The sequence below is a fragment of the Pseudomonas sp. LB3P31 genome (genome assembly GCF_054897945.1).
Genome location: NZ_CM142710.1, coordinates 862,176 through 974,528, shown reverse-complemented (window position 1 = coordinate 974,528; position 112,353 = coordinate 862,176). Strand labels below are relative to the sequence as shown.

Sequence of the window (112,353 nt, the reverse complement as noted above, 5' to 3'; positions counted from 1 at the left end):
GTGTGCGTCGCCGTCGCGCTGTTCTGCTCGGTGTTGTTCAGCCACTGGCAGTGGGGTTCGGCGCTGGTGCTGGCGGGGCTGGCGGGGATGACCGCAGGTTTCCTGTGCAACAAACTTTATCTGGGGCAAACGGCATGATGGTCTGGGCGGTGATTATCGGAATGGGCGTGCTGGTGTTTCTCAACCGCTACGTATTTCTGGAGCCGCGCCTGCCGGTGCGCTTGAGCAGCAACGCGAGGCAATTTCTCGGCTTCGCGGTGCCTGGCATGCTTACCGCCATCTGCGGACCGATTGTGTTTATGCCGGATAAACAGTTGAACCTGCAGTGGGACAATCCCTATCTGCTCAGTTCGTTGGTCGCGGTGGGGTTGGTGTTGTATACCCGCAGCACCTTGCTCAGCATGTTGTTGAGCATGGGTTTTTTCTTTTTGCTGCGATGGTGGCTGTGAATCTGTTCTACGCTGAGAACGGATGAACCATCCCTTCAGGAAGAGAGGTGAGCATGGCAAATGAACACGAGCCGCCAGATCCGGATGAACCTACGGAAGAGGAAATAGCAGAGGAACAAAAACGCTCCACCCCGACCTGGAAACACGACGACAGCCGGGAGCTGTCAGAACGGGATGAAGAGCGTCCGTTAAAACCCTGAATAGCGTTTGCGGCAGCTCCTGCATCGTTACGGGCTGGAGCTGTGGTAGGGTTTCACACATCTTCGATCAGGGTGAAATCGGGGTGCGCCGCCCGATAGCCCAGGGTCTTGTCGACCCAGGCGTTCAGTTCATTGACCATCACCGGAGGCTGACCCGGGTAGCGCTGCAAGGCTGCGCGCAGGGTGGGATCGATATTGGGCACTGCTGCCAGGTTTCGGGACTTGATGTATTGCCCGATGAAACAGTCGAGTTGATAGCGTTCTGTGGTCGACAGGTGGACACATTCAAGGCTGGTGACTTGCTTGATATAAAAATCGTCGCGCAACTGGGTTCTCTGCAAGGCTGAAGTTACTGGGTTTTCCGCCCTATCTGACTCTTCGGTCAATAAAGGACTGTCGATGGAAATGCGGCGCGCATGCTAGCGGCACTGATCCTGAATGTATGTATGGCAGTCGAAATGTCAGACAAGCGGTGGCGCGGCATATGGCCATGGCTGTTCCAGTTTGTTTCGTCGATGAAACAGTCTGTGTAACGATTCAGTTGTCGATATATTTAAAGTTTATTGCTGTTCGATTTCTTCGATCAGTTCGGGCCCCTGGTTCCGCGAATTGCCCACTGCCTTGCCGACTCTGTACCACTCGAATACATCGCTGGCCTCGCCTTGGAACAGTGCCATTTGTTCAGCGCGTTCCTTGGGCGTGGCGGGGTCGAGCCATTCCCGCGCGAGTTCTGGCGACAGCACTATGGGGCGGCGGTCGTGGATGTCGAGCATGCCTCCAGCACTGTCGGCAGTGAGGATGACAAAACCGTCTTCAGGGTTGGGCTCGGCGTCGTCCCGGGGAAACTGGCCGATGGCGGCGCAGTAGACGGGCGCCCGATCCTTGCGGCGGATCAGCCAAGGTTGTTTGCCGGATTGGCCGTTGTCGACCCATTCGAACCAGTTGTCGACGGGCACGATGGCCCGATGCGGCCAGATGGGCCGGAAGTAGGGGCCATGGGCAACCTTTTCGACCCGGGCGTTGATGGGCGGGGCGCGATCCTTGGCCCAGTGCGGCCGCCAGCCCCAGCGCACGGAGTCGGCGTGCAGGCCATCGTTTTCCAGGTGCAGCAGGGCGAGGCGGGTGGTGGGCGCGGCGTTGTAGCGAGCCAGGGGCTCATCGCCAACGTGGTTGATCAGGGCGTCGGGGATGCTCAGCGCTGCAACAAAATCATGTATGCCGCGGTATTGGGTCAGGCGTCCGCACATGGGCGTGATCCTCAGGGGTGTGGATCTTTTGATGGTGTTTCTTGGGCTGTGTTCATATCAGTTGCTGTTCCGGATCGCTGGTTACCCCCGTTCTCTGTGGGAGCTGTGTGGGAGCTGTAGGAGCTGTCGAGTGAAACGAGGCTGCGATCTTTTGATCTTGCTGTGTACATATCCGTTAATTCGGCAACGGCCTCTATTGGTTCCGCTTTTACAGCGGGTCACTTGGAACAGCCCCAAGTAACCAAGGGCTTCTTGCCCCACCACTCGGCACACCGAGCCTGGGCGAGGTGCCGAGTGGTGGGGCAAGAGCGCTTTGGTTACTTTCGCGCTCTTCGAAAGTGACCCGCCGTAAGGGCGGAACCAATAGAAGCCGGTACCGCAGCAACGGATATGTACACAAAAAGAAGCAAGATCAAAAGATCGCAGCCTCGTTTCACTCGACAGCTCCTACAGGGTGGTCTGCACCCCAACCGTTGCAAGCCGCAAACAAGCGGGCTTGCACGCGAAGGCATCGTGACATTCGGTATCAATGTTGAATGCCAGTCCGCTTTCGCGAGCATGCCCGCTCCCACAGTGGAACCTCATCAGGCATGCACTTGGTGATTGGCAGCTCATACCCCGCCACTTGAACCAAACACCCTGTACCCTATCCAACCTGCGCCCACCGCCCTGCACGGGCGTAATAGTCTGGCCAAGGCATACCATGAAACAGCTGTTCAAGCTCCTCGCTCCACTCGTTATAGCCGCCGGGCTGGTGGGGTGTATCGCTGCACCCATCCCCATGACCACACAAACCGCACAAGGTCTGGAAGCCCAACCACCGATCCGGTTCCTGCTGACGTTCGACGATGGCCCCAGCGCCTCAAGCTTCTGGAATCCGACGATGACCGTGCTCGACAGCCTGGCGCAAAACCCGCTGCAGCCGGGGATCAAGGCGGTGTTTTTCGTGCAAACCCGCGCTTCCAGGGCCGGGGGCAGTGAGATCGGGCGTCAGGTCATGCATCGTGAACAGGTTGAAGGCCAGATCCTCGGTTTTCACACGGCCACCCCCGGGCACAGCAACCATCGGTCCCTGGATGACGTGGATCTGGAACAGTCGCTGAGCAATGGCAGTGCCGATATCGCCGCCATCACCGGTGCGCCACCGACCCTGGTGCGGCCGCCGTTCTGGAACTACGACAAGCGCACTTTCGCCGCCTATCAACGGCATGGCCTGCATGTGCTGCTGACTGACCTCAGTGCCAACGACGGCAAGATCTGGGGTTTCAACGCCAGCCCGCAGCGGCGTTCGCACATGCTGCGGTCAATGTCCGAGGTGCGCGAGCGCATCGCCCGGGGTGAACTGCCGGTGGTGGACGGGGTGATCCCGGTGGTGGTGACCTTTCATGACCTCAATCGCTACACCGCTCGCCACACCCGCGAGTATCTGCAGATCCTCCTGGACAGCGCCCAGGAGACGGGAGTGAAAGTTGCGCAAGTACCGTTTTACGACGACACGGCCGCCCTGCAACGTGCTGCCATGGCCCGCACCGTGAAAGACAGTTCGCAGCCGGTGGACCTGCCGGGGCTGTGGAACTGGATCTGGTCGGGGGATTCGAAGTAAAAAATTGCTCAAAATGAGAGCTGGATAACATTGCGGCGGCCGCGCAATCCTGAAACCGGATCTATTCTCATTGGGACTTTTCCATTAACTGCCGCCCGAGTCGTCAGCCATGGTGCCCATTTCCGTCCTTTGCAGCATTGTCGAATCCGGTTTCAATTCGCTGTCCTGCGAATGCACGGAGAGCCGTGGATTACTGCGAATCGAAGTAGTCGACCCTGAAACCGGGAAGGTCGAGTTTCTGATAACCGGCGTGTCCGTAACGGACTTGACCACCATCCGCGACATCAACGGCCTCATCGCAGAGTTGCGCTCGGAAATGAACGCCGGGCGACGCGCGTTCGCAGGATAGAGTTCAGCCCTCCAGCTTGCGCGGCAACAACTCATCAATCATCTGCAAACAATGCCTCAACCCCGGGGACACATCGCCCACCCGCCGACTGAGAATGATCGGTGAAGTCGCGTTGTCTTCCAGAATCGCTGTAAAGCCGATGTCGTCACGGTGCACCAACTGCACCGAGGCCGGCACCAGGGTCACTCCGATGCCAGCCCCAACCAGGCCGATCGCGGTCTGCAGCTCGTTGGTCCACTGCGCCACCTGGATACTCACGCCATAGGATTCGAACAGCGCAATGACATGGTCGGCATAACTGGGCCGCGGATTGCCCGGGTATAACACGAAGGGTTCCCTGGCCAGGTCGCGCAGACTGATCGGCGCGCCCAGCAACGGGTGGCCGGCGGGGAGGGCGGCGACCAGGCGGTCTTCGGTGAGCACAGTCTGGATGATGGTCGGGTCGTCGATGCGGATTCGCCCAAAGCCGATATCAATCCTGCCGGCCTTGAGCGCATGCACCTGCTGCAGCGTGGTCATTTCCGACAGCCCCAGCTCCAGCTCCAGCGGCTCGCCGCTGCGCAGGCGGCGGATCAGCTCCGGCAACACGCCGTAGAGCGTCGATGGCGCAAAACCGATGCCCAGCCAGGTTTTTTCCCCCAGGCCAATGCGCCGGGTGTTGTCACACACCTTGCCCAACTGGTCGAGCAGGGCGCTGGAGTGTTCGTGGAAGAACCGGCCGGCATCGGTCAGCTTCAACGGCCGCCCGCGTTCCAGCAACACCACCCCCAACTCATCCTCCAGCTGCTGGATCTGCCGACTCAAGGGCGGTTGGGCGATGTGCAGCAACTCGGCGGCGCGAGTGAAGTTGAGGGTTTTCGCCAGTACCTGGAAATAGCGCAAGTGACGCAGTTCCATGCAGCCTCCATAAACTAAACGTTTGCATACCTTTAAGGTATCAAGTCAGACCAATTCTATATTGGCTTCCGGAAAAAAGCCGTACCAGAATCGGTTCCAGAACTCCAAGAACCTGACGGGTATCGAAATGCTTGCAACCGCCATTGAATCGATCGAGACGATCATCGTTGATCTGCCGACCATTCGCCCGCACAAGCTGGCTATGCATACCATGCAGAACCAGACCCTGGTGATCATTCGCGTGCGTTGCGCCGACGGCATCGAAGGCATCGGTGAATCCACCACCATTGGTGGCCTGGCGTATGGCAACGAAAGCCCCGACAGCATCAAGACCAACATCGACCGCCACTTCGCGCCGCTGCTGCTGGGTCAGGACAGCGCCAATGTGAATGCCGCGATGTTGCGCCTGGAGCGCAGTATCCGCGGCAACACCTTCGCCAAATCAGGTATCGAAACCGCGTTGCTCGATGCCCAGGGCAAACGCCTGGGCCTGGCGGTCAGCGAATTGCTCGGCGGCCGGGTGCGCAATGCGCTGCCGGTGGCCTGGACTCTCGCCAGCGGCGATACCGCCAAGGACATCGCCGAAGCGGAGCAGATGCTCGACCTGCGCCGCCACCGCATCTTCAAGCTGAAAATCGGCGCCGGCGAAGTCAATCGTGACCTGGCCCATGTGATCGCCATCAAGAAAGCCCTGGGCGATCGTGCGAGCGTGCGGGTCGATGTCAATCAGGCCTGGGACGAAGCGGTGGCCATCCGTGCCTGCCGGATGCTCGGTACCAACGGCATCGACCTGATCGAACAGCCGATCTCGCGTAACAATCGCTCCGGCATGGCCCGCCTGAATGCCATGAGCCCGGCGCCGATCATGGCCGACGAGTCCATCGAGTGCGTGGAAGATGCATTCAACCTGGCCCGTGAGGGCGCCGCTTCGATCTTCGCCCTGAAGATCGCCAAGAATGGTGGCCCGCGCGCAGTGCTCAAGACTGCAGCGATTGCCGAAGCGGCGGGTATCGGCCTGTACGGCGGCACCATGCTTGAAGGCGGGATCGGCACCATGGCCTCGGCCCAGGCGTTTATCACCTTGAACAAACTGGCGTGGGACACCGAGTTGTTCGGCCCGTTGCTGCTGACCGAAGACATTCTCAGCGAGCCGCTGGAATATCGCGATTTCGAGCTGCACGTGCCAGCCACCCCGGGCCTGGGCCTGAAACTGGATGAAGAGCGCCTGGCGTTTTTCCGCCGTGACAAATCTTTCACTGTTCTTCATCAAGTCTGAGGAGTGCATCATGCTGTTCCACGTAAAGATGACCGTGAATTTGCCGGTCGACATGAATACCGAGCTGGCGACCAAACTGAAGGCTGACGAAAAGGCTTTCTCCCAGCGCCTGCAAGACCAGGGCAAGTGGCGTCACCTGTGGCGCATCGCCGGGCTGTATGCCAACTACAGCGTGTTCGATGTCGACAGCGTGCAGGAACTGCACGACCTGCTGATGCAATTGCCGCTGTACCCGTACATGGCGATCGAAGTCACCGCGATGTGCCGGCATCCTTCGTCGATCCGCGAGGATGACCGCTGAACCCAGCCTGTTCAGTTCGCTATGCCAATAATTACAAGATGAGGAACCGCTAAAATGAACGTCAAGATTTCCCACACTGCCGAAGCACAGAAATTTCTCGAAGAGGCCAGCGGCCTGCATAACGACGCCGGCAGCCCACGGGTCAAGGCGCTGATCTACCGCATCCTGCGGGATTCGGTGAACATCATCGAGGACCTGGCGGTAACGCCGGAAGAGTTCTGGAAAGCCGTCAACTACCTCAACGTCCTGGGTTCGCGCCAGGAAGCCGGGCTCGTCGTTGCTGGCCTTGGGCTGGAGCACTACCTCGACTTGCTGATGGACGCCGAAGACGAGCAGGCCGGCAAGGCTGGCGGCACTCCACGGACCATTGAAGGCCCGCTGTATGTGGCCGGTGCGCCATTGTCGGACTTGGAAGCGCGCCTGGACGACGGCGTGGATCCGGGCGTGACCCTGTTCATGCAGGGCCAGGTGCTCAACACCGCCGGTGAACCCCTGGCTGGTGCCGTGGTGGATGTCTGGCACGCGAACACGGGCGGCACTTATTCCTACTTCGATACCACCCAGTCGGAATTCAACCTGCGCCGGCGCATCGTCACCGACGCTGAAGGCCGCTACCGTTTCCGCAGCATTGTGCCGTCGGGCTACGGCTGCCCGCCGGACGGTCCGACCCAGCAACTGCTCGATCAGTTGGGTCGTCATGGCCAACGCCCGGCGCATATCCACTTCTTCATCTCGGCAGCGGACCATCGCCACCTGACCACCCAGATCAACCTGGACGGTGATGAGTACCTGCACGATGACTTCGCCTACGCCACCCGTGACGAGTTGATCGCCAAGATCACCTTCAGCGAAGATCAGGCTCGTGCGGCGGACTACGGTGTCAGCGGTCGTTTTGCGGAAATCGACTTCGACTTCACCTTGCAGTCGTCGGCTCAGCCTGAAGAGCAGCAGCGGATGGAGCGGGTTCGCGCACTCGAGGATTGATCTTTGGAGTGCTCGTGAGGTGGAATCAACTTCAACATCTATGTTGAATGTTACTCCGCTTTCGCGAGCAAGCCCGCTCCCACATTTGACCGTATTTCTTCAGGAAGAATGGGGTCCAATGTGGGAGCGGGCTTGCTCGCGAAGGGGCCAGAAGCCCCACAGGTCAGCCCACTGACACACCGCCCCAAGTATTACCTTAGAATGTCCGTAGCACCCATAACAACAACGAGAGTACCCCGATGATGCACGCGCAACTGTTGAGTCAGCGCAGCACTGTATTCGACCACGCCGACCCATACGCGGTGTCGGGCTACGTCAATCAGCATGTCGGCAACCATTGCATCCGGATGCCTCGTGCCGGGCAGCCCCTGGCCAGCCTCAATCATCGTAAATTCGCCAGCCTCGACTTGTGCCGCATCAGCTATGGCGGCAGCGTTCGTGTCACCTCGGGCGCGCTGGAAACCATCTATCATCTGCAAGTGTTGTTGCGCGGCAATTGCCTGTGGCGTGGTCATGGCCAGGAACATTACTTCGCCCCTGGCGAGTTGCTGCTGATCAATCCCGACGATCCGGTCGACCTGACGTACTCCGACGATTGCGAAAAATTCATCCTCAAGGTGCCCACCTCGCTGTTCGAGTCCGTGTGCAACGAACAGCGCTGGCGTTATCCGGGGCAGGGCGTACGGTTCCTCGAAAACCGCTATCAGCTCAATGAGCTGGAAGGTTTTGTCAACCTGCTGGCGATGATCTGCCAGGAGGCCGAGGCCACTGAACAGATCCTCCGGGTGCAGGAGCACTACGCGCAGATCATCGTCAGCAAGATGCTCGGCCTGATGAAGACCAACGTCATCCGCCTGGAACTCGGCTCCCAGGCTGCCACGTTCGAGGCCATTGCCGATTACATTGCGCGCAATCTCAAGCAGGAGATCGACAGCGAAGAACTCGCACGCCAGGCCAGCATGAGCCTGCGTTCCTTGTACGGCCTGTTTGAGCGCAACGCGTGTACCACACCGAAAAACTACATCCGCCAGAAGCGTCTGGAACGGGTCAACGCCTGCCTGAGCGACCCGACCTGCATCGTGCGCAACGTCACCGAAGTGGCGATGGATTACGGTTTCCTGCACCTGGGACGGTTCTCCGACAGCTACCGCAAACAGTTCGGCGAGCTGCCCTCGGACACCCTCAAGCGCCGGCATTGAACCCGCAACACCGCATCCTCCTGTAGGAGCTGCCGAGTGCAACGAGGCTGCGATCTTTTGATCTTGATTTTGATTTTGAAAAAGCAAGGTCAAAAGATCGCAGCCTCGTTGCACTCGGCAGCTCCTACAGAGATTGTGCAAACATTGAAACTTGCGTTGCACTAATCGGATAAAGGTCTGCACCCAGCGGATAGTCCACTCCAGTCCCCCCGTCCTAGCATGAGCCTTGCCTGAATAAAAACAATGGAGGCGGCGGCCATGACCCTGCGACCCGAATACCTGCAATCCCTGCTTGAAGACGATCCAGAGCAGGGCATCTATCGCTGCAAACGCGAGATGTTCACCGACCCGCGCCTGTATGACCTCGAGATGGAACACATCTTCGAAGGTAACTGGCTGTACCTCGCCCACGAAAGCCAGATCCCCAACAAAAACGATTTCTACACCACCACCATGGGGCGCCAGTCGATCTTCATCGCGCGCAACAAGGACGGTGAGCTCAATGCCTTCATCAACGCCTGCAGTCACCGCGGCGCGATGCTCTGCCGCCACAAGTCCGGCAACAAGAGCTCCTATACCTGCCCGTTCCACGGCTGGACCTTCAACAACTCCGGCAAGCTGCTCAAGGTCAAGGACCCGGCTGCGGCTGGCTACCCGGCCAGCTTCAACTGCGAAGGCTCCCACGACCTGACCAAAGTCGCGCGTTTCGAGTCCTATCGCGGCTTCCTGTTCGGCAGCCTCAAGGCCGACGTAGTGCCGCTGACAGAACACCTGGGCGAGTCGGCCAAGATCATCGACATGATCGTCGACCAGTCCGCCGATGGCCTGGAAGTGCTGCGTGGTTCCTCCAGCTATATTTACGAAGGCAACTGGAAGCTCACCGCCGAAAACGGTGCCGACGGCTACCACGTCAGCTCCGTGCACTGGAACTACGCCGCCACCCAGAACCAGCGCAAGCAGCGCGAGGCCGGCGATACCAATCCGACCATGAGTGCCGGCAGCTGGGCCAAGCAGGGCGGTGGTTTCTATTCCTTCGACAAGGGCCACATGCTGCTCTGGACCCGTTGGGCCAACCCCGAGGACCGTCCGCTGTACGAACGTCGCGACGAACTCGCCCAGGACTTCGGCAAGGCTCGCGCCGACTGGATGATCGAAAACTCGCGCAACCTGTGCCTGTACCCCAACGTATACCTGATGGACCAGTTCAGCTCGCAGATCCGCATCGCCCGGCCGATCTCGGTCAACCGCACGGAAATCACCATCTACTGCATCGCCCCCAAAAGCGAAAGCGATCACGCGCGCTCCAGCCGGATTCGCCAGTACGAAGATTTCTTCAACGTCAGTGGCATGGCCACGCCGGACGATCTTGAAGAGTTTCGTTCCTGCCAGACCGGTTACCAAGGTAGCGTGACCGGCTGGAACGACATGTCCCGTGGTGCCGAGCACTGGGTCGAGGGCGCCGATGAAGCCGCCAAGGAAATCGACCTGCATCCGTTGCTCAGCGGCGTGCGCACCGAGGACGAAGGCCTGTTCGTGCTGCAGCACAAGTACTGGCAGCAGACCATGCTCAAGGCGCTGGCCGCCGAGCAGTCGAAGCTGATTGCCGTGGAGTCCGTGTGATGACCATTACCTACGAAGCCGTGCGCGATTTCCTCTACCGCGAAGCACGCTATCTCGACGACCGCCAGTGGGATGAGTGGCTGGAGCTGTACGCCCCGGACGCCACCTTCTGGATGCCATCCTGGGACGACAACGACGAACTGAGCGAAGACCCGCAGCGGGAAATCTCGCTGATCTGGTACGGCAATCGCACCGGCCTTGAAGACCGCGTATTCCGCATCAAGACCGAGCGCTCCAGCGCCAGCGTGCCGGACACTCGCACTTCGCACAACCTCAGCAACATCGAGCTGCTGGAACAGGCTGACGGCCTGTGCAAGGTGCGCTTTAACTGGCACACCCTGAGCTTTCGCTACAAGACCGTCGACAGCTATTTCGGCAGCAGCTTCTACACCCTGGACATGCGCGGTGAAAACCCGCTGATCAAGGCCAAGAAAGTGATCCTGAAGAACGACTACGTTCGCCAGGTCATCGATGTCTACCACTTGTGAGGCCGTCGCCATGACTCATTCCATCGCGTTCAATTTCGAAGACGGCGTCACCCGGTTCATCGACGCCAATCCTGGTGAAACAGTGGCCGACGCCGCGTACCGCCAGGGCATCAATATCCCGCTCGATTGCCGTGACGGCGCCTGCGGTACCTGCAAATGTTTTGCCGAGGCCGGTCGTTATGATCTGGGCGAGGAATACATCGAGGACGCCTTGACGGCCGACGAAGCCGAGCAGGGTTTTGTCCTCACCTGCCAGATGCGCGCGCAGAGCGATTGCGTGGTGCGGGTGCCGGCGTCTTCCGACGTCTGCCGCACGCGCCAGGCCAGTTTCGAGGCGACTATCAGTGCCGTGCGCCAGTTGTCCGACAGCACCATCGTGCTGTCGATCAAGGGCGAAGCGTTGAGCAAACTGGTGTTCCTGCCGGGCCAATACGTGAACCTTGGGGTGCCGGGCAGCGCCCAGACCCGTGCCTATTCATTCAGCTCGCTGCAGCGTGACGGCGAGGTCAGTTTCCTGATTCGCAATGTGCCGGGCGGCTTGATGAGCAGCTTCCTCACCGGCATGGCCAAGGCCGGCGACAGCATGAGCCTGGCCGGCCCGCTGGGCAGCTTCTATCTGCGCGACATCCGTCGGCCGTTGTTGCTGCTGGCCGGCGGCACCGGGCTGGCGCCGTTCACCGCAATGCTGGAAAAAATCGCCGAGCAGGGCAGTGAATATCCGCTGCATCTGATCTACGGCGTGACCAATGATTTTGACCTGGTGGAAATGGATCGCCTGGAAGCCTTCGCCGCGCGCATCCCCAATTTCAGCTTCAGCGCCTGCGTGGCCAGCCCTGACAGCCAGCATCCGCTCAAGGGCTATGTGACCCAGCACATTGAACCCAAACATTTGAACGACGGTGACGTCGATGTCTACCTGTGCGGCCCGCCGCCGATGGTCGAAGCTGTCAGCCAGTACATTCGCGAGCAGGGCATTGCGCCGGCGAATTTCTACTACGAAAAGTTCGCCGCCAGCGCGGCGTGATTCTCGCCCCACAGCGATCCCATGTAGGAGTGAGCCTGCTCGCGATGGCGGCGGAACATTCAGCGTGGTATGTCGCCCGTGAAATTGCTATCGCGAGCAGGCTCACTCCTACAAAAAAAATATGGCACCCGAGATATCGAGGTACACATGCACAGATTTCACGAAAAAGTCGCACTGATCACCGGCGCCGCCCAAGGCATCGGTCGACGAGTTGCCGAGCGCATGGCAGCCGAAGGCGCCCGATTGATCCTGGTCGACCGCTCCGAACTGGTCTTCGAGGTGCAACAACAATTGGCCGGGCACAGCCAGGTGCTGGCGCTGACCGCCGACCTCGAGCAATACGGCGAGTGCACCCGCGTGATGCGAACCGCCATCGAGCACTTCGGCCGACTCGACATCCTGATCAACAACGTTGGCGGCACCATCTGGGCCAAACCGTTCGAGCACTACGAAGCCGAGCAGATCGAGGCTGAAGTGCGCCGTTCGCTGTTCCCGACGCTGTGGTGCTGTCATGCCGCACTGCCGTTCATGCTGGAACAGGGCAGCGGGGCGATTGTCAACGTGTCCTCCATCGCCACCCGCAGCATCAACCGTGTGCCGTACGGCGCGGCGAAAGGCGGGGTCAATGCACTGACCGCCTGCCTGGCGTTCGAAACCGCCGGCCGCGGCATACGGGTCAATGCGACGGCGCCCGGCGGCACCGATGCACCTCCGCGAGCCATCCCGCGCAACAGCGCCGAACAAAGTGCCGAAGAGAAGGTGTGGTACCAGCAGATCGTCGATCAGACGATCGACAGCAGCTTGATGAAACGTTACGGCACGCTGGATGAGCAGGCAGCAGCTATCCTGTTCCTGGCCAGCGACGACGCGTCCTACATCACCGGAATGACCATGCCCGTAGGCGGCGGCGACCAGGGCTGACATCACGCGCCAGCCATGTGTCACTGGCGTCGATGCCCGCCGAGGTGGCGGCGTTTATCGACAAGGCTGCAACGGCACTGGCCAAGGCCTGATCAACGTTCACAGGCGACGCTGAAACGCTTTGACGATCCGCAGCGTGGCGTCGCTGGTGTTCAGGTTCTGCACCGCGTCCAGCGGAAACCACAGGCAGTCGACGATTTCATTTTGCGGGCGAGCCTCATCCAAATTGAGCACCGACGCCTCATAAACGTGGTGCCGGGTGGCACCCGATTCCAGGGCCATCAGGTAGAGCAGCCCGTCGACGCTCAGGCTGGTTTCTTCCTGGAGTTCCCGAACGGCGGCGTCGGCAATGCTCTCGCCAGGCTCGACCTTGCCTCCAGGCAATGTCCAGCGGCAGCGATGCTTGCGGACCAACAGGATATGGCGATCCTGCTCGCAGATGACGGTTGCGCGTACTTTCATGCTCTATCCAAATACTGTCTGTCACAAAAATGCCATGAAACTGCAATATTTAGACCGTGCAGCGTGGGCTTTCAGATGATTGGAGCCCGGGATGAAGGTGAAAGTGCCAACTCTGACGCCGCGACGTCTGGTCAGCACCCTCACGGTTGCAGGTGTAAGGTAGGCAGGTCAATTCTGGTCAAGAATGCCTGAATGGAGGTTGTCATGAGTGTACCGATGCTGAACAAGATGCATATGAACGGTTACGACGTACTCAGCGTAAATAATGGCCCCTGGCGGGTCTTACGCAGCGCTGGCGAGAGAGTCCGCTCCCTCGCCATCTGATCATTCAGTGCGCCTGGTGGCGAGTGATCGCCCTGGCCTTGACCTCCCCGGCATATAGCGCCAGGCGTTGTTCATCCCCCTGCAGGACTTCACAGAGGCGTTTGGCCGCCTTTGCGTCCACCTCATTTCCCGCCTGTTGCAATTGCTCGGCAATGCGTAAAAGCTCCACCGCCGACCAGCGCAAGTCCGAAGCAACGCCCTGCAAGTCTCGCCGAAGCTGCTGTTCCGATTCGTTAAGCCACATGCTCACCTCCTGCAATAATTCTCCGTCTCGACATACTAGACGGCTGTGGCGGATGCGTTGGTGCGCTGCGACGAGCTGCCTTTGGTCGGGACAGTTAACCTAACCTGCAGGCGCGATGTCGTACTGGAGTAGCGATTTTGCGCTCGGATGCCAGGCCAATTCAAATGACGACGACCGATGATTTCAGATTTCATGCGCACGAGCTGATCGTTGATCTGGACGCGGCCACTACGCAAATGATGCAGCTGATTTCGGCTCATCAACTCAGCGGCCCGGAGTGGGAGCGGGTCACCCAATGGCAACACGAGGCCTACGAACGCTGGATGACTTACCTCAATACGCGGTCCTATCCAGCCGCAGGCGAAGACAGAGCGCATTGATGAGCTTTTGTGTATCGAATGGATGTATGCGCCGGGACGCGCTACATTTTCCTTTTTAAGCGAAGGAAAGCCTCATGCGGATGCTAATCGCAGCGGTCTTGCTGGCGTCACTGGCGGGTTGTTCGTTGCCCGCATCCGTGGTTCCGGGTGAACCCAACGTCAGCAAGTACAGCGAGAAGCCGCCCAAGGAGTACGCCGCCTGCGTGCTGCCGTTATGGCAGCAGGAAGTCTCGTCTACCCGGCAGACTTCGATCTCCAACGGCTACCGAATCAACGCCCCCGGGATCATTACCGCCGACGAGATTCTCGACATCGTGAAAAACAAGGACGGCAGTCGGGTCTCGTTGTACCAGGGGCCACCTTGGGCGAAGTCGGGTGCATTGCGCAAAGCCGTGCGCGACTGCCTGTAGCGTTCAATCGCTGATGTCGGTCAGTGGGATACCTTGAGGGCTGGCACTTTTCTTCTCCCGCCGATCATTGAGCCAGGTGTCTACCTGCTCGCCGAATGCCACCGGGGCCTTGCGCCCGACCTTGCGCGCCAGGTCCAGGATGGTCTGCTGCGCCAGCGCCTCTTCCATGCGTTTTTGCGCGACCAGCATGGCGCTGTGCACAGAGCAGTGTCCATCCACCGCCCACTCGGGCGTATTCCCTTCGAATAAAGCACAGCGGCCGCGGATCTCGCGACAGTCGAAGATCAGCTTCTGGCCGTCGATCGCGTTGACGATATCCAGCAGGCTGATCTCGTCGCCAGGCCGGGCGAGCTTGAACCCGCCGCGCACGCCCTCGGTCGCAACCACCAGCTGGGCTTTGGCCAGTTTGGTGAAAATCTTCGCCAGGTAGTCCAGCGGCACGCCTTGCAGTTCGGCGAGGTCGCGCACGCTGGCCTCGCGGGTTTCGCCACGATTGCCTACCAGAAAGATCAGACAATGAATGCCGTACTCGACGCCAGCGCTGTAAAGAGACATGCGGATCTCCGACTAAAGTTGTCGCCAATCTTATCAGCAGGGCGTGTGAGGAGCAATGCCAGGTGATGCTCGAACTCATGGCTTATGTCTCTAAAGTGTTGTGATCCGTTGGTTATCAGCCGCGTCGATGGCGGTTATCAAAAAATACCGATTGCGTTGAGTAACTAGGACTAATACAGTCGTAGTTGTTCGGTGCGGCGCGGTGATCATTCAACGTGACCTCTCACAACTTCATTATCGGGTCTTCCCCTGGAGCAAAAATGAAACAGCACATCCTGGTAATCGGCGCAGGTTTTGGTGGCATGTGGACTGCGTTGAGCGCCACGCGCCTGTTCGATATTCACGGTCACGATGGCGTTGAAGTGACGGTGTTGGCCCCGCAGGCCGAACTGCGGGTGCGTCCGCGCTTCTATGAACCTAATGCCCACCAACTGGCCGCGCCGATTGGCGAGCTGTTTGATGCGGTAGGTGTGCGCTTCATCAAGGGCTCGGCCGAGACCATCGATGTAGCGAAAAAGCAGGTCGGTTACCTGGATGCGGCGGGCACCCGACAAGTGTGCAGCTACGACAAACTCGTTCTGGCCACGGGCAGCCGCCTGGCGACGCCGAGCACGGCGGGTGTCAGTGAGCATGCGTTTGATGTCGACCAGATCGAACAGGCGGTGCGCCTGGAACAACACCTCGAATCCCTTGCTCACCAGCCGGACACTGCCGCGCGCAATACCGTGGTATTGGCAGGTGGTGGCTTTACCGGAATTGAAACCGCGACTGAAATGCCCGCCCGGCTGCGCGCCATTCTCGGCGACCGCGCCGATCTCAAAGTGATCATCGTTGATCGTGGCGAAAAAATTGGCGCGTCGATGGGTGCCGAGATCAGCGTGTCGATTGCTGAGGCGAGCGCCGAGGTGGGCGTGGAGTGGCGCTTGAAGTCGTCGGTTGCCGGTGTTGATGCCAATGGCGTGACGTTGGCCGATGGGCAGCGGATCGAAGCCAGTACCGTGATCTGGACCACCGGTGTGCGTGCCAGCGCGCTGACCGAACAGATCCCCGGCGAGCGCGATTCCTTGGGCCGCCTGCATGTCGACAGCCATCTGCAAGTGATCGGCCAGGACGACATCTTTGCCACTGGCGATGTGGCTTACGCGGCCTCCGACGACATCGGTAACCATGCGTTGATGACGTGCCAGCATGCCATCGTCCTCGGCCGCCATGCCGGCAACAACGTCGCCGCCCAAATCCTCGGCGTTGCGCCGACGCCTTACAGCCAGCCCAAATACGTGACCTGCCTGGACCTCGGGGCCTGGGGTGCGGTGTACACCGAAGGGTGGGATCGCCAGGTCAAGCTGGTCCGTCAGGAAGGCAAGGCGCTGAAAACGCAGATCAACACCCAGTGGATCTACCCACCCGCCGCCAACCGCGAAACCGCCTGGGCCGCTGCCGATCCGCTGATTCCGATTGCCTGAATGAAATAACCCGTGTAAATTTTCATGAAATTCAAATAATAAAATTTCATGAGGCCCGCATGTTTCACCAATCCCCCCAGCACGTCGCCAGCTATTACGCCCACGCCTGCGCCGATCGACTGGTGGAGCGTGAGCCGCTGGAGGGCGAGCAGGGCACGGAGGTGCTGATCATCGGCGCCGGTTTCAGCGGTTTGCACACGGCATTGCGCCTGGCCTTGGCCGGCAAGCGCGTAACGGTGCTGGAAGCGAGCCGGGTGGCCTGGGCGGCGTCCGGGCGCAATGGCGGGCAGGCGATTCTCGGTTGGTCCTGTGACATGCCGCCGCTGGAGGCCGCACTCGGCCATGAGCGGGCGCGACGTCTGTGGGACAGCATGCGCTGGGCCGCCAGGGAGTTGCGTGACTTGCCCGGTCGGCATTATTTCGATTGTGATTACCGGCCCGGTCACCTCTGGACTTCTGTGATGCCGCGCCGGGTCGGCCTGCTGAAAGAGTGGCAGCACGAGGCCAGCCACAAGTGGGGCCACGATGCATTGCAGTTCATTCCACGGGCGGATTTGCCGCACTGGGTGGCCAGTGACCGCTACCAGGCGGGGTTGTTCGACCCTGAAGGCGGGCACCTCAATCCGCTGAAGCTGGCACTCGGCCTGGCGGCCGCCATCGAGCGTGCCGGCGGACGCATTCACGAACAGAGCAAGGCACTCGATTATCGCGAGGATCGCGGCGGCTACGTGGTCACTACGGAACGCGGGCGCATTCGGGCCGATGTGCTGGTGCTGGCGTGCAACGCGTACCTTGATCAGCTTGATCCGCAACTGTCGAGTTGCGTGCTGCCGGTCGGCACCTACCAGGTGGCCACGGTGCCGCTCCCGGACCACCAGGCCAGCGCGCTGCTGCCGCGCAATGTCTGCGTGACCGACAACCAATTTGTACTCGACTACTTTCGCCGCACCCCGGATAACCGCCTGCTGTTCGGCGGCGGCTGCACTTATCTGGGCGGCATGCCCAGGGACATCGCGGCCGCGACCCGACCTTTCCTGGAGCGGGTATTTCCGCAACTCAAGGGCGTCGAACTCGAGTTCGCCTGGGGCGGGCATATCGACCTCACCCTCAAGCGCACGCCGGACATCGGCCGCCGCGCTGACCTCTACTGGCTGCAGGGCTACTCCGGACATGGCGTACTGCCGACATTGGCCGGGGCCCGCGCGGTGTCTGACGCGATACTCGGCCAGCCCGACGAACTCGCGCTGTATCAGGGCCTGGTCAATCAGCGTTTTCCCGGAGGCAAATACCTGGCCGCGCCGCTGGAAGCCGTGGGCAAAGCCTGGTACCGACTGCGCGACCGTCTCTGAACCGCACATTTTCCGGAGCCATCAGATGGACATGCAAGAAGAAATATCGGCGCTGGCGATCCTGATCCAGGACCTGCGTAAACACAAAAAGTACACGCTCAAGGATCTGGCGGACAAGATCGGTCGCTCAGTCGGGTTCCTGTCCCAGGTCGAGCGCGGATTGTCCCGGCCGACGGTGGCAGACCTGACTGCGATCAGCGAAACCCTCGGCGTGCCGACCACCTATTTCTACAGCCTGCCCAAACCCATGGCCTTACCCTGGGTGACTCGCCCGGACGAGCGCCGCACCCTGTATTACGCCGACGGCATCACCGACATCCTGGTCTCGCCGAAAATGCGCGCTTCCTTCTCGATGCTCGAAAGCCGGCTGGAAGCGGGCGCGAGCAGCGGCGACCGGCACATGAACGACAGCTCGGAGCAGGGTGGTTACGTGCTCGAAGGCGAGCTGACGCTGTGGCTGGATGACGCCGAGCCCGTGACCTTGGGCACCGGCGACAGCTTTCAACTGGCCAGTCACACCCATTGCCGCTACGGCAATCTCGGTGACCGGCTTACCCGCGTGCTCTGGGTCTACACCTGATAAAACAACAAGGAACACAATGATGGATGCTGTCTGCTCTGATCTGGTTGCTGAAGTACGTGCGTTTCGTCAGCGCTTTCCCGAAGTGCGCTATGTCGACCTGATCGCCCTGGACATCCCCGGGCATTTCTACGGCAAGCGCTACCCGATTGAGATGCTGGAAAAGGTCGCGGCTGGCGGTGTGTTGAAGCTGCCGCAGAACTGCGTGTTGCTGGGCACCCAGGGCGGGCTGTTCAAAATTGGCGACTACTGTTTCAACGACGGCGACCCGGACGCGGCCCGCCGCCTGGTGCCCGGTACGTTGAAACTGGTGAACTGGGAACAGCAGCCCCTGGGGCAAATGCTGATTACCTCCGACGGCACGGCCAACCCGATCGAGTTCGAGCCCCGGGAGGTGCTGGCGCAAGTGCTGCAACGGCTCCAGGGCAAGGGGATATTCCCCGTGGTGGCGTTTGAGCTGGAGTTCTATCTGTTCGATCGCCAGCTGCGTGACGGCTTGCCGCAGTTTGCCCGGGACCCGCTGAGCGACGATGCCGATGACCAGCCGAACATGCACATTGAACGCCTGTCGCGCTTTTCCACGGTGCTGGACGATATGGTCGAAACCGCGCGGGAGCAGGGCATCGAGACCACGGTGATCACTGCGGAATTGGGACCGGGTCAATTCGAAATCAACTTCGGCCATCTTGATGACGGCCTGCGCGCCGCCGACTGGGCCGCCCTGTTCTGTCGCAGCACCCGGGGCGTGGCCCTCAAGCACAACTACCGCGCCAGCTTCATGGCCAAACCTTATGTGCAGCATCCTGGCAGCGGCATGCACGTGCACGTCAGCCTCTACGATGAGGCGGGCAACAACCTGCTGGCAGCCAACGACCAGCAGCCGCTGCGCCATGCCGTCGCCGGCTGCCTGGAGGTGTTGCCCCACTGCATGCCGATCTTTGCCCCGAACCACAACGCCATGCGCCGCTTGAGCGGTACGGTCAACACCGCCACGCGCGCCAGCTGGGGCTTTGAAGACCGCGACGCGTGCCTGCGGGTACCGGATTCGGATGCGAAAAACCTGCGGGTCGAGCATCGCCTGGCGGGCGCCGATGCCAACCCGTACCTGGTACTGGCGGCAATCCTGGTGGGTCTGGAGCAGGGCCTGGAAGCGAGCCGCGAACCGATCGCACCGTTGAACGAAGATCGCTCCAGCGGCATCGATTTCCCGACGCAAATGCTCGAAGCCGTGCAGGCGATGCAAGGTCACGCATCACTGCGCGAAGGCCTTGGCGCGGAGTTTGTCGACGTTTATTGCGAGAACAAGCGTCAGGACCACTTGGCCTATATGAATGAGATCAGCGCGCGGGAATACCGCTGGTTTATGTAAGGCGTCCTCAAAAAATGTGTGGATATATAAGGGGTTAGAAACCTTAGTAACTTTATGGTTAATTAAAACATCTTGTTACAGTGGGAAATATTCAGTAATATTCGCCCCGCGTTCACCACCACGGTTTATGCATTTTTAAGTCCCAGGCGTCCATCAGCTGCCTGGGATTTTTTTTGCCCAGGATTTGGCAAGGCCCGAAAACTGTAGGAGTGAGCCTGCTCGCGATGACGGACTGTCAGGCGCTGGAGATGTTGAATATGCCGGCCCCATCGCGAGCAGGCTCACTCCCACAGGAAATCAGTGGCCAACCAACTCTTCCAGCAGTTGTTCCTTGTACCCCTGCAACACCGGCGAAGCCCGGTCCCTTGGATGCGCCAAGTCAACCTTGATCTCATGTTTGATCCGCCCCGGATGAGCGTCCATGACAATCACGCGGTCACCCAGATACAACGCTTCCTCGATGTCATGGGTCACCATGATCACCGTGCAGCGCTGTTGCACCCAGATGCGTTGCAACTCGTGCTGCAGGCGCACCCGGGTCAGGGCGTCGAGGGCACCCAGGGGCTCGTCGAGCAGCAGGACTTTAGGTTTGTTGATCAGCGCCCGGGCGATCGCCGCACGTTGCGCCATGCCGCCGGACAGCTGGTGCGGGTAGGCATTTTCAAAGCCTTCAAGGTTGACCAAGGCAATGTGCTCAGCCACCAGCCGGTCTTTTTCCGCCTGTGACAACGGATGATTTTTCAGCGCCAGGCCGATGTTCTGGCTCAGAGTCATCCAGGGAAACAGTCGATGATCCTGAAACACGATCCCGCGTTCCAGGCTGGTGCCAACCACCCGTTTGCCGTCGAGCAGGATATCGCCTTCGTAGTCGGCCTCCAGGCCGACAATCAGCCGCAGCAGCGTCGATTTCCCGCAGCCGCTGGCACCGACGATGCTGACGAACTCGCCAGGACTCACGTCCAGATTGATCTGCTGCAACACCGGCAGGGGCTGGCCTTCGATCCGGTAGGCCTTGCTCAGGCCGCGAATCTGCAGGGCTCCTGAGGTATGCGATGAAGTGCTGTGGAGTACAGCGTGTTGGGCAATTGCGTTCATGGTTAGCAGCCTTTCAACGAGTATTGCGCCAGCGCAGCAGATGGCGGCTCAAAAGAGTGAACAGCAGGGTCATCAGATAGCCACAGAGGCCGATGCACAGCACGCTGAGAACGATAACTTCCATGCGTGAACCGGCTTCGGCATTCATCATCAGGTTGCCCAGGCCGGCACCGGAGGACAGGAACAGTTCGCTGCCCACCGCGGTGACCCAGGCAAATGCCAGGGCATGCAGCACCCCGGTGGCAATGCTCGGCAGCGCCGCCGGCAGCAGCACATGCCGGAAGCGTTGCCAGGGCGTCAGCACCAGCACCTCGCCGACCTCACGATACCGTTGCTCGACATGGCTGAAGCCCTGATAGGTGTTGAGCACCATCGGATAAAACGCGGCAAGACTGACGATCAGTACCTTGGAAAATTCGCCATTGCCGAACCACATGGCGATCAGCGGAATCCAGCCGAGCATCGGCACCTGCCGAATCGAATGAAACAGCGGGCCGATCAAGCGATTGGCCAGCGCCGACTGCGCCATCAGCACACCCAGCAACACGCCGAAGAACATGCCGAGGATCAAGCCGGTACTGGTGCGGGCCAGGCTCGCCCACAGGTTTACCAGCAGCTCGCCGTTGGCCAGCAATTCGATGAAGGCCGAGCCGATCGCGGACAATGGTACAAAGGCATAGGCGCCAGCCGCACCCTGGCGCGACAGGTATTCCCAGGCGCCGATCAACAGCAGCGGCAACAACAGGCCGCGGGATTTGCCAAGTAATCTGGTCATCAATGGCTCCTAGCGGGTCTGCCAGCGGAACAGCCGCTGTTCCAGTTGGCGAAAAGTGAAGTCGAGGGCAAAACCGATCACACCGGTGATCACGATCCCGACCATCACCACATCGATGCGCAGCATCTGCCGGCTCATCTCGATCATCTGGCCGAGGCCGCTGTCGGCAGCGAGCAATTCGGTGGCCACCAGCACTACCCAGGCGCGGGTCAGGCTGATGCGAAAACCGGTGATGATCGGCGGCGCGGCGGCGGGCAGGGCGATCTCGCGGACAAACGTCGGCCAGCGCAGGCGATAGACGTCGGCGACCTCGAAGTAGCTGCGGGGAATGGCTTTGACGCCTTCGCTGGCGGCCAGTGCCACGGGGAAGAATGCGGTCTTGGCGACGATGATGATCTTGAAGGTTTCATCGATGCCGAACAGCAGCACAAACATCGGAATCAGCGCGATGCTCGGGATCTGGCGCAGGGTATGGAACAGTGGCGAGCAGTAGACCTCGACGTTTTTCGACAGCGCCATCAGCACCCCGAATGCGAGGCCTGCCAGCGAGCCGATGCCGAACCCCAGCCCCAGCCGTGAAAGACTGTTCAGCAAGTGTTCGAGCAGCTCGCCGCTGGCGGACAACTCTTCGAATGCCTGCCACACCTGGGCGGGCGGAACCAGCAGGTTGCGCGGAAAAATCCCGGCCTCGGCCACCACTGCCCACAGCAACAGCAGGGCAGCGGGGGAGATGAGCCAGGTCAGATAATACGGCAGACGTCGGATACGCATGGTGGGCCTAATTTCCTGAGGTCAGAAGCGGCTGGTCACACTCAATCCAACGGTGCGCGGGTCACCGTAGGTGATGACGTATTGGCCAAGCGTGCCGTTTGGACGGCCATGCACTTGATAGCGACGGTCGGTGACGTTGTTGACGAACCCGGTGACGCTGAGTTTTTCATCCGGGCTGAACCAGGTCAGGCGTGTGTTGGCCAGGGTGTAGTGCGGCTGGCTGAGCGTCTTGTCGGCGCTGCTCTGGCGATCGGCGAGGAAGTATTCCTTGTCGCGATAACTCACGTCGCCACCGGCCACCAGCTTGCCGCCGATCTCCAGCGGGAAGGTGTAGTCGGCACCCAGGGACACCACGTTGCGCGGCGAGCGCACGAAGCTGTTGCCACTGTAGTCACCGGTCACCGCACCGGTGTTCGGGTTGGTGTTCTCGAAGTCGGTGTATTCGGTATCGAGGAACGACACTGCCGCACGCAGGTGCAGGTAGTCCGTCGGCTGGGCTTCAAGCTCCAGCTCCGCACCCTTGACCGTACCCTTGGCCCCGTTGGTCAGCGCCGTGGTCAGCACGCCGTTGTTGACCGTCAGCAGGTTCACCTGAATGTCCGAGTAGTCGTAGTAGAAAATGTTGGCGTTGGCGGTCAGGCGATGATCGAACCACTCGGACTTCAGACCGATCTCGTAAGCGTCGAGTTGTTCCGGATCGACCGTGGTCAACTGCGCCAGACTGGTGGACAGCCCGGTGTTGAAACCGCCGGAGCGGAAGCCATGGGCGTAGCGGAAGAACACTCGCACGTTGTCGTTGATGCGGTACTCCGGCGTCAGGTCATAGGTCCAGGCTTCCCAGGTCTTGTTCTCCTGGCGATTGCCGTTGGTACCGACACCGCCCAGTGGTACCAGTGGTCCGTTGGCGGTGGTGCGCGTCAGCTGGGTCAGGTCGAGGTCGATGTCTTTCTTTTCCTGGGTCCAGCGCAGACCGCCGGTGACCGTGAAATTGTCGGTGAAGTCGTAGGTCAGGTTGCCAAACAACGCGTAGCTGTCGGTGGTGTGGTCGAAGTTCAGGTCGCGGAAATCGGTGACCCCGCCAATCTGGTTCGAACCGGTACCGTTGGGGGTCGGGCCCGGGGTGATGATGCGCTGGGCGGAGCTGTCCAGGTCCTCATGAAAGTAGTGCGCACCGGCCAGCCAGCGCAGGGTTTCCTGCTGCGGCGAGGCCAGGCGGATTTCCTGGGAATACTGCGAGTATTTGTTGTCGGCAATCGCCGCGCCATTGACCTCGTACGGTGTGTAGTCGGCGTCGCTGGTGGACTGCCCGCGAATGTAGTCATAGGCGCTGATCGAGGTCAGGGTGTAGTCGCCCAGGTTCCAGTTGAAGGTCAGCGAAGTACCGTCGTGATTGAGTTTGGCATCCTCGTCGACGTTGAGTGCCGTGTCGCGCCCGTTCGGCCTTTGGTAGCTGACGTTGTAATAACGCCCGACTGCCAGCGAGCCGTTGCTGCCATCGCCCTTGTACTCGCGGCTATGGACCTTCAGCAGGGCCTCCAGGTCCGGGTTCAACTGAGCGAGAAATTGCAGGCGCACGGCTTTCTTGTTGACGTCGCCATAGGTGTGATCATCCACCAGGTTTTTCTGGAAGCCGTCACGTTCCTCGGAATACAGCGCGACCCGTGCCGCGAGTTTTTCGTCGACCAGCGCACCGCCGAGGGCACCGCTGACGATCCGTTCATTCTTGGTGCCGAACCCCAGGGTGCCGTAGCCGTCGGTATCGAACGTCGGCTTTTTGGAAATCACGTTGACCGCGCCCGCCGTGGTGTTCTTGCCGTACAGCGTGCCTTGCGGACCGCGCAGGATCTCGATGCGCTCCAGGTCGAACAGCGGCCCGCCACCGGCGATCGGTGCATTCAGGTAGACGTCATCGGCATAGATACCCACCGGAAATACCGTCGCAGCGCCGGTGTCGCCGGTACCCAGGCCACGGATGTACCAGCGTGGCCGGCCATCGCCATCCGGGTTTTTCGCCGAGGCGTTGGGCACGAACGTGGTGATGTCGCCCATGTTGCGCACGCCATCGACGACGAGGTTGGTGCCCTGTACCGCCGACACGGCCACAGGGATCTCTTGCAGGGTCTCTTCGCGGTGTTGCGCGGTGACGGTCACGGTCTTTAATGAAGGCTCCGTGGTGCTCTGGTTGCTGTCGGCTGGCGCTGCTTCTGTAGCCAGCAATCCCTGGCTGACGCCGCCCCCGGCGAGCAGCAAGGAAAGCCATATACCTTTGGTGATTGGATTAATTTTATGCATTTGAATCTCCCCCGATAAAGTTTTACTAAGCCTCAAACCGCCAATCGCGAAGTCGAGCCAATCACCTGTTCCAGCACGCTGAAATCAATCCAGTCGCGCACATCAAACCGCCGCGGAATGAAATCCCAGCGGTGCAGGAAATCAGTGAAATCCTGCAGCGCCTCGATCGAGCGCGCATCCAGCGTGGTCCGCAAGCGCCGATGGGCATCTTCACCATAGGCAGCGGCCACCCAGTACTCACTGGTATTAAGTTCCCGGGCCAGGAACCTGCGGGTGTCCTCCGGGTTGGCCCAGGCCCATTGTTCGGTGCGCAACACGGTGTCGACGATTTTCACGCTGGCATCGAAATGCTCGTGCAACAGGTGAGTGTCCACGGTCAGTGTGCGTGGCGTGCCGTTGTTGGAACGAATCAACGGGTCCGGGTGCGAGCCGGTGTCGACCACCACCTGCAAGCCGAATTCGTTGGCCAGGTGCACAGCGTGCGCACCCTTGAGAAAGATCGCGTCGATGTCACCGCGCAGCAGGCCGATCAGCTCGTTGTTGCGCTTGCTGACGCGGGTGACTTCCAGGCTGACCTCGGAGCCGAACACATGCTGCTTCTGGTCGTCGCTGTAAGTGCCGCCGTAGGGGTAGTCCACCAACTCGACATCGGACACTTGCAGGCCTTCGAGCTTGAGCGCATTTTCCAGCCCGCGCAGGGCTTGGGCGCGAGTGAAATCGATCTGCACGTTGGCCCATTTCGGCAAGCCGAAGCGGCGGTTTTTCAGGTCGCGAATGCTCTTCACACCGCTTTCGGCCGTGGTCAGGATCAACTGCACTTCGTCGCTCCACGACAGCCCCAATACCCGGGTCTGAACGCCGCTGGCGTAGGCCCAGATCGCCGGAATATTACCGCCGTGGCGCACCGAGTTTTTCAGGTGATGGTCGTAATGGGCTTCGCGTACTTCCCGTTCACTGGACTCGCGCAGCGACTGGATGTTGGTGCCGAACGGCGCAAAGGCTTCGGCCAGGCGTCCGGACTGCACGGCGATGCCAAGCCCTGTTGGCACCGGGCTATGGGTGTACCAGAGGGTGTCGAGTGGGTGGCTCATGGGCAATTCTCCGGGCGCGCTCAGGCGCTGGCCTTCAGGTTGTTTTCAGTGACGGCGACCGGGCGCTGGTGCACCAGTGGCAGCACTTCCTGGCCGATCCGCAGGGCTTCTTCCAGGTGCGGATTGCCGGCGAGGATGAACGTCGAGAAGCCGGCGTCGCGGTACTCTGAGAGGCGCTCGGCAATATTCTGGTGACTGCCGACAAGGCCAACGGTCGGCCCGGGTTTGGCCTTGGCAAAACCGGCCCACAGGTTGGGGCCAATGATCAGATCGTCGAAGCGGTCGACGTTCTGGTGGTAAGCGGTTTGCCGCGCGCCACCGACCGAGTCGGAGCCGCTGGTGAAGCCCTTGGCGACCACGCTGCTCTTGCCTTCGAGCTTGTCGAACTGGCGGCGCAGATCTTTCCAGGCCTGCTCTTCGGTCTCGCGGGCGAACAGGTCGACGCGCAAGCCGAAGCGCACGCTGCGGCCTTGTTTGTCCGCCAGTTCACGCACCCGCTCGATGTGCGGTTTGAGCTTGTCGATAGGCTCGGCCCAGTTCAGGTAGACGTCGGCATGCTTTGCCGCCACATCGAGCGCGGCATCGGAAAATCCGGAGAAGTACACCCCGGGTTTGCGCTCATTTTGCAGGCCGTGGGGCAGGGCGCCGTTCTCCAGTTGATAGATATCGCCGTCATAGGAGAAGCGCTCGTTCTGCCAGAGGCCCTGGATGATGTCGAGGAATTCACCGGTGCGCTTGTAGCGCAGGTCGTGTTCGAGGAAGTCGCCGTTGGCCCGCTGGCTGGCGGGATTGCCGCCGGTGATGATGTTCCACTCCAAGCGGCCGCGGCTGAGGTTCTGCAGGATGGCGGCCTGCTGTGCCGCATAGGCCGGCAAGGTCCAGGTGGCCTGGAAGGCGATGAGGAATTTGATCCGACGGGTTTCCCGGGCCAGGGCCGCTGCGGCGATCCAGGGCTCGGGCCCGGTGGGCAGCAGGGCGCCTTCGAAGCCGGCCAGCTCGGCGGCCTTGGCCACCTGTGCGATGTAGTCGATATAGGTGAAATCATCCGGCTCGCCATTGGGCAGCCGCCCCGGTGCGATGTTGCCGGGACGGTACTGTGGATTACCGCGATTGTGTTTGTCGGTGGTCAACTGCGGCCCGTCGGTGCCCAGTGGCAGACGCCAGAAAAACTCAGTGCTCATGGGATGCTCCTGATTCAAGTACGCGTTACGTCGCCCAGGTGCGAGGACGCCTTGAAAGAGGTAATTGCAACGGACATGCCATGCTCGCCAGCGCCGGGTTGGGGCAGTGGCGGCGGGTGTTTGCCAGTGTGAGGTAGACGGTGGTCGGGGGACGTGTGCTGCTGGAGCAGCAATGGGTCAGCAGTGGTTGTTCGGGGTGCAGCAGGTCAGGTTCCCACGCAGAGCCTGGGAACCCTTTCGACGTTCAAGCCGGGGCGGTGGCAACCATGTCGTCGATCGATGCACCGGCTTCGGCGCTGCGCAGATAGGTCTGGTACCCCAAATGCAGGGTAAAGCGCCATGGCATCTCCCGGTAAATCGCCAGGCTGCGCAAGCGAGCAGAACGCCGCATTTACTCAGAAAGTATGCGTAATCGTTGACGTCCATCGTCGGAGCGCCGCCCGGAGCAGGCTCGCTCCCACAGGGGTGGGGGGGGGTTATCGGCCGGGGCTGGTCGCGCCCTGTTTTTCCTTGGCATAGAGGATTGCGGTGTATTCGCCCGGGTCGACGCCGTTGAGGTAGAAATTGCCGACGTGGTGCAGGCGCCAGCGGATCGGATCGTGGGTGGTGTGGACCCTTGCGTTGCGCCAGAAGCGATCGAGGTTCCATTTGCTCAGCGACGAGCTGGCGCCGAGCAGGGAGAAGATGTCGCTGGAGATCTTCAGCGCAGCCGCGTCGGAATGGGCGCGCGCGGTGGCGACCGACAGAATCAGTTCGTCCTGCAAGGCCTTGTTGTCCGGGTCCAGTTCGTGCTGGTCGAACACCCGCGCCGCGTCACGCAGTAGCGATTGCGCACCGCGCAGGGCCACTGCGTATTCGCCGATCTGCTTGATGATGTGCGGCTCCTGATTGGCGTGGTCGACGCCGCTCTCCACCCACGGCCTTGCGTGGTGATTGAGGTAGTCCACCGCCGCCGCCAGCGCGCCTTCGGCAATGCCGGTGTCGATGGCCGCGTGAAGAATCTGCGGGAAGGTCAAGCCGGTGCGTTTCATCGGTCCCTTGCGCTGGGAAACAAAACCTTCATCGAGCTCGATATTGTCGAAAATCACCGTGCCGCTGACCGAGTTTTTCTGCCCGAATGCGTCCCAGTCATCGACCAGTGTCAGGCCCGGTGCATGGCGGTTGAGCAGTACCCCGGCACCGCCGTCATCGCTGGCGGCGGTCAGGGAAATCCACTCGGCCAGGTAAGAACCGGTGGAGTAGAACTTGCTGCCATTGAGGATCAACTTGCCATCGGCACGCCGTTCGACCCGGGTCTTGAGAGCGAATTTGTTCTTGCCCCCGACTTCTGCCAGGGCATTGCCAAAACGCTTGCCGGCCAGCACATCGCGGACCAGTCGATCGCGAATCTCGTCAGGGTAACCGCTAAAAATCCCCCGCAGCATGACGTTGTGGATTTGCAGTAATTGCCCGACCCCACCATCGGCCACCGAGATCAGGCGCACGGTTTCGACGATGGTCTCCACCGACGCGCCGAGCCCGCCAAAGGCCTTGGGTACGCCAATAGCGGTCAGCCCGCTCGCGGACAGCAACTGCGCCTGACGCCGAGGCAATTGGCCGTTCTGGCTGGCGTCGGCGGCAATTTCGGCGATCTCCAGGGCGATCTCCTTCGCCACGGCAATGGCCTGGGCTTCGCTGTCCAGCAGGCGAATCCGCGCCTGCCCCTCAATCAGTTGCCCGGCGGGATCGTGTTCAACGTTGCTCATTGCGGCACCTCTGTTAATGGTTCTTTGAAGGGCCTTCAGCAAGTTCTGCGCCAATGGTCTAAATACCATGCTCTGCATGGGGGTGGGCGGGGCAAGTGTTGCTGGAACAGCACTGCCACGGCGGCGACTGCTCGGCCAGCAGCAGTCGGCACGCAATGGCTGCTGGCAGGCCAGCAATCCGCGTCGGGCATGGGCTCGGCGCCAGGCACAGATCCCCGTAAACCGTGGCTTTGCGCTGTTGGCACGGGCGCTGCAACAGCTTGGGCAACAGTCGCTTGCCCTACCTACGGAGTTGCCCATGACGCTTGCTGCCCAACCATCCCGACCCGCTGCCCAGGCTGAACTGGAGCAGATCTGGTTCACCCGCTGCCCGGTGCCGACCGCTTCCGGCATCGCCTACAAACTCGGTTGGCTCAGCGAAGAATTCGCCGCCGACGGCCTGCCGGTGTCGACCCTGCAGGAAGCCCGGCAACTGGGGCATCACCACTACGATCACGAACTGCCAGGGCTGTTTCGCGAAGGCGGCAACGTCCCGGCCCTGGCGGCCCGTGCAGCGGGTGCGCCGAGTCGCTTGATCGGCCTGACCTGGATCGAGGAATGGCAAACCATCCTGGTTCGTCCGGACTCCGGCATCCGTGGTCCGCAAGACCTCAAGGGCAAGCGCCTGGCGCTGCCGGCCTGGGGTGAAAACCGCCCGGGAAGCATCGGCCGAGCCATGAGCCTGCATGGCTACAAAGGCGCGCTGAGCCTGGCGGGGCTGGGTTTTGATGATGTCGAACTGGTGGAGGTGGCCCTGGAAAAACAGGAGCAGGCGGCGAGTCCGCAAGAAGGTTTGCAACGCCTGTGGTCGGGCCTCGACTACCTGGTGCGCGGGGAAGTCGACGCGGTGTATGTCAAGGGCGCCTCCGCTGCCGATGCAGCGCGTCGACTCGGCCTGGTGGTAGGCATAGACCTCGACCTGATCTCCGACCCGCGCAATCGCATCAACAACGGCACGCCGCGGCCGATCACCGTGCACCAGAGCCTGCTCGACAACCATTTTGACCTGGTGGTGCGCTTCCTCGCGCAAACCCTCAGCGCCGCCGATTGGGCTGCGAATAACCGTGATGCGCTGAACTCGATTCTTGAAGAAGAAACCCGCGCCGGCAGCGCCGGGGTCGCCGAAGCCTATCGCGGTGACTTCCACACCACCCTGGCGCCAGACCTGTCGACGCAGCGCCTGGAGTTCCTCGATATCCAGAAAAACTTCCTGTACCTGCACGGTTTCCTCGAACGCGATTTTGCCATCGCCGACTGGGTCGATCCGCGCCCGTTGCAAGCCGCCCATGAACTGCTGGCCAAGCGCCGCGCCTGATTCCGGAGAACACCGCCATGACCGTCCTCATCCACGAACAACTGATCAGCGAAGAGCTGCAGAATTTCATCGACAAGGTGCTAATCGAGGCTGAAGAAGCCTTCACCGTGTTCCGTGAAACCAACACCATCACCGCCAACGGCACCGTCGGTTTCATCGAGCGCGTACCCGGCCAGGAACTGCTGGTGTCGGTGAACTACGGCGGCCCGTGGAATTACCGCAAGCCGCTGCAAGCCACGGTCACCGACTTCGAAGGCAAGGTGATCTACGGCAAAGGCAAGGGCGGGTTTGGGCGCTACACCAAACTATTCCAGCGGCATGCCGACGTCACCACCGTGTCCCACGTGCACTCGCCGTACCTCGGCGCCTGGGCGCAAACCCACCGCACGCTGCCGTTCCACTACGTGCCGGTGCAGCGCTACCAGTTGGCCCGGGAGTTGCCGGTGTACATCGACCGGCGTCAGCCAGAGGTCGATTTCATCCTCGACAAAATTGCCGAGAACCCTTTCAACCTGGCGATCCTGGAAGCCAACGGCGGCTCCACCGTCTGGGGCAAACAAGGGCTGCGCGCCACTGCCGAATTCATCCTGTTGCTGGAGGAGGGCGCGCAACTGCAATTGCTCGCCGACGCCTTGGGCGGCTCACGTGCGTATGGCCCTGGCGTGCTGACCCAGCAGTGGAAAATGAGCGGCCTCTACGACAAGGCTATCGAGCTGGGCCTGGTACCCGCCATCGACCGACGCAGTTAACCCCGCCGATTCAATCACGCCTGACACGGCCCCTTCGCGAGCAAGTCGAATCGTCACACCGCCGCTCGCTGGCCTGGCATAGATCAACTGTAGCGCTCACCTGACAGCCACGCACCGCGTTACAATGATTAGCTTCGAGCGCCACCCAGACTTAGAGCCGCACATGCCCCAGATCAGCCACTTCAGAACCCCTTGCCCAGAGCAGCTGACCAGTCAGATCCTGCAGCTGGTGGTCGACAACCTGACCGACATCAGCATGATCGCGATCCCGTCGAGCAACCTGCTGTACAACGTATACCAGTACGCAATCGGCTATGAAGTTCATCTGTATCTGGAAGCGTTGAACGGTGCGAAAGGGGTGGCGGTGGAGTTGCTGGTTGCCACTGATGACGATGATCCCGAGCAGGTCATCGGCTTCCTGCTGTACCTGCCGATCCAGGACGACCCGGATGCCTGCGGCGTGGCGTACATGGCCGTGCAGTCAGGACATCGGCGGCAAGGGATCGCCCGGCGGATGCTGCGCGAGATGGTTGGCCGGTATCCCCACGCCGAACTGACCTGCGCGGTGGCCAAGGTTCCATGGTTCGAGGCCATGGGTTTCCAGGTGGTGGGCGTGCGCGGCACCCAGGTGCTGATGAACACCCGGAATCACAGCAGTGACGGTTTGATGGGGTTGCTGGACGTGGCCCCCATTTACAGCTCCCTGGAGGTGCGACAGATTCATACCTACCTGCTGCAAAAACACGGCAAGCGGGCGATGGTCGATGCGGAAAAACAGCGCGACCGGCACCTGGATCAACTGACGCACAAAGCCCACGAGTTCGTTCGTGGGCGAATCGGGTAACAGGATAACCCTGTAGCAGCTGGCGAAGACTGCGTCCGGCTGCGAAGCAGTCGTAAAATCAGCATACGCTGTGTATCGGGTAGACTTCGCCGGCAGGATTTACGACTGCTTCGCAGCCGGACGCAGGCTTCGCCAGCTGCTACAGGGTGGCTGGTGGCAACCTCAATTCGGCGCACAAACCACCGCCTTCGCGATTACTCAAGGTCAACGATCCACCCAACGCCAGCGCCAGCTGTTGCGCGATCGCCAGGCCCAGCCCGGTGCCGCCGGTGCTGCGATTGCGCGAGTTTTCCACCCGGTAGAACGGTTCCAGCACGTGCGCCAGTTCTTCCTCGGCGACACCGGGGCCGCGGTCCAGGATCTTTACCGACAGGCTGCCATCCGCCTGTGACTCCACCTGCAACTGTGCGGCGCCGGCGAACTTGAGGGCGTTGTCGGTCAGGTTGACCAGCACCCGGCGCAGCGCATGCGGCCGGGTATCGATCACCGCGTCGCTCCTGCCTGCCAGGGACACGTCCTTGCCCATGTCCTGATAGTCGAATACCAGGCTGTCGAGGAACGAGTCGAGATGGGTCCGGCAGATGTCCTCGGTGGCGCCGTGCACGCTGCGGGCGTAGGCCACACCTTCGCGCACCAGGTGCTCGATCTCGCCCAGGTCGTTCCACAGCTTGTCCTTCTCGCTGGAGTCATCCATGAATTCGGCGCGCAGTTTCATCCGCGTAATCGGGGTCTGCAGGTCATGGGAAATCGCCGCCAGCAGCTGCATGCGTTCTTTCAGGTACGCCGCAATCCGCGCCTGCATGGCATTGAACGCCTTGGCGGCATGGGCGACTTCGGTCGGACCTTTCTCGTCCAGGTGCACCGGGCGCGCGTTGGGATCGAGGGTTTCCACCGCTTCAGCCAGGCGGGTTAGGGGGCGGATGGCAATCCGCACGGCCAGCCAGGTGCAGAGGATCAACAGCGCCAGTTGCCCCAGCAGCACCGCCGGCAACCACGGCGATAACGGCGCCATTGCAGGCCGGACGTCGATCGTCACGGGACTGCCGTCGGCCAGTTTGAGGTGCACCTGGAAGTGTTTGCGCTCCCCTTGGATATTGCTGAAGGTCATCGGGTAGTCTTTGCCGATGGCCGCCTTGATCGAGGTCATCGCCATCGGCGAATCGCTCATGGCCACCCCCGGCGAACCGGCGTTCAGCAGGTAGCCGAAGTTGGGGCGATTGAGCTGTTGCAGCCAGCTCGCCCGTTCACCGGCCGGCAAGCGGTCCAGGATGGCGATGGAGGTCGATACATCGGCTTCAAGATTGCCGAGCATGGTGTTTTTCGCGCTTTCATAACGCTCGTAATACTGCACGCCGAAAGACAGCGTCTGCGCCAGGATCAGCCCGACCAGGAAGATCAGCGAAAGCCGCGAGGCCAGGGTGCGCGGCCACCGCAGCGAAACATTCAAGAGGCTGCCCCGATGACGTCTACCGGCAGGGAAAAGACGTAGCCTTCGCTGCGCACGGTCTTTATGTAGGCGGGCTCGCGCGCATCGTCCAGCAGGCGCTGGCGCAGGCGGCTCACCAGCAGATCGATGGAACGGTCAAACAGGTCGGCGTCGCGGCCCTGGGTCAGGTTCAGCAACTGGTCGCGGTTGAGCACGCGCTGGGGATGATCGAGGAACACCCGCAGCAATCGGTATTCGGCGCCACTGAGCGCGACCATGGTGCCGTCCTCATCCAGCAGATGCCTGGCCGAGGTGTCCAGGCGCCAGCGGCCGAAAGCCAGCAGGCGGCCGCTTTCGGTGACCACCAGGTTGGGCGGCAGCATCCGCGTGCGCCGCAGCACCGCGCTGATTCGCGCGAGCAGTTCCCGGGCGGCGAAGGGTTTGACCAGGTAATCGTCAGCGCCCATTTCCAGGCCGATGATGCGGTCGGTTTCATCGTTGCGCGCGGTGAGCATCAGCACCGGGGTGGCCTTGTGTTTGCCCGCGCGCAGCTCGCGGCACAGCAGCAGGCCATCGTCCCCGGGCATCATGATATCCAGCACGATCAGGTCCACCGGCGTGGATTCAAGAAAGGCGCGCATCTGCCGCCCATCGGCGACGACCGTGGTGCGCAGCCCGTTCTTTTTCAGATAGTTGCCGACCAGCTCGCGAATTTCGCGGTCATCGTCAACGATGAGGATGTGATCAACGTGTTCCATGGGGCCGGGCCTCTGTGAATGGGAGTGTCGGGCAGTCTATCGAGCCTTGGCGCCTGCGACTGCTGCCCTTTGTATTGCAGTGTATCTGGCCTGTCGGCGGACACACGCGTACTCAAAAACTCCGATTTTCCAGGATTTTGTATCGCTGTGTATCAGGAGGCGTACCTGATACACAGCGATGTGCCTGCGCCTGTTTCCGACACAGAGGGGATACCTCACGGGCTTCTAATGGATTCCATCGAGGCAAACCCAAACCGCCTCGGCTCAATCCACGATTGACCCATTGAAGCCTTGAGGAAACCGCCATGAACACCAAAGCCATCTACGCCGGCTGCCTGTTTGCCGCGCTGAACATCTGCACCCTGTCGGCCCGCGCCGAAGCCACGGTCAAGCCTGAAACCTATACCTACGGCACGCACCTGGACATCAGGAAAGTCATCTCGATGAAGCAGGACGCCACGCCTGACTGCGGGATCGTCAACGCCCAACTGACCTACCTCGATTCCCAGGACCACACCAAGGTCCTGGACTATCGCAAATTCGCTGATGGCTGCAATTCAGACAACTGATTCCATTGCTCACACCATCCCTGTAGGAGCTGCCGAAGGCTGCGATCTTTTGACTTTGGCGTTTGTGAAATCGCCGAAGATCAAAAGATCGCAGCCTTCGGCAGCTCCTACAGGGAATTCGAGCGGTTCATTATCGAGGTGATCCCATGTTTCTCATCGCTTTTCTGGGCGGTATCCTCACCGTCCTCAGCCCGTGCATTCTCCCGGTCGTGCCCTTCCTGTTCGCCGGAATCGACCGCAGCCGCTCATCTATCCTGTTGACCCTGGGCGGCATGGTCCTGACCTTCGCCCTGGTCGCCAGCCTGGCGGTTGTCAGCAGCGAATGGGTGGTGCAGGCCAACAACACCGGCCGCCATGTCGCCCTCATCGTGATGGCACTGTTTGCCCTGTCGCTGATCTCCGCGCGGATCGGCGGCTGGCTGGCACGGCCTTTTGTGCTGCTGGGCAATCGCCTGGATCCCGACACGCGCAAAATGAGCGGCCCACTGGGCTCGATCATGATCGGCGTGGCCACCGGTCTGCTGTGGGCACCCTGCGCCGGGCCGATTCTCGGGGTCATCCTTACCGGCGCCATGTTGCAAGGCGCCAATGCCGGCACCAGCCTGCTATTGGTCGCCTATGGGCTGGGCAGCGCTCTGTCCCTGGGTACACTGATCTTCGCCGGGCGTGGCCTGGTCAATCGCCTTAAAGCCTCTATTCCGGTGACCGGCTGGTTGCGCCGCGGTGCTGGTGTGGCGGTGCTGACGGCAGCGGCGGTAATCGCGACCGGCGCGGACAAAACACTGCTGGCTGGCACGTCTTCGCAAGGCGTCAGCAGCGTCGAGAAGGGCGTGCTGGCCACCGTACCGAAAGTGCTCGATTACTTTGTCAGCAAGGTCAAGGCCGATACCCGCATGGACAACGCCCAGGGCGCCATGCCGTCGCTGTCCGGCGCGGTCCAATGGCTCAACTCCCCGGAGCTGAGCGGCGAATCGCTGAAAGGCAAAGTGGTGCTGGTGGATTTCTGGACCTACGACTGCATCAACTGCCAGCACACCTTGCCGTACGTGAAGGACTGGGCGAAGAAGTACGAGAAGGACGGCCTGGTGGTGATCGGCGTGCACACCCCGGAATATGGTTTCGAACGCATCATCGACAATGTGAAGGGGCAGGTGAAGAAGCTCGGCATCACCTATCCGGTGGCTATCGACAACAATTACGCGATCTGGCGCAACTTCGACAACCAGTACTGGCCTGCGCACTACCTGATCGATGCCAAAGGGCAGGTGCGTTACACCCACTTTGGTGAAGGCAGCTATGACACGCAGGAGCAGGTGATTCAGCAGTTGTTGAAAGAGGCCAAGGCGTCTGGGGCCTAATTTCATGTCACGCGGTCCCCTGTAATTGGAGCTGCCGCAGGCTGCGATCTTTTGATCTTTGGCATTTGTCAGACCGCTGAAGATCAAAAGATCGCAGCCTGCGACAGCTACAGGGGCGCGTGATCAATCGGGTGGCGAAAGCGGGTTCACAAATCCCTTGCCATCAGCCACTGCTCTTTACCCCATCCCTGAAAACTCTGCTGCAGCGTCCACCCTCGCTTGGCGTAATAATCTCGCTTGTCCTGGGTGTGCAGATAAATCCTCTCCACTCCATCCTCCCTGGCTCGCGCACAAATCCCTTCGATCAACTGCTCCGCCAAGCCCTGGCCTCGTGCTTCTGGTGTGATAAATACGCAGGCCAGCCAAGGTCCGAGGTCCGGCCGCTGAGCGAGGTCGGCCCGGGCCAGCGCGGCTCCGCCCAACAACTGTTGCTCATCTTGCGCAATCAGGCATTGCCAGTCGCCATTGACCTGACCCTCGGCAAATTCCCGCTGCCACTCGGCCAGCGGTTGATCGGCATATTCGTAGGTGAATTGCTGGTGGATCCATGCGGCAAAGGTATCGCTGTGCCGAGGATGATTGGCCAGCCAGTCGAAGCGCGGATACATGGGCGTGAGTCCTTTCAAGAGTCGTGGGCCCATCAGAGCGGATTCCATAGCTGTCCGCAATCCCCAAATCTTCACGCTCACTGCTGCAAAGCCGCCGTCTTACACCGGCGCCAGGCCGCAGGAGGGGAGCCGAATTCGCGACGAAATGAATAGCTGACAGCGGTGTCCGCCTGGTATCCCACTTCCTCGGCTATCCGTGTCAGCGAGCCGTTGCTGCGGCGATCACCGCGTCATGGGAAATCTCCGGACGATCGGACAAGGTTGGCCGACGATCGGGCAGGACGCGGCCCGGCTGCGGCGCGATAGTTTGCCTACAGGGCATCAGGCCCTGTCACCCATAACAAGAATGAGAGGTTGTCATGCCTAAATTCGTCATTGAACGGGAGATTGCAGGTGCAGGAGCACTGTCGGAGCGGGATCTGCAAGCGGCGGCGCAAAAGTCCTGCAGGGTACTGCGCGACTTGCCGCAGGTGCAGTGGCAGCAGAGTTACGTCACCGGTGACAAACTCTATTGCGTGTACATCGCACCGGACGAGGAGCAGATCAGGGAACACGCCAGGCTAAGCGGCTTTCCGGCCAGCCGGATCTCCCAGGTGATGCACGTCATCGATCCCACCACGGCTGAATAAGCCTGCGTTCCTACCCGCCATGGAGCGGAATATATGAGCATTCCCATTGATCTCACTGCCTTGAAGAACCGTCAGATGGCCGCCTGGGCCAGTGGCGACTACGCCGTGATCGGCACTACCCTACAGATCGTCGGCGAGCAACTGGCCGAAGCCTGCGACCTGCTGTGCGATGAGCGCGTGCTGGACGTCGCCGCCGGTAACGGCAACGCGACCCTGGCGGCCGCACGGCGTGGCTGCATCGTCACTTCCACCGACTATGTCGCCGCATTGCTGGAGCGCGGCGAAGACCGCTCGCGGGCTGAGCGCCTGCAGGTGACCTTCCAGGTCGCCGATGCCGAACAACTGCCGTTCGAAGACGCGAGTTTCGACGCGGTGCTGTCGACCTTCGGTGTGATGTTTACTCCCGATCAGGCGAAAGCCGCTGCGGAGCTGGCCCGGGTCTGTCGCCCCGGTGGCCGTATCGGCCTGGCCAACTGGACGCCCGATGGGTTTGTCGGTCAGGTGTTCAAGACCCTGGGTCGGCACATGCCACTACCGCCAGGCGCGCAACCGCCTTCGCAGTGGGGGACCGAGGCCTGGCTGCATACGCACTTCGACGAGCGCAGCTTCCTGCTCCAGGTGACTCGCCGGACCTTCAACTTCCGTTATCGCTCGGCCGCGCATTTCATCGACACGTTCCGTAGCTGGTACGGCCCGGTGCACAAGGCGTTCGCTGCGTTGCCACCCGATGGCGCCAAGGCGCTGGAAGGAGACTTGACCGAATTGTTGAACCGCATGAACAGGGCGGGGGAGAAGTCGTTGGTGGTGCCGAGTGAGTACCTGGAGGTGGTGATTACAAGACGCTGAACCCCAATAAACACAAATCCCCCCGTAGGAGCTGCCGCAGGCTGAAATCTTTTGATCTTGACCTTCATACCTCAAGATCAAGATCAAGATCAAAAGATCGCAGCCTGCGGCAGCTCCTACCGGGGGTTGCGTTCATTCAGTAGTTTATTTGTGCCGCGCCTCGTCAAACCACTCCAGCGCCGTGCGCCAGATGCAGATCCCCAGGAAGTAAGCCGACATCAGCAACCACAATCCCATTACCAGCGGGTTGATCACCGGGTGGTTGACCACCAGGGACAAACTGCACAGCAGCCAGATGGCCGTCACGGCAATATTGATCGGCATGAATTTGCGCACGCGAAACGGGTGCAGGAATTTCATGCGGGTCACGGTCAACAGCGCGAGGCCGATCACCGTAAGGAAGGTAATCCACGGCGACGGGGCAATGATGTACAGGCATAGCGCAACCACGTTCCACGCGGCGGGAAAGCCCTGGAAGTAGTTATCCTTACTCTTCATGTTGACGTTGCAGAAGCAGAACAGCGACGACACCAGGATCAGCGACACGGTGAGCAACAGCGTGTATTCCGGCAGTGGAATGTAGCGATAGATGAACAGGGCGGGGATGAACACATATGTCAGGTAGTCGATGACCAGGTCGAGGATCGAGCCATCGAAACTGGGCAGCACCGACTGCACGTTGACCTTGCGTGCCAGCGCGCCATCCAGGCCATCGACGATCAGCGCGACGCCCAGCCATAGCAGGCAACTGGTCGGCCGGTTTTCCAGCAGGGCGAGGGTCGCGAGGAAGGCGGTGACCACGCCAGTGGCGGTAAAACCATGGGCGCCCCATGCTTTGAGCCTGGCGATGTGTAGGGTCGATATCACGGGGGCGTTCTCCAGAAAGTGAAGCAAGCCAATCATCACCCTCGTTAGTGAGGGCGGCGGCAAACCGGTTCGGGTTGCAGGTATCGACCGAAAATTCATAAATAAGGTTCATCGCCAGTAAATCTTAGCTGCGCCTCGGGAAATTACTCTGGATAAATCCATGCCTTTGTTGCCCGCGCATAGCATTGGCCCAGGCAGCCAGACGGTGGTGGCAGATTGGCCAGCAAGTACTATCGTTTCTTGACCATAATTCTTCCATCAATAAGGACGACGTCATGAACACCAGCGATCTGCTCGAACAACTGCTGAGCGGCCAGGCCTCGCAGCAAACGCGCGCCGCTTCCTCTCAGGGAGGTTTAGGCGGTGGTCTCGGTGGGTTGCTGGGCGGTCTGTTGGGCGGCGGCGGGAGTGCCGGGTCCAGCATGGGCGGTGGCGGACTGGGTGGACTGGGTGGTTTGCTGGGTGGCTTGCTCGGCGGCGGTGGCGGTTCGACCATGGGTGGTACGACCCAATCTCGCAGCGGCAGCGCCGGCGGCATGAATTATGCGGCCCTGGCTTCGCTGGGGATGATGGCCTTCCAGGCGTATCAGTCCTGGCAACGGAACCAGGCGTCTGCACCCCAGGAAACGCCTCAGACCGTGAACCTGCTGGCCGGGCCGGAAGTCGAGGAACACAGCCACGCCATCCTGCGTGCGCTGATCGCGGCGGCCAAGGCCGACGGGCGGATCGACGACAGTGAAAAACAGCTGATCAGCAGTGAGATCGGTCGCCACACTGACGACCCGCAACTACAGCAATGGCTGGACGACGAAGTCGCCCGCCCGCTGAAGGCGACCGAGGTGGCGCAGTCGGCCACGACTCCTGCGATCGCCGCGGAAATGTACCTGGCAAGCGTCATGCTGGTGGACGATCAGCAGGATGCCGAACGCAGTTATCTGGACGAACTCGCCGCTGCGCTGAAAATAGACCCAGAGCTCCAGGTCCACCTTGAACAGCAGGCCAAAGGCACTGCCTGAACCACTTCCCCTGTAATTGGATGGACTCGCCCTCGCTGTCGTGGGCTGTTTAGACTGCCAGCGTGGCGCATCGACGCCTCGGCTTGGGCGAGTCCATCCAATTACATGGGTTTGGGTCATCCACTAGCCCGTCTGTCCGGGCATTTTCAACCCCGATTGAATTTTCTCTCAGGCTCATCGCTCTGCTGATGTAGAGACGTGTTGATTCAGCGTCCTGCCACTGGCCATAGACCGAGAGATGCGCCCATGACTGCCCTGACAAGACTTGAATCCCAGCCTGCCCACGCAGAGCCGATCCCGACCGCCGGTAGCCTGAAAAATACCTACGAACAGCTGCTGCTGAACGTCGACGACGAGGAGCGTAAAGCCCTCGCCCGGACTTTCCTGGCCGAGCAACTCGAACAGGCGCAAGACCTGCCTGAAGAGCTGCCCCGCGAACTGTCAGCCCTGCAAGGCTTCGTCGAACAACATTGCACGCAAGTGGCCCGCCAGTACGCCGACTATCTGCAACAGCGCAAAAATGGCGGCGCGCGCCTGTTTTTCAGCAACAAGGCTCACGCGCTGTTTTTCCTCCAGGCCGTGGGGCCGACCAAACTGGTGGATGGCGCCTGGTTATACGGCTTGCTGCGCCATTGGCGCGACCCGCGATTCGACGGGCTGATCTGCACCTATCTGGAAGAACTGGGTGATGGCAATCCGGCGCAGAACCACGTGGTCATCTACCGAAAGCTGCTCGCCGAACATGGCCTGGACGACACCAGCGCGCTGCCGGATGAGCGCTATCTGCAAGGCGCAATCCAGCTCGCGTTGGGTGAATGTGCCGACGATTGCCTGCCGGAGGTGATCGGCTACAACCTCGGTTACGAGCAACTGCCCCTGCACCTGTTGATCAGCGCCTATGAGCTCAGCGAGCTGGGCATCGACCCTTATTACTTCACGTTGCACGTCACAATCGACAATGCCAGCACCGGCCATGCGCAAAAAGCCGTGCAGTCTGTACTGCAATTGATGCCGCTGGAAGCGGACCGCGAAGCGTTCCTGCGCCGGGTCTCGGCAGGTTATCGACTCAACGACCTGGGGCAGGGGAGCCGCAGCGTCATCGAATCGTTCGACCTCGAAGACGAAATGCTGGGCATGCTCGAACGCAAGCGTCCGTTCGGGCAGCACATGCATTCCGACTACTGCCGCTTTGAAGGGAAAACCGTCAACCAATGGCTGGCGTCACCCGAGCAATTGCCAGGTTTTCTGACTGCCATGGAAAACAAGGGCTGGATCAAGCGCAATCAAGACCCACAAGCCAGCCGCTTCTGGCAGATGATCGTTGGCGACGGTGCGGCCATGTTTGGCGTGTTCAGCCCTTATGAAAAACAGCTGCTGCATGACTGGATCGCCGGCGACTGGACGCTCGAGCGCGCCACGCCTGCCCGTCGCCGTCCGATTCATGTGGCTACGGCGCCCGCACTGCCGGTCAGTGATCCCGACGTGCAGACCCTGCAAGCGTCGCTCGCAGGGTTGGACCCGCATGCGCAAATGGCGGTGCTGATCCCGTGGCTCTCGGCTCATCGCCATTCCCATCCGGCGGGACTGTTGGCCACGCGGCGCTATATCGAACTCAAATCCAGCCTGCGCTAAGGAGCGGTGAATGAATCAGGAAGAACGACTGGACGCCAATGAGGTGGCCCTGCTGCAACTGGGACGACGCCTGCAGGCCGACGGCTACCGCTTTGTCACGCCCACGCCACTGACCCACCAGCGGGTGCTCGACCGCAACTCCGCAAGCCCGGCCAAGACTCTGCGGGACGTGTATGGCTGGTCTCGGCCGTTTGAGCCCGGACTGCTGCCGGAAGACGAACAGCGCCAGTTGCAGCAGGCCGGCGTTGTCACCGACAGCAACGGTATGCTTAAAAGCCGCGTGCGCTGGTCAACCCTTGATGACCTGCTGTTCGCGCACTCGGGCTTTCCCACGGAAGCGGCTGATGCGGTGTTTTTCGGCCCCGACAGCTACCGCTTCGCCCAGTTGATCCATAGCCATTTGCAACAGTCTTTCGCGCCGATCAGGCGTGCAGTGGACATCGGTTGCGGCGCCGGCGTCGGCGCGATCGTCATTGCCCGGGCGCGGCGCGAAGCTGACGTGCTGGCCGTCGATATCAACCCGGCGGCCTTGCGCCTGACGGCCGTCAACGCTGCGCTGGCCGAAGTGGCCAATGTCTCGGTCGAGACCAGCGACGTGCTGCAGGACGTCGACGGCCAGTTCGACCTGATCGTCGCCAATCCGCCGTATATGGCCGACCCTTCCGAGCGAGCCTATCGCCATGGTGGTGGGGCGTTCGGCGAGCAGTTATCGGTACGCATTGTCGAGCAGGCGCTCAATCGCCTGGCGCCCGGAGGTTCACTGGTGCTCTACACCGGGGTAGCCATGATTGACGGACGCGACCCGTTCCTCGAGGCACTCTCGGCGCGCCTGGCATCACCCCTGTTCGCCTGGACCTACCGCGAGCTGGATCCCGATGTGTTCGGCGAAGAGCTGCTCACCCCCGGTTATCAGCGGGTCGAGCGCATCGCGGTGGTTGCGCTGATCGTCACGCGCTCCGGCCCTGGCATCGGGGGCAGCGTAGAAACGGCACCAGGAGGGTGAGCCATGAGCAAGAACCTCGATGACTACAACAGCATGCGCGACTTCTCCGCGACGTCTGAGCCGGCGGCGAAACGTTCAGGCAAAAAAACCGCGAAAGCCCATGCCCTGCAGTTCTGCATCCAGAAGCATGACGCTTCGCGCCTGCACTACGATTTCCGCCTGGAGCTCGATGGTGCGTTGAAGAGCTGGGCGGTACCCAAGGGTCCGTCGCTGGACCCCAAGGTCAAGCGCCTGGCCGTCCACGTCGAGGACCACCCGATTGACTACGCAACCTTCGAAGGCAGCATTCCCGAGGGGCACTATGGCGCCGGCGATGTGATCGTCTGGGACCGCGGCGTGTGGATTCCCCAGGAAGATCCGGCCCAGGCCTATGCCAAGGGCAAGCTCAAGTTCGAGCTGCAGGGGGAGAAGCTCGGCGGCTTGTGGAACCTGGTGCGCACGCACATGCCGGGCAAGCAGGAGCAATGGTTCCTGATCAAGCATCAGGACAGCGCCGCCAAGCCCGAGAGCGATTATGACGTGGTGGTCGCCGAACCCGACAGCGTGCTCAGCGACCGAACCATCCTGCCAAAGAAAGCCACGGCCGCCGCCAAGCCCAAGCCGGTGAAGAAGCCTGCGCGCAAGGTTGCACCTGCAACCCGTTCGGCCAAACTCACCGGTGCCCACAAGGCCAAGCTGCCGGACCTGATCAGACCCGAACTGGCGACCTTGGTGGAGAAGGCCCCGGAGGGCGAGTGGAGCTACGAGATCAAGTTCGACGGCTACCGGATCATGGCCCGCATCGACCATGGCGAAGTCAAGCTGTTCACCCGCAACGGGCATGACTGGACGCACAAGCTGCCAGCCCAGACCAAGGCCTTGGCGGCGCTGGAGCTCGAGTCCGCCTGGCTCGACGGTGAGATGGTGGTGGCCAACGAGCAGGGTGTGCCGGACTTTCAGGCGCTGCAAAATGCCTTCGAAGAGGGCAGCAGCGGCAACATTCTTTACTACCTGTTCGACATGCCGTACCTCAACGGCGTCGACCTGCGTGAAGTGCCGGTAGAGGAACGCCGGGTGGCCCTGGCAACCGTGCTGCGCACCCAAGAGGATCCGTTGCTGCGCTTCTCCGACTCGTTCGGCGAAGCTCCGGACGCCTTGCTCAACAGTGCCTGCCAAATGCAGATGGAAGGCTTGATCGGCAAGCGCCTGGGCTCGCCTTATGTGTCGCGGCGCAGTGGCGACTGGATCAAGCTCAAGTGCAAACATCGCCAGGAATTTGTGGTGGTCGGCTTCACTGATCCCAAAGGTTCGCGCAGTGCCTTTGGCGCTTTGCTGCTGGGCCTGCATGATCGCGACAGTGGCGAGTTGCGCTACGCTGGCAAGGTTGGCACCGGGTTCAACGAGACCACGCTGAAAAGCATCCACGAACAGCTGCTGCCACTGAAGGCGAAGAATGCCTCGGTGGCCAACCCGCCCACGGGTTTTGAAGCCAAGGGCGTGCACTGGCTCAAGCCAGTGCTGCTGGCAGAAATCGCTTTTGCTGAGATGACCAAGGACGGCTCGGTGCGCCACGCGGTGTTCCATGGCCTGCGGGACGACAAGCCCGCCAAAGACATCACCGAGGAGCGGCCTGCCGTGGTGAAGAAAAAAGCTGCATCGGCACCGGCTGCCATTAAAAAAACCGCTAGCAAAACCACTGCCGCGAAAAAAACTGCGCCCGAGAAAGCCGCCCCTGCGCCATCCCAAGCCGGACTCGCTGCGGGCAAGGTGCGCATCACCCACCCGGACAGGGTCATCGATGCCACCAGCGGCACCACCAAGATGCAATTGGCCGAGTACTACGGCCGGGTCGCTGGGTTCATCCTGCCCGAACTCAAGGATCGTCCGGTCGCCCTGGTGCGGGCCCCGGACGGTATCGCCGGCGAGCTGTTCTTCCAGAAAAACGCCGAGCGCCTGGCAATCCCGGGCATTACCACCCTCGATAAGGACGTCACCGGGCAACCGGTGATGATCATCAACAACGCAGAAGCACTGATCGGCGCGGTGCAGATGAGCACCGTGGAGTTGCACACCTGGAATGCCACCTCGGACAAACTCGACAAGCCCGACCGCTTCGTCCTCGACCTCGACCCGGACCCGGCGCTACCATGGAAAAGCATGGTCGAAGCGACTCAGCTGACCCTGTCGGTGCTGGACGAGCTGGGGCTCAAGGCATTTCTCAAGACCAGCGGCGGCAAAGGTATCCACCTCGTAGTGCCGCTGACCCGCAAACTCGGCTGGGATGAAGTGAAAGACTTCAGCCACGCGATTGTCAGCCATATGGCCAAATTGCTCCCGGAACGCTTCTCCGCAGTCTCGGGGCCGAAAAATCGTGTAGGCAAGATCTTCATCGATTACCTGCGCAACGGCCTCGGTGCCACGACCATTTGTGCCTACGCGGCGCGTACCCGTGAGGGGCTGCCGGTGTCGGTGCCGATTTTTCGCGAGGAAGTCGGGGAGTTGAAGGGCGGTAACCAGTGGAACGTGCACAACGTGCATGAACGCCTGGCTGAGGTCGGCCATGAACCCTGGGCGGACCTGAAGAAAACCCGCCAGACCATCACTGCCGACATGCGTCGCAGGGTAGGGCTGAAGAAGTAGCCTGGAACGGGGCTGCGCCAGCGGCGCAGCCCGCCCCCCTGAATCAGAACTTGTAGTTCAGCCCCAGCGTCAACGCACGCTCCGGCGCCGGTTGACGGCCCCACGGGCTGGTGTCGATGCCGCGGAAATAGTATTCGCGGTTGAACAGGTTACTAACCCCGGCCGAGGCGATCAGGGTGCTTTGGTCCTGTAATTTGAGTTCGCGCTCGATCGCCGTGTTCCACACCCAATACGCCGGGAGCTTGCCGACTGACGCAGTGGCGTCTTCGTCTCCCGAGTTCGCCGCGTCGGTGTAGGCACTGCTGACGAACAGACCATCAAGGCTGTAGGTCCAGGCTTCGGCAAAGTGGTAACGGCCGTCGACGTTGAACTGGTTGCGCGAGGCGAACGGTACTTCATTGTCCTTGAAGGTGCCGTTGCGCTGTTTGGCATCCAGGTAGGCATAGCTGGCGTGAAGGTCGAGATCGGGCAGCGCCGAGGGTGTCCAGAACACTTCGGTTTCAATGCCCTGGTGGCGGGTGCTGCCCAGATTGACGAAGCGGTCGGTGGTGGCGTTGTAGACAATCTGGTCATCGAAATCGATGCGGTACAGGCCCACGTCCACCCGCAGGCCTTGCCAAGGGGTGTAGCGCACACCCGTCTCGTAGTTCCAGGCCAGCTCGGCACCGACGTCACCTTCCTTGACGATCTGTGTCACCTGCGGGGGGCGCAGGGATTTTTGCGCGTTGGCGTAGATGTACCACTCATCGCTGGCCTGGAAACCAACGGTCAGGCCTGGCAACCATTCTTCGGATTTGTTCTCGTGGTCGAAGCCGGTGATACCGTCTTCGTACTGCATCGTGGCGTTTTCATAACGCACGCCCGGGGTGATGGTCAGCCGGTTGTCGAACAGGCCGATGGCGTTGCTGATGTAGAACGCCTTGGCATTGTCGTCGAAAGTCCAGTCGCGAAACGGTGTGGTGCGGCCGGTGGCCAGGCTTTCGCGGTTGACCTTGTAGTCGATGTCTTCTTTGACGTAGCGGGCACCGAGCAGCCAGGTCTGGCTGAGGCTGTCCCCGTCGATGCTCATGCTCAGGCGCGGTTCGCTGCCCCAGACCTTGAAGTCACGCGGGCCATCTTGCTTGGTCACTGCGGCGCCATCCGGGGTGAACGGCAGGCCGACGACAAAGTTGCGATAGCTGTTGTGCGCGAAGTTGGTCCAGCTGAACTCGACCGAGTCGAACGGCCCCATGGCCCCCAACTGCTGGGTGTAGGTGCCCCAGACCCGATCGGTATCACCTTCGAAGCGGTCAAGCGGGCGGGTCGACTGGCGTGGATCATCTTTGTAGTCCTTGACGCTGAGGGCGCCTGCCAGGTCCATGTCGGCCTGGTAATGCTGCACGCCAAAACTCAGGTCACGGTCATCGTCGATGTTCCATTGGCCACGCAGGCGGTAGTTCTGGATATCGGTGTCGGAGTGCTCCCGAGCGGAGTCTCCGTTGATGGTGTTGAGGTCCAGTTGCAGTCCGAAGTTGTCGGTCAGGTAACCGCCGGTGCCCAGGTAGGTATCCCACAGCTGGCGACCCCCGGCATTGAACGTGGTGCGCTCCTGCAGGGTGGTTTCCCAGGCCTTGGGGATGGGTTTGCTGATGAAGTTGATCACCCCACCTACGTTGTTCGGGCCGTATTGCACGGCGGCACCACCGCGCACGATGTCGATGCGGTCGACAGTGGCCAGCGTGACCGGAAACAGCGACAGGCCGGTCTGGCCGTACGGAGCGAGGGCCAGCGGAATCCCGTCGGACAGGGCCTGAACCCGGCCGCTGCGGCTCTCGTACAAGCCGCGCACGGATATCTGCGGCAAGGCACCCGTGCCGGTTTCGTCGAAGATTTTCACCCCGGGCACGCGTTGCAGGGCATCGTCCACCCCGCGTACGCTGGCTTTTTCCAGGTCCTGGGGTTTGACCATCGATCGGCTGCCGGGATAGGTCAGCACCTCCGGGTCAGTCGCGCCCCCCAGCACGTCGCCCTTGATCACCATCGGCGCGATGTACTGGACTTCGACCGGTTGCACCGCTTCTGGCTCATGCGCGGTGACGATGATGAAGGTATGGACATCGCGGACCCGGGCTTGCAGGCCACTGTGGTCAAGCAGCTGCGTCAGGGCCTGTTGAGGGGTGTAGCTGCCCTTGAGTGCCGGGCTGGTTTTACCGGCGGTGATGTCACTGGCAAAAATGATCTGCACCGACGATTGTCGTGCCAGGGCATTGAGTGCCTTGTCGAGGCTGGTGCCTGGCAGGTCGAGGTTGACCTTGTCCTGCGCCTGGGCCTGGACCGAGAGAGCAAGCAGCAGGCTGGTGGCGAGGACGGACAACGGCAAGGGCCGAGGGTGCTTCATGCAGGGTGTTCCTTGGAAAGTGGGGTCTGTCTTACAAGCCGTCACGAGCCCGGAAAAACCCTACCTTTGGCGACAATTATTTTTTTGCCACCTTGCGCCGCACGTGCGCGGTGCCATCGGCCTCGGAGTTAAGGCTCAGCGGCAGGATGCTCGGCAACAGCTTGAGCAGATCCTCGACGTTGCGGTTATCAAACGCTCCGCTGATCGGCAGGCTCGCCAGGCTTGGGTCATCAAGCACGATGGGTGACTTGCGGTAACGCTGGATTTGCGCGAGCGCTTCGGCCAGTGGCGTGCGATCGAACATCAGGCGGCTGTCTTTCCAGGCAGTCGCGGCGTCAGTGTCAACCGTGAGCGGTTGTTGCACGCGGTTTTGCCGCACCTCCACTTGTTGCCCCGGGGCCAGGCGCACTGCATGTCCGGCGTCGCCAGCGGTGTTGACGCTGACCGCGCCGCGCACCAGGGTTACCCGCACGGCGTCCTGCAGATGACTGACGCTGAACAATGTACCCAGGACATGCACCTGCGCCGCGCCAGCATCCACTTGGAACGGCCGCACCCGGGTTTTCGCCACATCGAACAGCGCCTGGCCGCTTTCCAGTTGCACACGGCGCGAACGCAGGTGCCAGGCCACGGTGGCCCGGGTGTTGCTGTCGAGGGTTAGGTGACTGCCATCGGCCAGGTTCAACACCCGGCGTTCGCCGATCACGGTGTGGTATTGCTCGCTGTGGTAAGCCGGATCCACCCACGTCAGCCCTGCGCCGAGCAGCACCAGCAACACCGCAGCGCCGAGGGCTTTACGGGGTTTGCGCGGGACAGGGGTCGGCAGAGGGAAGCGATTACGCAATTCTTCGCGATGACGCGCCAACGCTTCATCTTCACGGGACTGCGCGTTCGGCACAGGTGCTTGGCTCATTGCGCAAGTTCCGGGTAATCGAGGTGCGCGCGACAGGCGGCGATGCCCAGGCGCAAGTGCTTTTCCACGGTCTTCAAGGAAATGCCCATCTGCCGGGCGACCTCGGCTTGTGGCAGTTCGTGGATCTTGTGCATGACAAAGACCATCTGGCAGCGCGGTGGCAGTTGCGCAATGGCGTCAGCCAGACACTCGAACTCCCGGGCGGCCTCATACTGCCGCGGCGGCGAAGGCGCTTCGCACACCGGCTCGGTCAGCTCCTCGAGCGGGCTGACCCAAGCCTGTCGCCGGCGTTCACTGCGATAACGACTGACGGCCTGATCGTGGGAGATTTTGCGCAGCAATGCCAACGGCGTGCGCACATCCTCACGTTCGCGTTTCTCCAGCAATTGCAGGCAGACGTCATGCACCACTTCCCGGGCAAACCCGCGATCACCAAAACGCCGGCGCACGTGATCCACCAGCTCGTCGTAGTGACGCACCAGGGTGTGGAGCAGCGATGGTTTGACGGGATCGAACGGCATTATGGGCCCGAGGAAGTGCACAGCGACTGCAAATATAAATGAGAAACCTTTTCATTCATAGTCTCGGTTTGATCTGTGCATGGATCATCTGGCGGCAAGCGAGGTTCGTCGCGGCGGGCAGCGGTGTCCTCGCATTCAAGCGATCAGGCATCGCGCAACAGGTCGTTGGCGTTCAGCAGCTCATAAGCCACTTCAGGGTGTTTCTCCAACCCCCGGCGAATCGCCGCCGGAATCGCTGCGCGGGTCTTGCGGCACAGGCCCGGCAGGTCGGAGATGGAAATGGCGATGCCGCGCATGGTCCGCACTTCGTTGAAGCCCGGCGCGATGTCGACTCGAATGCCCAGTTGTTCGTGCATGCGCTGTTGCAAGCGCTCAAGGTCACTGAGGCTCTGCAGATTCTCCAGGCGCTCGATCAGGCGTTTTTCTTCGGCACGGGTCAGCAACAGGATGCGCACGTCGGCGCCCGGTGTTTCCAGCAGTGGGTCACGCCCGCAATCGCAGGCGCCGGGCGGGCAGGGTTGGCGGAACGCAGGCATGTTGGTCATGGTGCCCAATCATAGAGTGCTGCGGGCCGCTTTGCCCATAGGGTCGTGATTCCTCGCTGACCCCATGGCGAACGGGGTAGGGTGCGACTAGGCTTTTGCACAGCCTCCGGTTACCCGCCGCAGTATTGTAGCGATGTGACGTAGGTGGTAGTGAACGCACCCTGAAGACTGCATAGACCCCTTGCAGGAGCGGCGGTAACCCGAGCCCGTCCGGAGAATCACATGCACCATCGATTCCCGCGTTCCGCCGCTTTAGCGGTGACTTTAATGATGGGCACGCTGCCGTGGGCCCAGGCCACCGAGTACACCCGGGTCAATCCTGCTGCCAGCAAGATCAGCTTCACGTTCAACCAGATGGGTTCCGAGGTGTATGGCACGTTCAACAAGTTCGAAGCCACCCTGGCGTTCGACACTGACAACCCGACTGCGGCCCACACCCGGCTAGTTATCGACATGGCCAGCATCGATGCCGGCAGTGATGACGCCAATACCGAACTGCAGAAACCGGCCTGGTTCAACACGGCGCAGTTCCGCCAGGGCGTCTTCGATTCGACCCGGATTACGGACTTGGGAAATGACCGTTATGCCGTGACCGGCGACCTGACGATCCGCGGCGTGACCCGCGAAGTGCAAGTACGGGTCGAGCTGAAACCGGAGAGTGGCATCGGCCTGTTTAACGGCGAGTTCATTCTTGACCGCGATCACTTCAAGATTGGCGCAGGGGAGTGGGCTGACACCGTGGTGTCCAAGGACATCGACATCAAGTTTCGGATAGTGGCGCCTGAGCATTGAGGGCGTATCTCCAAAATTAATGCATGCCCATGCCTCAGGCCCGATACCGCAACGCCTCCACCGCGGTGGTATATCCAACTCTGATGTCGCCTGACACGGCCTCATCGCGAGCAGGCTCACTTCTACAGGGGGTTGTCGCATCTCCGTGCCTACAGGTGTACTACGCTGTGTGGAATCGCAGGCTATAAAAACAACACCTCGGGAGATTCCTCCATGTTTGCTCCGTTCAGCCGCTGTCTCGCCGTCGCCCTGACCACCGCTGTGCTCGCCACCCCAGCCTTCGCCCTCGACACCGTCAAGTTCATGGCCCCGGGCTCTGTCGGTGGCGGCTACGACCAGACCGCGCGGATTTTGGGTAAGGCCATGGTCGAAGCCGGAACCGCCAAGTCGGTCACTTTCGAGAACAAGGGCGGCGCGGGCGGGACGTTGGGCTTGGCGCAGTTTGCCAACAGCACCAAGGGCGACCCCAATGCGTTGCTGGTGGTCGGCGCGATCATGGTCGCCGGCATCGAACAGAACAAGGCGCAGATCAGCCTCAAGGATGTGACGCCCATTGCGCGCTTGTTCACCGAGTACAACGTGCTCGCCGTGCGCAAGGAATCGCCCTATAAAAACCTGGATGACCTGATCAAGGAGTTCAAGGCCAAACCCACCAGCATCACCTTCGGCGGCGGCTCCAAGGGTTCGATCGATCACATCGGTATCGCCGAACTGGCGAGCAAGCTGGATATCCCGGTGAACAAGGTCAACTACGTCGCCTTCGCCGGTGGCGGTGAAGTGGTGGCGCAAGCTCTGGGCGGCCAAATCAAAGTCATCACCGGCGGCTACGCCGAGCTCGGCCAGTACATTAAGAACGGCCAGTTCCGGGTGCTTGCCATCGGTGCGCCGACCCGGGTCGAAGGCATTGATGCACCGACCCTCAAGGAGAGCGGCTATGACGTGACCATCGGCAACTGGCGTGGCGTATACGGTGGCGCCAACCTCACGCCCGAGCAGCGCAAGGAAGTGACCGAAGCCGTAGTCGCTGCGACCAAGAGCAAGGTCTGGCAGGACAACGTGCAACTCAACGCCTGGTCGCCGAGCATTTTGACCGGCGAAGAATTTGGCAAATTCGTTGAAGAAGAACACGTTCGTTTGCGCGCGATGCTGGTCAAGGTCGGGCTGCTTTGAGATGGCGGCCGCTCGCGCAATTGTTCCCGCACAACTGGCGATCGGCATTGGCCTGATCGTCCTCAGCGTAGTGTTGGCGTATGGCGCCTGGCAGTTTCCGCCCGAGATGGGTTTTGTGATTCTGCCGGCCTCGGTCTATCCCTACGCGTTGGCGGCATTTGTCGGTGGTGTGGGCCTGCTGCTGACTTTTCAGGCATGCACCGGTGGCTTTCGCGATCTCGCCGATCACGAAGAGGAGTCGGCCAAGGCGTTGCCCGGCGGCAAGGCCGGTGTCGCCTGGGTCACAGCGGGCCTGGTGGCCGTGGCGCTGCTGATCAATGTCATCGGTTTTGTCCTGTCCGCCGCCTTGCTGTTCGCCTGTGCGGCCCGGGGCTTCGGCAGCCGCCGTCCACTGCGCGACCTCGCCATCGGCATGGCCCTGACCTTGCCCATCTACTGGCTGTTCAACGCCGGGCTCGGGGTTTCCCTGCCGCCGCTGGTCAATGCCTGGATCTGAACACTGGAGATCAGCACCGTGGACATTCTCGCAAGCCTGGCAATGGGTTTTTCCGCGGCACTGACGCCGATCAATCTGATGTGGGGCTTTATCGGCTGCCTGCTCGGCACCGCCATCGGCGTGCTGCCGGGAATCGGGCCGGCGCTGACCGTCGCTTTGCTGCTGCCGATCACCGCCAAGGTCGATCCGACCGGCGCGCTGATCATGTTCGCCGGGATCTATTACGGCGCGCAATTCGGCGGCTCGACCACCTCCATTCTGCTGAATACCCCCGGTGAGTCGTCGTCCATGGTCACGGCCCTGGAAGGCAACCTCATGGCCAGGAACGGGCGCGCCGGACCGGCACTGGCCACCGCAGCGATCGGCTCGTTTGTCGCCGGGACCATCGCGACCATCCTGCTGACGCTGTTCGCCCCGGTGGTCGCCAGGCTGGCGCTGAACTTCGGGCCGGCGGAGTACTTCGCCATCCTGGTGTTGTCTTTCACCACCGTCTCGGCGGTGCTCGGCGCTTCAATGCTGCGCGGCTTTGCGTCGTTGGGGCTGGGCCTGGCGATCGGCTTGATCGGCCTGGACTCGACTTCCGGCATCGCCCGCTACACCCTCGGCGTCCCGGAGCTGGTGGATGGCATCGAAGTGGTGCTGGTGGCGGTCGGGTTGTTCGCGGTGGGGGAGGCGTTGTACAGCCTGCTGTATCAGAAAGAAGAAACCTCGGGCCGCCATCGCCTGACGTCGTTATGGATGACCCGCGCGGACTGGAAACGCTCGGTGCCGGCGTGGTTGCGCGGAACGCTGATCGGCTTTCCCTTCGGCTCGATTCCGGCAGGCGGCGCGGAAATCCCGACCTTCCTGTCCTATTCCACCGAACGCAAACTCAGCAAATTCCCCAAGGAGTTTTCCGCCAACAAAGGCGAGGGCGCCATTGAGGGCGTCGCCGGTCCTGAAGCGGCGAACAACGCCAGCGCCACCGGTTCGCTGGTGCCGCTGTTGACCCTGGGCATTCCAACCTCGGCCACGGCCGCGATCCTGCTGGCGGCGTTCCAGAACTACAACCTGCAACCGGGGCCGATGCTGTTTGAGACCTCCGCCGACCTGGTGTGGACGTTGGTGGCCTCGCTGTACATCGGCAACGTGATTCTGCTGGTGCTGAACCTGCCGCTGGTGGGCCTGTGGGTCAAGCTGCTGCAGATCCCCAGGCCTTACCTCAACGCTGGCATCCTGGTGTTCGCCACCATCGGCGTGTACGGCATGCGCCATTCCTCGTTCGATCTGCTGCTGATGCTCGGGATCGGCTGGGGTGGGGTGCTGATGCGCCGGTTCGACTTTCCGGTGGCGCCGGTAATCGTCGGCATGCTGCTGGGACCCATGGCGGAAAAACAGCTGCGCAACGCCTTGTCGATCAGTGAGGGCGACTGGATGATCTTCGTCACGCAACCGATATCGGCTGCGTTCCTGGGGTTGACGCTGCTGGTGCTGGTGGTCCCGCCGCTGCTGCATGCCCGGGGCATCAAGCTGCATGAGGACGACTGAGACGGGCTAGTGTGTTCGTAACCCAGGGTATGACTTTGCGTGGTGAAGCCCAAGCCGGTGCTCAGGCTGTTGAAGTCGCCGCTGAACGGGTAGTCGCTCCATACCCGCAGCATGTGCGCGATGATGGCCACTGCAATCACTCGAAAAGGGCGTCACTCGCCACCGACGATGCAACGAATGCCACCTCAGGGCCTCATATGAAAACGAGCGGCGTCATTGGCGTGCAATGGCCGACTGCGATTTCGATTCCCGAACACAGGTGATTGTTTTATGACTGCAGTGGAAAAGAACCATGTGTCCTGGCTGGTAGAGCAATCGATGCTGCATGCTGCAAGGCAGCGCGCCAAGCTCTATTCGGGGCAGGGTCGATTGTGGCAGCAGCCCTTCGCCCATACCCGGCCCCGGGATGCTTCGGCGCTGTCGTCGGTGTGGTTCACGGCGTACCCGGCGTCCATCGTCACCCGCGAGGACGGTACCGTGCTGGAGGCCCTGGGCGATGAAACCCTGTGGCACGCGCTGTCGAAAATCGGCATCCAGGGCATACACAACGGTCCGCTGAAAATGTCCGGCGGTCTACGCGGCACCGAACAGACGCCGACCATCGACGGCAATTTTGACCGCATCAGCTTCGAGATCGATCCACAACTGGGTACCGAGGCGCAGTTGCAGGCGCTGACCCGCATGGCCGCCGCGCATAACGCGGTGATCATCGACGACGTGATTCCCTCGCACACCGGCAAGGGCGCCGATTTTCGCCTGGCCGAGATGGCATACGAAGACTATCCAGGTCTCTACCACATGGTCGAGATTCGCGAAGAAGACTGGCCGCTGTTGCCGGAGATCGAGGAAGGCCGCGACGCGCACAACCTCAGCCCGCAACAGGTCGACGTCCTGCGGGACAAGCATTACATCGTTGGCCAATTGCAGCGGGTGATCTTCTTCGAACCCGGGGTCAAGGAGACTGACTGGAGTGCGACTCCGGTCGTGATCGGTGTCGATGGCAAACCTCGGCGCTGGGTCTACCTGCATTACTTCAAGGAAGGGCAGCCGTCGTTGAACTGGCTGGACCCGACCTTCGCCGCTCAGCAGATGATCATCGGCGATGCTCTGCACGCGATTGACGTAATGGGCGCGAAGATCCTGCGCCTGGACGCCAACGGCTTTCTCGGGGTAGAGCGCAAGCTGGACGGAACCGCCTGGTCGGAGAGCCATCCGCTGTCGATCACCGGCAATCAGTTGCTGGCCGGGGCGATTCGCAAGGCCGGCGGCTTCAGCTTCCAGGAGCTGAACCTGACCGTCGACGACATCGCCGCCATGTCCCACGGCGGTGCTGACCTGTCCTATGACTTCATCACCCGCCCGGCTTACCAACATGCCTTGCTGATGGGCGATACCGAATTCCTGCGCCTGATGCTGCGGCAGATGCACACCCTGGGCATCGACCCCGGTTCGCTGATCCATGCCTTGCAGAACCATGATGAACTGACCCTGGAACTGGTGCATTTCTGGACGCTGCATGCCCATGACACCTACCTGTACCAGGGCCAGACCTTTCCCGGCAGTATTCTGCGCGAGCACATCCGCGAGCAGATGTACGAGCGCCTTGCCGGGGAGCACGCACCCTATAACCTGAAGTTCGTCACCAATGGCGTGTCGTGCACGACGGCGAGCATCATTACGGCGGCGTTGGGGATTCGCGATCTCGACGCGATCACCGCAGCGGATATCGCGCAGATTCGTCAGGTGCATTTGCTGCTGGTGATGTACAACGCAATGCAGCCGGGAGTGTTTGCCTTGTCCGGCTGGGACCTGGTCGGCGCCTTGCCGCTGCCGGCGGAGCAGGTCGAGCACTTGATGCAAGATGGCGATACGCGCTGGATTCATCGCGGTGCCTATGACCTGGTCGATCTCAATCCTGATGCGCCGTTGTCGGCGGGCCAGATGCCGCGGCCGAAGACCTTGTATGGCAGCTTGCCGACTCAGCTCAAGGATCCGGATTCCTTTGCATCGCAGCTGCAGAAAATCCTCGCCGCGCGGCGTGCGTACGACATTGCAGCCAGCCGCCAGATTCTGGTGCCCGATGTAGAGCATCCAGGGCTATTGGTGATGGTGCATGAATTGCCGGCCGGCAAGGGCACACAAATCACCGCGCTCAATTTCGGCTCGACGCCGATTACCGAAACGCTGCACCTGCCCAACATCGCGCCGGGGCCGGTGGTCGATATCATCAACGAGCGAGTGGAAGGCGACCTGACAGCCGAGGGCGATTTCACCATCACCCTGGATGCCTATGAAGGCCTGGCACTGCGCGTAGTCAGCACTTCGCCGATGATCTGATCCACCCTGTAGGAGTGAGCCTGCTCGCGATGACGGTGGGCCTGTCAGCAATGATGGCAACTGACCCGACGCCATCGTCGGAACGCCGCCCGGAGCAGGCTCACTCCTACATTGGGTTGTGGTGATATTCAGGATCTGTGGTGAATTCATAATATTTGTTCGACCTCATTCACCTACCGAAAAAACTCACCCGGCGTTTCGCCAAACTGCTGCCGAAACGCCGCGATAAAGGCCGAGGTCGACTCGTAGCCGCACGCCAGCGCTACATCAGTCACACGTTCACCCTGTTCCAGCGGCGTCAGCGCCCCCAACAGGCGCAGGCGTTGGCGCCAGGCGCGGAAGGTCAGGCCGGTATCGCGCAGGAACAGGCGGCTCAGGGTTTTCTCGGTCACGCCGAACTTCTGGCTCCAGTGGGTCAGGGTGGTCGGTTGTTCGGGGTGAGCCTGCAGGCTCTGGTAGATCTGCCGCAAGCGCGCGTCCTGGGGCAAGGGCAGCATCAGGTCGATCGGCGGCGCCTCGGCGAGTTGGTCGAGCAACACCTGGGTCAGCCGTCCATGTGCACCCTCCAGCTCATACTCCACGGGGATTTTACTGAATGCCCTGATCAACTCCCGTAACAGGTCACTGACCCCCAGCACATGACAACGCTGCGGCGCCCAGGCCGTTACGCTGCAGTCGAGATACAGGCTGCGCATTTCCGTGCGTGGCGAGCTGAACACCCGGTGCGGCATGCCCGCCGGTATCCACACGGCACGCTCGGGCGGCGCCACGAACCGTCCTGCGCCGGTCTGGACTTCAAGCACTCCCTGAATCGCGTACGACAATTGCGCCCAAGGGTGGCTATGGCGTCGGGTCAACGCGCGATTGGGCAGTGATTCGGTGCGACCGTAAACAGGTCTTGGCAGGCTTGGAAGCCCGGGCACACTGCGCCTTACACTTTTCTCATGTCCTTTAGGCGGCATCAGCTGGCTCATCGGCGTTAGTCGGTAATCTGCAGGCACGTTAGAGTCGATCCCACGTACTTGGCAACCCCCCGGATGATGATCTGATGACTCGCCCTCGTTTCCTGCCCGACAACTTCACCCTGACCTTGATCGGCGTGGTGATTATCGCCAGCGTGCTGCCTGCCAGCGGCCAGGTCGCGGTCGGTTTCGGCTGGCTGACCAACATCGCCATCGCGCTGCTGTTCTTCCTGCACGGTGCCAAGCTTTCCCGCGAGTCGATTATCGCCGGCGCCGGCCACTGGCGCCTGCATCTGCTGGTGTTCGGCCTGACCTTCGTGCTGTTCCCGTTGCTGGGCCTGGCGCTCAAGCCCGTGTTGTCGCCATTGATCGGCGACGATCTGTACCTGGGCATGCTCTACCTCTGCGCGTTGCCCGCGACGGTGCAGTCGGCGATTGCCTTCACTTCACTGGCGCGCGGCAATATCCCGGCGGCGATTTGCAGTGCGGCGGCCTCCAGCCTGTTCGGGATCTTCCTTACGCCCTTGCTGGTGACCCTGTTGCTGAACGTGCATGGCGAAGGCGCGTCAACGCTCGATGCAATCCTCAAGATCAGCGTGCAACTGCTGCTGCCATTCATTGCCGGGCAGATCGCCCGGCGCTGGATCGGTGCATGGGTGGGGCGCAACAAGAGCTGGCTGAAGTTCGTCGACCAGGGCTCGATCCTGCTGGTGGTCTACGGTGCTTTCAGCGAGGCGGTAAATGAAGGCATCTGGCAGCAGATTCCACTGTGGGAGCTGGCTGGCCTGGTGGTGGCCTGCTGCGTACTCCTGACGCTGGTGCTGGTGGCCGCGACGGTGCTGGGCAAGGCGTTTGGCTTCAACCAGGAAGACCGGATTACCATCCTGTTCTGCGGCTCGAAGAAGAGCCTGGCGACCGGTGTCCCTATGGCTCAGGTACTGTTCGCCGGTAGCACCATCGGCGTGCTGATTTTGCCGCTGATGCTCTTCCACCAGATCCAGCTGATGGTCTGCGCGGTGCTGGCGCAACGTTATGCCAATCGTGCGGAGTCGGTCGCCGAGTTGATGGGGCAGGTGGATCCCTGATTGACTTTTTTTAACTTCCCCGGCGTCTATGGCCAGAACAAATCAATCTAACCCTGCAGTTTGTTTTTCGCTGGTCTTTGCTATCCTAAAACGTGTAGGCGAAGACGCAGACTGATGCGCAAGCGGATAGCGAGGAAACGCGGGGCAGCGTTCCGAAGGGTACACGGTTAGAAAGATCTCCGCGCTGAGATCCAGCCCTGATGCCGTGTGAAGCACAAGCGCACAAAACGTTTGTGTGGGAGTCCTGATAAACCTGGTAAGCCGGAGACCAGCACTGGCCGCCTACTCGAAATTTGAAGCCCGCCTTGAGCGGGCTTTTTCGTGAGCCGGATCCGCCCAATTGCGGACAGGTATTTTGGCCGTTTTGATCCCCTTTTGGCCAACCCCCCACTGTGAACCGACCTCACTGTCAGCAAGAATCAGAGCAAGTCGCAGGTTCGTCGAGACGACAACTACTATTCTGTTCCTTGGCTAGTTTCCAGCCCGCTGCCGTGTACAGAACATAAAAATCCGTCGTACTAACGTCACACTTGGGGAAATCAATGGATACGATGAAACGCATTCTGGGCGCGAGCCTGTGCGGACTGACGCTGCTGGCCGGCGCGGTGCACGCTGAACAGCGCGAATTGAGGGTCTACAACTGGGCCGATTACATCCTGCCGTCGGTACCCAAGGACTTCGCCAAGGACACCGGCATCAAGGTCACCTGGGATACCTTCGACACCAACGAATCCCTGGAAGCGAAACTGCTGACCGGCAACTCTGGCTATGACCTGGTAGTGCCGTCGAACCAATTCCTCGAGACCCAGATCAAGGCCGGCGTATTCCAGAAACTCGACAAGTCCAAGTTGCCGAACTGGAGCCATCAGGACCCCGAATTGCTCAAGCTGCTGAGCAAGAATGACCCCGGCAACCTGTATGGTGTGCCCTATATGGTCGGCACCGTGCTGATCGGCTTCAACCCGGCCAAGGTCAAGGCGGCACTCGGCGAGAATGCGCCGGTGGACAGCTGGGACCTGGTGTTCAAGCCCGAGAACATGGAAAAACTCAAGGCCTGTGGCGTCGCCATGCTTGACTCGCCAACCGAAATCCTGCCGCTGGCCTTGCACTACCTGGGACTGGACCCCAACAGCCAGAATCCCGATGACTACGAAAAAGCCAAGGCGATGATGATGAAGATCCGCCCGTACGTTACCTACTTCAACTCTGCCAAATACATGACCGACATCGCTAACGGTGATATCTGCGTGGCCATTGGTTACTCCGGCAGCTTCTATCAGTTTGGCAATCGCGCCAAGGAAGCGGGCAACGGTGTAGTCGTCGATTACCGCCTGCCGAAGGAAGGCGCGCCGATCTGGTTCGACACCTTCGCCATTCCAAAAAGTGCGAAGAACGTCGAGGAGGCCCATCAATTTCTTAACACCTTGCTGGACCCGAAAGTTATCGCGCCGATCAGCGACTTCCTGGGTTATCCCAACGCCAACAAGGATTCGCTAGCGCTGATCAACAAGGACATCACCGGCAACCCGAACCTGACGCCGACCAGCGAAGCCCTCAAGTCCCTTTATGTAGTGCAACCGTTGCCGCAGAAGCTTGAGCGAGTGCGCACCCGGGTGTGGACGAGTATCAAGTCCGATAAGTAGTATCGATTCCTTACCGTCGCAGTGCGCGGCGGTGAGGCGTCAAGTGCTGCCTTGGCTCGTATTGATCAATGACCGCACCCGCTGCCCAAGATCATTCAGCCCAAAGGGTTTGGCCAGCACCTGGGTTGACCCATCCACCGCCACCAGCCTGGATCCCCCGGCGAAACCGGTAATGAACAGCACATTGAGTGATGGATATTTCGCCCTGACTTCGGCCGCCAGGTTGATCCCGTTCATCACTCCGGGCAGGCCGATATCGGTCAACAGCAGGTCCAGGTGATCGAGCTTTTCCGCCTGCTTCAGCGCTGACACGCTATCCACCGCTTCAATGACCCGATAACCCATTTCCGTGAGAAATTCCGAGACCATTTGCCGAATGGCTTTCTCGTCGTCCACCAGAAGGATCACCTCGTTGTGCACGGCGGTCTGGATCGGTTGCGGGCGAGTGGCTGTTTGCGAACCTTGGCCAGCCACTGAGTGATCCACCGGAAAATACATCGTGACCGAAGTACCCACGCCGAGGCTGCTGTGGACCTTGATCTGCCCTCCGGATTGCTGAGTGAAGCCATAGATCATCGACAGACCCAGCCCCGTGCCTTCACCTATTTTCTTGGTGGTGAAGAAGGGGTCGAAGATACGCGAGAGAATCTCCGGGCTGATGCCGGTGCCGGAGTCTGTCACCGAAATGCTGACGTAGGCGCCTTGCGGCATGTTCTTGTCTAGCGACAATGCCTGGTCAATCGTGCAGCGATCAACCATCAGGCTCAGGGTACCGCCTTTGGGCATCGCATCCCGAGCATTGATGGCGAGGTTGAGCAGCGCATTTTCCAGCTGGTTGAGGTCACACCGGATGCGTTCGCTGGCTCTGTACGAAGACTCGACGACGATGCTGGGGCCGACAGAGCGCCGGATCATTTCCTCCAGGCCCGCGACCACGGTGCGCGGTTCGAGCAGCTCGGGTTCGAGTGATTGCTGCCTGGAAAACGCCAGCAGGCGTTGGGTCAGGGCCGCGGCCCGGGAGGCCGAAGTCATGGCAACGGAGTTGTAGCGGGTCAGCTGGCCGTACTGCCCGGCGTCGATGCGTCTTTGCATCAGTTCCAGGCTGCCGATGATACCCGCCAGCAGGTTGTTGAAGTCGTGGGCAATGCCCCCCGTCAGTTGGCCGACCGCTTCCATTTTCTGGCTCTGACGAAGCTTGGATTCGGTCATGGCCCGTTCATGTTGCTCGGCCTCCAGCTGCACGGTGCGCTGGGCAATTCGATCTTCCAGCAGATCATTCCAGTCGCGCAGCGCAGCTTCCAGTTGCACCCGGTCATCGACGTTTTCCAGGGTGCCGTACCACTGCTCGGTTCGGCCGGCACGGTCCAGGCGGCACAACGCCCGCACCCTGAACCACAGGCACTCGCCGCTGTGCTTGAGCAGCCGGACTTCCAGATCAAAGGGCTCCAGGGTGTGCAGCGAATGATCCCAACGCTGAGCCAAGGCGCTGCGATCATCGACGTGCGCGGCATTCACCCACTCTCGACCCAAGGTCCGCGCACTGCTCATTCCGGTGAACTCGTACCAGCGCTGATCAATGGAAATCAGCGCGCCGAGACTGTCGGCACTCCAGGGCCACAGAGGATTGAGCTCTGCGGCAATTCGATAGTGCTTTTCGCTCTCGCGCAGTTTTTCTTCGGTCGAACGCATCACCTGCAACGTATTGAAGCGCTTCAGGACCGCCCCAAGCAGATTGCTGTAAACCCGCAGGAAGTCGATATCGCTGTCGGTAAATTGGCGAGGGCAGCGACTATCAACCTCGAAAATCCCGAAGGGTCGTTGCTCGGTCGCACCGTGTACCAGCACGTTGACGAACGCCTTGACCCCATTCCTTATCTGAAAGTCGTGATAATTGAAGCGGGTTTCCGTGGCGATATCCACCGAAATCACCGGCAGAACCGTGTCCAGGGAATAACGTTCCGGGCTGCCTGCGCAGGCTTGCACCCGAACCTTGCCGACCACATCGGGCGTCCAGCCAATGCCGTTGCGCACCAGGAAGGTGAGACCGTCTTCCTCCAGCAGCATGAACTTGGCCAGGTTGGTTTGCAGCGCCTCACCCACCAGGCGACAGGCCTCGTTGAGGATGTGCTCCAGGTCATCTGACACCAACGCCAGCTCGCCAAATTCGGCAAGCACCTTGCGCTGGCGCAGTAGCGTCTCCTCGATATCCATGGGTTTACCCGATCTGGTTTTAATATCCGAGGGGTGCGGTTGCGGGTAGGTTCAACTGGTTTGATCGAATGCGTGTGATTCTGCGGTTATTAGCTGCTTACTCGCGGCTGGAGGCGTGAAAACGGTTCTTACCGTTACTCCAGCCAGATGGAGTGCAGCTGCACAAAGCGCCCCTGCAGCCACTCGATAAAAGCCTCCACTTGCGGCGCCATGTGTGTGCGGCTGGGGTACAGCACGCTGCCCCGGCGCGGAAGAGGGCGGTAGGGCTGCAGAATTTCCACCAGTGCGCCGCTGTCCAGATACTGGCCCACGGCAATCCCCGGTGCCTGAATGATTCCGAAGCCTGCGACGCCACATTGCACATAAGCGTTCGACTCGGTGACAGTGATACCTGCGTTGCTGATAAACACCTGATCCTGGCGGTTAACCAAGAAGTGCCAGAGCAGCGTCCGTTGTTCTGCCCCGAAAGAAAATTCACTCCGCGATGCGCGACCAGCTCATCGAGGTTTGCCGGTTCGCCATGTTCACGTAGATAGTTGAGGGCAGCGCAAGTCACCATGGTCGCCATGCCAATCGGCCGGGCGATCAGAGTGGAGTCCCGCAACTCGCCAATGCGTAGCGCGCAGTCAATGCCTTCGCCAACCAGATCGACAGTCCTGTCGGTGACCCCAAGCACCATGTTCACACCGGGGAACGCAGTGGTGAACTCCTTGAGGCTGGCCATGAATTCAACCTGGGCAAAGGCGATAGGGATATCGATACGCGTACTTACAGATCTAAACGATTTCTCCGGTCAAGCACTTATAGTTACGGGTCGAAGCAGCTAAAAAACTCGCAAACGATTGGAGGTCAGAATGAGTGACAAAATTTACGACTACGACCCAGCAGCGGCTATGGATGGCCCTGAAGCCATGGCAATTTTCATGGCCGATGCGTTTGAGACAGGCGACGCGGAGTACATCGCCAAAGCAATGGGCGTCGTCGCCCGAGCAAAAGGGATGACCGAACTGGCCCGTGAAACTGATCTCTCCCGTGAGCAGCTTTAACGTTCATACAGCGACAAAGGGAACCCTGCGCTCAAAACCATGCTGGTCGTAATGCGAGCCCTGGGCATCGATATGACAGCACGACAACACGTATCTGCGCAGTAACCCGTTTTGACCCCGGCCGCGATCGTCCTTAGGCCAAGGGACGCATCCGCCTCGACGTCACGGCATCCAATATTGATGTCGACTGACAAGGCGCATCGCGAGCAGGCTCACTCCCACAGGGAGCGCGGTTAACTGGTGCCGCGTTGCAACTGTTCCCACCAACATCCACTTGCTCGGGCACTACCACACTTGCCCGCTATGTAAGCCTGCTCAGGATGCGTCCCGAGACTTGCAAGTGAACACAGATCAAAACTGTGGGAGCTGGCTTGCCTGCGAAAGCGGTCGCGCAGACGCCTCAACGTTCCGAGATGTACCCCGAATAAAACTGTAGGAGCAAGCTTGCTCGCGATGACGGACTGACATCCAAAATTGATGTCGAATGACACGCATTGCGAGCAGGCACCAGTTCATGCAAACCGTCACAACGTGAAGGAAATTTCCGAAGGCGGCGTCTCAAAATTTGCCCTTTTGTAGGACAAATCTCGCGAACCAACCCTCTGCGCCATCAAAAAAGGCGCTGGGGAATGTGCGGTATATCCCAAGAGAAAGATGTAAGAAATGGATGCATTGCGAGTAGGAAATTTCGGTTCGAGCAAATACCGAAACTTCCTACGCATCCATCAGAAGCGTCCTATTCCCACCTGGGTGTGCCTTAGCGAAAGCTTCTAAACCCTAGGACCAGGGTGGAAGCACAGCCCTTCCTGACCGTCCCGATCCAGACCAGGAAGGCCTGACCATGTCTCAGTTTTTGCCCATCGATCACTGTCTCGACAGACCCCTCACAACATGAGTGCCTTTGAGCCAGGAAGACTGGGCAGGAGGCGCAAGCTCCAATCTTCGATCCACAATTATCCCTCCATACTGCTCTTCCAACTGGCCGTGCTTCTTTTTGCTCCGGATGCGCAGGCCAGCACTATCGAGGCCATAAACCACACCCACTGGGCCATTAACCATTTCAAGGTCGATGGCCGCTCAGGCCTGGACATCATCGGTCCCTACCAGGGTGGCGGGGGAGGTTGCTGCTACATCGCGCCTTCGCGCTGGCAGCCTGGGATGACTGTGCGGGTTGATTGGGAAACCGGTGAGGGTAGTTCGAAAGGCTTCCCAGGTTTTGCAGATGAAATCAAATACGACGCTTGGCTCGACAAACTGGAAGCTCAAAAACGTCAGCACAGCCAAGTCGTTCCAGTCCCCGACTACACCGGCCAAAAAATCTGCGGCATCACCGTGCACTTCCTGCCCTGTGACGAAATTCAGGTCAGCACCTCGTGCTACGCCTATGGCAGCCCCGAATACCCGATCAAAACCCCTCTGCAATTGCCGGAGCCTCAGTCATGTCCGAAGTAAAACACGCCGCTGTATGCTACCCGCCACAGTTCCCTACCCAGGGCCGCTTGCCCAGCCGTCCCGCTCAGGTTTACCAAAACCATCGGCTCCAGCGCAGCCAGGAAAGTGATTATCACGATTCCTTGAGTGTGGCCGCCGGACGCCGGGTAATGGCGCCCTGCTGCAAGACTGTGCACATCAGCCTGTTTTTCGACGGCACCGGTAATAACCTCAATAACGATCTCTATCTGTCAGATCCCAAGCATCCGACCAATATCGCCCGTTTATTCCGCGCGAGCATTGGCGCCGGCCATGTAGGCGGCACCGCCCACGCCAGCAGTAGCGCCAGAGGTCTGACCGATGAAGCGGGCACCGGCAACGGTCAATTTTTCAAGTACTACATGCCGGGTGTGGGCACGCCCTTTACCGAAGTTGGCGATCTGGATTACAGCACCAGTGGCCTGGCCCTGGCCACCTATGGCGAAGAGCGTATCAACTGGGCGTTGATGATGATCATCGACGCCTTGCGTCGCACGTTGGGGCAGCCTCGGCTGGACAACGCGAGCTTGCGCGCCGCAGTGAAGGCCATGGGCACACTGCCGGGGCTGGAGTGGCCGACCGGGTTCGCCAACCGGAGTCGCGAAGTTAACAAGCAATTGGCTGCCTTGGCCAAACCGCTGCGTGTTGCCCTGACCCAGCCGCAGCCCGGTCAGATGAAGCTGCTGGGTTTGAAATTGTACGTATATGGATTTTCCCGGGGGGCTGCGGCAGCCAGAGCCTTTATCAGCTGGCTGAATCAGTTGCTTTCAGGCTCGACGCCGAGCCTCACGCTGCTCGACTTGAAACTACCCATTAGCGTGGAGTATCTGGGGCTGTTGGATACTGTGGCGTCGGTGGGCATCGCTGACATCATCCCGGGGGCGCAGGGCCATATGAGCTGGGCCGATGGTAATCAGCAATTGCCTGGCGGGAGCCTGGTCAAGCGCTGCCTGCATCTCGTGGCCAGTCATGAGCAGCGGTTGTGTTTTCCGTTGGAATCCATTCGCGGGGAGGGGGGCGGTTATCCCGGGAACAGTGTTGAGGTGATCTATCCGGGGGTGCATTCAGATATAGGTGGGGGGTATCCGCCTGGGGATCAGGGGAAGGCTATTGGTCGGGATGATCGATTGCTATTGTCGCAAATTACGTTAAATGATCTGTACGCCGATGCTTTTGCTTATGGCGCTCCGCTTAAAGTTCCTGAGGAGGCCCTGCCGATAGATTCGAGTCGGGATTCGTGGCGAGCCATGGCTCCTGAGCTTGTTGGACAGTTCGCTACTAGGGGGGATTTAATTGACCGCTTCAATGCTTGGCGCCAGGTTACTGCGGGCCTTCATCCGGCACTTCGTCCTTTATCTATTGAGCAATCAGAACATTACCTTCCAGTACCCGCTCAAGACTGCATAGAAGATGCGCTCCGGGCACAAATGGACTGGATCACCGCCTGGCGTATCGATCGCTATGCATTTGCCAGTCTCTTGCAACAAGACTTTTATCTTCAAGCCACCGATACCCAAGCAGACAAGCTAGTACGCAAAAACGCAGAACACACTCGCGACATGGCGCAGATGAGCGTCGAGGCGAATCGTAAAGCGCAACTCGCTGTTGAATATATTAAGAAAGAAACAAAAAAACCGCTGGAACCCGGAGTGAAAGACTTCGATGCAGACATGACCCAAACCCAGCTGCGCGAAGCAGCTGAGGAATTTGCGTCAGTCTATCGTGGTTCCGGATGGCTCGATTCCATCGCGTTGCGCGTGGCACTGCTGGCGCTATTTCCACAGCATCCGCATCAGGTCAGTGATATGGCGCGAGCTGAGCGTCTGCGCATGAAAGCGGCGGGACGAGCCAAGGTCAGCCTGTTGTTCCCGCCGCCCAGCGACTGGGGCAACCATAAAGACGAAGAGACCCGAGGGCTTGTGGACGAAAGCCTGAACGCCAACAAGCCCGAGGGTTTGTTGCGCGCTCTGTTCGACGATCAGGTCCACGACTCGCGGGCCTGGTTTCTGTACTCAATGGGACGTGAAATAGGGGGCCACTATTTCAGCGAACGCATGGTGTTCTTTGGTAACGCCGGGCGACGGGACTTGGCGTTGTATGGAGAGGATGGCGCAGCCATACTGGCCGGTCGTCCTGCCGTTGATCCAGCCCTGTCAACGCAGTCGGTAACTATGGACGCCGAGCGTCTGGCTCAAGCACAGAAGGCTATCGATGAGATTTGGGAGGCTTATTACGCCAAGCATCTGGGGGTGAATGATGCGCAGGTTTAAGTCTGCTGAGCGCTGCACATCACAGGCAATGAATGCCGCGCGCTCGTCGCGTTTACTCCTCGGCGTCATGCTCGGTTTAGTTGCGACATTTCAAGTGCACGGCGTGCAGGCCAGCACTATCGAGGCCATTAACCACACGCACTGGGCCATCAACCATTTCAGTGTTGACGGTCACTCAGGCCTTGATGCTATTGGTCCATACCAGGGAGGAGGGGGTGGTTGTTGTTACGTTGCTCCATCGCGTTGGAACCCCGGGACGACGGTACTGGTTGACTGGGAGACAGGAGCTGGCAGTACGATAGGTTATCCAGGCATCGGTGATTGGCCCAAATACTTGGCTTGGGCAAAAGAAATCGATGCTCAAAAACGCCGTCATAGCCGATTGGTGTCAGTACCTGACTACACCGGCCAAAAAGTCTGCGGCATCACAGTCCATTTCCTTCCTTGTGACGAAATTGAGCTCAGCACTTCCTGCTACGCCTACGGCAGCCCCGAGTACCCGATCAAGACACCGCTGCAATTGCCGGAGCCTCAATCATGTCCTAAGTGATCGATTCCTCTGTTTGGTATCTGCCGCTATTCACAAATCAATTCTGCTTGTGCAGAGGCTTGAGCGGATATATTTGGACATCCGTGACGTGTATTCAGTAAACATGCGTAATCGTTTAGCTCCATTCGCGAGCAAGCCCTCTCCCACAGGGGACAGCGTCAGCTGCAAGGGTATGCACGATCAAACCAAGCGCAGCGCGCCGGCTTGTTGCCTTGGTCGGCCCGGAGGCCGCCACGGCGAGGCTTTGGATGGCAGGCGCCCCGTTAACCACGATGGCCGAACGCAGGCATTGCGTAGCGGGTAAACCGGCAAGGATGCCGGTTTAGCCGCGCTGGCCCATGGATGGGCCATCGCGGCGGCCCGCGGAGCAATGCCGGAGTGAGGGCACACCGAGCCCTAGCGAGGTGCCGAGTGGTGGGGCAAGAGCGCTTTGGTTACTTTCACGCTTTTTGAAAGTGACTCGCCGTAAGGGCGAAACCGATAGAAGCCGTTACCGTAGCAATGGATATGTACGAGGCCAAAAAGCCATCGCGAGCAAGCTTTGCTCCCACAGGGCAAGAGCACGGGCGGCGATTTATCACAAGGTCTCTGCCAACCGCCGATCCAGCTCCTCCAAATCAGCCATGCCCAGTACCCGCGTAGTATTCAGCCCACGCAAATAGCCGCGCAGCTGATTTACAGTGTCCCGCGCCAGCTCCGGGTCCGGCGCGGGTTCGCTGAGCAGCACACTCTCATACTGCACCAGATACTCAGCCACCCGCTCCCGGTACTCGGGCAAAACCGCGTCACGGATAAAGTCAAAAGTTCTCAAAAAGAGATCCTCATCAATCTTGTTAGATGGCACGCCTGCCTGTACGGCGGGCAACTATCGCTAGAAGTAATAGTGACCATCACCAAAGGCAAGTTCTACTTTGCGAACAATACCCGGAAAATGACACCCATCGAACACGGCGAGGCAGTTCAGCTGCCGAATGAACCAAATTTTTTTCAGGATGAGATCGATGCGCGCTGTTTTTGTACTAGCCATGGCGTCTGGCTCGCTGTTGCTGGCTGGTTGCGCCTCCGCGCCGAACAACCCGACGCTGATCTTGCAGACCAGCAAGACCCCGGCGCAATACACCGATTGCGTCGTGCCAAAATTGCAGGGCAGTTCGATGCACCCGAGCGTTTCGCAGACCCAGCGCAGCTACCGGATCGTGGTGCCGAGCAAGATCGCCGCAGACAACGTGCTGGAAGCCTACAAGGCGGGGAACGGCGGCAAGGTGTTCGTTTACGAGCGCCACTTGCTGGCCTCGAACCTGCTGCCTTCCAGTTTTGAACGAGCAGCACAGGACTGCATCTAACCCTACAGAGCTCCTTTGGTTGGCCGCAACCAACCAATTTTTTGACCCCGCACCTCATTCGGTTGCGGGGTTTTTTTTGCGCTTCAGTTACCCCGGTAGGTCGAAAAACCGTACGGGCTGAGCAGCAATGGAATGTGATAGTGCGGAACCGTGCCGTCCACCTCGAAAATCACCGGCACTTCCGGGAAGAAGCTGGAGATCTTGTGCGCCTTGAACCACTCACCGGTCTTGAAGGTGACACGGTAAGTGCCTTTCTGCAGCTCCTGACCCTCAGGGTAGAGCCCGGTAACACGCCCCTGCTCGTTGGTCGCGGCGCTGTTGAGCATGTCCCAGTTCTTGCCGTCCTGTTTTTCCAGGGTGACATTGACCCCAGGAGAGGGCAGGCCATCCTGCAAGTTGAGTACGTGCACGCTCAGCGGATTGGCTGCCGCTGCTGCCAAAGTCGACAGAGCGCTCAATACAACGCCAGCAAAGAGGGATTTCATTACGGTCATGGTGATTTCCTTAGTTTTTAACGGCAGGTAAGACTTTGTTGATGGCAGCCAGCGCACAGCCTTCATCGAAGGCGGCGCCACCGGCACCTGCCACCCCGATGGCGCCGATCACCTGCCCCTCGAACTGCAACGGCACGCCTCCACCCAGCAGCAACAACTCACCGAGGGTGTTGAGGTTTTCCGCATCGGGCGTAGCGCGGGCGCGCTCGGCCAGGACTCGCGTCGAGGTCTTGGTCGACAGCGCGGTGTAGGCCTTGCGTTGCGCGGCCAGCGTGTTGTGCGGGCCGACGTTGTCGTCGCGCTGCACGGCGACCAGGTTGCCGCCACGGTCGACGACTGCGGCAACGGCGGTGCGGCCATCAGCGTGACAGGCGCTCATCGTGGCGTTGAGCAAGTCATTGGCCAGCGCCAAAGTAACGTCCATGCGCTGCGCCACGGGATTCTGCGCGGCATGGGCAAATAAAGGGCTGATGGCGAGGGTAATCAGCAATGAAGTTGATAGACCGGTACGCATGCTTTTTCCTTGGTTGGGAGGCTGGTTGAGTCAGTGGCCGCCATGATGCCCAACACGTCCGCTCAGAATGATTGCCCGATGATTACCAAGATGTAATGTGAGAAACCGGCGAAGCGGGCTAGCCTATGCGCTAGTCCCGGAGGAAAAAATGCGCATCCTGGTGGTTGAAGACGAAGCGAAGACGGCGGATTACCTGCGTAAGGCCCTGACTGAGTCGGGCTACGTGGTCGAGATTGCCCTTAATGGGCTGGACGGCCAGCACCTGGCCCAGGAGAGCGAGTTCGACCTGATTATTCTCGACGTGATGCTGCCGGGCCTGGACGGCTGGCAATTGCTGCAGATCATCCGGCGCAAAGTGCAGACCCCGGTGCTGTTCCTGACCGCCCGGGATTCGGTGGACGATCGGGTCAAGGGCCTGGAACTGGGCGCCGATGATTACCTGGTCAAACCCTTTTCCTACGCCGAGTTGCTGGCCCGCGTACGCACGTTGCTGCGCCGGGGCCCGCCGCGTGAAGTCGAGCATTTCCTGGCGGGCGACCTCAGCCTGGATCTGCTGCGGCGCAAGGTCACGCGCAACGGCGAGCGCCTGACCCTGACCAACAAGGAATTCGCCTTGCTGCATCTGCTGCTCAGTCGTGAAGGGGAGGTGCTGTCGCGCTCGCTGATTGCCTCGCAGATCTGGCAGATGAACTTCGACAGCGACACCAACGTGGTCGACGTGGCGATTCGTCGACTGCGGGCCAAGGTCGACGATCCTTACCCGCTCAAATTGATCCACACCGTGCGCGGTATTGGCTACATGCTCGAGGTGCAATCCTGAAACTGTTCCCGCGCGCCCTGAGCCTGCGCCTGGCGCTGATGTTCGCGCTGGTCAGCGCACTGTTGCTGGGCTCAATCGGTTTTTATCTGTATCAGTCCCTGGAGCGCGAGATCGCCTGGCGCGATGACCAGGCCCTGCTCGGTCGGCTGGAGCGCATGCAGGCGCTGATCAACGACAGCGACAGCATCGAGCAATTGCGCAGTCGGCCCAAGCTCTACGAAAACATGCTGGGCAACCGCGACAACCTGCTGTGGATCGTCGACGACCGCGGCCAGGTGCTGATCGAAATCAACCCCGTGCACATGAGTCTGCCGCGGCTCCCGGCCACACTCCAGGCGCAAGTCGCTGACGCCGATGCTTCCGAGACAGTGCGCCTGGCTTGGAAGGATGTGACCCAGGGTGATCGCCGCCTGACCCTGATCGCGGGCAAGTTGCTGGGTGAACGTGAGCAGATGCTGGCGGCTTATCGATTGAAGCTGTGGCTGGCCATGTCGATCGGTGCGCTGCTGGCGTTCGTGCTGGGCGGATGGGTCAGTCAGCGCGGCCTGCGCCCGGTGCGCCTGCTGGCCAAGCGCGCTGCCGGCATCGATGTGCAACATCTGCACCTGCGGCTGGATGAGTTCAGTGAGTTGAGTGAGCTGCGGGCGCTGAGTCATGCGCTCAATCAGATGCTCGCGCGCCTGGAGGACGGATTCGCCCAGCTTTCGCGTTTCTCCGAAGACCTCGCCCACGAGATGCGCACCCCGCTCAGCAACCTGATGGGGCATACCCAGCAAACCCTGCGCCACAGTCGCTCGATCGAGGACTATCAGAACCTGCTGGTGTCCAACCAGGAAGAATACGAGCGCCTGGCGCGGATGATCGACAGCATGCTGTTTCTCGCTCGTACCGAGCAGTCCGATGCCTCGGTAAAGTCCGCGCCCATCGACCTGCACGAACTGATCGAGCAACTGTGTGAGTATTTTGAAGGAGTGGCCCAGGAGTGTGATGTACAGCTGATCAACCAGGCCCATGGCCAGTTGCTGGCCGACCCAGGCCTGGTTCGGCGGGCGCTGGCCAACCTGCTGGCCAATGCGCTGCGTTACGGCGCGCCGGCCAGCGCCGTGACGATCAGCAGCGCAGTGCTGCAAGATCGCCTCGAGGTCACGGTGCACAACCAGGGCCTGCCGATTGCAGCCGAACATCTGCCGCGACTGTTCGAGCGCTTCTATCGGTGCGACCCGTCGCGCAATCAGCCCGACGATTCCGGTGGGCTGGGGTTGGCCATCGTGCGTTCTATCATGCAAGTGCACGGTGGCTGGGTGAGTGTTGAAAGCGACGAAACCGGTACGCGGTTTTGCCTGGGGTTCCCCCTCGCAGTGGCCTGAGAGAAGACCCAGGCCGCACAGAGTTACTCTATCCGTGGATGTTGCTGCACCAGGCGCTCGCGCTTGGCCTCCAGCTCGGCAATCTCGCTGTCGATGTCCTCGATCTTCTGCTCGATGTTGTCGTGATGTTCCTGCAGCAGCTCGCGCGCTTCCTCAAGGTCGGAAGCCGCCGGCGCTGCGCCACGCAGCGGTTTGTTGGCGGTCTCCTTCATCGTCACGCCGGTCACCAGGCCCACCACGGCAATCACCATCAGGTAATAGGCCGGCATGTACAGGTTCTGCGTGCTTTCCACCAGCCAGGCGACGATGGCCGGCGTCAGGCCAGCGATCAACACCGAGACGTTAAAGGCGCTGGCCAGCGCGCTGTAACGGATGTGCGTGGGGAACATCGCTGGCAGGGTGGAGGCCATCACCCCGATGAAAAAGTTCAGCAGCACCGCCAGCATCAGCAACCCGGAAAAAATCAGGCCGAGCTTGCCGCTGTTGATCAGCATGAACGCCGGAATGGCGAGGCAGAACAGGCCGATGCTGCCGCAGATAATGAAGGGGCGGCGGCCGATCTTGTCACTGACCAGACCGATCAGCGGCTGCACGAACAACATGCCGACCATGATTGCGATGATGATCAATACGCCGTGATTTTCGCTGTAGTGCAGGTTGTGCGTGAGGTAGCTCGGCATGTAGGTGAGCAGCATGTAGTAGGTGACGTTGGTCGCCGCGACCACGCCGATGCAGGTCAACAGGCTGCGCCAGTGCTTGGTCGCGACTTCCCTGAATGACACTTTCGGACCTCGGGCGAGGCCCTCGCGATCGTCCTGCTCAAGCTGCTCGACGTGCTGCTGGAAGGCCGGTGTTTCTTCCAGCGCGTGACGCAGGTACAGGCCGATCATGCCCAGGGGCAGGGCGAGGAAGAACGGCAGGCGCCAGCCCCATGACTCGAACTGCTCTTCACCGAGAATGGTCGAGATCAGCACGACCACGCCAGCACCGAGGACGAAACCGGCGATCGAACCGAAGTCCAGCCAGCTGCCGAGGAAACCGCGCTTGCGATCCGGGGCGTATTCGGCGACGAAGATCGAGGCGCCGGTGTATTCACCGCCCACGGAAAACCCCTGGACCATCTTCGCCAGCAGCAGGAGGATCGGCGCCCAGATGCCGATTGAGGCGTAGGACGGAATCAGCCCGATGGCGAAGGTACTGAGGGACATGATCACAATGGTGGCGGCCAGGACCTTCTGCCGGCCGTATTTATCACCCAGGGTGCCGAAGAACAGACCACCCAGCGGCCGGATCAGGAAGGGCACCGAGAAGGTCGCCAGTGCGGCGATCATCTGCACGCCAGGATCGGCGCCGGGAAAAAACACCTTGCCGAGCACATAGGCGACGAAGCCGTAAACGCCAAAATCAAACCACTCCATGGCGTTGCCCAGTGCCGCGGCGGTGATCGCCTTGCGCATCTTGACGTCGTCGACAATCGTGATGTCTTTCAATCCGATTGGATTGAGTTCTTTCTCAGAAGATTTCATGCGAGCCACTCTGTACCTGATCAGTCTTGATGCAAGCCGCCAGCCCGGTAAAGTACGGGCCAGACGAGTTTGCCTTGGCCGTGCCATCTTTTTGCTGGCATGGCCTCTTGCAGTTCAGATACATCAGGACACTAAATAATTCACAGCGAGGCGTAATTTTTTGTTCGCAACATCGACAGTCACTGCGTGTGGTCGAAGCGGAACGATGCGCCATAGGCCGATGACGGCAGGTGACTGGCACCGTCGTCGCGCAGCCTGGAACGGAAGGTGCCACGCTGGGGTTCTGTGCGATACAGCCCGCGCTTCCGTAATTCGGGAATGATCAGTTCGACAAAGTCTTCCAGACTCCCTGGGCTGATCAGCGGGTTAAGCATGTAGCCGCTGGTGCCGGATATCCGCGCGTGTTCTTCAATGCGATCGGCGACTTGCTGGGGTGTACCCACCAGAATCAGGTCGCTGCCGCGCGTCACACTGGCAAAGCGTTTCTTGACGTCACCCGCAGTCAAGGGCTTGCCGCTGCCGTCGGCGCGCATCACGTAGGAGGTCAGGCCTTCGGTGTGAGTCGAGAGTGGATCGTCATCGGCATAGCGGCTGATGTCGATGCCTGTGTCGCCGGCGTAGCTGACCAGTTGCGCTTGCAGGTGGTAGTTGCTCTGCAACAGGTCATATTTGCGCTGGGCCTCGATCTCGGTTTTGGCGGTGACGATGCGCAACACCGTCAGCGATTTCACGTCCTCGCGTTGCCGACCGCGAGCCTCGGCCTGGGCCCAGATGTCTTCCAGGCCCAGGCGGATTTCCTGCGGATTGGATTTGGCAATGAAGATCAGCTCGGCATGTTTGGCGGCGAACTCGCGCCCGCGCCCCGACCAGCCGGCCTGGATCAGCAGTGGCGTGCGCTGTGGCGAGGGCGAAGTCAGGTGCGGCCCGGCCACCCGATAATGCGCGCCCTGGTGATTGATCGGCCGCACCCGGTCACCCCGGGCATAAAGTTGACGAGCCTTGTCTGCGACCACCGCGTCATCGGCCCAACTGCCTTCCCAGAGCTTGTACACCACATCGAGAAACTCTTCGGCGCGCTCGTAGCGATCGTCATGCTTGATCATTTGCTCCAGCCCGAAATTGCGCGCGGCGCTGGACAGGTAGGAGGTGACGATGTTCCAGCCGACCCGGCCATTGGTCAGGTGATCCAGCGTGCTGAAGCGCCGAGCATGGGTAAATGGATGCTCATAACTGGTGGTGACGGTGACGCCAAACGCCAGGTTTTCAGTCACGGCTGCCAACGCCGGTATGATCATCAACGGATCGTTGGCCGGTGCTTCCACCGCCCATTTCATGGCGGCGTCGGCATTGCTGCCGAACACGTCGTAGAAGCCCAGCACATCGCCAAAAAACAGCATGTCGAGATGGGCCTGGTCGGCAATGCGGGCCAGGTTCGACCAGTAACCCAGGGAGTTGATGTTCAGGCGTTCATCAGCCGGGTGCGTCCAGAGGCTGGGGGCACCGCCGCAACCGACACTGGCCTGTTCATAGAGTGCAAACAGCAGAGGTTTTGGATCGGACATCATGGTTCCTGCAAAATATGTGTTGAGTGCAGCGGGTCAGCGCTGCTGCTGGAAGCCTTTGCCGTAGTGGCGCTCAAGGCGGTGCTGGATCAATTCGAGGCCGATCGACAGCAGCCAATAAATCACGGCTGCGCTCGTGAGCATCTCGATGTAGCGGTAGGACGAGCGACCGTACGACTGCGCCAGGAACATCACTTCCCAGACCCCCATCACAGAAATCAGCGAAGAGTCCTTGAGCATCGAAATGAACTGGCTGGTGGTCGGCGGCAGGATCGTGCGCATCGCTTGCGGCAGGATGATGTGCAGGAACGTCGCGGCCGGGCGCAGGCCCAGAGCGGCGGCTGCTTCACGCTGCCCAGGGGCCACGCCGAGAATGCCGGCGCGAAAGATCTCGCTCAGATAAGCGCCGTAGTTCAGCGAGAGCGCGATGATCCCTGCGCTGATGGCTCCCGGAACCACGCCCAATTGCGGCAGGCCCAGGTAGATCAGCAGGATCTGGATCAACAGCGGCGTGCCACGAAAGAACGAGGCGTAGAAACTCGCGATGCCGAAGGCCACAGCGCTTTTGGACAGGCGTGCCAGTGCCGTGAAAAAGCCCAGCAGCAAGGAAAACCCGATCGAGCACAGGCACAGAAAAATCGTCAGCGCGGCGCCTTGCAGGAATCCGTTCGGCCCAAGATGCAGGCCGATCAGGTTCGGCAATTTATCCAGTATGATCGAGTACTTCAGGTCGAAGCTCATGAAAAACACGATGCACAGACCGAACAGTCCGGCCCACGTCAAATACAGGCGAGTGCGAAATCCAAACAGTCGTTCCAGCCGATGCTGACGGGGTCGGGGGGCGACGGTGACTCTTGCCGGATGTGGATTGAGGGCTGTCATTGGCTGATATCGGCGCCGATCCATTTCTGCGATATTTTGCCAAGTGTGCCGTCAGCCTTGAGCTGCGCAATGATCTCGGTGACCTTGGCATTCCATTGGGGATCACCTTTTTCCACGGCAACCACGTTCGGCTCGGCATATAACGTATCACCCGTAATCTTGAACCGCGGATCCTGGGCGATGCGCTCGCGGGCTGTGATCAGGTTGGTGACCATCGCATCCAGGCGCACGCCGCTGCCCAGGGCCAGGTCCTGGAAAGCGACCGTCTCATTGTCGTAAGGGGCGACCTGGACGCTGTCGAACGGATAGCTCAACGGCTTGTCCTCAGCGCCTTCGATCACCAGATCCTTATTCAGATAAGCTTCGTAGGTAGAAGCACTGATCACCCCGACCTTCTTGCCTGATAAATCCTTGCCTGCAGAGATGGCATTGTCCTTGGCGTTAACCACGATTACCGCCGGCGACTGGTAGTACTCGACGGGAAAGTCGAACACCTCGGCCCGCGCCTTGCTCGGCGTCATCGAGCATACGCAAATGTCATAACGACCATTCCAGTGACCAGCAGCAATCACGTCCCAGGAGGGTGTTTCCAGCTTGAGCTTGACCCCGAGCCGCTCGGCCACCGCCTTGGCCACGTCGACGTCAAAACCATCCAGCTGGTTCTCCTCGTTGAGAAACGAGAAGGGGGGATAGCTCTCCATCAGCACCCCGGTCAGCTCACCCTTTTGTGTCACTCGATCAAGAATGGGCCCCGCGAACGCTACGGAGCAGCTGGTGGCCAACGCCAGGCCAAGCGATAAAAACGTCGGGATCTTCAAGTGCGGATGCTCCAATCATGTAAGTAATGATTAGATTAAAACGCACTATAAAATGACTTTGTACTTCTTTTTTTGCATATGGTTCTTGGTTCAGGCTATATGAGGGACATTGCTTGCTAAAGACACCCGATGATCGCGGTGTTATTGAGTTTGTCGCGAGCAAGCTCGCTCCTTTTGTTTTGGGGGGGCATGGCTGACGTGCAAAGAACCCGGTCCGACTGAAATTTTGCGTTGATTGCGGATGGGCAACCGGCTGCACAATTGTTCTAAACCTTGGCTGCAAAGCGCGGTAGGTTAATGGTCCGCACACCCCAACCAACATTACCCCCTGGAGTCTCCCGTGGATAAACGCAACTGGATTGAGCTGTCCCAGGATGCCGATACCGGGATTGAATCGATTCGGGCGCATTTCCAGGGACATGCCTATGACCCGCACTGGCACGACAGTTTTCTGGTCGGGGTGACCGAGCAGGGCGTGCAGCAGTTCAATTGTCGGCGCGTGCGGCATTTCAGTACGCCGGGCAAGGTGTTCCTGCTGGAGCCGGGGGAAATCCACGATGGACACGCGCCGACCGACGAGGGGTTCACCTATTCCATGCTGTACCTCGATCCGCAGTGGCTGGAGCGTGAGTTGCTGGCGCTGTTCGAGCATGCGCCGAGCAACAGCCAGCCGGGATTCGCCGACACCCTGAGCCAGGACCCGCGCCTGGCCACGGCCATTTCCCGGGCTTTTCATGCGCTTCATGACGGCGAGTTGCGCATGGTGCGCCAGAGCGCCGTCGATGCACTGCTGGCCGCGCTGACAGGGCACCTCGACTGGCGCAAGCGTCAGGCCCTGGACCCGCGCCTGCCGCTGGTGGCCCAGGTGGCGCGGGACTATCTGCACGCGCATGCCTATGAGGACATAGGGCTGGATGATCTGGCCCAAGCCTGTGGGGTTGATCGCTTCCGTCTGACCCGGGCATTCAAGACTGCCTTCGGGCTGGCGCCGCATGCTTATCTGATCCAGCTGCGCCTGGCTCGGGCGCGGCAGCTGCTGGCCCGGGGCGAGTCGCCGGCGCAGGTGGCGACTGCATTGGGCTTTGCCGATCAGAGCCACCTCGGTCGCTGGTTTCGTCGCGCGTACCAGCTCACTCCTGCGGATTACCGCAAGCGTTGCTCAAACCTTCCAGACTGAAGCCTGCGCTCTGGCGACCATGACTGCCTGTTTCTTCAAGGAGTCTGGACCATGCAATCGTTGTTGCCTTTTCTGCTGTTTGCCTTTGTCGCCTCGATCACTCCGGGGCCGACCAATATTCTGGTACTGAGCCACAGCTCGCGGCGCGGGTTGGGTGCCACGCTGCCGATCATTTTTGGCGCGTGTGCGGCGGCGGCGCTGATCGTACTGGTGGTCGGGCTGGGTGTAGGCGAGACATTGTTGCGGTTGCCGCGAGTGCAGGAGGCGATGGCCTGGGGCGGGGTGCTGTGGTTGAGCTGGCTGGCCTGGCAGATTTTTCGCAGTGCAGCGCCGTCCCTCGAAGCGTCTGACGAAGGGATCAGTGCGTTCGGTGCTGCGGCTTTGCAGCTGATCAATCCCAAGGTCTGGATGATGGCGCTGGCGGTAGTCAGCGTATTTGCTGGCGACGGTGACAAGGCCTTGCGCGTGCTGGTGCTGTCGCTGGCGTTCTTGCTGGTGTCGTTACCCTGCATGACCCTGTGGGCGTTGCTCGGCGCAGGCAGTGCCCGGGTGTTTGGCTCGCCGCAGGCGTTCAGGCGGATGAATACTGCGCTGGCTTTACTGCTATTGGTGTCGGCCTGGTTGACGGTGTTGGTGTAGGTCTGGATCAGTTTGCAGGAGTTTGCGCGGCCCAGTGTTTCATCTCTTCGCTGATGAAATGGGTCACCAGGTCGCTGTACATCTTCCCGATGGCATCAGGGCTCAGGCCTTCGCTGCTGGCCCACTCGCGGCGTACGGCCAACATGCTGTCGAAACGCTCCTGGGCTCGGACCGAGGCAGCGCAAGTCTTGAATTTTGATGCTGACAGTACGTATTGGAACCGCTTGCCCAGCAGTTTGATTACGGCGAGATCAAGGGCATCAATCTCGCGCCTGATGTCCTTCATATCGGCGCACTCTGCAGGCTGCATTTGGTTGATTCCTTCCATGTTGCAACTCCTTTTTCTGAGTGAAGATGTGAGACTGCTCTGGCGCTTGTCGCCTTCGAGGGTAGGCCAAAAACTACCTGGTTGGCGAGCGAAATGGCCCGTCCTGTTCGAAGTAAATGCGCAGGCCGTTCGGTTCGTCCTCACTGCGGCCTCAGCGCAGGCTCCACGATACGCCGGCATACACGCCCAGGCCTTCACCCGGTGTCGAGCGTGCGGCATCCAGACCTTTGTCGTCGTAGCCCGGAGTGACGGTGGCGGCATAGTGCTTGTTGGTCAGGTTGCGCAGGTCCAGCCAGGTCTGCCAGTCGTCCTTGGGCGAGTTGTAGCCCACGGTCGCGCCGAACAGCGCATAAGGATCGGCGTAATAACTGTTGGCGTAATCCACCGCCACTTTGGACACCCACTGAGTGTTCAGCCCGGCGAAGAACCCTTGGGGCCAGTCATAGCGCAGTTCGCCCTGGTAGTAGTGCATCGGCAGGCCCGGCAGACGGTTGTCGCCGAAGCGGTCGTCGTCGCGATAATGGAAGTCGCTGAAGGTGTAGCTCTGGCGCAGGCTCAGCTCGCCGCCATCGTCCCGGGACCAGAGTTTGCTCTGCAGCCCGGCTTCCACTCCCTGGTGCACGGTGGGGCTGGCGTTGAGTTCGTAGGGCGTGGTGGCATTGGCGTCCGGCAGCACCGACAGCAACTCGTGGTGCACCTGGGCGTAGTACCAGGCCAGGCTCCATTGGCCCAGGCTGCTGTCGCCGCGGCCGCCGAGTTCGAGGGTGGTCGCGGTCTGGTTCTGCAGCTTGATTGGATCGCGCTGGGTGCCCGTGGCGGCGCCGCTGCCTGCGGGGAAGCGCTGGTTGGCGCTGTAGATCAGCGACCAGGGGTGCGGCGCCTCAACGGAACGGCTGAGGTTGCTGAACAGCTGCACGTCAGGTGTCACCTGATAGCGCAAACCCAGTCGCGGGGCATAATCCCAGTCGCCCAGGCTGGTCTTGCCGCCACCGTCCGGGTAGGTCACAGCGCTTTCCCGGCGGGTGTAAATAGCTGCGAGGCCGGTGGTCAGCCACAGGTCGTCGGCGATCTCCAGGTCATTGCCCAGATGGAGGACGCTGTCCGAACCCTGATAGGTAAAGTTGCGCATGGCAGTGCCCGGCGCGTAGCCGGCGGTGTTACCGCTCGGAATGCGCACGGATTCGCTCGCGCCGTCATTGGGCAGGTGCTTGGTCACCCGCAGGCCGGCACTGCTGCGGCTTTCCAGGCCCCAGAGTGTGTCGCGGCGCTTGTAGTCGAACGTACCACTGACATCCGAGTACGCCACCTTCAGGCGGTTGGGCCCCTCGCGCAAATCCATCGGGTAGTCGTGGTAGACCAGTCCGGTCTGGATGCTCGAATCGTCGTCGATGAAGTAGGTGGTCTTGTTGCCAAAGAACGTGCTGCCCGGCTGATCACGGCTGTCGTTACGTGCCACGTAGGCAGGGTTGGCCGCTCGCGCGTCGTGTTCGATGGAGCGCTTGGTGACACGGCCCGCGAGGTCGTTGTCGGTCTGCCGGTGGCGCAGGTAGAAGCGCGTTTCCAGGTTCGGGTTGAAGCGATAGCCGAAGTTGGCGATCACCCCCTGGCTTTTGCTGGCGGTGTGGTCCTGATAACCGTCTGCGCTCGCATCGGTCACGGCCACATAGTAGTCAAAAGCCCCCAGCACCTGGCCAGAACTGACCTGGCGTTGCTGATAACCGTGGCTGCCCACCGCGTAGCGCACCTGCAATCGCGGGGCGTCGTAACCGGTGTGGCTGAGGTAGTCGATCGCCCCACCCAGGGCCAGCGCGCCGCGATCAAAGCCATTGGCACCGCGCAGCACTTCCACATGATCGAGCCACAACGGTTCCAGCAACTCGTAGGGCGTGCCTCCCGGACCAGTCAGCGGCAAGCCGTCGAGCATGGTGTACAACCCCGAGGCATGGGAGCCGGGCGCGCGGTTAATGCCCGAACCACGGATCGAAATCTTCACCCCTTCGTTACCCGCAGACTGCGCGTAGATCCCCGGCTGATAGGCCAGCACGTCCTGGTTGCTGGCGACCCGGCCCTGCAGTGGGCGGCGCAGATCGACCACGTTGGTGCCGCCGGGGACTTCGGCGAGGCGGGCCTGTGCATCCTCGATGGACTGGTCTTCGCCGCCTTGGCCCTCAGCCTCGATCAACACTTGCCCCAGTTCCAGCCCCTGGGCGCCAACGCTGGCCGGACAGACAAGGGCCAGACCCAGCAGGGCTGCGGGCAGGGAATGGGGCGAGGGCATGGGGAAACTCCGGGGTGAGTGGGGTGGGCAGTGAGAAGTGCGACGCAGGAATGAGTCGAGGGAACACATAACTGCCCTAAAATGACTTCTGGTTTCAGGCCTCAGAGCCCCGATTACTCAGCAGCTCAACGCCCGCGACTATTGCGCCGAGCCCCCGCGCCGTATTTCACCGCAAAAAATATCAACGCTGCCACTGTCAGGCGCAGTCCGCACGACCACCGAGTACTCCCCGGCCAGCAACACCGGCAGTTCCACAGGCGCGCTTCTCGAGAACGTCCAACCACGGATGGCCTGGCGCTCGGTCATGACCTGGTCGTTCATTGCGTAAGCCACAGGCCCCGGTTGCTGGCAGCTGCCTTTGTTGATAAAGGTGAACAGGCGCAGGGGCAGGGTGGCGCCGTTGGGCACTCCACTGATGACAAAATTGAATCCGGTCTTTTTACCCCAGTTGGCCAGGGTCACGTTGCCGATTTGCCCGGTGTTCTGCCGGGTAGCCTGCAGCGGCACCGACACGCCCTTTTGCGCAGGAGTAGTGCAACCGACCAGGGTTGCCATGACCAGCAATGCCAGCGAGTGTCTGAGCATCATCTCGAATCTCCAGAAAGGAAAAACTGCACTGCAAGATTAGTACGTATGGGAGATAAGCACGTCCGGACAGAAAACGCCGCAGCCGGACAGATCGCGCACCTAATTCCAACTCTCGGCAATCTGTAACATTAGGTGTCACTTCGCCGCAGATAGTGGCCAGCCCAACGCATTTCCAATGAGGCTGCACTGTGTTCCCACGTCTTCTGTGTTCGCTGTCCGTTCTGAGCCTGTCCATCGCCTCCGCCCAGGCCGCCGATCTGAATACCCCGCGCTTGAAAAGCATCGACAATTTCCGCGATGTGGCCGGCATTACCCAGGCGTATTCCACGGCCAACGACGGCACCCTGCGTGGTGGGGTGTTTTATCGCTCCAACGCGCTGACGCCTTCCGCTGCGGACCTGGCCACGTTGAACAGCCTGGGTATCAAGGCGATCTACGACCTGCGCACGCCCAGTGAAATTGCCGCCACGCCGGATACCATGCTCACCGGGGCGAGTTACAGCAACATCGACATCATCGGCGGCACCACGTCCGGCTCCAACATCACCAACATCTCGTTCCGCAGCGCTGCTGATGCCGTCGCAATGATGGAAGGTACCAACCGTGCGTTTGTCAGCGATGCCGGGATGCGCAGCCAGTTCAGCCGGCTGTTTAATGAGCTGGCGAGCGTCGACGGCGCCGCGCTGTTCCATTGCACCGCCGGCAAGGACCGCACCGGCTGGACAGCCGCCGTGCTGCAAAGCATTGCCGGGGTCGACGACGCGACGATCATGAGCAACTACCTGGCGACCAACGACTACACCGCCGCGCGGGTGGCGGCGACGCTGGCGCAGATGCCAGCGAGCATGGCCGCAATCTATGCGCCGCTGCTCGGGGTCGAGGCCAGCTATCTGCAGGCAGGACTGGATCAGGTGATCACGCAGTACGGCAGCATGGACAATTACCTCAAGCAGGGACTGGGCTTGTCCCAGGAGGCGCTCTACGTGTTGCGCGCCAAGCTGGTGGAGTACAACAGTTTGCCCGGTCAGGCCGGCCTGATGGGTAACGCCGCTGCCGGCGCGCAGCTGTTGCAGCAGTTGCAGAACAGTAATCTGTCCGGCACCTACAGCGCCTACAACTACTACCTGCAGTCGGCCATCGATGCCGGCAGCCTGGGCGGTGTCGAGTCCACCGTCGGCGGTCAGGTTCACGCCGATGCCGCCAGCTACCTGCTGCGTCAGGGTGCGCTGATCGACAAGGCCGCGGCACCCTTTACCAGTGGCACGGACCTGAAGGCAGGCCAGTATCGGCTGTGGAGCACGGGGCTGGCCGGGTACCTGGGCACCGAGGATTCATCCAGCGCTTCCAGCAGCAACGAACACAGCCAGGGCCTGATGATCGGCCTGACCCAGCGCTTCTCCGAACAGCTCAGTGCTCATGCCGGTATTGGCTATAGCAAAGGCAGCGTCGGAGGAGCCGGGGGCGAGGCTGATACCGACCTGACGTTCCTTGCCCTCGGCGCGCGCTATGCTCCGCAAGGTCTTGAGCGCGGCGTGTTCGTCGACGCAGACGCCAGCGGCGGCTGGTTGGACTACGACAGCAAGCGCGAGCTCGGCGGCGGGCTGGGTACGGCCAAGGGCGACAGCCATGGCTCACTCGTCGGCGCGACCCTGGCGCTCGGATACCGGGTGCCGGTCAGCGGCGTGACCCTGGAACCGAGCCTGGGCGTACGCGTGAGCCACGTCGACCTGTCAGGCTTCCAGGAGAAGGGCAGCGAACTGGCGCTGGATGTCGATGGGATTGAGGAAACCCGGCGCAGTGTTGTCGCCAACCTTGATGCCTCTTTCGCACCGGTAGGCCTGGGCAGTTGGCAGCTGGTGCCGGGGGTGCAGGTGGGTTATGAGCATGTGCTCGGCGATCACCAGGTCGACAGTGAGGGACATCTGCTGGGGCTCGACATCGAACAGCGTGCAGCCTTCGACAATCGCGACCAGTTCACGGGCGGGGTGAATCTCATGGCCAACCTTGGAGCTTGGAGCTTGGGGGCTGAGGTCGGCGCCAGCGGTGGCGGTGATAGCCACGGTTTCAGTGGCGGGCTCAAGGCAAGCTATCTGTTTTGACCGGAGAGCGGGCCGCTGCCAGCGGGCGGCCCGATTTTCAGAATCAAACAGTCGACGAGCTTCGTGCTCGCAGACCTTTTTTCATATCCGCAGGGCTTACGCCGTAGGCACTCTGGAAGTACTGGCAGAACCTGCCGACATTACTGAATCCGTATTGCAGGGCCACCTCCGTCACGGAGGGTGAAGCGTGCTGGCTGAGTACATGATGAGCACGTTGCAGGCGCACCTGGCGCTGGTAGGCGACGATAGAACAGCCGACGAAGTGGCGAAATCCTTGCTGCAAGGCGCGCAGGCTGACGTTGGCCATTTGCGCCAGCTCGGTGCCGCTGACCAGGTTGTGCGGATGTTCCTGAATGTACTCAGTGGCCAGCTTCACATGCCGTGGGGCCACCAGCGGTGCAGGGCGTCGCAGGGCCTCGGTAAAATTGTGCGGCCAGGCCTCGAGTACAGCGTCGATGAGCATTTCCCGCAGACGCTCGGGCATCAACGTGCCGGCATTGATCAGGTAGTCGAATGCGGTTCCCGTGGCCAGCTCGACCAGCGCGCGGATGCCCTGGAAATTCGCCACGCCGAGGTCCACCACCGGCTCGAAACAGACCTTCTCCAGAATCGGTTTATCCAGCAGCGTCGACAGCCGCTCGACGATGTGCCCGCGCTTGATGGAAAGCCCGTGCTGGGCATGATTGTCGATAAAGCGCACCGAGCGGATGTCCGCCTTGTCGATTGCCAGGCCGACGTGAGCAAAGCCTACGGATTCGGTCACGTGGTTGAAGATGATCTTGCCTGCGGTGGGAATCACGAAGGTGATTTCGTCCTGGGGATCGGGAAAGCTCACGCAGAAATCGCCCCGGTAGTGCATGCGGCGAAAACTCACGCCTTCGTGCCTGCCGTAGACGCCGCCGATGATGATATTGCCGGGAGGCGGCGCAGTGTCGCCGTAGCGGTTGCCGAACATGCTGGAAAACAACGCGCCGAAGTCGTCGCAGCGCATGTCGTCGGACCTGAGGATGATGTGTTTGCGAGTCGGGTTCGAATACACCGTGGGCGTCACCTTGAAGAGGAACCGGAGCCATGGGGAGGCGCCAGGACGGTAGCAGCGACGGGTTACGGATTTATGACGCGCAGCGGGCGATTGCTGCGTTGGACGCATTCATACATTGCCCACAAGTCAGTTATCGCGAATTTTTGCGGTTGATAGACTTCGGTTTCCAGGTGCTTAAACGGGATCAACGATGTTCAGTGAAATCATGGTAGCTATCAATGGCAACGCCCAGACCGACAAAGTTCTGGAGTTGGCGGTAAAGGTGGCCCATGAGTCGGCGCGGATTCATGTCGTGAGTGTGATCGCTTTCGAATTCAGTGCGCCCGATCTTGAGTCCCGGCAGGCATCGCCTGCCTCCTGGTCGGAGCAGCTGCAGTCAGAGGCGGTTGTCGAAAAGGCCCGGCAGTTTCTTCAGGCCCGGCATATTGAATGTACCGCCGCAGTGATTGCCGGCGATCCGGAGCACGCCATCTGCAATCATGCCCGCGAGCGTGGGTGCGACCTGATTGTGATGGGGCATCACCATATGTCGACCTTCGAACGCCTGGTGGGCAATTCAGTGGCGTATGAGGTCTTGCAGAATGCGCCATGTCCGATATTGATTGAGGTCGGTTAGGCATAGCTCCCATGCATCATGGTGAGCCGGGCAGATCAGCTCTCAGCCGGACTGACCGACTCTTGCCCCGCCTCAGCTTCCAGCTTCACCCGGTCGGCCTTGCTGATGTACTTCGACTTGGCCGGTGCCAATTTGGCACTGGCCTTCTTCGCGTGCGCCTTCAACAACTGCTTTATTTTTTTACGACGGTTCATTTTTCTCTGCCCAGCTTGTAAGTTCATCAATGATATCAGCTTACAAATTGAGCCAGATACGGACAAAACCCTTCGCTGTAAGCTTTCGCCTAACGTTCCCCAGTGATCAGTGGCGGCGCCAGGAACTCGCTGATCAGCGCGGTCACCTGCTGCTGGATCACCTCACGCGGGCGAGCGCCGTCGCCATCCGCGCAGATCATGCCGTCGCCTGGCGACGCCTCTTCAATCAACGCCACCGCGCCAGGTTTGCACACTGCCATGAATGTGAAGTGGCTGGCATCGTTGATCTCGACGTAACGACTCGACGCCTGGGGCAGGCGTTTGGCAAGGTTGGCGGATTCCAGCTCGGCGGGAAGGTCTGCAGACGGCGCGCCGGCAGCGATCACCAGCGTCGGCACAGGCAGCGCCGCAAGGCTGGCATCGGTCATCCCGCGAGACTGGCCCAGGTCCAGGCTGACGATGGCGCTGACACGGGTATCGCGCAAATCTGCAGCCAGCCGGGCTCTTGCTGCCGGGGTGCTGGCGGGGTTGATTTGCTGGTACACCGAGCAGCTGGCCAGCGTTGTGTGGATTTTGCAGTCCTGGTCAAAACGCTCGGGATCGAAACGAGCCCCGGCGATTTCCAGGGCGGTCCACCCGCCGAGGGAATGACCCACTACGGCGATTCGGCCCCGGGTGACCGCGCCAAACTGCTGCGGCTGCGCCAGGACTGCATCGATGGCCCGGCTCAGGTCGGCAGGGCGCTGCCATAACTGCGCAGCGGCCTGAGGATTGGTGTCCTTACTGGTAGTGCCAGGGTGGTTGACCGCAGCCACGATGTAACCCTTGTGCGCCAACGCACTGGCCAGCCACGCCTGATTGCCCCAGTTCCCGCGAAAGCCGTGGGAAATCACTACCAGCGGATGCTCGCCGGCCGCCACTGGTGCGTCGCGCACGGCCAGGGCGCCGACGAACACCGGATTGTCGGCGATCAATTTCGGCGTGACGGTGGTGGCGCTGGGGTACCAGACGACCATTTCCAGTGGGCGCTCATCGTGCTTGTCGGGTAGCGTGGAGGTCTGGAAGCCGACGGTGGTGTCGTCAGCGACTGCGCTGGTGGCCAGGCAGATCAGCAGGAGGGTGCCGAAAGCGGTTTTCATTATTTTTATCTTCCTTGAGTGAGTTACGCCCGGCCATTAAAGCGCAATTGTTGCCGTCGTCAAGGCGTGGAGTTTTTGTAGCAGCTGCCGAAGGCTGCGTCGGCCTGCGCAGCAGGCTCCATCCCTGGCGATGAGGTTTGGGCGTTGAAATGCAGGGGCCGCTTCGCGCCCCGACTCAGGCTGCGCTAGCTACAGGGGCTGCGGCGTGTGGAGATCCTGTAGCAGCTGCCGAAGGCTGCGTCGGCCTGCGCAGCAGGCTCCATCCCGTCTGTCGTTCAAAGCGTAAACACCAGCCGCGAAGCCCCCTCACGCAACCACGCACTTTGCACCTCATTCTTCGCAGTAATTGATACCAGTTTTCGAGCATAGGTTGAATTGTTGTCGTCCGTAGATGAATCCTTCTGACGCTTTTGTAGGAAAAGGCTTCTTTATTGAAGCGAAACTTCCTAATCGTTCTTTTGAGCCCGCCATGGGGGCGCGACGCGGTTAGCGTTCGTCTTATGATTTCCGCCACCCTGATACTCACCCGGCTTGCTGCGCTAGCCAGGATGGAGGGGAGGAAAATTCATAGTCACCAGAAGGGAAACCCAAATGAATGTACCTGTGCGCGCTGTCTACACCAACGAAGTTTCCCAGGAATACCTCGACAAGCGGAACTAGTCGCCTTTCACCGAGGAGGAGCTTGCACGATTCGATGAGCAATCCTTGGCGGCTGAGCGTCAACGGCAGGCCAGAACCGAGATACATCCCGCTATCGCCATATTCCTGTTCGCGACTGAGGGAAGCCAAACCCGCAATGGTGGAGTCGTCCACGAAGGGACGGCAACCTCCAACTACCACCTTGAAGACGGTCAGACTGTGCAGGGAGCGCGCACAGGCGACTACGTCATTTATCCGGATGGTAGCCAGGCGCAGATCATCACCGGAGGCGGAAGGGCCTTCGGCGGTGATGCGTTGGTCGGTAGCCTGCTGAGCAATGGCGACGAGATCATTAATTCTCCCCAAGGCGCATGTGTGTGCGTGCAGTTCAAGGGGCTCCCAATGCCTGAAGATTTTCTTCCGTCTGTCGCTAGTTAATCCATGAGTGCGCGGCGCTAAACCAATGGTTTAAAGCGCCGCGCCACTCCGGCTACCTAAACACCAAAGATCGCAATTTACAGTCGGAATCTGCCTGGACCCGACCGGAATAATATGGAGAGGAAAATCGATGAGCGTGGGATATTTCATTGGTCTGAACGACAAGACCACCTGCGGTGGCAAAGTCCTGGATGGTGATACCAGGCTCATGATGTATGGCCTGGCTCATGCGCGCGAAGGCGATCGGGTCACGTGTGGCGAGGACGGGGAAATCTACCGTATCGTCGGTGGCATCTCGCACATGACCAGTCACGGCAAACACGTCGCCGGCACGCTGGACAGCTACAGCAGTTGTCCTTGCGAAGCTCGCCTTATCCCCTCGGTATTCACCGCCACCTATCGCAATGCGGAAAAACCTGCGCGGCAAGCTCCGAGCCGAGCCGCTCAACCCACCGCTCCAGTGGCAACTTCCAATCCGTCAGCGCCACAACAGTCTGCTTACTCCCCTGCAGCCAATTCTATACCACCAGTGTTCAACAGCGTGGAGCCGCAGGAACCCGGCTTTTATGTTGTGCCCAAGAGCATGACCCGGGAGGCTTTGGAAGCATCGCTTTTCTTCAATTCCGATCCAGCAGTGGTCAGAAAATTCCGAGCGCTCAACCCAGGGCAAGGCAATTTCAAAGCCGGGTCTTTGATCGTGCTGAGCGATCCGAACAACACTTCCTGTACCTATCAGGAAGCTCAGCTGATGCAGGCTTCTCAAGAGGTCAGTGCAGCGCTCGATCCTCTCACGGATCAGGAAGCCGAATTCCTGCTCCGTCACGGCGCTGAGATCGCCAGTTTTATGGGGCACACCTCGACTTGGCTTGGCGTCAGCGCCGTCGTGATGGAAAAGCACCTGACTAATTTGCGCGATACCCTCCAAGCCATGGAGCGACTGCATCAGGACAGCTATCGCCAGCATGGGCACTTGAAATCACCGCAGTTTTTCACCGATCGTCAGCGTCTTCTCGGTCAGTTGGATGCACATCTGCTGAATTCCACTCGGTTGCGTGGCCAGACTAGTTTGGGTGATCACCCGAAGTTGAAGACGGCCCTGGGAATATCGACTCGCAGCCTCGTGCATCATTGGGATAAGGCTGGGGCGCCTGGGCAGATACCGGGGTATGCGACGCATGTGGATGCGACCAGTCGTGCTGTCAAATACATGAATGCAGGCGGTTATGTTGGCATTGCCCTTGGGGGGGTATCTTCGTTGCTCGCTGTTCAAGAGGTCTGTATCGGCGATGGGGGCGACGCGTGCAAAAAAGTTAAATTTACTGAAAGTGGGAAGTTCGTAGGTGCCACTGGGTTTGGGTTGTTGGGGGGGGAACTGGCATATGCAGCCAGTGGACCCGTCTGCGTGGCATTAGCCACTACCATCATAGGTGGGGTGGTTTGTGTTGGTGCGATTGTAGGAATGGGGGCCTGGGGTGGGGCAACGCTGGGCGGGCTTGGTGGAGAAAGTCTAGGTGAGGTATTGTACGAAACGACTTTGCCATGAGCCAAGGCGAGTTTATGAAGTCTTGGTTAGCTGTCTGGTTTTTTGGGGGGCCAATCCTGCTATGTTACGTCAGCTTGTTTTATAGTCTGTACCTGAGTCGTTGCCATCTAGACAACTTACTGAAGGCATTAAGTCGTAGTCGCCACATAGCTTTTACCGCTGCTGGATTACTGCAGAACGGGTGGTTTGGGAAAGTTTTATTGGTCGCCAGAATCACCTTTATGGTGATGTGGCCAGGGCCTGGCATTCGGTCGGGAGATCTAGATCCAGATGATATCCGCAAGTTTCCCAAGGACCTGAAACTCTTGCTCAAAATCAAAACCGTACTCACATGCGTCAGCATTGTATGGCTAACGTTTGTTTGCTTGATCGCAAAGCTCAAGTAATTGGCATGGTCGCCTGCATCAGCGTTCTGGGGGAGCGAAAAGGTGACGAGCGAAAAGGTGACCGAAAAGGTGACTGACCGAAAAAGTGACGTGACCGAAAAGGTGATCGAAAAGGTTACGGATCTATTTTTTCGGTATACGAGGCTGGAAAGTGAGTTTAAATACTGCTGAAACAGCATTTCTCTACATCGGGCTGGCAAATTTTGCCGGGATGATGATCTGGTTCTGTTTTGCGCTGCATTTGGCTTACACCCGGATGGACGAGATGCTTGAACGCTTGAAAAATTGTTCAGCGATTCTGCGGCGGGCCCCTCTCAGATTCGGTGGCCCCTTCGGGAAATTGTTGTTAGTTGGAGGTATCTCGGGTGTTATTACTTTTCCAAATCTCTACCTCAGGCTAGGAGGAGTGAGCATTGATGACTTGAACGCTTTTCCCGCTTCTCTCAAGCGCAAGCTTGCAGTAATGCAATGGACTTTATGGGGAAGCATCGTTGTGATGTGTTCATTGTTCGTGTTTGGCAAATACATCGGCGCGATAAACTGAATAGGCGCTATATAAGACTTAGGCATAACGCGTTTATTCAGGCGGCCCGCGTCATCGTTAACGTTCATCGTCGGAACGCCGCCCGGAGCAGGCTCGCTCCTACAGGGGTAGGGTGAAACCGTGCGGGTTGATCTAGGCTTAGATGATGTCACTCGGGAGAAAAATCATGCCCATTCGAGTCGGAAATCTTTGTGCCTTTGCCTTGGCGGTTTTGTACTGGACAGCAGCATCCGGTCAGGGTGAAGCAGACCCCCATCACCCACCGGCCATACTGCCACTGGAGTCCGAAGCGGTTCCAGCACTCATCGCCTATCCGCCGCTTGCCGAGCCGCTGGCCCGTGGTGTGGTGATCATTCAGTATCGAACCGAGCAGGCCAGGATCATGCCGGTGTTCGGCAAGGCGGCCGTTGAGGTATCACCCCGTCTCGGTCACCTTCACGTGACGGTCGAAGACTGGAAAGGGACTTGGGCGCACACCAGTGAGGACCCGATTGTCCTGGTTGGACTGACCCCAGGTGCTCACAAGGTTCTGCTTGAAGTCGCTGATCCGACGCACAAGATCCTCACCAGTACGACGGTGAATTTTGTTGTTCCCGAGAAGAAGCCGATGGACACCGCTCACTAACCAACCACCATTACGGCCTTGATCGCTAGCGAGCCGCAGCAGCACTCCAGCGCCCTCGATAAACCCCCGGCGGACAACCCAACCACCGCAAACAGGCGCGATTAAAACTCTGCACATCGCCGTATCCCAGCCGATCCGAAATCTCCACCAGCTCCAGTTCCCCTTCCTGCAGCAAGTCCTCGGCCCTGTAACGCCGATACTCTTCCAGCAACTCGGAAAAACTCCAACCAAGCGCCTTCAGTCGCCGCGCCGCTGTACGCTCAAGCCTGTGATGATCGACACAGAACTGCTGCCAGTTGGCATTGGCCAGATCCGCAATCAGGTGATCACTCACCTGCTCCAGCAATGTAGGCTCGCTATGGCGCTGGGTCTCGATCAGCAGATCGACCAGGGTCTGTTCCAGTTCGTGATTGCCAGGGGTCAATGAGGCGACGAACAATTGCGCGTCGAGTTGAATCGAGTTGAATGGCTGAGCCCAATTTACCGGAGCACGCAGCGCTTGCTGGTGATCATTGGAGTCGGCGGTAGGGGGGCGAGCGAGGTTGACGCCGATGATCGGATCACGCTCGACGCCGCTGGCGAGAAATTTTCGACGCAGCATGCTGCAGACGCTGACAAGGATGTAGTCGGTGGTCGCGGTACTCGATTTCAAGCTGCCGCAGTCGATGAATCTCAGCTCGACGCTGCCATCGTTGCGCACGATATGCGTGCGGTAATGCCCGTTGAAGAACGGGAAGAACCGCTCGAAATATTCACATGCGCGCTCCAGGGAAGGGGCGACATCGAACAGGTAGGTCAGGCCGTTGGTAGCGGTCGAGACAAAGCGTCGACCGGCAGCAAGACCTATCGAATGGTCGCCAGTCTGCTCCAGCGCGAAGGCCCAGAAGCGTCGCGAGAGAAACAGCGGTATACGCATGAAGGGTGTGCGCAGCTCGAACAGACTGCGCCCGAACAGGCCCTCAATCGCGTTTCGCTCAATGCCGCGGGCCAGCAGCTCTTCGATTGCCGGCAGCAGGGTCGGGGCGTAGAACGCGTTGAGTTGAGGCTGATCGCTTTTTGTCATTTAGGGCTCAGAGCAAGTGTGCAGACACTGGTTAGGCTGCCCGACGTTAAGCGATTTGCCGGAGCAAGACCATGTTTGATTTACGCCAGCTCGATCTGAACTTGCTGCTCGCCTTTGATGCGATCTACCAGCAGCGCAGCGTCACTCGTGCCGCCGAGGTCATGTGCCTGTCGCAACCGGCGATGAGTAACGCACTGCGGCGCTTGCGTGATCTGTGTGGCGATCCGCTGTTTATCAAGAGCCGCCTTGGCGTTACTCCGACGCTGGTTGCCCACCGTCTGGCGGACTTTGTGCGCAGCGCCCTGGACTCGCTGCGCGATGGCTTGCGGATGATTCCTTCGGCGCGGCAGGCCAATCCATTGCTGCGCATCAGCTGCCTGGATTGCCTGCAACCGGTTCTGCTCGATGCGTTGCTGGAAGTCCCCCATGCGAACTGGCAGGTGCGTTATTTCCAGCCCCGCCGGCGCGATGCCTTGCAGGAATTGGCCAGCGGCAAACTCGATATCCTCGTCGACATTGATCAGCCCCTGGCCGGACTGGCCGGTCTGCACAAGCAACGGCTGCCCAGCGACCATTACGTGTTCGCCTATGGCGCCGGGCTGAAGGAGCCGCCGCGCACTCTGCAAGCCTATCTGGAGCAGCCGCAGATCCTGGTGTCCAGCCGGCGCGACGGGCTCAGCCCGGTCGACCTGCACCTGGGTCTGAAAAGCCTGCGCCGCACTATCGCGGTGACCACCCAGAGCACCCTGGCCGCGAAACTGATTGCCGACCGCCAACCCCTTGGCGTGAGCCTGCCGAGTCGGGTCGCTGCCGTGTTGGGAATGCACCAGGTGCCGCTGCCGCTGGACGAGCCGGTGGAGCTGAAAATGGCGCTGTACATCGAATCGCGTTATCGCTTCGAACGCAGTAGAGAAGAAGCGATGCATTGCCTGCTAAGGGTTCTGAGCGAGCCAGTTGCGCCGCAGTCGATCGCGCGACGTGCATGACACTGCCGTTCAATCTTGCCGCACTGCAAGCAAACGCTGGTCGACCTGCACGATGGCATCGATCATGGCCAGCGCAGCAGGCGTGAGTGAATACCCGGCGCGGCTGACGATACCGTAATGCAACTGCAGGCCTGGGTCTTCGCGCGGCACGTCGGCAAAGTCCAGCAGGCGAATGAGCCCTTGTTCGGCCATTTCAGCGAGCGCTTCCACCGTGGCGAGGCCGACCGCATCGGAGCGCATGACCACGCGGCGGATCGCATCAAATTGCGCGCACTCGACGCTGGGGTTGAAGTCCGGTTCGCCCTGGATGTCGGCGAGGATCTTGCGGATCATCGGCGGAATGCGCGTGCCGACCACCGCATAGTCCAGCAGGGCGCGCAGGGGCAGCTGCGCACGGCTCGCCAGCGGGTGATCGATGCGGCAGAAAAATCTGCCCTGGCGTGGACGCAGGAGCTGGACCCGATACTGCGGGTCGCCAGTGAAGTAACGCGAATCCGCCACCAGGAATTCGATCTGTTGCTCGCGCAGCCAGAGCGCCAGTTGCTCCCAGTCGCCGAGGTGGAAGCGGGTGCGGATCGCCGGGTGGTCGTGGATGAATTCGGCCAGCGCCTCGGGCACCAGCAGCTGCGCAGGGTAGGGGCCACTGCCGAAGTGCAGCTCACCGCCGGTCAGGCCGTTGTATTGCGTCAGTTCGTTGTGCAGCGCCTGACTGCCGGCGAGCAGGCGCCGGGCATGTTGCACCACCAACTCGCCCTGGCCGGTGAGGCGGAATTCGCGGCTGCTGCGCTCCACAAGCGAACAATCGAGATCGCGCTCCAGGGTCTGGATGCTGCGACTGAAGGCGGGCTGGCTGAGGTTGATCGCCTCGGCAGCCCGGCCAAAGCTGCGGTAGTCGGCGAGGGCCACGAGGTGGCGAAGCTGGCGTAAGTCCATCATGCGTCTCCTGCATTTTGCGAATACTTTTAATGCATTTGATCGATAGCACACGGGCTGGCATAAGTACAACCCTGCCATTAACCTCGTAGCTGCTCATGCCGGAACAAGCGTTCACCTCCAGTGCTTTCACCCGAACCATTCTCAACCATGCCGGGCAATCCGGTTTGTGCCAGGAACAGATGCTCGAGCGCTCTGGAATCAGTCTGTCGTGGCTGGACGGACAGCTCCAGCGGATTCCGGCGCTTCTGGTCGAGCGCCTGTGGCTCGAGTGCGAACGTGCGGGGGCCGCTCCCACGTTTGGCTGTGAGCTGGTGAATGCCATGGCGACCACCTGCCTGCAGGGTCTGAACATTCTTCTGGACTCCGCGCCGACGCTACGGGCCAGCCTGGAGTGCTTCGTCGAGTTCCTGCCGCGGGTGACCAACTACGTCGTCGCAGAACTGGAGGACACTGGCGGACAGGCCAAACTGCGTCTGTGCGCGGTCAATACCGCTGCGCATTACTACGCCCTGGACGCCGCCACATTGACCTTGGTGCGCAACATTGCCCGGCGAATCGGACGGGCGCCTGGCGAGGTATTTGTCAGTGTTGGCCTGACCCCGGCACAAGTCGCCGGGGACTGGCTGCGCACCGTCGGCATCAGTGTTGAACAGGCCGCGCATCCATGCCTGGAACTATTCCCCCACTGCCTCGACGAACCCTTGCTGGGGGCCAACCCATTCCTGCACCAGAGCATGCTGCGGCACTGGCAGGCAGAGGCCGCGCAACATGGACGCAGCGACAGCCTGGAGATGGCACGGCACTGGCTGACGGCAGGTGACCAGCCCATCGAACGCATCGCCGAACGCCTGGGCTATCGCCAGCCAAGCAACTTCATCCGGGCGTTTCGCAAGCAGTTCGGCATCACTCCCAAGCAGTTTCGGCTCTCCCTGTAGACGCCGTTTAAACATCGTCATGATTACTTTTTGTCAGCCATCGCTTGCGTGTGAGGCTTGGTAATTCGGCACCGTGTCCGGGCTGAGTAATCCTGACCGGAGCCTAATAATGATAAGAAATAGCTCGGCCACAGCCGGAGTCCGTCTGCGACTTCATCGGCTTGGCCACTCCCGCCCGCAACGTCTCGCCCTGGCGATTTTTGCCGTGCTCGCGGGGCCTTCCCATGCAACCAGTGTCGATATCAATGAAGACTGGAGCCTGTCGACCAAGACCACGCTCAGCCTGGGCAGCAGCTGGTCGACGCAGAACCCTGACAAAAGCCTGATGACCCGCGCCAATGCCCTGCAAGCCCAGGGCGTGCGGGCCAATGGCAGTAGCGTTAGCGCCGACGACAATCGGCTGAATTTCGAGAAGGGCGATCCCATTTCGCAGACCTTCAAGGGCCTCACCGATTTCAGTCTCGACGGACAAGGGCAGGGCGCTTTTGTGCGGTTCAAGTATTGGTACGACCACGCCTACGAAACCCGTCAGGGCCGCTTCAAGGATTTCGACGATTCAGGCTGGGACGATCTGTCGAAGTTCAAGGGTTTCCAGGTGCTCGACGCCTATGTCTGGAAGGACTTCGAGCTGTCCGGGCATCCGTTGAGCGTGAAGGTCGGCAATCAAGTGTTGTCCTGGGGTGAATCGCTGTTGATCCAGAACGGCATCAACGTGATCAACCCGCTGGACGTCTCGGCGTTCAACCGTCCAGGCGTCGAAATCAAGGAAGGTCAGTTGCCGGTGGAGATGGTCTCCTTCAGCTTTGGCCTGACGGACACCACCAACCTTGAAGGCTTTTATCAGTACAACTGGCGCCCCAGCGTGCTCGACGGCTGCGGCACGTTCTTCGCCACCAGTGATGCGATCCAGAAAGGCTGCGGGCCGTTGTACCTGAGCCAGGTGCAGACCGATCAACAGATGCAGGCGTCGGGACTCTATGCAACTTCCCGGGGCTACGAATCGCCGTCCGACAACGGTCAATTCGGCTTTGCCCTGCGCCAGATGATCCCGGCGCTTAACGATGCCGAAGCGGCGGTCTACTACATCAACTATCACTCGCGGCTGCCCTATTTCACCCTTGATGCAAGGAACACCAGGCTGCCCGGCACCTTTCCCGGTGGTATCCAGCCGCCGACCTATGCGGCGGCGTTTCCGGAAAACATCCGCCTGTATGGCATCAGCCTCAACGGCGTCGAGCCCAATAGCGGGATTTCCCTGGCGGGTGAGTTGAGCTACCGGCCGAACATGCCACTGGCGATCAACGCGCCGGACGTCAACGTCGCGGTGATTTCCGGGCCTGGGGGCAGCTCCTGGATCGACTTGCCGGCGGGCTTCAGCACGACTAACGGCGACCGCTACGACGCCTGGGTGCGCAAAGGCGTGTGGCAGATGACCGGGTCGGCGACCCAGGCCTTCGACAACATCCTTGGCGCGACTCGCCTGAGCCTGTTCGGCGAGGCAGGCGTGGTGCACATCGACGACCTCGGCGACGAGCGTCTGGGTCGCAACGCCGCCTTTGGCCGCAGCGCCACACGCAACGGCACGCCGTGCAATACCGCAGCCTCCGGCGTGACCAATCAGTACTGCACTGACAAAGGCTTCGCCACCGACTGGTCATGGGGTTATCGCCTGCGCGCGAGCATGGAGTACAGCGACGTACTGCCGGGCATCAACCTGATTCCGGCGGTGAACTGGCGGCATGACATCTCGGGTTATTCCTACGACCCCCTGGGCCCGTTCCAGGAAGGTCAGCAAGCCCTGGGTCTGAGCCTGACCGGCACCTACTTCAACTACTACAGCGTGGAACTGGCCTACAACGCGTTCTTCGGTTCCAACGACTACAGCACCCTCGACGACCGCGATTTCGCATCCGTCAGCTTCAAGGCAGACTTCTAAGGAGAACCGTTATGCGTATGCAATTGTGCGTGCTTGCACTGGCCTGCACGGTCGGCCTGGCTCAGGCCAAAGGTACCGATCCCGCAGCGTTGGGCAAAACCCTGACACCCATGGGCTCGGAAATGCCGGCCAATGCCGACGGCAGTATTCCAGCCTGGACCGGAGGCCTGGCGGCGAACGCTGGCACCGTCGACAGCAAGGGCGGCTACAGCGATCCCTATGCTGCGGAAAAGCCGTTGTTCACCATCGACTCGAAGAACCTCGGGCAATATCAGAAGTTTCTCAGCCCCGGGCAGATCGCGATGTTCAAGCGCTTTCCCGACAGCTACAAGATGAACATCTACCCGTCGCACCGTAGCGCCAATCTGCCCAAAGACGTGCTGGCGCAAAGTCGCGACAACGTGGCCAAGACCAGCATGGCCGATGGCGGTAACGGCTTGCACGACTATGCGCGGGGCATTCCGTTTCCCTTGCCGACCGAAGGCCTGGAGGTGATGTGGAACCACATGACGCGCTATCGCGGCGGCAGTTACGAGCGCATCAGCAGCTCGGCGCTGGTGCGGGAGAATGGCGCGACCAGTTATGTGCGCAACCAGTCGCTGATCAACTTCGCCGATACCGTGGGCGGGTTAGAGCCTGGTGCCAACGTCCTGTTCATGTTCAAGAGCCGCGTGCTCGAACCGGCACGTCTGTCCGGCGAAGCCGTGTTGGTACACGAGACCATCGACCAGGTCGCCGAGCCGCGTTCAGCCTGGCAATACCTGCCCGGCCAGCGTCGCGTTCGCCGCGCGCCGATGATTGCTTATGACAACAGCGCCCGTTACAGCAACGGCCTGATCACTGCAGACAACATCGACGGCTACAACGGCGCGCCGGACCGTTTCGACTGGAAACTGATTGGCAAGCAGGAGCTGTTCATCCCCTACAACAGCTACAAGATCGGCAGCCACAGCCTCAAGTACGACGAGGTGATCAAACCCAACCACATCAACCAGGACCTGGCGCGATACGAGAAGCACCGGGTCTGGGTGGTCGAGGCGACGCTCAAGCCCAACGCCCGGCACATCTACGCCAAGCGCCGGTTCTACGTCGACGAGGACAGCTGGCAAATCGCGCAGGCGGATCAGTACGACAGTCGTGGGGAGCTGTGGCGCAGCGGTGAAATGCACGCGATCCAGCAGTACGACCACGGCTTCACCTACAACGTCCTGGAGACTTCGTACGACCTGATTTCCGGCCGTTACTACGCAGGTGGTCTGGCCAACGAAGAGACCGAGCCGATGCGCGTCGGGTTTGCGGCGAAGACGGACGATTACACCCCGTCGGACCTGCGCCGCTGGGCTAAATAACACCCGCCTGCCACTACCACGGAACATTCACTGTGGGAGTGAGCCTGCTCGCGATAGGGATATGTCAGTCAACGAAGATGTTGAATGTAATGGCCACATCGCTAGCAGGCTAGCTCCCACAAGGGTTCCGGTGTTTTCCAGTTTTTTCTAGCAGGAGCCCCACCGTGCGCTACTGGATATCCGCACTGACCCTGGGCACCAGCCTGGGCTGTGCTCATGCTGCAACCCTCGACCAAACCCAGGCCAGGCAACTGGCGCAAGAGGCCTACGTGTTCGCCTACGCCACCGTCGAACACGATAAGCTGCTCACCGCCATCGCCGCCAAACTGCCGTACAACAAGCTCTACAGCGAACCGCGATTGCTCGGCCCGCAAGACAACAAAGTGGTGTCGCCGAACAACGACACCTTTTACTCCAGGGCCTTGCTCGACCTGCGGGGCGAGCCCGTGGTGCTGGACGTGCCTGCGGTGCAAGGGCGCTACTACAGCTTCCAGCTGGTCGACATGCGCACCGACAACCTCGATTACATCGGCACCCGCGCCACCGGTAAACAGAAAGGCCGTTACCTGATTGCCGGCCCGGATTGGCAAGGCGCAGTGCCCGACGGATTCAGTGGCGTGATTCACTCGCCGAGTCGCCTGGTGTTCCTGCTCGGACGTACCGAGGTCAAGGGTGAAGCTGATCAACAGGACGCGACCAAGGTGATGCAGGGCTATGCGCTGCAACCGTTGTCCAAGGTGACGGGCGCCGCTGCACCGAACCTGCCGGCTCTGCAGTTGCCGCTCTATCAGGACAGCAAAAGCGCACCGGCGCAGGCGCTGTTCAGCACCTTCAATGCATTGGCACCGCTGCATCAATGGACCCCTGGCGAACAGGCAAAACTGCAACGTTTCGCCGCCATCGGCGTGCAGCCCGGCGCAGCCTTTGCAGCACCTCCAGGCCTGGACGATGCCATTATTCAAGGCGCCGAAGCCGGTCGCGAACAAGTCCGTGTTGCCTCCAGCCAGCTATCGGTGGAGCAACAGGGGTGGTTCCGCTCGCCGGCCAACGTCGGGAAGTTCGGCGACGACGACCTGACTCGCGCGGCCGTGGCTTGGCGCTATATCTACGCCAACGACCCGGTCGAAGCGATCTACCCCATGGCATTGCATGACGACCAAGGCCAGGTGCTGGACGGCAACAACGCCTACCGCCTGCACTTCGCCGCCGGGCAGTTGCCGCCAGTGGATGCCTTCTGGTCGCTGACGCTGTACGACGCCAAGACCCAATTGCTCGCGGCCAACCCGATCCAGCGCTACGCCCTGGGCAACCGCAGCCACGCCATGCAGTACGACGCTGACGGCGGCTTGACCCTGACCCTGCAACAGACCGCACCCGAGCAGCAGGGTAACTGGCTGCCAACACCACAAGCATCCTTCAATTTGCTGCTGCGCCTGTACCTGCCCCAAGCCGCGGCGCTGGCGGCGAGCTACCGACTGCCAACGATTACGAGGATTGCGCCATGAACCTGATGTTCGGTCGACGTCGGCTGCTCTGTGGCATGGGAATATTCGGAGGAAGCCTGATGGTTCCACGCTGGTTGCTGGCCGCTGATGCGGATGACGTCCAGGCCATTGCGCGCGAGGCCTGGATTTACGCCTATCCGATGCTCATGCACTACCAGACCATGGAAAAGCAGGCACTCGACCCTGCTGCGCCGGGCTACGTCGGCGGTTTCAATCGCTTCCGGCATTACAGCGAATCGTACACGCCAAAAAACCGCGACATTGTTACGCCCAACAACGACACGCCGTACTCCTGGGCCTGGCTCGACCTGCGCAGCGAGCCGCAGGTGTTGAGCGTGCCGGCGGTCGACAAGGACCGTTACTACGTGCACCAACTGGTCGATCAATACACCCACAACTTTGCTTACGTCGGCGTGCTCAGCACCGGGCGTGAGGCCGGTGATTACCTGATTGCCGGACCGAACTGGCAAGGGCCGGTGCCCGTTGGTATCAAGGCGGTCCTGCGCAGCGAGACTGAAATCGTCATGGTGCTGGGGCGCACCGGGTTGCACAACGCCGATGACATGTCATCGGTGCGAGCCCTGCAGCAACAATACCGGCTGCGAGCGCTGCATGAATTTACCGGCAGTGCTGCACCTGTTCCGGCACCGAGCATTACGTGGCCGGCGTGGGACAGTAAAAGCGGATTGGGCGTGGATTTTATCGCGGTGCTCAACCAGATCCTCACGTTGTGTCCGCCCCATCCCTCCGAGCAGGTGCTGCGTGCACGTTTCGCGCGCATTGGCATCGTTCCCGGCCAGGGCTTCGATGTCGCCGCCTTGCCAGAGCCAACCCGCCAGCAACTGCTCGCCGGTATTCAGGAGGCGCAAGCTCAGCTGCAAGCGGGTTGCGCCAAGGTACGCACTACCTTTGGGCTGTTCGGTACTCGCGAGGCGCTAGGCGGCAATTACCTCAACCGCGCCATTGCCGCCGCTGTCGGCATCTACGGCAACAGCATCGAAGAGGCTTTCTACACCGGCAGTCGGCTGGACGATCAGGGCCAGCCGCTGCAGGGCGGGCATCGTTACCAGCTGCGCTTCGCCCCAGGCCAATTGCCGCCGGCCAGCGAATTCTGGTCGCTGACACTCTACGACCTGCCGGATCGGCAACTGGTGAGCAACCCGATCGATCGTTACTGTTTGAGCAGCCGCGATCGCTTGCAGGTGGACGCGGATGGCGGGTTGACCCTCGCTATCCAGCCTTCTACACCGCCAGCCCCGAGCAACTGGTTGCCGGCGCCGCAGAGTGGGGCTTTTACGCTGATTTTGCGCTTGTATGGTCCGGGGCGGGAGGTGATTGAGCAGCGGTGGAAGATGCCGGTGGTGGAACTGGTGGCGGCCTGACCGGCTGCATGCCAGGGCCGGCAAGACCGCTGCCACCTGTTCCGTGTGGCAGCGGTCGTATCTATGACTGCGGTGTCAAGGCGTCACGATATTGAACTGCGGACTGAAGGTATCGACGCTGCTCAGCAAACTTCCCAGCTTCGTCCCGTCACCCTTCAGGCTGACCAGTCCCTTCTTGATCGCTGTCGGGAAGTCCAGTTGCTTGAGGCTGATCTGCTCCAGCGTCTCTTTGCTCAGACTCACACTGGCATCCGCCGCCGGGTTTAGCCCCTCGCGGTGGGTGAGTACGCCGTTGCGCAGGGTCAAGTTGAAATCCTTGTTCAGGTCCTGGAACGACCAGTTCAACGTCAAGTCACGGCCCACGGCTTTGTCGCTGTCCAGGCGAATCGCCAGGTAGTCGAAGAACATGTCCGGCGTCATCGCCCGCACCATGTCCACCGACACCGAACTGCCGGCATGCTGTGGCACGCCAGTGCGCAGTTCCATGGCGCCGGTCAGGTACATGTTGCGCCATGTAGCGTTCTCGCTTTGATACCCCAGTTGTTCCAGGGCATCGGCTTGAGCACTGCGGCCTGCGGCATTGTCCGGCTCGGCAAACACCAGCTGATTACCCAACTGTGCCGCCCAGCGATAGTCACCCTTGGCCAATGCTGCGCGGATCTTCTCGACCACCGCCGCGCCTCCACCCATGGCCTCGACCATGTGCCTGGCGGTGTCTACCGGCGGCAACGGATTGAGGTTGGCCGGGTTGCCGTCGTAGAAACCCATGTAACGCTGATACACCGCTCGCGAGTTGTGGCTCAGGGAGCCGTAGTAGCCGCGTGTGTACCATTTTTGCTCAAGATCGCCGGGGAGTTTTTGCATGTTCTCGGCGATTTCCATCGGCGTCAGGCCCTGATTCAACAGGTGCAGGGTGCGGTCGTTGAGAAACGCATACATGTCGCGCTGATCCGCGAGGAATGTGCGTATCCGCTCGCCACCCCAGGTCGGCCAGTTGTGCTGGGCAAACAGCACGTCGCTCTTGTTGCCGTAGCGTGCCAGGCTGCTGTCCAGGTAGCCCGCCCAGGCCTTGGCGTCACGCACTTGCGCACCGCGCGGGGTGAGGATGTTGTGCATCATCTGCGTGGCGTTTTCGGCCATGCACAACGCACGCAGTTGCGGCAGGTAGAGGTTCATTTCCGACGGCGCTTCGGTGCCCGGGGTCAGTTGGAACTCGACCTCGATACCGGCAATGGTGCGGGTTTCCAGTTCTTTGGCAATCAGGTCGGTGGGCTCGATCAGCGTGATGGTGCCGCCGGTAGGCAGGCTCTTGCCCATCCCTGAATCCACCTGGCCTTTTTCACCCCGCGGCAGCAGGCTGCCGAACTGATATTGCGCGCGCCGGCTCATGGCGTTGCCGGCGTACACATTCTCGCTCATCACGTGTTCCATGAACCCGGAAGGCGCGAACACCTTGACCTTGCCGGCACGCACGTCGGCCTCGTCAATCACCCCGCGCACGCCACCAAAATGGTCGACGTGGGTGTGGCTGTAGATCACCGCCACCACCGGTTTGTGCGGTCGGTTCTGGTAGTACAGGTCCAGGGCGGCCTTGGCCGTTTCGACCATGGTCAGGGGGTCGATGATGATCAGGCCGTCGTCACCTTCGATGATGGTCATGTTGGCCACGTCGAGGCCGCGCACCTGATAAATCTTCGGGCTGACTTCGAACAGGCCGGCGTGCGCACTCAGCTGGGCGAGGCGCCACAGGCTTGGATTGACCGAGGCGGGGGACTGGTCTTTGTCGAGGAAGCTGTACGCGGCAATATCCCAGATGACCTTGCCGGACGCATCCTTGACCTGGCCTTTGAACGGCGCAATCAAACCGCGGCCAACCGATTCAAAATCGGTGCGGTCGCTGAAGGGCAGGTTTTGCAGGACTGCGGCGTTGTTGCTCAAGGTGGTGGGACTGGCATCGGCAGGCAGGTCGGCAGCGTAGACCGATTGGGCGAGGCACGCCGTGATCAGGCAGGCCAGCAGGCCGCGAGGGTTCAAAGTAAAGCGGGGCATGGTGTCTCCGATTTTTTTATCGTTATGGTTAGACCAGCCTCGAGGTTAGGGCCGCGGTAGAGCGGGGCGGCAATCGTTAACGGACAAAAAACATGCAGGGGCGTAGCGCCTGTTGCGCATTGGAAAACTCATACACATGTATGGAAACCGCTGAGCAAGCGTGCTACACGCCAGGTCTACCGCAGCACCTTGCCGGGCTTGCAACTTCTACGATTCGGCGTCGATTCGTTGAATGTTCCATTCCCGGCTGTGCCTCAACACCTTCTCTGCGATTCTGCATCAACCAGGTGAGCGCAAAGAGCCCTTGAGGACTACATGCATTATCCGCTGGCCATACAGCCCAACACCAAGGCCTGAGACGATGAGCACCACGGCAAGGATTTTGTTGAGCGACAGATTCTCATTGAAAATCAGCGCCGAACCGAGCAGGCCGAATACCGGCACCAGCAACGATAAAGGTGCGACTGTCGACACCGGATATCGTTTCATCAAAGAGTTCCACACCCAGTAGCCGAACAACGTATTGGGGTAGACCTGGAACAGGATCGACAGCACCGCGCGGTAGTCGAGCTGGCTGACCAATGCGCTGTAACCGGTCGAGCCATTGACCAGGTAATCCAGGGCAAACAGCGGGATAGGCGAAAACGCACTGGACCACACCAGGAAGGCGAAAACCTCAGTGGTGCGGGCTTTCTTGTTGATCACGTTGGCGGTACTCCAGGCCAGCGCACCCAGCAGCACCAGCAGCAGCCCGACGGTGGTAACGCTTCCATCAGCGATGGAGATGATGCTCAACAGCCCACACAGGGCCAGGACCATGCCCGCGTACTGGTAGCGCGAAATCGATTCCTTGAAGATCCACGAGCCCAGCAGGATAGTGAAAAACGCGCTGAACTGAAGCACTAGCGAAGCGATCCCCGCGGATAGACCCGACTGAATGCCAAGGTTGACCACGCCCCAGAGCCCGATACCGAACACCAGGCCGTAACCGACGATGTAGCGCCACTGCACATCTGGTTTTGGGATGAAGAATATTGCCGGGATCGCGCATAGCGTGAAGCGAATGCCGGCAAGAATGAACGGGTCGACGGTGGTCAGGCCCAGCTTGATTACCGAGAAGTTCACGCCCCAGATGGCAGTGATCGTGATGGCGAGTAGCAGGTGCCGGGTCTTCATGATGATCGTCCTTGATGAGTTGTCGAGAGCGTGTTGAAGAACCACACGGCCAGCGCCGTTGCGCTGATCAAGGCACCCAACTGGCTGACCGCCGTCCAGCCCCAAAGCGCGTACACCTGGGTGGCTGCAGCTGCCCCCAGCGCGCTACCCACTGAGTAGAAACACATGTAGGCGCCGACCATGCGACTTTGGGCGTCGGGTCGTGCGGCGAAAATGATGCTCTGGTTGGTGACGTGTACGGCCTGCACTGCGAAGTCGAGCAGGATGACGCCGCAGACCAGCGCGAGCAGGGAAGTCTCGGCGTAGGTGATCGGCAACCAGGACAGCGTCAGCAGGGCCAGGGAAATGCCGGTCACCCGTTGCCCAAATCCACGATCGGCCCAGCGACCAGCGCGCCTGGCCGCCAGCGCTCCAGCCACCCCGGCCAGGCCAAACAGACCAATCTGGGTGTGCGAAAGCGATAGCGGCGGGGCGCTCAGGGGCAGCACCATGGAAGTCCACAGCACCGAAAAAGCCGCGAAGATCAGCAAGGCCAGCAGGCCTCTGGCGCGAAGCGTGGGCTCGCTGATGAACAGTTTGAACAACGAGCCAATGAGCACCAGGTAGGGTTCCCGATGCGCTGGGGACGCGGAGACTGGCACCACTTTCCACAGCACCGCCGCGATGGTCAGCATCAATCCCGAAGACACGAAATACACCGCGCGCCAGCCGGCGATATCTGCGATTAAACCAGAGGTAAACCGCGCCAGCAGGATGCCGAGGACGATGCCACTGGTGACCGTCCCCACCGCTTGCCCGCGTTGCGCTGGAGTGGCCAGTACGGCGGCATAGGCCACGAGGATCTGCACTACCACGGCCAGCAAACCTACCGCGATCATCGCACCCAACAACGCCAGCCATTGCTGAGCGGCGCCCACTGCCGCCAGCGCGATCGCAGACAACAGCACCTGAGTCAGGATCAGTCGTTTGCGATTCACCAGATCACCCAGCGGCACGATGAACAGCAGTCCGAGGGCGTATCCCACCTGAGTCGCCGTGACCACGATGCCGATCATGGACGGGGCGACACCCAGGCTCTGCGCCATTGAATCAAGCAGTGGTTGCGCGAAGTAGACGTTGGCCACCGCAAGGGCGCAGGTCACCGAGAACAAAAAGGTCAGCGCTGGAGGCAGCCCCGCAGACTGCTCGGAGGCGGGTTTTTGTGCAGTGGGTGATTGCCTGACCAAGGGCAGGGTGGCTGAATCGGCATCTGCTGGCATGCGCGCCTCCGTGGCGTTAAACTGGTTTCAATTAAAAACTAGTTCAATTGTTGTCGTATCAGGTTGCAAATTGCAACCACATTGCGCAAGGATCTAAAAATGCTCGAAGACAGTTCACCCTCTGGTAGCGAATGCCCGGTCGCAAGAACGCTGGAAGCTATTGGTGATCGCTGGTCCCTGATGATCATTCGCGATGCTTTCGACGACATTCGTCGCTTCAGCGAATTTCAGAAGAGCCTGGGCGTGGCGAAAAACATCCTGGCATCGCGCTTGAAGACATTGGTTGAAGTCGGGGTGTTCGATGTCTGCCCGGCCTCGGATGGCAGCGCCTACAAGGAATACGTCCTGACCGACAAAGGCAGGGAGATCTTTCCGGTGGTGGTCAGCATGAGGCAGTGGGGGGAGCGGTTTCTATTTGAGGCGGGGGAGACGCGGTCGATGTTGTTGGACAAGGCGTCCGGGGAGACTTTGCTGCCGATCGAGGTGCGCTCAGCGAGTGGTCGCAGGCTTGGGCCTTTTGATTGTCGTCGGGTGAAGATTGTCGGTGAATAGTGATTTGCGAGATATCGAACCAAAAATAACCGCCTTAACTGGCGGTATTTTTCAATCGGGAGAATTCAGGCTCTAGCGCCGGCCATTCGACCAATGGGCTCAAGCTCCTTGCCTTTAGCGAGGCTGACTGAGAGGAACTGACGCTCAACGCTAGTTTCGCCCCCAGCCAGACGGCGGGCTTCTGCTTGGAACTGAGCAGCAAGCAACGGCTTCGGAGTACGCTTAGAAGGCTTTATGGAAGACCTCGGCAATATAATTGGCGTTCATGTTATGCCTCGTTCACTGCGGGTGGACCGGCTCCTACGGGCCAGTATCAAACCGGGTCACCGAGACTGCGGCCAGTGATCCTCGATTTCATACCAGCACGCCTTTGACGATACCTCGACATGCTGCTGCTTTTCGCAAGTAAACGCGGTGTCCAGTGTGCCCAGCGCGATGGATATCCAGTCTGCATAGGGGCCTCGGTTTCTCGACCAGAACAGCGAAGAACCGCACTCGCTGCAAAATTGCCGAAGCACCGATTCTGAAGAGCGGTATGCAGTAATGCCTTGCGCACCCTGGACAACATGCAGGTCCGCTCGCGGCACGCTTGCATAGCTGGCAAACGCCGCCCCATGACTTTTGCGACATTGGCTGCAATGGCAATGTGAAAGCGCCTTGGGGCGTGATTTGATTTCGTACGTTACGGCGCCGCACAGACAGCTGCCCTCAAACGTGTCGGTCATAGATCCTGCGCCTGATGCCGTTCAGCAACCTGGCTCGCTTCATCGCCCCAGATCCGGTTGACTCGCTGGCCACGTATCACTGCAGGCCGCTTGGCGATTTTCTCTGCCCAGCGCTGCAGGTGGGTGTACTGGTCGGCCGCAAGAAACTCGGCAGCCGAATACACATTGTTGCGCACCAGCTCGCCATACCAGGGCCATACCGCGATATCTGCGATGGAGTAGCTGTCGCCAGCAAGGTAAGGACTCTCGGCAAGACGGCGATCCAGCACATCGAGTTGACGCTTGGCCTCCATGGTAAAACGATTGATCGGGTACTCGAACTTCTCCGGCGCATACGCATAAAAATGCCCAAAGCCGCCGCCCAGGTACGGCGCCGCGCCCATCTGCCAGAACAGCCAGTTGAGGGTTTCGGTGCGGCCGGCGAGATCGGTGGGCAGGAATGCACCGAACTTCTCCGCCAGATAGAGCAGGATGGCGCCTGATTCAAATACCCGAATTGGCGGTTGCACGCTGCGATCCAGCAGCGCCGGAATCTTCGAGTTCGGATTGATCTCGACAAAGCCACTGGAGAACTGGTCACCCTCACCGATGCGGATCAGCCAGGCATCGTACTCGGCGTCGGAGTGCCCCAACGCCAGCAATTCCTCAAGCAGGATCGTCACCTTCACGCCATTGGGCGTGGCCAGTGAGTAGAGCTGCAACGGGTGCTTGCCGACCGGCAATGTCTTGTCGTGAGTCTGGCCTGCAGTCGGGCGGTTGATATTGGCGAACTGGCCGCCGGAGGGGGCGTTGTTCACCCAGACTTGCGGCGGGACGTAGGGTGCTTTACTCATCGGATAAGCCTCATGATTTGTCGATAACTACTTGCACCCGGTCGGGCAGGACGTGTTCGACGGCAGCATACCAGTGTAGAGGAGCGGGGAGCTTAGAAGCCTCCACCGGTGAAGTAGTAGCGGGCCAATGCGGCTAACCGGCTTCGGAACGCTCCGCTGCCGAAACCTGACGACCTTTGCCGAACAGGCGAAGTTTGTCTGCGCGCAGATTCAGAAGCTGCAGTGCAGTCCCCAGAAACGCCACGGCCGCGGCGCCAATCGCCAGTGTCCAGACGGGCAGGTGCATCAGCAATAGCAATCCTCCCGCCGCCGCGCCCAATGCGCTCCCCAGGTAAAGCGCTGATTCGTTCAACGCCACCGCTAAATTACGATCGCCATGGCGCTCCCGCTCTGCGATCAACTCGTTGTTCTGGGGAACCTGCAAGGCCCAACCTACGCCACCCCAGATCGCCACAGGAATCATCACCAGCCACGGCGAAACGGCCGCGGCCACTGGCAACGCCACTAGCGAAACGGTTAACCCCAGCATGATGAAAAATGTCAGCACGGGACCCGCGACGCGTTCAACCAGCGGGGTGATCAGCAAGCTTCCAGCGATCCCTCCGAGGCCCCAGACCCACAGATAGGGGGTGATGCTCGCCACTCCTCCATAGACAGGATCGGTGATGAAAGGAGCGATGAAGGTGTACATCCCCAAACTCGACACCGCAGCCAGCAGCGAGACCATCAGGATGCGCAGGATTTTCCCGTCCTGCAGCAACGCGAGCTTGCTGCGCAGAGTCATCTGCGGGCTGGCAGGGATCGCTGGCAGCTTTATTACCAGCCCCAACCAGGCGGCGGCCCCCAGCAGGGCAATCAGCCACAGGGCGGCCGGCCAACCCAACCACTCGGCAAGCAGCAGGCTGAGCGGGACGCCCAGCACGGTGCCAGCGGCCATTCCCGCCATGATGATGGCGATTGATCGACCGCGCTGATCGGTTGCGGATACCGCAGCAGAAGCCGCGATCCCGGTTGCCAGATAAACACCAGCGCCCAGCCCCGCAACGGCACGACACACAACCAGCGCAGCGAAGTCGTCGACCACCGCGCTCAGCGCGTTGGCCACAACGAAGATCGCCAATGCCGCCAGCAATCCGAATCGCTGTCGTTGTGGGGGGAGCAGGGCGACGAAGACCGGCGAACCGATGCCATAAGCCAGGGAAAACGCCACCACCAGTTGCGCAGCCACCGCTACCGGTACGCTAAAAGCCTGCTCGATCATGGGAATGAGGCCAGCCGTGACATAGGACGCCATGCCCAGCGCGAATGCACCGAGGGCTATCCAATAAACCGAAGAGGGTGTTGTCCTGAACATGAGAATCTCCTTTTGCGAAATCAGGGCGCGGCGTCGTTGCGCGCTACCCCCGGTGCGGTGAATTCTTTAGCAGGCTAATCATTGTTACAATATCTACCGTTTATGCTGTTACAGGGAGCAACTGGGTAATGGGAAGGACACTCGAACGGACCCGCGACGAACTGGCGGCATTTTTGCGCAGTCGCCGCGAGCGAATTTCGCCCGAGCAAGCGGGATTGCCCACGACGGGGCGCAGAAGAACACCGGGGCTGCGGCGTGAGGAAGTCGCGGCGTTGGCAGGCGTTGGCCTGACCTGGTACACCTGGCTGGAGCAAGGTCGCGAAATCGGGGTGTCGCCGGCATTTCTCGACAGCCTGTGTCGAGTGTTGAAACTTGACGCCATGGAGCGCAGGCACCTTTACCTGCTGATCTACCAACGTGCGCCAGCCGAGCAGGCGCAGACCTGGTGCGTCGTGCCAAAAGTCATTCACCGCTTGATGGCAGACATGCCGCTGCGGCCCGCCTATGTGCTGAATCTGCGGTGGGACGTGCTCGCATGGAATGCCGCCGGCGATAAACTCTTCAACTTTTCCGCGAAACCACCAGAACAGCGCAACCTGCTGTGGAGGCTGTTTACCGATGAGCACATGCGTTCGTTGTTGTGCCCATGGAAGCAGCAAACGAAACAGATGCTCTGCAGTTTTCGCCGGGATTTTGCCCATGCTTCCAAGCAAAGCGATGTCGCTGAGTTGGTGCGCAGCCTGGAGAAAGTCAGTGCCGAGTTTAAACAGTGGTGGAACCGCCAGGATATCCACGGCCCTTGCCAGGGCATCACGCATTTGGCTATTCCGTCATTCGGAAATATAACGTTCGAGCATGCTTCCCTGACCATTGATGCCGACCGGCATTTGCACCTGGTGTATTACGCACCGAGCCTGGAAGAGGCTGCCCAGCGCGGCTTTGAGTCCTGGCTGCAAGGCCGGCCCGGCTAACCATTCAACGAATGACAGGTGGCTTGCTGCGCACTTTTATAAAGCGGGGTGACGATGGTGCGCACCAGTTGGAAGCGAAAAGCGGGCGAATCCTATGATGGATCTAGCGCACGAAAAGCCTGTTCGCCACCGGTCGCAGAAACCCTGAAATCCAGTCATCGCAAGGCGCCCCGCTGGCGCAATGACCCGGGTGTGGCGCAAATAAGTTCGCTGATCTGCTGTCTGGCACAAAGCCTGCAAGTCCCCCATCAGCTTTACCGGAAAACATCCGGCTGAGCTGCCCCCTCGATCAACGACGATCGATCGGCCAGACAGGTCATGGGCAACAGCGGAGGATCAGGCGAAGTCGCCGGGTTGATCCCGCATAAGAACAGGCAAAGACGCCTGGAACCGCAAGGTTTCAGGCGTTTTTTTTTGCTTTTTTCAACCGTGATGGGCTTTGTCGGGTGCTTGGTATGAATTCCAGTGTTGCTGCGTTGAACAAGTTGAAAACGCTGATCGTGGTCGGTAACGGCATGGTCGGACATCATTGTGTCGAGCAACTGATCGAACGCGGTGCGCTGGAGCATTATCAGCTGCACGTGTTCAGCGAAGAGCCGATGCGTGCCTATGATCGGGTGCACCTTTCCGAATACTTTACCGGCCGTGATGCCGAATCCCTGGCGCTGTCCGCTGCGTCGCTGTACCAGACGCCGGGTGTCACCTTGCACCTGGGTGTGCCGGTGCTGGAAATCGACCGCGCCCGTCGCCAGGTCATCACCGCGCAAGGTTGCGTGCCCTACGACAAATTGGTGTTGGCCACTGGCTCTTATCCGTTCGTGCCGCCGATCGAGGGCGCCGAGGGCGACTCGCGTCTGGTGTATCGCACCCTGGAGGACCTCGATGCCATCCGGGCAGCTGCGGTCAACGCCCGGCGCGGCGTGGTGGTGGGTGGTGGCCTGCTCGGGCTTGAAGCCGCCAATGCGCTCAAAAGTCTTGGCCTTGAAGCGCACGTGGTGGAATTTGCGCCGCGCCTGATGCCAGTGCAACTGGACGACCTCGGCGGGCTTGCACTCAAGTCGCAAATCGAACGTCTCGGCGTAGGTGTGCACCTGTCCCGTGCCACTCAATCGATCAGCGCGGGCGAGGATTACCGTTACCGGATGAATTTTGCCAATGACGAGTTCCTCGAAACCGACCTGATCGTGTTCTCCGCCGGCATCCGCGCCCAGGACGCTTTGGCCCGCCAATCCGGTCTGGAGATCGGCCCGCGCGGCGGCGTCGTGATTAACGACGAGTGCCTGAGCTGCGACCCTGACATCTATGCGATTGGCGAGTGCGCTTCGTGGAACGGTAGCCTGTTCGGCCTGGTCGCGCCGGGTTACCAGATGGCCCGAGGCGTGGCCGCTCTGTTGTGCAATCAGACCGCCGAGCCGTTCCTTGGCGCCGACATGTCGACCAAGCTCAAACTGCTAGGCGTTGATGTTGGCTCTATCGGCGACGCGCATGCCCACACGCCTGGCGCACGCAGCTATCAATTCATCGACGAGGCGACGGCCAGCTACCGCCGCTTGGTAGTAGACGCAACGGGCAAGCATGTTCTGGGCGCCGTGCTGGTGGGGGACAACAGTTACTACGACACTCTGCTGCAATACATGCAAAACAGCATCGTGTTGCCGAAGGAGCCTGCCAGCCTGATCCTGCCGTCGTCTGCAGGCGCGCCGGTGCTGGGCCCGGGTGCGCTGCCCGCAGCCGCCACTGTTTGCTCGTGCCACAACGTCAACAAAGGCTCGATCTGCTCGGCGGTCGAGGGCGGCTGCACCGACCTTGGCGTGCTGAAATCGCAGACCAAGGCTGGCACTGGCTGCGGCGGCTGCACCGGTTTACTCAAGCAGGTTTTCGAGCATGAGTTGATCGCCCGCGGCGTCAGCGTCGACACCAGTCTGTGCGAACACTTCGCCTACACGCGCCAGGAACTGTATGCCCTGGTGCGGGTTGAAGGCCTGATGACTTTTGAAGAACTGCTGGCCAAACATGGCCGTGGTCACACCGGTTGCGGTATCTGCAAACCGGCGGTGGGCTCGGTACTCGCGTCCTGCTGGAACCAGCCGATCATGGACGCCCCACTGGTGCCATTGCAGGACACCAACGACACGTTCATGGCCAACATGCAGAAAAACGGCACCTACTCGGTGGTGCCGCGTATTCCGGGTGGCGAAATCACCGCCGACAAGCTGATCGCGATCGGCGTGGTGGCGAAGAAATACGATCTCTACACCAAGATCACTGGCGGTCAGCGTATCGACCTGTTTGGCGCGCAGCTGCACGAGTTGCCGGACATCTGGGGCGAGTTGATCGAGGCCGGTTTTGAAACCGGGCATGCCTATGGCAAATCGACCCGCACTGTGAAGTCGTGCGTCGGCAGCACCTGGTGCCGTTATGGCGTGCAGGACAGCGTGAAAATGGCCCTGTTGATCGAGGACCGCTACAAGGGCCTGCGCTCGCCGCACAAGCTCAAGTTTGCGGTGTCCGGTTGCACCCGCGAGTGCGCCGAGGCGCAAAGCAAGGACGTCGGCGTGATCGCCACCGAGAAAGGCTGGAACCTGTTTATCGCCGGTAACGGCGGCATGCGCCCGCGCCACGCCGAACTGTTCGCTACCGACCTGGACGATGAAACCCTGATCCGTTACATCGACCGGTTCCTGATGTTCTACATCCGCACTGCCGACAAATTGCAGCGCACCTCGGTGTGGCGCGAAAGCCTGGAGGGAGGCCTGGACTTCCTCAAGGAGGTGATCATCAACGACAGCCTGGGCCTGGGTGCCGAACTCGAGTCGCAGATGCAGCTGGTGGTCGATCGCTACGAATGCGAGTGGGCCAACGCCCTTAAAGACCCGGAAAAACTCAAGCGCTTCCGCACCTTCG

The 112,353-nt window shown here is 60.4% G+C and carries 105 protein-coding genes and 5 pseudogenes (2 of these 110 running past the window's edge); 63 read left to right on the top strand and 47 right to left on the bottom strand.

Going from position 1 to position 112,353, the window contains the following annotated elements:
- The 3 genes in view from ACYZTK_RS04245 to ACYZTK_RS04235 are tightly spaced (at most 53 nt apart) and all read left to right on the top strand, a layout consistent with a single transcriptional unit that may run on beyond the window.
- Positions 1 to 138, top strand: partial view of an AzlC family ABC transporter permease gene (locus tag ACYZTK_RS04245; RefSeq protein WP_462013288.1) — the final stretch only. 564 nt of this gene lie to the left of the window's left edge; the window shows 138 of its 702 coding nt (coding positions 565-702); its start codon lies off the left edge, out of view; the stop codon is at positions 136 to 138.
- On the top strand, positions 138 to 449 hold the full coding sequence (locus ACYZTK_RS04240) for an AzlD domain-containing protein (protein ID WP_462014852.1): 312 nt from the start codon (positions 138 to 140) through the stop codon (positions 447 to 449). The genes ACYZTK_RS04245 and ACYZTK_RS04240 overlap by 1 nt, the downstream gene beginning before the upstream one ends.
- Positions 450 to 502: 53 nt before the next feature.
- A complete protein-coding gene (locus ACYZTK_RS04235) occupies positions 503 to 649 on the top strand; it encodes a hypothetical protein (RefSeq protein WP_462013287.1) in 147 nt (48 codons plus the stop codon).
- Between the two features lie 53 nt (positions 650 to 702).
- Here the strand turns inward: ACYZTK_RS04235 and ACYZTK_RS04230 are convergent, their stop codons facing one another.
- Positions 703 to 975: a hypothetical protein gene (locus ACYZTK_RS04230; protein ID WP_462013286.1), complete on the bottom strand. Its 273-nt coding sequence runs from the start codon at positions 973 to 975 to the stop codon at positions 703 to 705.
- Positions 976 to 1,209: 234 nt separating this feature from the next.
- Positions 1,210 to 1,896 (bottom strand): SOS response-associated peptidase, encoded by a 687-nt coding sequence (locus tag ACYZTK_RS04225; protein ID WP_462013285.1) that lies wholly within the window; start codon positions 1,894 to 1,896, stop codon positions 1,210 to 1,212.
- A 703-nt stretch (positions 1,897 to 2,599) separates the two neighbouring features.
- Here ACYZTK_RS04225 and ACYZTK_RS04220 point away from each other — a divergent pair.
- Entirely contained in the window at positions 2,600 to 3,499 is a 900-nt protein-coding gene (locus ACYZTK_RS04220; protein ID WP_462013284.1) for a polysaccharide deacetylase family protein, read from the top strand.
- A 109-nt stretch (positions 3,500 to 3,608) separates the two neighbouring features.
- Positions 3,609 to 3,848 (top strand): DUF1652 domain-containing protein, encoded by a 240-nt coding sequence (locus tag ACYZTK_RS04215; protein WP_462013283.1) that lies wholly within the window; start codon positions 3,609 to 3,611, stop codon positions 3,846 to 3,848.
- A gap of 3 nt (positions 3,849 to 3,851) precedes the next feature.
- Here the strand turns inward: ACYZTK_RS04215 and ACYZTK_RS04210 are convergent, their stop codons facing one another.
- Positions 3,852 to 4,745 (bottom strand): LysR family transcriptional regulator, encoded by an 894-nt coding sequence (locus ACYZTK_RS04210; RefSeq protein ID WP_462013282.1) that lies wholly within the window; start codon positions 4,743 to 4,745, stop codon positions 3,852 to 3,854.
- 127 nt (positions 4,746 to 4,872) lie between these two features.
- Here ACYZTK_RS04210 and ACYZTK_RS04205 point away from each other — a divergent pair, with 127 nt between their 5' ends.
- From ACYZTK_RS04205 to ACYZTK_RS04165, 9 genes and pseudogenes are all read left to right on the top strand, one after another.
- Positions 4,873 to 6,021 (top strand): muconate cycloisomerase family protein, encoded by a 1,149-nt coding sequence (locus ACYZTK_RS04205; RefSeq protein WP_462013281.1) that lies wholly within the window; start codon positions 4,873 to 4,875, stop codon positions 6,019 to 6,021.
- 10 nt (positions 6,022 to 6,031) lie between these two features.
- Complete coding sequence (gene catC / locus ACYZTK_RS04200) at positions 6,032 to 6,322, top strand: muconolactone Delta-isomerase (RefSeq protein ID WP_247292946.1); 291 nt, start codon at positions 6,032 to 6,034, stop codon at positions 6,320 to 6,322.
- A gap of 54 nt (positions 6,323 to 6,376) precedes the next feature.
- A complete protein-coding gene (catA, locus tag ACYZTK_RS04195; protein WP_462013280.1) occupies positions 6,377 to 7,306 on the top strand; it encodes a catechol 1,2-dioxygenase in 930 nt (309 codons plus the stop codon).
- 239 nt (positions 7,307 to 7,545) lie between these two features.
- A complete protein-coding gene (locus tag ACYZTK_RS04190; protein ID WP_462013279.1) occupies positions 7,546 to 8,505 on the top strand; it encodes an AraC family transcriptional regulator in 960 nt (319 codons plus the stop codon).
- Positions 8,506 to 8,763: 258 nt separating this feature from the next.
- A complete protein-coding gene (benA, locus tag ACYZTK_RS04185) occupies positions 8,764 to 10,125 on the top strand; it encodes a benzoate 1,2-dioxygenase large subunit (RefSeq protein ID WP_462013278.1) in 1,362 nt (453 codons plus the stop codon).
- Positions 10,125 to 10,613: a benzoate 1,2-dioxygenase small subunit gene (gene benB / locus ACYZTK_RS04180; protein WP_462013277.1), complete on the top strand. Its 489-nt coding sequence runs from the start codon at positions 10,125 to 10,127 to the stop codon at positions 10,611 to 10,613. Before benA ends, benB begins: the two co-directional genes overlap by 1 nt.
- Before the next feature lie 10 nt (positions 10,614 to 10,623).
- Positions 10,624 to 11,637: a benzoate 1,2-dioxygenase electron transfer component BenC gene (gene benC / locus ACYZTK_RS04175; RefSeq protein WP_462013275.1), complete on the top strand. Its 1,014-nt coding sequence runs from the start codon at positions 10,624 to 10,626 to the stop codon at positions 11,635 to 11,637.
- Between the two features lie 147 nt (positions 11,638 to 11,784).
- Positions 11,785 to 12,558, top strand: a complete 774-nt coding sequence (locus ACYZTK_RS04170; protein WP_462013274.1) for a 1,6-dihydroxycyclohexa-2,4-diene-1-carboxylate dehydrogenase — start codon at positions 11,785 to 11,787, stop codon at positions 12,556 to 12,558.
- Positions 12,546 to 12,650 (top strand): annotated as a pseudogene (locus tag ACYZTK_RS04165) (alpha/beta hydrolase); the annotation flags it as partial. The gene ACYZTK_RS04170 and the pseudogene ACYZTK_RS04165, both read left to right, overlap by 13 nt.
- Positions 12,651 to 12,657: 7 nt before the next feature.
- Here the strand turns inward: ACYZTK_RS04165 and ACYZTK_RS04160 are convergent.
- Entirely contained in the window at positions 12,658 to 13,020 is a 363-nt protein-coding gene (locus tag ACYZTK_RS04160) for an NUDIX hydrolase (RefSeq protein WP_462013273.1), read from the bottom strand.
- Between the two features lie 204 nt (positions 13,021 to 13,224).
- Here ACYZTK_RS04160 and ACYZTK_RS04155 point away from each other — a divergent pair.
- Positions 13,225 to 13,338 (top strand): annotated as a pseudogene (locus tag ACYZTK_RS04155) (DUF2188 domain-containing protein); the annotation flags it as partial.
- A gap of 10 nt (positions 13,339 to 13,348) precedes the next feature.
- On the opposite strand, the gene ACYZTK_RS04150 reads toward ACYZTK_RS04155, so the two are convergent.
- Positions 13,349 to 13,588, bottom strand: a complete 240-nt coding sequence (locus ACYZTK_RS04150) for a hypothetical protein (RefSeq protein WP_462013272.1) — start codon at positions 13,586 to 13,588, stop codon at positions 13,349 to 13,351.
- 164 nt (positions 13,589 to 13,752) lie between these two features.
- On the opposite strand from ACYZTK_RS04150, the gene ACYZTK_RS04145 reads away from it, so the two are divergent.
- Both ACYZTK_RS04145 and ACYZTK_RS04140 read left to right on the top strand, forming a co-directional pair.
- Positions 13,753 to 13,968 (top strand): hypothetical protein, encoded by a 216-nt coding sequence (locus ACYZTK_RS04145; protein WP_462013271.1) that lies wholly within the window; start codon positions 13,753 to 13,755, stop codon positions 13,966 to 13,968.
- A 74-nt stretch (positions 13,969 to 14,042) separates the two neighbouring features.
- Positions 14,043 to 14,378, top strand: coding sequence for a hypothetical protein (locus tag ACYZTK_RS04140; protein ID WP_462013270.1), 336 nt, complete (start codon positions 14,043 to 14,045; stop codon positions 14,376 to 14,378).
- Positions 14,379 to 14,381: 3 nt separating this feature from the next.
- Here the strand turns inward: ACYZTK_RS04140 and ACYZTK_RS04135 are convergent, their stop codons facing one another.
- Positions 14,382 to 14,933 carry an RrF2 family transcriptional regulator gene (locus tag ACYZTK_RS04135; RefSeq protein ID WP_462013269.1) on the bottom strand — a complete coding sequence of 184 codons (552 nt, stop codon included), beginning with the start codon at positions 14,931 to 14,933 and terminating at the stop codon, positions 14,382 to 14,384.
- 260 nt (positions 14,934 to 15,193) lie between these two features.
- On the opposite strand from ACYZTK_RS04135, the gene ACYZTK_RS04130 reads away from it, so the two are divergent.
- Genes ACYZTK_RS04130 through ACYZTK_RS04115 form a run of 4 tightly spaced genes read left to right on the top strand, consistent with a single transcriptional unit; the run spans position 15,194 to position 19,694 of the window.
- Positions 15,194 to 16,396 carry an NAD(P)/FAD-dependent oxidoreductase gene (locus tag ACYZTK_RS04130; protein WP_462013268.1) on the top strand — a complete coding sequence of 401 codons (1,203 nt, stop codon included), beginning with the start codon at positions 15,194 to 15,196 and terminating at the stop codon, positions 16,394 to 16,396.
- A gap of 59 nt (positions 16,397 to 16,455) precedes the next feature.
- Positions 16,456 to 17,745, top strand: a complete 1,290-nt coding sequence (locus tag ACYZTK_RS04125) for an NAD(P)/FAD-dependent oxidoreductase (RefSeq protein WP_462013267.1) — start codon at positions 16,456 to 16,458, stop codon at positions 17,743 to 17,745.
- A 25-nt stretch (positions 17,746 to 17,770) separates the two neighbouring features.
- Entirely contained in the window at positions 17,771 to 18,325 is a 555-nt protein-coding gene (locus tag ACYZTK_RS04120; protein WP_462013266.1) for a helix-turn-helix domain-containing protein, read from the top strand.
- Between the two features lie 22 nt (positions 18,326 to 18,347).
- A complete protein-coding gene (locus ACYZTK_RS04115) occupies positions 18,348 to 19,694 on the top strand; it encodes a glutamine synthetase family protein (RefSeq protein ID WP_462013265.1) in 1,347 nt (448 codons plus the stop codon).
- Between the two features lie 297 nt (positions 19,695 to 19,991).
- Here ACYZTK_RS04115 and ACYZTK_RS04110 read toward each other — a convergent pair whose 3' ends face one another.
- From ACYZTK_RS04110 to ACYZTK_RS04075, 8 genes are all read right to left on the bottom strand, one after another.
- Entirely contained in the window at positions 19,992 to 20,789 is a 798-nt protein-coding gene (locus tag ACYZTK_RS04110; protein ID WP_462013264.1) for an ABC transporter ATP-binding protein, read from the bottom strand.
- A 13-nt stretch (positions 20,790 to 20,802) separates the two neighbouring features.
- Positions 20,803 to 21,564: an ABC transporter permease gene (locus ACYZTK_RS04105; protein ID WP_462013263.1), complete on the bottom strand. Its 762-nt coding sequence runs from the start codon at positions 21,562 to 21,564 to the stop codon at positions 20,803 to 20,805.
- A gap of 9 nt (positions 21,565 to 21,573) precedes the next feature.
- Positions 21,574 to 22,335, bottom strand: a complete 762-nt coding sequence (locus ACYZTK_RS04100) for an ABC transporter permease (RefSeq protein ID WP_462013262.1) — start codon at positions 22,333 to 22,335, stop codon at positions 21,574 to 21,576.
- Positions 22,336 to 22,356: 21 nt separating this feature from the next.
- The gene (locus ACYZTK_RS04095) at positions 22,357 to 24,627 is read right to left on the bottom strand and encodes a TonB-dependent receptor (RefSeq protein WP_462013261.1); all 2,271 of its coding nucleotides are present in this window, start codon (positions 24,625 to 24,627) and stop codon (positions 22,357 to 22,359) included.
- A 32-nt stretch (positions 24,628 to 24,659) separates the two neighbouring features.
- The gene (locus tag ACYZTK_RS04090) at positions 24,660 to 25,718 is read right to left on the bottom strand and encodes an ABC transporter substrate-binding protein (protein WP_462013260.1); all 1,059 of its coding nucleotides are present in this window, start codon (positions 25,716 to 25,718) and stop codon (positions 24,660 to 24,662) included.
- 20 nt (positions 25,719 to 25,738) lie between these two features.
- Positions 25,739 to 26,899, bottom strand: coding sequence for an LLM class flavin-dependent oxidoreductase (locus ACYZTK_RS04085; RefSeq protein ID WP_462013259.1), 1,161 nt, complete (start codon positions 26,897 to 26,899; stop codon positions 25,739 to 25,741).
- Between the two features lie 244 nt (positions 26,900 to 27,143).
- Positions 27,144 to 27,290, bottom strand: coding sequence for a hypothetical protein (locus ACYZTK_RS04080; protein ID WP_462013258.1), 147 nt, complete (start codon positions 27,288 to 27,290; stop codon positions 27,144 to 27,146).
- A gap of 85 nt (positions 27,291 to 27,375) precedes the next feature.
- Complete coding sequence (locus tag ACYZTK_RS04075; protein WP_462013257.1) at positions 27,376 to 28,644, bottom strand: acyl-CoA dehydrogenase family protein; 1,269 nt, start codon at positions 28,642 to 28,644, stop codon at positions 27,376 to 27,378.
- Positions 28,645 to 28,942: 298 nt separating this feature from the next.
- On the opposite strand from ACYZTK_RS04075, the gene ACYZTK_RS04070 reads away from it, so the two are divergent.
- From ACYZTK_RS04070 to ACYZTK_RS04060, 3 genes are all read left to right on the top strand, one after another.
- Positions 28,943 to 29,998 (top strand): ABC transporter substrate-binding protein, encoded by a 1,056-nt coding sequence (locus ACYZTK_RS04070; protein WP_462013256.1) that lies wholly within the window; start codon positions 28,943 to 28,945, stop codon positions 29,996 to 29,998.
- Between the two features lie 17 nt (positions 29,999 to 30,015).
- The gene (locus ACYZTK_RS04065; RefSeq protein WP_462013255.1) at positions 30,016 to 30,747 is read left to right on the top strand and encodes a class II aldolase/adducin family protein; all 732 of its coding nucleotides are present in this window, start codon (positions 30,016 to 30,018) and stop codon (positions 30,745 to 30,747) included.
- 163 nt (positions 30,748 to 30,910) lie between these two features.
- A complete protein-coding gene (locus ACYZTK_RS04060) occupies positions 30,911 to 31,591 on the top strand; it encodes a GNAT family N-acetyltransferase (RefSeq protein ID WP_462013254.1) in 681 nt (226 codons plus the stop codon).
- Positions 31,592 to 31,730: 139 nt separating this feature from the next.
- Here the strand turns inward: ACYZTK_RS04060 and ACYZTK_RS04055 are convergent, their stop codons facing one another.
- Positions 31,731 to 33,038, bottom strand: a complete 1,308-nt coding sequence (locus ACYZTK_RS04055) for an ATP-binding protein (RefSeq protein WP_462013253.1) — start codon at positions 33,036 to 33,038, stop codon at positions 31,731 to 31,733.
- Entirely contained in the window at positions 33,035 to 33,775 is a 741-nt protein-coding gene (locus ACYZTK_RS04050; RefSeq protein ID WP_462013252.1) for a response regulator, read from the bottom strand. Before ACYZTK_RS04050 ends, ACYZTK_RS04055 begins: the two co-directional genes overlap by 4 nt.
- 305 nt (positions 33,776 to 34,080) lie before the next feature.
- Between ACYZTK_RS04050 and ACYZTK_RS04045 the strand changes: the two genes are divergently transcribed.
- Both ACYZTK_RS04045 and ACYZTK_RS04040 read left to right on the top strand, forming a co-directional pair.
- Positions 34,081 to 34,344 (top strand): DUF2790 domain-containing protein, encoded by a 264-nt coding sequence (locus tag ACYZTK_RS04045; RefSeq protein WP_462013251.1) that lies wholly within the window; start codon positions 34,081 to 34,083, stop codon positions 34,342 to 34,344.
- A gap of 146 nt (positions 34,345 to 34,490) precedes the next feature.
- Entirely contained in the window at positions 34,491 to 35,702 is a 1,212-nt protein-coding gene (locus ACYZTK_RS04040; RefSeq protein WP_462013250.1) for a cytochrome c biogenesis protein DipZ, read from the top strand.
- A 146-nt stretch (positions 35,703 to 35,848) separates the two neighbouring features.
- Here the strand turns inward: ACYZTK_RS04040 and ACYZTK_RS04035 are convergent, their stop codons facing one another.
- Entirely contained in the window at positions 35,849 to 36,310 is a 462-nt protein-coding gene (locus tag ACYZTK_RS04035) for a GNAT family N-acetyltransferase (protein ID WP_462014851.1), read from the bottom strand.
- 77 nt (positions 36,311 to 36,387) lie between these two features.
- Positions 36,388 to 36,531 (bottom strand): annotated as a pseudogene (locus ACYZTK_RS04030) (AraC family transcriptional regulator); the annotation flags it as partial.
- A 138-nt stretch (positions 36,532 to 36,669) separates the two neighbouring features.
- Between ACYZTK_RS04030 and ACYZTK_RS04025 the strand changes: the two are divergent.
- Positions 36,670 to 36,939 (top strand): DUF4242 domain-containing protein, encoded by a 270-nt coding sequence (locus tag ACYZTK_RS04025; RefSeq protein ID WP_462013249.1) that lies wholly within the window; start codon positions 36,670 to 36,672, stop codon positions 36,937 to 36,939.
- A 33-nt stretch (positions 36,940 to 36,972) separates the two neighbouring features.
- Positions 36,973 to 37,785, top strand: coding sequence for a class I SAM-dependent methyltransferase (locus ACYZTK_RS04020; RefSeq protein WP_462013248.1), 813 nt, complete (start codon positions 36,973 to 36,975; stop codon positions 37,783 to 37,785).
- 144 nt (positions 37,786 to 37,929) lie between these two features.
- Here ACYZTK_RS04020 and pcsA read toward each other — a convergent pair whose 3' ends face one another.
- The gene (gene pcsA / locus ACYZTK_RS04015; protein ID WP_462013247.1) at positions 37,930 to 38,652 is read right to left on the bottom strand and encodes a phosphatidylcholine synthase; all 723 of its coding nucleotides are present in this window, start codon (positions 38,650 to 38,652) and stop codon (positions 37,930 to 37,932) included.
- Between the two features lie 275 nt (positions 38,653 to 38,927).
- Between pcsA and ACYZTK_RS04010 the strand changes: the two genes are divergently transcribed.
- The 4 genes from ACYZTK_RS04010 (at position 38,928) to ligD (ending at position 44,922) form a co-directional block, all read left to right on the top strand.
- Positions 38,928 to 39,668, top strand: coding sequence for a tellurite resistance TerB family protein (locus ACYZTK_RS04010; protein ID WP_462013246.1), 741 nt, complete (start codon positions 38,928 to 38,930; stop codon positions 39,666 to 39,668).
- Between the two features lie 246 nt (positions 39,669 to 39,914).
- Positions 39,915 to 41,300, top strand: coding sequence for an iron-containing redox enzyme family protein (locus tag ACYZTK_RS04005; RefSeq protein ID WP_462013245.1), 1,386 nt, complete (start codon positions 39,915 to 39,917; stop codon positions 41,298 to 41,300).
- A gap of 10 nt (positions 41,301 to 41,310) precedes the next feature.
- A complete protein-coding gene (locus tag ACYZTK_RS04000; RefSeq protein WP_462013244.1) occupies positions 41,311 to 42,303 on the top strand; it encodes a methyltransferase in 993 nt (330 codons plus the stop codon).
- 3 nt (positions 42,304 to 42,306) lie between these two features.
- Positions 42,307 to 44,922, top strand: coding sequence for a DNA ligase D (gene ligD, locus ACYZTK_RS03995; protein ID WP_462013243.1), 2,616 nt, complete (start codon positions 42,307 to 42,309; stop codon positions 44,920 to 44,922).
- Positions 44,923 to 44,965: 43 nt separating this feature from the next.
- Here ligD and ACYZTK_RS03990 read toward each other — a convergent pair whose 3' ends face one another.
- The 4 genes from ACYZTK_RS03990 to ACYZTK_RS03975 all read right to left on the bottom strand — a co-directional run bounded on the left by ACYZTK_RS03990 (position 44,966) and on the right by ACYZTK_RS03975 (position 49,278).
- On the bottom strand, positions 44,966 to 47,299 hold the full coding sequence (locus ACYZTK_RS03990) for a TonB-dependent siderophore receptor (RefSeq protein ID WP_462013242.1): 2,334 nt from the start codon (positions 47,297 to 47,299) through the stop codon (positions 44,966 to 44,968).
- A gap of 76 nt (positions 47,300 to 47,375) precedes the next feature.
- Positions 47,376 to 48,212, bottom strand: a complete 837-nt coding sequence (locus ACYZTK_RS03985; protein ID WP_462013241.1) for a FecR family protein — start codon at positions 48,210 to 48,212, stop codon at positions 47,376 to 47,378.
- Positions 48,209 to 48,733: an RNA polymerase sigma factor gene (locus ACYZTK_RS03980; RefSeq protein ID WP_462013240.1), complete on the bottom strand. Its 525-nt coding sequence runs from the start codon at positions 48,731 to 48,733 to the stop codon at positions 48,209 to 48,211. The genes ACYZTK_RS03985 and ACYZTK_RS03980 overlap by 4 nt, the downstream gene beginning before the upstream one ends.
- Before the next feature lie 143 nt (positions 48,734 to 48,876).
- The gene (locus tag ACYZTK_RS03975) at positions 48,877 to 49,278 is read right to left on the bottom strand and encodes a hypothetical protein (RefSeq protein ID WP_462013239.1); all 402 of its coding nucleotides are present in this window, start codon (positions 49,276 to 49,278) and stop codon (positions 48,877 to 48,879) included.
- A gap of 222 nt (positions 49,279 to 49,500) precedes the next feature.
- Here ACYZTK_RS03975 and ACYZTK_RS03970 point away from each other — a divergent pair, with 222 nt between their 5' ends.
- The 5 genes from ACYZTK_RS03970 (at position 49,501) to treS (ending at position 55,600) form a co-directional block, all read left to right on the top strand.
- Positions 49,501 to 50,070 (top strand): YceI family protein, encoded by a 570-nt coding sequence (locus tag ACYZTK_RS03970; protein ID WP_462013238.1) that lies wholly within the window; start codon positions 49,501 to 49,503, stop codon positions 50,068 to 50,070.
- A 213-nt stretch (positions 50,071 to 50,283) separates the two neighbouring features.
- A complete protein-coding gene (locus ACYZTK_RS03965) occupies positions 50,284 to 51,240 on the top strand; it encodes a Bug family tripartite tricarboxylate transporter substrate binding protein (RefSeq protein ID WP_462013237.1) in 957 nt (318 codons plus the stop codon).
- A gap of 1 nt (position 51,241) precedes the next feature.
- Positions 51,242 to 51,736 carry a tripartite tricarboxylate transporter TctB family protein gene (locus ACYZTK_RS03960; protein ID WP_462013236.1) on the top strand — a complete coding sequence of 165 codons (495 nt, stop codon included), beginning with the start codon at positions 51,242 to 51,244 and terminating at the stop codon, positions 51,734 to 51,736.
- A gap of 18 nt (positions 51,737 to 51,754) precedes the next feature.
- Positions 51,755 to 53,263 (top strand): tripartite tricarboxylate transporter permease, encoded by a 1,509-nt coding sequence (locus ACYZTK_RS03955; RefSeq protein ID WP_462013235.1) that lies wholly within the window; start codon positions 51,755 to 51,757, stop codon positions 53,261 to 53,263.
- A gap of 270 nt (positions 53,264 to 53,533) precedes the next feature.
- On the top strand, positions 53,534 to 55,600 hold the full coding sequence (gene treS / locus ACYZTK_RS03950) for a maltose alpha-D-glucosyltransferase (RefSeq protein ID WP_462013234.1): 2,067 nt from the start codon (positions 53,534 to 53,536) through the stop codon (positions 55,598 to 55,600).
- Positions 55,601 to 55,773: 173 nt separating this feature from the next.
- Here the strand turns inward: treS and ACYZTK_RS03945 are convergent, their stop codons facing one another.
- A complete protein-coding gene (locus ACYZTK_RS03945; RefSeq protein ID WP_462013233.1) occupies positions 55,774 to 56,562 on the bottom strand; it encodes an AraC family transcriptional regulator in 789 nt (262 codons plus the stop codon).
- An 86-nt stretch (positions 56,563 to 56,648) separates the two neighbouring features.
- On the opposite strand from ACYZTK_RS03945, the gene ACYZTK_RS03940 reads away from it, so the two are divergent.
- The gene (locus tag ACYZTK_RS03940) at positions 56,649 to 57,647 is read left to right on the top strand and encodes a bile acid:sodium symporter family protein (protein WP_462013232.1); all 999 of its coding nucleotides are present in this window, start codon (positions 56,649 to 56,651) and stop codon (positions 57,645 to 57,647) included.
- 542 nt (positions 57,648 to 58,189) lie between these two features.
- Positions 58,190 to 59,290: a polyamine ABC transporter substrate-binding protein gene (locus tag ACYZTK_RS03935; RefSeq protein ID WP_462013231.1), complete on the top strand. Its 1,101-nt coding sequence runs from the start codon at positions 58,190 to 58,192 to the stop codon at positions 59,288 to 59,290.
- Between the two features lie 39 nt (positions 59,291 to 59,329).
- On the opposite strand, the gene ACYZTK_RS03930 is transcribed toward ACYZTK_RS03935, so the two are convergent.
- Positions 59,330 to 61,501, bottom strand: coding sequence for an ATP-binding protein (locus ACYZTK_RS03930; RefSeq protein ID WP_462013230.1), 2,172 nt, complete (start codon positions 61,499 to 61,501; stop codon positions 59,330 to 59,332).
- A gap of 134 nt (positions 61,502 to 61,635) precedes the next feature.
- Positions 61,636 to 62,264: pseudogene (locus ACYZTK_RS03925) on the bottom strand (LysR substrate-binding domain-containing protein); the annotation flags it as partial.
- Between the two features lie 91 nt (positions 62,265 to 62,355).
- Between ACYZTK_RS03925 and ACYZTK_RS03920 the strand changes: the two are divergent.
- From ACYZTK_RS03920 to ACYZTK_RS03905, 4 genes and pseudogenes are all read left to right on the top strand, one after another.
- A pseudogene (locus ACYZTK_RS03920) lies at positions 62,356 to 62,652 on the top strand (addiction module antidote protein).
- Between the two features lie 786 nt (positions 62,653 to 63,438).
- Positions 63,439 to 63,999: a DUF3304 domain-containing protein gene (locus ACYZTK_RS03915; protein ID WP_462013229.1), complete on the top strand. Its 561-nt coding sequence runs from the start codon at positions 63,439 to 63,441 to the stop codon at positions 63,997 to 63,999.
- Positions 63,987 to 66,287 (top strand): T6SS phospholipase effector Tle1-like catalytic domain-containing protein, encoded by a 2,301-nt coding sequence (locus tag ACYZTK_RS03910; protein WP_462013228.1) that lies wholly within the window; start codon positions 63,987 to 63,989, stop codon positions 66,285 to 66,287. Before ACYZTK_RS03915 ends, ACYZTK_RS03910 begins: the two co-directional genes overlap by 13 nt.
- Before the next feature lie 67 nt (positions 66,288 to 66,354).
- A complete protein-coding gene (locus tag ACYZTK_RS03905; RefSeq protein ID WP_462014850.1) occupies positions 66,355 to 66,837 on the top strand; it encodes a DUF3304 domain-containing protein in 483 nt (160 codons plus the stop codon).
- Positions 66,838 to 67,414: 577 nt separating this feature from the next.
- Here ACYZTK_RS03905 and ACYZTK_RS03900 read toward each other — a convergent pair.
- Positions 67,415 to 67,648 carry a hypothetical protein gene (locus ACYZTK_RS03900; RefSeq protein ID WP_462013227.1) on the bottom strand — a complete coding sequence of 78 codons (234 nt, stop codon included), beginning with the start codon at positions 67,646 to 67,648 and terminating at the stop codon, positions 67,415 to 67,417.
- A 190-nt stretch (positions 67,649 to 67,838) separates the two neighbouring features.
- Between ACYZTK_RS03900 and ACYZTK_RS03895 the strand changes: the two genes are divergently transcribed.
- The gene (locus ACYZTK_RS03895) at positions 67,839 to 68,180 is read left to right on the top strand and encodes a hypothetical protein (RefSeq protein WP_462013226.1); all 342 of its coding nucleotides are present in this window, start codon (positions 67,839 to 67,841) and stop codon (positions 68,178 to 68,180) included.
- Positions 68,181 to 68,263: 83 nt separating this feature from the next.
- On the opposite strand, the gene uraH is transcribed toward ACYZTK_RS03895, so the two are convergent.
- Both uraH and ACYZTK_RS03885 read right to left on the bottom strand, forming a co-directional pair.
- The gene (uraH, locus tag ACYZTK_RS03890) at positions 68,264 to 68,674 is read right to left on the bottom strand and encodes a hydroxyisourate hydrolase (RefSeq protein ID WP_462013225.1); all 411 of its coding nucleotides are present in this window, start codon (positions 68,672 to 68,674) and stop codon (positions 68,264 to 68,266) included.
- Positions 68,675 to 68,684: 10 nt separating this feature from the next.
- On the bottom strand, positions 68,685 to 69,188 hold the full coding sequence (locus ACYZTK_RS03885; RefSeq protein ID WP_462013224.1) for a GlcG/HbpS family heme-binding protein: 504 nt from the start codon (positions 69,186 to 69,188) through the stop codon (positions 68,685 to 68,687).
- 148 nt (positions 69,189 to 69,336) lie between these two features.
- Here ACYZTK_RS03885 and ACYZTK_RS03880 point away from each other — a divergent pair, with 148 nt between their 5' ends.
- Entirely contained in the window at positions 69,337 to 70,008 is a 672-nt protein-coding gene (locus tag ACYZTK_RS03880) for a heavy metal response regulator transcription factor (protein WP_462013223.1), read from the top strand.
- The gene (locus tag ACYZTK_RS03875; RefSeq protein ID WP_462014849.1) at positions 70,005 to 71,375 is read left to right on the top strand and encodes a heavy metal sensor histidine kinase; all 1,371 of its coding nucleotides are present in this window, start codon (positions 70,005 to 70,007) and stop codon (positions 71,373 to 71,375) included. The genes ACYZTK_RS03880 and ACYZTK_RS03875 overlap by 4 nt, the downstream gene beginning before the upstream one ends.
- 23 nt (positions 71,376 to 71,398) lie before the next feature.
- Here ACYZTK_RS03875 and proP read toward each other — a convergent pair whose 3' ends face one another.
- The 4 genes from proP to ACYZTK_RS03855 form a co-directional block, all read right to left on the bottom strand.
- Positions 71,399 to 72,901: a glycine betaine/L-proline transporter ProP gene (gene proP, locus ACYZTK_RS03870; RefSeq protein WP_462013222.1), complete on the bottom strand. Its 1,503-nt coding sequence runs from the start codon at positions 72,899 to 72,901 to the stop codon at positions 71,399 to 71,401.
- Positions 72,902 to 73,080: 179 nt separating this feature from the next.
- On the bottom strand, positions 73,081 to 74,463 hold the full coding sequence (locus tag ACYZTK_RS03865) for an LLM class flavin-dependent oxidoreductase (protein WP_462013221.1): 1,383 nt from the start codon (positions 74,461 to 74,463) through the stop codon (positions 73,081 to 73,083).
- A gap of 36 nt (positions 74,464 to 74,499) precedes the next feature.
- Positions 74,500 to 75,345 carry an amino acid ABC transporter permease gene (locus tag ACYZTK_RS03860; RefSeq protein WP_462013220.1) on the bottom strand — a complete coding sequence of 282 codons (846 nt, stop codon included), beginning with the start codon at positions 75,343 to 75,345 and terminating at the stop codon, positions 74,500 to 74,502.
- Positions 75,342 to 76,163: an ABC transporter substrate-binding protein gene (locus ACYZTK_RS03855; protein ID WP_462013219.1), complete on the bottom strand. Its 822-nt coding sequence runs from the start codon at positions 76,161 to 76,163 to the stop codon at positions 75,342 to 75,344. Before ACYZTK_RS03855 ends, ACYZTK_RS03860 begins: the two co-directional genes overlap by 4 nt.
- 340 nt (positions 76,164 to 76,503) lie before the next feature.
- On the opposite strand from ACYZTK_RS03855, the gene ACYZTK_RS03850 reads away from it, so the two are divergent.
- The gene (locus tag ACYZTK_RS03850) at positions 76,504 to 77,340 is read left to right on the top strand and encodes an AraC family ligand binding domain-containing protein (protein WP_462013218.1); all 837 of its coding nucleotides are present in this window, start codon (positions 76,504 to 76,506) and stop codon (positions 77,338 to 77,340) included.
- A gap of 51 nt (positions 77,341 to 77,391) precedes the next feature.
- On the top strand, positions 77,392 to 77,979 hold the full coding sequence (locus ACYZTK_RS03845) for a LysE family translocator (protein ID WP_462013217.1): 588 nt from the start codon (positions 77,392 to 77,394) through the stop codon (positions 77,977 to 77,979).
- Positions 77,980 to 77,986: 7 nt separating this feature from the next.
- Here ACYZTK_RS03845 and ACYZTK_RS03840 read toward each other — a convergent pair whose 3' ends face one another.
- From ACYZTK_RS03840 to ACYZTK_RS03830, 3 genes are all read right to left on the bottom strand, one after another.
- Complete coding sequence (locus tag ACYZTK_RS03840; RefSeq protein ID WP_462013216.1) at positions 77,987 to 78,307, bottom strand: isochorismate lyase; 321 nt, start codon at positions 78,305 to 78,307, stop codon at positions 77,987 to 77,989.
- A gap of 151 nt (positions 78,308 to 78,458) precedes the next feature.
- Positions 78,459 to 80,585: a TonB-dependent receptor family protein gene (locus ACYZTK_RS03835; protein ID WP_462013215.1), complete on the bottom strand. Its 2,127-nt coding sequence runs from the start codon at positions 80,583 to 80,585 to the stop codon at positions 78,459 to 78,461.
- Between the two features lie 138 nt (positions 80,586 to 80,723).
- Positions 80,724 to 81,173, bottom strand: a complete 450-nt coding sequence (locus ACYZTK_RS03830; protein ID WP_462013214.1) for a hypothetical protein — start codon at positions 81,171 to 81,173, stop codon at positions 80,724 to 80,726.
- Between the two features lie 188 nt (positions 81,174 to 81,361).
- On the opposite strand from ACYZTK_RS03830, the gene ACYZTK_RS03825 reads away from it, so the two are divergent.
- Complete coding sequence (locus ACYZTK_RS03825) at positions 81,362 to 83,272, top strand: tyrosine-protein phosphatase (RefSeq protein WP_462013213.1); 1,911 nt, start codon at positions 81,362 to 81,364, stop codon at positions 83,270 to 83,272.
- A gap of 43 nt (positions 83,273 to 83,315) precedes the next feature.
- Here the strand turns inward: ACYZTK_RS03825 and ACYZTK_RS03820 are convergent, their stop codons facing one another.
- On the bottom strand, positions 83,316 to 84,263 hold the full coding sequence (locus ACYZTK_RS03820) for an AraC family transcriptional regulator (protein ID WP_462014848.1): 948 nt from the start codon (positions 84,261 to 84,263) through the stop codon (positions 83,316 to 83,318).
- 241 nt (positions 84,264 to 84,504) lie between these two features.
- Between ACYZTK_RS03820 and ACYZTK_RS03815 the strand changes: the two genes are divergently transcribed.
- Entirely contained in the window at positions 84,505 to 84,930 is a 426-nt protein-coding gene (locus ACYZTK_RS03815; protein WP_462013212.1) for a universal stress protein, read from the top strand.
- 35 nt (positions 84,931 to 84,965) lie between these two features.
- Here ACYZTK_RS03815 and ACYZTK_RS03810 read toward each other — a convergent pair whose 3' ends face one another.
- Positions 84,966 to 85,124: a DUF2986 domain-containing protein gene (locus ACYZTK_RS03810; RefSeq protein WP_462013211.1), complete on the bottom strand. Its 159-nt coding sequence runs from the start codon at positions 85,122 to 85,124 to the stop codon at positions 84,966 to 84,968.
- 89 nt (positions 85,125 to 85,213) lie between these two features.
- The gene (locus tag ACYZTK_RS03805) at positions 85,214 to 86,263 is read right to left on the bottom strand and encodes an alpha/beta hydrolase family protein (protein WP_462013210.1); all 1,050 of its coding nucleotides are present in this window, start codon (positions 86,261 to 86,263) and stop codon (positions 85,214 to 85,216) included.
- A 705-nt stretch (positions 86,264 to 86,968) separates the two neighbouring features.
- On the opposite strand from ACYZTK_RS03805, the gene ACYZTK_RS03800 reads away from it, so the two are divergent.
- The 4 genes from ACYZTK_RS03800 (at position 86,969) to ACYZTK_RS03785 (ending at position 90,438) form a co-directional block, all read left to right on the top strand.
- Entirely contained in the window at positions 86,969 to 87,340 is a 372-nt protein-coding gene (locus ACYZTK_RS03800) for a hypothetical protein (RefSeq protein ID WP_462013209.1), read from the top strand.
- Between the two features lie 130 nt (positions 87,341 to 87,470).
- Positions 87,471 to 88,883 carry a PAAR domain-containing protein gene (locus tag ACYZTK_RS03795; RefSeq protein WP_462013208.1) on the top strand — a complete coding sequence of 471 codons (1,413 nt, stop codon included), beginning with the start codon at positions 87,471 to 87,473 and terminating at the stop codon, positions 88,881 to 88,883.
- Positions 88,884 to 89,420: 537 nt separating this feature from the next.
- Complete coding sequence (locus tag ACYZTK_RS03790; protein WP_462013207.1) at positions 89,421 to 89,813, top strand: hypothetical protein; 393 nt, start codon at positions 89,421 to 89,423, stop codon at positions 89,811 to 89,813.
- Positions 89,814 to 89,979: 166 nt separating this feature from the next.
- Positions 89,980 to 90,438, top strand: a complete 459-nt coding sequence (locus tag ACYZTK_RS03785) for a DUF6130 family protein (RefSeq protein WP_462013206.1) — start codon at positions 89,980 to 89,982, stop codon at positions 90,436 to 90,438.
- Between the two features lie 25 nt (positions 90,439 to 90,463).
- Here the strand turns inward: ACYZTK_RS03785 and ACYZTK_RS03780 are convergent, their stop codons facing one another.
- Positions 90,464 to 91,501, bottom strand: coding sequence for a helix-turn-helix transcriptional regulator (locus tag ACYZTK_RS03780; protein ID WP_462013204.1), 1,038 nt, complete (start codon positions 91,499 to 91,501; stop codon positions 90,464 to 90,466).
- Positions 91,502 to 91,572: 71 nt separating this feature from the next.
- Here ACYZTK_RS03780 and ACYZTK_RS03775 point away from each other — a divergent pair, with 71 nt between their 5' ends.
- On the top strand, positions 91,573 to 92,487 hold the full coding sequence (locus ACYZTK_RS03775; RefSeq protein WP_462013203.1) for a LysR family transcriptional regulator: 915 nt from the start codon (positions 91,573 to 91,575) through the stop codon (positions 92,485 to 92,487).
- A 9-nt stretch (positions 92,488 to 92,496) separates the two neighbouring features.
- Here ACYZTK_RS03775 and ACYZTK_RS03770 read toward each other — a convergent pair whose 3' ends face one another.
- Positions 92,497 to 93,420 (bottom strand): LysR family transcriptional regulator, encoded by a 924-nt coding sequence (locus ACYZTK_RS03770; RefSeq protein ID WP_462013202.1) that lies wholly within the window; start codon positions 93,418 to 93,420, stop codon positions 92,497 to 92,499.
- 98 nt (positions 93,421 to 93,518) lie between these two features.
- On the opposite strand from ACYZTK_RS03770, the gene ACYZTK_RS03765 reads away from it, so the two are divergent.
- The 5 genes from ACYZTK_RS03765 (at position 93,519) to ACYZTK_RS03745 (ending at position 100,530) form a co-directional block, all read left to right on the top strand.
- On the top strand, positions 93,519 to 94,358 hold the full coding sequence (locus ACYZTK_RS03765) for an AraC family transcriptional regulator (protein WP_462013201.1): 840 nt from the start codon (positions 93,519 to 93,521) through the stop codon (positions 94,356 to 94,358).
- Positions 94,359 to 94,467: 109 nt separating this feature from the next.
- Complete coding sequence (locus ACYZTK_RS03760; RefSeq protein WP_462013200.1) at positions 94,468 to 96,294, top strand: DUF1302 domain-containing protein; 1,827 nt, start codon at positions 94,468 to 94,470, stop codon at positions 96,292 to 96,294.
- A gap of 11 nt (positions 96,295 to 96,305) precedes the next feature.
- On the top strand, positions 96,306 to 97,643 hold the full coding sequence (locus tag ACYZTK_RS03755) for a DUF1329 domain-containing protein (RefSeq protein WP_462013199.1): 1,338 nt from the start codon (positions 96,306 to 96,308) through the stop codon (positions 97,641 to 97,643).
- A 164-nt stretch (positions 97,644 to 97,807) separates the two neighbouring features.
- Positions 97,808 to 99,148 carry a DUF1254 domain-containing protein gene (locus ACYZTK_RS03750; protein WP_462013198.1) on the top strand — a complete coding sequence of 447 codons (1,341 nt, stop codon included), beginning with the start codon at positions 97,808 to 97,810 and terminating at the stop codon, positions 99,146 to 99,148.
- Positions 99,145 to 100,530 (top strand): DUF1254 domain-containing protein, encoded by a 1,386-nt coding sequence (locus ACYZTK_RS03745; RefSeq protein ID WP_462013197.1) that lies wholly within the window; start codon positions 99,145 to 99,147, stop codon positions 100,528 to 100,530. The genes ACYZTK_RS03750 and ACYZTK_RS03745 overlap by 4 nt, the downstream gene beginning before the upstream one ends.
- A 75-nt stretch (positions 100,531 to 100,605) precedes the next feature.
- Here the strand turns inward: ACYZTK_RS03745 and ACYZTK_RS03740 are convergent, their stop codons facing one another.
- From ACYZTK_RS03740 to ACYZTK_RS03730, 3 genes are all read right to left on the bottom strand, one after another.
- Positions 100,606 to 102,579 (bottom strand): alkyl/aryl-sulfatase, encoded by a 1,974-nt coding sequence (locus tag ACYZTK_RS03740; RefSeq protein ID WP_462013196.1) that lies wholly within the window; start codon positions 102,577 to 102,579, stop codon positions 100,606 to 100,608.
- A gap of 279 nt (positions 102,580 to 102,858) precedes the next feature.
- Positions 102,859 to 103,755, bottom strand: a complete 897-nt coding sequence (locus ACYZTK_RS03735; protein ID WP_462013195.1) for an EamA family transporter — start codon at positions 103,753 to 103,755, stop codon at positions 102,859 to 102,861.
- Positions 103,752 to 105,014, bottom strand: a complete 1,263-nt coding sequence (locus ACYZTK_RS03730; RefSeq protein ID WP_462013194.1) for an MFS transporter — start codon at positions 105,012 to 105,014, stop codon at positions 103,752 to 103,754. The genes ACYZTK_RS03735 and ACYZTK_RS03730 overlap by 4 nt, the downstream gene beginning before the upstream one ends.
- A gap of 99 nt (positions 105,015 to 105,113) precedes the next feature.
- Here ACYZTK_RS03730 and ACYZTK_RS03725 point away from each other — a divergent pair, with 99 nt between their 5' ends.
- The gene (locus ACYZTK_RS03725) at positions 105,114 to 105,566 is read left to right on the top strand and encodes a winged helix-turn-helix transcriptional regulator (protein ID WP_462013193.1); all 453 of its coding nucleotides are present in this window, start codon (positions 105,114 to 105,116) and stop codon (positions 105,564 to 105,566) included.
- A gap of 323 nt (positions 105,567 to 105,889) precedes the next feature.
- On the opposite strand, the gene ACYZTK_RS03720 is transcribed toward ACYZTK_RS03725, so the two are convergent.
- The 3 genes from ACYZTK_RS03720 to ACYZTK_RS03710 form a co-directional block, all read right to left on the bottom strand.
- Positions 105,890 to 106,291, bottom strand: coding sequence for a GFA family protein (locus tag ACYZTK_RS03720; protein WP_462013191.1), 402 nt, complete (start codon positions 106,289 to 106,291; stop codon positions 105,890 to 105,892).
- Positions 106,288 to 107,124, bottom strand: coding sequence for a glutathione-dependent disulfide-bond oxidoreductase (yghU, locus tag ACYZTK_RS03715; RefSeq protein ID WP_462013190.1), 837 nt, complete (start codon positions 107,122 to 107,124; stop codon positions 106,288 to 106,290). The genes ACYZTK_RS03720 and yghU overlap by 4 nt, the downstream gene beginning before the upstream one ends.
- 133 nt (positions 107,125 to 107,257) lie before the next feature.
- Positions 107,258 to 108,478, bottom strand: a complete 1,221-nt coding sequence (locus ACYZTK_RS03710; protein WP_462013189.1) for an MFS transporter — start codon at positions 108,476 to 108,478, stop codon at positions 107,258 to 107,260.
- A gap of 128 nt (positions 108,479 to 108,606) precedes the next feature.
- Here ACYZTK_RS03710 and ACYZTK_RS03705 point away from each other — a divergent pair, with 128 nt between their 5' ends.
- The gene (locus ACYZTK_RS03705) at positions 108,607 to 109,449 is read left to right on the top strand and encodes a helix-turn-helix transcriptional regulator (RefSeq protein ID WP_462013188.1); all 843 of its coding nucleotides are present in this window, start codon (positions 108,607 to 108,609) and stop codon (positions 109,447 to 109,449) included.
- A gap of 455 nt (positions 109,450 to 109,904) precedes the next feature.
- Positions 109,905 to 112,353, top strand: partial view of a nitrite reductase large subunit NirB gene (gene nirB, locus ACYZTK_RS03700; RefSeq protein WP_462013187.1) — the 5' portion only. It continues 113 nt past the right edge of the window; the window shows 2,449 of its 2,562 coding nt (coding positions 1-2,449); its start codon is at positions 109,905 to 109,907; its stop codon lies off the right edge, out of view.

Excerpts from the sequence above, each read along its gene's own strand:
- ACYZTK_RS03795 (WP_462013208.1), top strand. The coding sequence starts at position 87,471 with ATGAGCGTGGGATATTTCATTGGTCTGAACGACAAGACCACCTGCGGT.
- ACYZTK_RS03840 (WP_462013216.1), bottom strand. The coding sequence starts at position 78,307 with ATGGAAGGAATCAACCAAATGCAGCCTGCAGAGTGCGCCGATATGAAG.
- treS (WP_462013234.1), top strand. The coding sequence starts at position 53,534 with ATGACTGCAGTGGAAAAGAACCATGTGTCCTGGCTGGTAGAGCAATCG.
- ACYZTK_RS04110 (WP_462013264.1), bottom strand. The coding sequence starts at position 20,789 with ATGAACGCAATTGCCCAACACGCTGTACTCCACAGCACTTCATCGCAT.
- ACYZTK_RS03980 (WP_462013240.1), bottom strand. The coding sequence starts at position 48,733 with ATGCCGTTCGATCCCGTCAAACCATCGCTGCTCCACACCCTGGTGCGT.
- ACYZTK_RS04035 (WP_462014851.1), bottom strand. The coding sequence starts at position 36,310 with ATGTATCCGCGCTTCGACTGGCTGGCCAATCATCCTCGGCACAGCGAT.
- ACYZTK_RS04095 (WP_462013261.1), bottom strand. The coding sequence starts at position 24,627 with ATGCATAAAATTAATCCAATCACCAAAGGTATATGGCTTTCCTTGCTG.
- ACYZTK_RS04010 (WP_462013246.1), top strand. The coding sequence starts at position 38,928 with ATGAACACCAGCGATCTGCTCGAACAACTGCTGAGCGGCCAGGCCTCG.
- ACYZTK_RS04235 (WP_462013287.1), top strand. The coding sequence starts at position 503 with ATGGCAAATGAACACGAGCCGCCAGATCCGGATGAACCTACGGAAGAG.
- ACYZTK_RS03860 (WP_462013220.1), bottom strand. The coding sequence starts at position 75,345 with ATGACAGCCCTCAATCCACATCCGGCAAGAGTCACCGTCGCCCCCCGA.
- ACYZTK_RS03885 (WP_462013224.1), bottom strand. The coding sequence starts at position 69,188 with ATGCGTACCGGTCTATCAACTTCATTGCTGATTACCCTCGCCATCAGC.
- ACYZTK_RS04040 (WP_462013250.1), top strand. The coding sequence starts at position 34,491 with ATGTTTCTCATCGCTTTTCTGGGCGGTATCCTCACCGTCCTCAGCCCG.
- ACYZTK_RS04085 (WP_462013259.1), bottom strand. The coding sequence starts at position 26,899 with ATGAGCACTGAGTTTTTCTGGCGTCTGCCACTGGGCACCGACGGGCCG.
- ACYZTK_RS03835 (WP_462013215.1), bottom strand. The coding sequence starts at position 80,585 with ATGCCCTCGCCCCATTCCCTGCCCGCAGCCCTGCTGGGTCTGGCCCTT.
- ACYZTK_RS04145 (WP_462013271.1), top strand. The coding sequence starts at position 13,753 with ATGACGACGACCGATGATTTCAGATTTCATGCGCACGAGCTGATCGTT.
- ACYZTK_RS03740 (WP_462013196.1), bottom strand. The coding sequence starts at position 102,579 with ATGCCCCGCTTTACTTTGAACCCTCGCGGCCTGCTGGCCTGCCTGATC.
- ACYZTK_RS04135 (WP_462013269.1), bottom strand. The coding sequence starts at position 14,933 with ATGTCTCTTTACAGCGCTGGCGTCGAGTACGGCATTCATTGTCTGATC.
- ACYZTK_RS03770 (WP_462013202.1), bottom strand. The coding sequence starts at position 93,420 with ATGGACTTACGCCAGCTTCGCCACCTCGTGGCCCTCGCCGACTACCGC.
- ACYZTK_RS04005 (WP_462013245.1), top strand. The coding sequence starts at position 39,915 with ATGACTGCCCTGACAAGACTTGAATCCCAGCCTGCCCACGCAGAGCCG.
- ACYZTK_RS04025 (WP_462013249.1), top strand. The coding sequence starts at position 36,670 with ATGCCTAAATTCGTCATTGAACGGGAGATTGCAGGTGCAGGAGCACTG.
- ACYZTK_RS04000 (WP_462013244.1), top strand. The coding sequence starts at position 41,311 with ATGAATCAGGAAGAACGACTGGACGCCAATGAGGTGGCCCTGCTGCAA.
- ACYZTK_RS04215 (WP_462013283.1), top strand. The coding sequence starts at position 3,609 with ATGGTGCCCATTTCCGTCCTTTGCAGCATTGTCGAATCCGGTTTCAAT.
- ACYZTK_RS04170 (WP_462013274.1), top strand. The coding sequence starts at position 11,785 with ATGCACAGATTTCACGAAAAAGTCGCACTGATCACCGGCGCCGCCCAA.
- ACYZTK_RS03760 (WP_462013200.1), top strand. The coding sequence starts at position 94,468 with ATGATAAGAAATAGCTCGGCCACAGCCGGAGTCCGTCTGCGACTTCAT.
- ACYZTK_RS04060 (WP_462013254.1), top strand. The coding sequence starts at position 30,911 with ATGCCCCAGATCAGCCACTTCAGAACCCCTTGCCCAGAGCAGCTGACC.
- uraH (WP_462013225.1), bottom strand. The coding sequence starts at position 68,674 with ATGACCGTAATGAAATCCCTCTTTGCTGGCGTTGTATTGAGCGCTCTG.
- ACYZTK_RS03720 (WP_462013191.1), bottom strand. The coding sequence starts at position 106,291 with ATGACCGACACGTTTGAGGGCAGCTGTCTGTGCGGCGCCGTAACGTAC.
- ACYZTK_RS04125 (WP_462013267.1), top strand. The coding sequence starts at position 16,456 with ATGTTTCACCAATCCCCCCAGCACGTCGCCAGCTATTACGCCCACGCC.
- ACYZTK_RS03965 (WP_462013237.1), top strand. The coding sequence starts at position 50,284 with ATGTTTGCTCCGTTCAGCCGCTGTCTCGCCGTCGCCCTGACCACCGCT.
- ACYZTK_RS03975 (WP_462013239.1), bottom strand. The coding sequence starts at position 49,278 with ATGACCAACATGCCTGCGTTCCGCCAACCCTGCCCGCCCGGCGCCTGC.
- ACYZTK_RS03735 (WP_462013195.1), bottom strand. The coding sequence starts at position 103,755 with ATGAAGACCCGGCACCTGCTACTCGCCATCACGATCACTGCCATCTGG.
- ACYZTK_RS03780 (WP_462013204.1), bottom strand. The coding sequence starts at position 91,501 with ATGACAAAAAGCGATCAGCCTCAACTCAACGCGTTCTACGCCCCGACC.
- ACYZTK_RS04045 (WP_462013251.1), top strand. The coding sequence starts at position 34,081 with ATGAACACCAAAGCCATCTACGCCGGCTGCCTGTTTGCCGCGCTGAAC.
- ACYZTK_RS04220 (WP_462013284.1), top strand. The coding sequence starts at position 2,600 with ATGAAACAGCTGTTCAAGCTCCTCGCTCCACTCGTTATAGCCGCCGGG.
- ACYZTK_RS03945 (WP_462013233.1), bottom strand. The coding sequence starts at position 56,562 with ATGCCGCCTAAAGGACATGAGAAAAGTGTAAGGCGCAGTGTGCCCGGG.
- ACYZTK_RS03785 (WP_462013206.1), top strand. The coding sequence starts at position 89,980 with ATGCCCATTCGAGTCGGAAATCTTTGTGCCTTTGCCTTGGCGGTTTTG.
- ACYZTK_RS03880 (WP_462013223.1), top strand. The coding sequence starts at position 69,337 with ATGCGCATCCTGGTGGTTGAAGACGAAGCGAAGACGGCGGATTACCTG.
- ACYZTK_RS03895 (WP_462013226.1), top strand. The coding sequence starts at position 67,839 with ATGCGCGCTGTTTTTGTACTAGCCATGGCGTCTGGCTCGCTGTTGCTG.
- ACYZTK_RS04205 (WP_462013281.1), top strand. The coding sequence starts at position 4,873 with ATGCTTGCAACCGCCATTGAATCGATCGAGACGATCATCGTTGATCTG.
- benC (WP_462013275.1), top strand. The coding sequence starts at position 10,624 with ATGACTCATTCCATCGCGTTCAATTTCGAAGACGGCGTCACCCGGTTC.
- ACYZTK_RS04075 (WP_462013257.1), bottom strand. The coding sequence starts at position 28,644 with ATGAGCAACGTTGAACACGATCCCGCCGGGCAACTGATTGAGGGGCAG.
- ACYZTK_RS03935 (WP_462013231.1), top strand. The coding sequence starts at position 58,190 with ATGGATACGATGAAACGCATTCTGGGCGCGAGCCTGTGCGGACTGACG.
- ACYZTK_RS04160 (WP_462013273.1), bottom strand. The coding sequence starts at position 13,020 with ATGAAAGTACGCGCAACCGTCATCTGCGAGCAGGATCGCCATATCCTG.
- ACYZTK_RS04070 (WP_462013256.1), top strand. The coding sequence starts at position 28,943 with ATGACGCTTGCTGCCCAACCATCCCGACCCGCTGCCCAGGCTGAACTG.
- ACYZTK_RS04210 (WP_462013282.1), bottom strand. The coding sequence starts at position 4,745 with ATGGAACTGCGTCACTTGCGCTATTTCCAGGTACTGGCGAAAACCCTC.
- ACYZTK_RS04115 (WP_462013265.1), top strand. The coding sequence starts at position 18,348 with ATGGATGCTGTCTGCTCTGATCTGGTTGCTGAAGTACGTGCGTTTCGT.
- yghU (WP_462013190.1), bottom strand. The coding sequence starts at position 107,124 with ATGAGTAAAGCACCCTACGTCCCGCCGCAAGTCTGGGTGAACAACGCC.
- ACYZTK_RS04150 (WP_462013272.1), bottom strand. The coding sequence starts at position 13,588 with ATGTGGCTTAACGAATCGGAACAGCAGCTTCGGCGAGACTTGCAGGGC.
- ACYZTK_RS03710 (WP_462013189.1), bottom strand. The coding sequence starts at position 108,478 with ATGTTCAGGACAACACCCTCTTCGGTTTATTGGATAGCCCTCGGTGCA.
- ACYZTK_RS03805 (WP_462013210.1), bottom strand. The coding sequence starts at position 86,263 with ATGAAAACCGCTTTCGGCACCCTCCTGCTGATCTGCCTGGCCACCAGC.
- ACYZTK_RS04100 (WP_462013262.1), bottom strand. The coding sequence starts at position 22,335 with ATGCGTATCCGACGTCTGCCGTATTATCTGACCTGGCTCATCTCCCCC.
- ACYZTK_RS03775 (WP_462013203.1), top strand. The coding sequence starts at position 91,573 with ATGTTTGATTTACGCCAGCTCGATCTGAACTTGCTGCTCGCCTTTGAT.
- ACYZTK_RS03815 (WP_462013212.1), top strand. The coding sequence starts at position 84,505 with ATGTTCAGTGAAATCATGGTAGCTATCAATGGCAACGCCCAGACCGAC.
- ACYZTK_RS03940 (WP_462013232.1), top strand. The coding sequence starts at position 56,649 with ATGACTCGCCCTCGTTTCCTGCCCGACAACTTCACCCTGACCTTGATC.
- ACYZTK_RS04130 (WP_462013268.1), top strand. The coding sequence starts at position 15,194 with ATGAAACAGCACATCCTGGTAATCGGCGCAGGTTTTGGTGGCATGTGG.
- ACYZTK_RS04190 (WP_462013279.1), top strand. The coding sequence starts at position 7,546 with ATGATGCACGCGCAACTGTTGAGTCAGCGCAGCACTGTATTCGACCAC.
- ACYZTK_RS03905 (WP_462014850.1), top strand. The coding sequence starts at position 66,355 with ATGCTCGGTTTAGTTGCGACATTTCAAGTGCACGGCGTGCAGGCCAGC.
- ACYZTK_RS03910 (WP_462013228.1), top strand. The coding sequence starts at position 63,987 with ATGTCCGAAGTAAAACACGCCGCTGTATGCTACCCGCCACAGTTCCCT.
- ACYZTK_RS04020 (WP_462013248.1), top strand. The coding sequence starts at position 36,973 with ATGAGCATTCCCATTGATCTCACTGCCTTGAAGAACCGTCAGATGGCC.
- ACYZTK_RS03765 (WP_462013201.1), top strand. The coding sequence starts at position 93,519 with ATGCCGGAACAAGCGTTCACCTCCAGTGCTTTCACCCGAACCATTCTC.
- ACYZTK_RS04105 (WP_462013263.1), bottom strand. The coding sequence starts at position 21,564 with ATGACCAGATTACTTGGCAAATCCCGCGGCCTGTTGTTGCCGCTGCTG.
- ACYZTK_RS03960 (WP_462013236.1), top strand. The coding sequence starts at position 51,242 with ATGGCGGCCGCTCGCGCAATTGTTCCCGCACAACTGGCGATCGGCATT.
- ACYZTK_RS04080 (WP_462013258.1), bottom strand. The coding sequence starts at position 27,290 with ATGCGGCGTTCTGCTCGCTTGCGCAGCCTGGCGATTTACCGGGAGATG.
- ACYZTK_RS03985 (WP_462013241.1), bottom strand. The coding sequence starts at position 48,212 with ATGAGCCAAGCACCTGTGCCGAACGCGCAGTCCCGTGAAGATGAAGCG.
- ACYZTK_RS04240 (WP_462014852.1), top strand. The coding sequence starts at position 138 with ATGGTCTGGGCGGTGATTATCGGAATGGGCGTGCTGGTGTTTCTCAAC.
- ACYZTK_RS03915 (WP_462013229.1), top strand. The coding sequence starts at position 63,439 with ATGAGTGCCTTTGAGCCAGGAAGACTGGGCAGGAGGCGCAAGCTCCAA.
- ACYZTK_RS04140 (WP_462013270.1), top strand. The coding sequence starts at position 14,043 with ATGCGGATGCTAATCGCAGCGGTCTTGCTGGCGTCACTGGCGGGTTGT.
- ACYZTK_RS03730 (WP_462013194.1), bottom strand. The coding sequence starts at position 105,014 with ATGCCAGCAGATGCCGATTCAGCCACCCTGCCCTTGGTCAGGCAATCA.
- ACYZTK_RS03830 (WP_462013214.1), bottom strand. The coding sequence starts at position 81,173 with ATGATGCTCAGACACTCGCTGGCATTGCTGGTCATGGCAACCCTGGTC.
- ACYZTK_RS03970 (WP_462013238.1), top strand. The coding sequence starts at position 49,501 with ATGCACCATCGATTCCCGCGTTCCGCCGCTTTAGCGGTGACTTTAATG.
- ACYZTK_RS04120 (WP_462013266.1), top strand. The coding sequence starts at position 17,771 with ATGGACATGCAAGAAGAAATATCGGCGCTGGCGATCCTGATCCAGGAC.
- catA (WP_462013280.1), top strand. The coding sequence starts at position 6,377 with ATGAACGTCAAGATTTCCCACACTGCCGAAGCACAGAAATTTCTCGAA.
- ACYZTK_RS03745 (WP_462013197.1), top strand. The coding sequence starts at position 99,145 with ATGAACCTGATGTTCGGTCGACGTCGGCTGCTCTGTGGCATGGGAATA.
- ACYZTK_RS03990 (WP_462013242.1), bottom strand. The coding sequence starts at position 47,299 with ATGAAGCACCCTCGGCCCTTGCCGTTGTCCGTCCTCGCCACCAGCCTG.
- ACYZTK_RS04065 (WP_462013255.1), top strand. The coding sequence starts at position 30,016 with ATGACCGTCCTCATCCACGAACAACTGATCAGCGAAGAGCTGCAGAAT.
- ACYZTK_RS03725 (WP_462013193.1), top strand. The coding sequence starts at position 105,114 with ATGCTCGAAGACAGTTCACCCTCTGGTAGCGAATGCCCGGTCGCAAGA.
- ACYZTK_RS03930 (WP_462013230.1), bottom strand. The coding sequence starts at position 61,501 with ATGGATATCGAGGAGACGCTACTGCGCCAGCGCAAGGTGCTTGCCGAA.
- benB (WP_462013277.1), top strand. The coding sequence starts at position 10,125 with ATGACCATTACCTACGAAGCCGTGCGCGATTTCCTCTACCGCGAAGCA.
- ACYZTK_RS03820 (WP_462014848.1), bottom strand. The coding sequence starts at position 84,263 with ATGCGCTGCGACGACTTCGGCGCGTTGTTTTCCAGCATGTTCGGCAAC.
- ACYZTK_RS03755 (WP_462013199.1), top strand. The coding sequence starts at position 96,306 with ATGCGTATGCAATTGTGCGTGCTTGCACTGGCCTGCACGGTCGGCCTG.
- ACYZTK_RS03845 (WP_462013217.1), top strand. The coding sequence starts at position 77,392 with ATGCAATCGTTGTTGCCTTTTCTGCTGTTTGCCTTTGTCGCCTCGATC.
- proP (WP_462013222.1), bottom strand. The coding sequence starts at position 72,901 with ATGAAATCTTCTGAGAAAGAACTCAATCCAATCGGATTGAAAGACATC.
- ACYZTK_RS04050 (WP_462013252.1), bottom strand. The coding sequence starts at position 33,775 with ATGGAACACGTTGATCACATCCTCATCGTTGACGATGACCGCGAAATT.
- catC (WP_247292946.1), top strand. The coding sequence starts at position 6,032 with ATGCTGTTCCACGTAAAGATGACCGTGAATTTGCCGGTCGACATGAAT.
- ACYZTK_RS03705 (WP_462013188.1), top strand. The coding sequence starts at position 108,607 with ATGGGAAGGACACTCGAACGGACCCGCGACGAACTGGCGGCATTTTTG.
- ligD (WP_462013243.1), top strand. The coding sequence starts at position 42,307 with ATGAGCAAGAACCTCGATGACTACAACAGCATGCGCGACTTCTCCGCG.
- ACYZTK_RS03865 (WP_462013221.1), bottom strand. The coding sequence starts at position 74,463 with ATGTCCGATCCAAAACCTCTGCTGTTTGCACTCTATGAACAGGCCAGT.
- ACYZTK_RS03810 (WP_462013211.1), bottom strand. The coding sequence starts at position 85,124 with ATGAACCGTCGTAAAAAAATAAAGCAGTTGTTGAAGGCGCACGCGAAG.
- benA (WP_462013278.1), top strand. The coding sequence starts at position 8,764 with ATGACCCTGCGACCCGAATACCTGCAATCCCTGCTTGAAGACGATCCA.
- ACYZTK_RS04090 (WP_462013260.1), bottom strand. The coding sequence starts at position 25,718 with ATGAGCCACCCACTCGACACCCTCTGGTACACCCATAGCCCGGTGCCA.
- ACYZTK_RS04225 (WP_462013285.1), bottom strand. The coding sequence starts at position 1,896 with ATGTGCGGACGCCTGACCCAATACCGCGGCATACATGATTTTGTTGCA.